Here is a 112,087-nt window from a genome sequence, read left to right on the forward strand (position 1 = left end):
CCGCTCCCTCACCACGCTGCTCAGCCAGCTCCCGGACGCCGAACCCGTCGCCCCGGTCACCGACTCCACCCAGCTCATCGACAACCTCGCGCGCCTGGCGTCCGAGTCGATCGACGAGCTGCCCGAGGTCGTGGTCGTCCATGAGCGCATCGGGCCCGTCCCGGCCCTGGAACTCATCCGCGAGGTCGCCCTGCGCTTCCCGGCCGTCGGCGTCATCCTCGTCACCTCCGACGTCGGCCCCGGCCTCTTCCAGGCCGCCATGGACTACGGCGCCCGCGGCCTCATCTCCCTCCCGCTCGGCTACGAGGAACTCGCCACCCGAGTGCACGCCGTCGCCCAGTGGTCGGTGGGCGTACGACGGCACCTGGGCGCCGCCACCGACGTGTTCACCGGAGTCGGCGGAACCGTCGTCACGGTCAGCGGCGCGAAGGGCGGTGTCGGCGCCACCACGACCGCCATCCAGCTCGCCCTCGCCGCCCAGGCCTCCGGCCGCCCCACCGCCCTGCTCGACATGGACCTCCAGACCGGCGACGTCGCCTCCTATCTGGACGTCCAGTTCCGCCGCTCGGTCGCCGACCTCGCCACCATCACCGACATCTCCCCGCGGGTCCTCGCCGACGCCGTCTTCCCCCACGACACCGGCCTCGCGCTGCTGCTCGCGCCCGGCGAGGGCGAACGCGGCGAGGAGGTCACCGAGCGCGCCGCCCGCCAAATCGTCTCCGCCCTGCGCTCCCGCTACGAGGTCGTGGTCGTCGACTGCGGGGCCCAGCTCAGCGGGGCCGGCGCGGCCGTCGTGGAGATGGCCGACACGGCCCTGCTGGTCACCACGCCGGACGTGGTCGCCGTACGGGGCGCCAAACGCGCCGTACGCATGTGGGACCGCCTCCAGGTCCGCAAGGCCGAGGAGACCACCGTCGTCGTCAACCGCCACAGCCGCGGTACGGAGATCCAGCCCGCGCTCATCCAGAAGATCACCGGCACCGGTGTCGCGGCGACCGTGGTCCCGGCCAACTTCAAGGAGCTCCAGGGCGCGGTGGACGCGGGCCGGGTCCACGAACTCGACGCCAAGGGCACGGTCAAGCAGGCCCTGTGGACACTCGCCGGTGAACTGGGCCTGGTCAAGGGCACGGAGGCGAACTCCCATCGCAACGGCGGCCGGGAGCGGGGGGCGCTGGCCTTCCGGCGGCGCAAGGAGCTGGGGAGATGAGCACCCGGGCGCTCCGGCGGTTCCGACGGGACGAGGGACAGGTCACCATCGAGTTCCTCGGGATGACCCCGCTGATCCTGATCACGCTGGTGCTGCTGTGGCAGTTCGTGCTGCTGGGATACACCTACACGCTCGCGGGGAATGCTGCGGACGAGGCGGCCCGGGCGGGGACGGCGGTTCCGGCCGGGGAGCGGCAGGCCGCCTGCCAGGAGGCGGGCACGGACAAACTGCCGGGAGCCTGGAGCGGCACGGTGAGCTGCGCGACCGAGGGCGGCTACGTCAAGGCCACCGTCACTCTCCAGGTCCCCGTCCTGTTCCCGGGATCGATCGGCTTCCCCTTCGACGTGGAGGGCCACGCGGGCGCGGTGGAGGAGGACAGGGACTGAGATGTCGTACTCCCGGAGAGACCGCGACCATGACCGCGGGCGCGACCGCGGCCAAGTGGCCCTGGAGTACCTGGGCTTCATCCCGATCCTGATCCTCGTCGCCATGGCGGGCGTCCAGATCGGGCTCATCGCCTACACCGCCCAGCAGGCCGGTACGGCGGCCAGGGCCGGGGCACGGTCCGCCTCGCTCGACCTGAGCGCGCAGGACGGCTGTGTGAACGCCATCAGCGACTGGCTGTCCGTCGCCTGCGCCGAGGGCGGGGGCGGCGACTCGGTCACCGTCACCGCCACCGTCCAGATCCCGTCGATCGTCCCCGGCTGGAGCTTCGACCCCGCGGTCAAGACCGCCACCATGCCGCTCGACCACTGAACGAGGTACTCCATGAGTCTGCGGTCCCGCATCAACACCCCCGAGGAGAACGGCAGCCGGGGCGAGGACGGCCACCTGGTCGCCTCCTACCGGGCCAAGCTCCTCGAGGAGATCGACCTCGCGGAGATGAGCTCGCTGGCGGCCGCCGAGCGCCGGGCCCGGCTCGAGCGGGTGCTCGGGCACATCATCAGCCGCGAGGGACCGGTCCTGTCGACCGTCGAACGCTCCCAGCTGATCCGGCGGGTGGTCGACGAGGCACTCGGCCTCGGCATCCTGGAACCGCTGCTCGAAGACGCCTCCATCACCGAGATCATGGTCAACGGCCCGGACTCGATCTTCGTCGAACGCGGCGGCCGGGTCGAGCAGTTGCCGCTGCGCTTCCCCTCCCACGATCAGCTGATGCAGACCATCGAGCGAATAGTCTCCACGGTCAACCGGCGGGTCGACGAGACCAACCCGATGGTCGACGCGCGCCTGCCGTCCGGCGAGCGGGTGAACGTCATCATCCCGCCGCTCTCCCTGACCGGCGCGATCCTCACGATCCGCCGCTTCCCGCGCTCCTACACGCTTCAGGAACTGGTCGGCTTCGACTCGCTCGACGAGAACATGCTGTACCTGCTGGCGGGCCTGGTGCAGGCACGCTTCAACATCATCGTGTCGGGCGCGACGGGCACCGGGAAGACGACCCTGCTCAACGCCCTGTCCGGGCTCATCCCGGAGGGCGACCGGATCATCACCATCGAGGACTCGGCCGAACTCCAGCTCCAGCAACGGCACGTGGTCCGGCTGGAGTCGCGCCCGCCGAACGTGGAGGGCCAGGGCCGGGTCACCATCCGCGACCTGGTCCGCAACTCGCTGCGCATGCGCCCCGACCGGATCGTGGTCGGCGAGGTCCGCGGCGGCGAGTCCCTCGACATGCTCCAGGCGATGTCGACGGGCCATGACGGCTCCCTCGCCACCGTCCACGCCAACAGCGCCGAGGACGCGCTGATGCGGCTCAAGACCCTGGCCTCCATGTCGGAGGTGGAGATCCCCTTCGAGGCGCTGCACGACCAGATCAACAGCGCGGTCGACGTGATCATCCAGCTCACCCGGTTCGCCGACGGCGCCCGCCGGATCACCGAGATCGCCCTCCTCGACAGCCACGGCAGCGAGCCGTACCGCCTGGCGACCGTGGCCCGCTTCGACGCCCAGCCCATGGCGGCGGACGGCCGGATCTACGGCAGGTTCGAGTACTTCCCGCTTCCCCGCCGTACCGTCGACCGCCTCTACATGGCGAGCCAGCCCACCCCCCAGGCCTTCGGCGTGGCCCAGTCCACAAGCCAGTTGGCCATCCGAGAAGCCAGGTAGGACCCACCCCCATGGACCTGCAGACCCTTGTCACGCTCACCATCGGCGTCACGCTGCTGACCTGCGCGCTCGCCGTCGTGGGCGTCCACTTCTACGCCAGGGGACGGGCGCAGCGGGCGGCACTGGTCGACCGGCTGTCGGCCGCGGGCCAGGTGCCGTACACCGGCCGCCGGCGGCACTTCCGGGACCTGGACCGCAGGCTGCGCCGCACCCGGCTCGGCCGGGAGCTGGAACTGCGGCTGGCGGCCACGGGACTCGACGTGACGCCGGGCGAGTTCTTCGCCGCGATGATCGGGCTCGTCGGAGGCCTGTGGCTGATCGGCCAGGCGACCCTGGCACCCTTCTTCGGCCCGCTGGCCGGCCTCGCGGGCGTCTGGGCGGCGCTGCAGTTCCTCAACTGGCAGCGTCAGAAACGCATCGAGAAGTTCATCAACCAACTCCCCGAACTGGCCCGCATCCTGGCCAACGCCACCCACGCCGGCCTCGCCCTGCGCACCGCGATCGGCATGGCGGCGGAGGAGCTGGAGGCGCCGGCCGGGGAGGAACTGGCCAACGTGGCCAACCAGTTGGCGGTGGGTGTGGCGATGGAGGACGCGCTCGACGAGATGGCGAAGCGGCTGCCGTCCCGGGAACTGGTGGTCCTGGTGACGACCCTGGTGCTGTCGAACCGGGCGGGCGGACAGGTGGTCAGCGCGTTGCGCAACCTGACCGAGACGCTGGAGGAGCGCAAGGAGACCCGGCGCGAGGTCCGCACCCAGCTCTCCCAGGTGAGCATGACGTCGTACGCGGTCCCGGTCCTGGGCATCGGCTCGCTGTTCCTGATGAACGGCGTGAAGGACGGCGCACTGGCGCGGATGACGGGCTCACCGCTGGGCCAGGGGGCGGTGATCATCGCATTCGCGCTCTACGCGGTGGGATTCATCCTGATCCGCCGCCTGTCACGGATCGATGTCTGAGGAGGGGCGGCTGTGATCGCTTTCGGGCTGGCCCTGTTGATGGCCGTGAGCGTGTGGGGCGTCTTCGCCGGCATCCGCATGTACCGGGCGGAGGCGAAACTGCCGAACGACCTGGTGCTGGCCCTGGAGGTCGGCTCCACCCGCACCGGCGCGGTCGACTCCTTGATCGACCGCATGGGCATGCGCTACGCCCCCGCAGTCCTGCGTCTGATGGGCCCCAAGCAGGTCGCCAAGTACCGCCGCAAGATCGACCTGGCGGGCAACCCGGGCGGCCTGACCATCAACCGCTACGCGGCCCGCAGGGCGGTCTACGGCTTCCTCGGCGCGGTGGGCTTCCTGGTGTTCCTGCTGCGGGGGCAGGTGTTGGTGGCGTTGTTGCTCCTGGCCTTCGGGGCGTTCTGGACGGAGGTCGGCATCTGGTCGGCGATCCGGGTCAGGAAGGACGTCATCGAGCGCACGCTCCCCGACTTCCTGGACGTGCTGGCGGTGGTGGTGAGCGCGGGCCTGGGCTTCCGCCAGGCACTGGACCGGGTGGCCTCCAAGTACGAGGGCCCCTGGGCCGACGAACTGCGCATCACGCTCCGCCAGATGGACCTCGGTATGAGCCGCCGCCAGGCCTTCGCGGAACTGCGCCGCCGCAACGACTCCGAACAGGTGGCGATGTTCGTGACGGCACTCCAGCAGGGCGAGGAACTGGGCGCCCCCATCGTGGACACCCTGGTCTCCCTGGCCAAGGACATGCGCCGCACGGACGCCCAGAACGCCCGCCGCAAGGCGGCCCGCGCGGTCCCCAAGGCCACCATGATGATCACCACCTTCATGGTCCCGGCCACGATGCTCCTGCTGGCCGCGGGGTTGCTCCTCGGCTCGGGCACCGACTTCGGCTCGGTCACGGGGAAGTAGGGGGACGGGGGGTGTCCATGACGGGTGTGCGCAGGACGCGGACGGGGCGGAGGCTCCCAGGGCGGCGGTTCGGGCTGCGCCACGGGGAGACGGAGGGGCGACAGCCTGACGCGCGGGCGCGAAGCTCGGCGCACCGGATCCAACGCGCGGCCGCCGACGGCACTCAGGATGTGGGTGTGGGTGTGGGTGCGGGTGCGGGTGTCGGTACGGGTGTCGGTAAGGGTGTTGCCGAGGGGAACGCAGTCCACGCGCCCCCCCACGCACCGGCACTGGACATCCAGGTCAACGCCCTCCAGGCCATGTGCCGCCAGGTCTTCGGCTTCCGTCTGGCGATGATCGCCCTGGCCGCCCCCGCCGCCCTCCTCAACGCCAACCCGGGCCTCGGCACCCGCCTGGTCGGCGCCGCGGTGGTCGTCACCTTCATGGTCTCGTACGCCCTCTTCAGGGACTGGGAACGCTTCGGCCCCCTCCTCCTGCGCCACCCCTCCCTGCTCGCCGCGGACACCCTCTTCGCCAGCCTCCTCCTGATCTCCGCGGGCCCCGACACCACGCTCGCCTACGTCAGCGTCTGCACCCCCCTCCTCGCCGGCATCGCCTACAGCTGGCGAGGCGCAGCGGTCTTCGCGTCCCTGCAGTCCCTGATCCTCCTCCTGGCCCAGACAGCCCTCCCGCACCCGAGCACCACCCCCGCGGACATCCTGTTGCTCCCCGGCTTCTGCGTGATCACGGGCGCGGTCGGCTCCACCCTGCGAGGCCTCCTGCTCCGCTTCGGCACCGCGACCCAGGCACTCACCGCGATGAAGGCCCGGCTGGCGGTGACGGAGGCGATCAGCGAGGAACGCGCCCGTCTGGCGAGGGAGATGCACGACTCGGTGGCGAAGACCCTCCACGGCGTGGCCCTGGCGGCCGAGGGCCTGGCGACTTCCGCAGCTGCCTCCGACCCGGACCCGGCCCTGCTCAAACAGCAGGCCGAACTCGTGGCCCGGGCAGCCCGCAGAGCGGCGACGGAGTCCCGTGAACTCCTCACCGACCTGCGCCGGGACCCGGCCCCCACGACGGACGTACTGGAGGAACTGGCCACCCGCACACGGAACTTCCGCGCCCGCACCACGCTCCCCACGAGCTACCGGGCGCCCAGCCGCCCACACCGCGCTCTCGCCGTCCCGCACCCCGTGGCCCGCCAACTCCTCACCATCACCGAGGAGGCGATGGAGAACGCCCACCGTCACGCCGAGGCCACCCGTATCGACGTCACGGCGGACATCGACACCGACGAGGAACTGCTCAGCATCAGCGTCCAGGACGATGGCCGCGGACTCCCCCCGGACACCACCCTCGACGAACTCCGCCGCTCCGGCCACTTCGGCCTGGTCGGCATGGTGGAACGGGCCGAGTCGGTGGGCGCCCATATCCACATCGGCGAGGGCGCGGGCGCGAAGGGCACGGAAGTACTCCTGCAACTGCCCCTGCCATCCCCGAATCCGCCCCGACCACCCGACGCCACGACGCCCCCACGCCCCGACGACCCGGTGATCCGATGAACCCTCACCCCACGAGAGGAGGCCGTGACATGCCGGACGACCCCCAGCACTCCTCCACCCCACCGATCGCGCTGTTCCCGACGGCCCCGGCCACCCCCGTCCGGATCGTCCTCGCCGACGACAACCCGGTGGTCCGAGCGGGCCTCACCGCCCTGCTCTCGGGCCGCGCCGACATCACGGTCGTGGCGGAGGCGGCGGATGGCCGGGAGGCGTACGAGGCCGCGAGCCGGCACCGTCCGGACGTGATCCTGCTGGACGTCCGGATGCCGGGCGTGGACGGGATCTCGGCGCTGCCGTACCTCGTGCCGATCGCCCCGGTGCTGATGCTCACGTACAGCGGCGAGCCGGAGACCGTCCAGGAGGCGCTGCGCAGGGGAGCCGACGGCTACCTCGTCCACGGTGAGTTCACGGCGGACCAACTCGTCGTGGCCGTACGGGACACCGCACAGGGCCGCACCCACCTCACACCGACGGCGGCGGGCGCCCTGCTGCTCCAGCTACGCGATGCGAATGCACACGCTGACCCTCATCTCCCGCTGCCTGCACAGCCAATTCCCCTCAAAGGGCTTTCGCAACTGCAACCATCTATGGCACAGTCGTCATCATCGGACAGGTCGCGTTTCCAACTCAGCGCGAGGGAGGCGGAGATCATGGACCTCATCGCATCCGGCATGACCAACCAGCAGATCGCCGCCGCCTGCTTCATCAGCGAGAAGACGGTCAAGAACCACATCAACCGCATCTTCGCCAAGCTCCACAGTACGAGCCGCTCCGAGGCCGCCGCGAAGTGGCTGGGCACGGCGCCGAGTTCGGGCCGAGGGGTGGGGTGAGCCGTGCCGAAGCGAGGTTGGGCCCGGATTTGGGCCCAGGGGCCCTGCGCCGATCGGGATCCGCAGGTCTACGTTCCGGTTGTCGATGGCGGCGACACCGAAGGGTCACACGATGAGCAACCGGTTCAACGACGACAAGGGTCAGACCGCGGTCGAGTACCTGGGCATCATCGCGGTGGTGGTGGCGATCGTGCTGGCGATCACGGGGACGGATATCGGCAACACGATCTACACCGCGATCGTGGACAAGGTCAACGAAGTCATCAGCGGCTGACCAGGCTTCGGAGATACGACGACGCAGGGCAGGCTTTCCCCATCTACATCACGGTGGTGGCGGGCCTGCTCTTTCTCGCGTTCGCCTTCCTGGCAGTCGGACAGGCCGCGGCGAACCGGAACGGCGCCCAGACGGCGGCCGACGCGGCAGCGCTGGCAGCGGCGCTGGACACGCGGGACAAACTCACCGACAAGTGGGTGGAGAACATCCTCGATCCCACCAAGTGGCAGGACATCTTCGACGGCGGGGGAGTGAACTTCGACGGTTGCGCACGGGCAGACGAACTGGCCGCGCAGAACGACGCCACCAGGTTGGGCTGTCAAGCGCTGGCGGGGCTGCCTCCTGGCTACACGGTCGAAGTCAGGACGAACAAGACCGTCGGTGATTCCATTGTCCCCGGCGTCGAGGGCAAGCAGTCGACCGAGACAGCCACGGCGGTCATCGACTCGGTCTGCCGGCCCGAACCGCCTGGTGAGGACGCGAACGCGGACGTGCTGCCGAAGCTCACCTGCAAGGGCGGTGTCGAGTGGAACCTGGACCCGGACGACCTCACGGATCTGCCCGGACCTGAGGACCTCTTCGACGTCCACCTGGCAAAAGCGAACGACGAGTGACGAAGGAAGCGGAGTGATGAGCATTCGGTTCACGGCGAAGGCCCGCAGGGGGATGGTCGCGTTGACGATCGTGGCCGGACTGGCCGTCGGTGTGGCCGGTTGCAGCAGTGGAGGGGACGACGACAAGAAGCCGGAGACGTCGGCGTCGGCCTCCCGCACGGGCGGGTCCGACCCGAGTACTCAGGAGGGCGAGTCCGACGAGCCGATGGCGGAGCTGAAGGGCTCGAGCGGGCTGCTGCTCCAGATCACATCGGCCACGCGAGACACCGGCGGCTTCGTCACGGTGAACGGCAACCTGAAGAACGACGGCTCCAAGCGCATCACCGTGCCCCCCGCTGTGCGCGGAGACGAGACGGAGATCCTTCGGCACGGCATGTCGCTCGGGGGCGCGACGCTGGTGGACGCCACATCGAAGAAGCGTTACTACGTGCTGCGCGACACGGACGGCCGACCACTGACGACGACCGGCTTCTCCTCGCTGCAACCCGGCGAATCCCTGGCCGTCTTCGTCCAGTTCCCGGCCCCCCCGACGAGCACGACCGACGTCACCTTCCAACTCCCCACCTTCGCCTCCGCCACCATCCAGATCTCCGGATGACGCCCACCATGACCGCCACCCGAACCCCACCCCGCCTGGCCCTGGCCATCACGGTCGCCTCGCTCATGGCGGCGCTGACCCTCACGCCCGCCCAGGCCGACGACGGCGGGCCCAGCGTGCCGCCGGGCACCGAACCCTCCGCCACCGCACCCGTCGAGGTGGACCCCAACGACCCCGATCTGAAGCTCCCCGAGGGCGCCACCCTCGCCGAACCGAAGGTCCTGGACATCAAGCAGGTCGTGGAGGACCAGAGCGGGGACGAACGGCGTGAGGACACCAACGCGGACGTGAAGTTCGCCCTCCAGGCAGAGGTTCTGTTCAGCAAGGACAGCGCGAAACTGAACGGCGAGGCGAAGGCCCGTATCTCCGCGATCGCGGCGGAGATCAAGAACCAGAACGCCACCCAGATCCGCGTCTTCGGCTTCACCGACAACCTCGGCAGCTACGCCCACGGCCTCACCCTTTCCCGCAACCGGGCCAACGCCGTACAGGACGTCCTCGACCAGGAACTCAAGGACTCGGGCATCACCTACGAGGTCCGCGGCTACTCCGAGGACTACCCCATCGCCTCCAACACGACAGAGGCGGGCCGCAAGAAGAACCGCCGGGTGGAGGTGTCGTTCCCGCGGGGGGAGAGCTGATCAAGGTTTTAGGGGACAGAGGTGCAGCCCAGTGGGAGGCAGTGGCCGGCGAAACTTTTTGCTCTCTCTCAACTGACAATTTGCGTGACAGAGCGAAAGTTCCGGCCGCCAAGGTGCGGACAGCAACATGGGGGTACGGCGTGTCGACCGGGACGGACATCGAGGATCCGGCGGCCCTGAACCGTGCGGGCACCGGGGCGCAGGACATGGCGGGCCGGACGCGGACGACCGGCGCCCACCCGGTGGACGAGACTCGTTCGGCGTCCAAGGACTTCGGCAGCGGGAACTGGGACGGGGGTTTCGGAGGAGCACTCAGCGGTCTCGCGGAGACCTGGTCGAGTCAGGTCGCCGCACTCGCGTCCAAGTGTGACGGCCTCTCCCGCCAGTGCGGCGGTTCGGGCCTGCTCTACCAGAGCACCGAGACGGTCAACACACAGACGATGCGTTCCCTCTCGGGTGAGCCGTCGCCCTTCGGCTGAATCTGCCCTCACCGGCCCACCGCCCACCGCGACTGCCACACCACGGGGAACCCACCGCAGCCATGCCCACGTACGAGCAGCTGTATCACCTCAATCTGAGCAACCTCAAAGCGGCCGCCGACCGTTGGCGGGAGACGGCCACCAAGTTCAAGGGCTTGCACACCGCGTACGGGGACGAGGTCGCGGCGCCCTTCAAGCAGGCCGGCTGGCACCAGCCCGCCCTGACGGCGGGCAAAGCCGCCAACGACGTGCGAGACGTGCATCAGGAGTTCGCGGACGCCCAGAAGGAAGCGGACGGCATCGCCGGTGTCCTCACGACCCTGCACGGCCTGCATCTCGTCCATGTTCTTGCCGCCGGAGAAAGGTGTTGTGTGCTTCTCGTTGAAGCACCGGTTCATCTCGACGTAGTCGTAGTCGATGTACTTGTCGCCCTCAGCCATATGCCCTTGCCCCCTGGTTACTACGTACATCGACGCGCATCCCGTTCATGGACCGCTACTGTCCGGCGTTCGGGAAACTCGCCTGCGCCGCGTAGTCCGAGTCCTGGTACGCCCCGTGCGTGTACTTCGTCTTGCGGCCGAACTCGTCCATGACCGAGTTGAGATACCTCACGACGTCCTCGACGTACGTCTTCATCTCGTTGTGGGCGTTGGCGAGCTTGTGCGCCTCGTCGAATCCGGTTCCGAGGGCGTCATCCGGGAGGTACGTGTGGGTCGCCGTGTCCGTGTTCGCCTTGCCGAGATCACTCAGCACCTGGTTCAGCGCGGTGACGGTCTTCTCGAGTTCTTCGAGATCGACGCTTACTTCTTCAGTCATGCCAAGCTCCCCGTTTGCTCAGTGGTGTCACTCACGGTCGTTCGCGTCGTGCACGCGTCCCGACCGGTGACAGACGCACCAAGTCTGACCTGCTCCGATTTCACAAGTGCGATTCAAAGCGGCGCGCGCACGCCCGTACCGGCTGGTAAAGGTGGGTGCGTGAGGTTCGCCGTGTGACTGCGTCAACGCATGCCATGCCCGGTTGGACCGGTACACGATCATCGTGATGTGCTTCGCGGACCAGATGAGCAGTCACGAGGTGACCACGCATGAAGGCGAATGCAGTCAGCAACACGAGAGTTGGCGTAGGCGCCCTCGAACGAGCAACGCTGACCGCCGAGATCCACGACCTGTACGACGGTCACGGCGACAGCGAGCGGCTGTTGGCGGCCTTCCGGGCGGCGGCACTGTATGTGCCGTTCGCCGAGGAAGCCGATGGCGCCGAGGACGCCGAAGGTGAAGCGATGTGCTCCGGCGAAGCCGACGGCGTCCGCTGGCTCTACGCCTTCACCTCCACCGCCGAGTTGGAACGATTCGCACGCACCCGCGCCGAGGCCGGTACCGACCCCGGGTGGGCGAGCGGCCGTATCCGCTACTGGACCGTGCTCGGCTCCCGGCTGCTCGACGTCGCCGTACCCGCCGCCGTCACGGAGACCCGGACCCCCACCGGGGTCGCGGTGGACGTGGGTGGCATCCGGCAGCTCCTCATGCCTCCGGTGTCCGGGGTCGTGCCGGACCGGGTGGCGGTCGATCTTCTTGACCTGGACCGCACATGAGTAAGGGCTACGGGGCGGACCCCGAGGTCCTCAAGCAGGCCGCTCAGGGCATCAACCAGACGATCGAGCAATTGCAGGCTGTCGGCCAAGTAGGCGGCGGCGCCGTCGGGTTCGGGTTCGACAGCCTGGCGCTGAGCCCGCTGCAGATGGGCCACGCCGGGCTCGCCAAGGCATTCGGAACCTTCGCGGAACGCTGGGAATGGGGTGTGAAGGCTCTGGTCGACGAGGGCAACGAGATCGCCGAGAAGCTCGATCTGTCGGCCGGTTACTACCACGAGGCGGAGGAGTACGGGGTCGGGGTGCTCAAGGACGTCGTCGTGGCCAACTACGGTGCCCCGACCGTCTCCAGCCAGGACGCCGCCCGGATGTCGTGGAGCCAGGTCGAGTCCGGGGCCGAGGATGCCTGGACGCCGGATCTTTCTCAGGAGTCGGCCTCCCGTGCCGTGCAGCAGATGGGCCAGAGCTGGCAGGAGACCGAGGAGGACCTGACCACCAGCGGCCAGTACGGCACGCAGCTGCGGGTCGGTGCGGAGTTCGTGCGGGAGTCGGTGGAGCCCGTCACGCACGAGGACGGTGCCTGATGGGCGTCCTGGGGGAGTTGGGGGACCTGGGCAACGGCATCAGGCAAGGACTCGCCGACGGAGTCAACGCGACCGCGGACGTGGTGGGCGACAGCCTGGACGTGGTCGGGCTGAAGTCCGTCGGGGAAAGGGTCCGTGACGGCGCCGAGTACGTCACCGGGGCGGTCGGCGCCGAGGTGCCCGAACGGGAGCTGGGGGAGACGGACCAGCCGGGTGAGCTGATCCACGGATCGACCGGGGACCTGGAGGACACGGTCCGGCATCTGAAGGCCTTCGCCTCCGCCTTCGAAAGCACCGGACAGGCGCTGAAGAAGCTCGACCCGGACCGCTGGACCGGCACGGCGGCCGACTCGTTCCGGGAGTCCTTCACCGCCCACCCCAAGCGGTGGCTGACCGCGGCCGACGCCTGTACGGCCGCTGCGGCCGCCCTGGCGGAGTACGCGCACACCGTCTCCTGGGCGCGCGGACAGGCGGCCGAGGCGATCGACAAGTGGCGTACCGCCGAGGCGAAGAGCTCCGCAGCCCGACAGACGTACGACCGGCAGGCGTGGGAGTACCAGCAGTACCAAGGCGTTCTGTCGCTCGGTGACACATCGCGCTCAGGTGCCCAAGTACCCATCGACCCGGGGGAGTTCGTGGACCCCGGTGAAGCAGGCCGCGACGCGGCCCGGGAGGACCTCAGGCGTGCCCGCCGCACACGGGACTCCGCCGCCGAGAACGCCGCGGCCAAGGTGACCGACGCCTTCGCGTCAGCCCCGGCCGAGCCCGGCAGCCTGGCCAAGCTCAAGGCCGGCCTCATGGACGGCACGAGGGCCGTCAACCTGGAGCTCGAACACTTCGCCGGCGGCTTCGTCCAGGGCGGCACAGGGCTGATCCGCATGGTGCGGACGGTCAACCCGATGGATCCCTACAACCTGACCCACCCCGCCCAGTACCTCCAGAACGTCTCCGTCACCGGCATGGGGCTGCTCACCGCCGTCAACCACCCGGTGCGCACCGCCAAGTCACTGGTCGGCTCGGGCTGGTCAAGCGACCCGGCCGAGGCACTCGGCACCCTCGTCTTCGACCTAGCGAGCGATGCGGTGACCGGCGGCGCGGCGACCGGGGTGGGCGCGGCCCGCCGCACCATGACCGCGGTCGCGGAGGACGCCCTGGAGACCGCGGCGGAGCGTGGCGCCCGTGGGGCGGTCGGGACGGCAGCCGAGGGCACCGGCGAGTCGGTCGGCAAAGCGGCGGCCAAGCAGGGCGGGCTGCCGGACGGCTGGACCGTCCAGCACGGTGAGGGGGCCGCGGATGCCGCGGCCGACGCCACCAAGGACGCCTCGCGCGGCAAATGGGACGCCTCCGCCTCCTCCGGGGAGGGCCCACCGGCCCCGGAAGCGGGGACGAAGAGCGCCGACCCATCACCGGGGGCGCCCGAGGACATCGCCCAGCACCGGGCAGCGATGGCTGACATCTCCGACGGAGCCGTCACCTTCGACAGCAACGCGGACGCCGCACAGTACGGCGCCAAGCACTGGAACGACTATGCGGAGAGCCTGCCTGACGAGCAGAAGGCAGCGGTGCACGACTACACGGGGCCCGAACACCACCGGATCAACGGGTTCCTGAGGGAGGGGGAGGGCGGCTACTACGACAGCCCGCAGGTGCGCCGACACGTCGAGCAGCTCGACAAGGCGCTCGCCGGGAACGCTCTTCCCGAGGACGTCGTCGTCCGCCGCGGCACCGGCCTGGAGCACTATCTGGAGAAGATGCGTTCCGCGCACCCGGCAGACATGATCGGCAAGAAGTTCACGGATGACGCCTACATGTCCACCTCATTGGGAGACGCCGTGTTCACGAACAAGGAGGCTGTCCTGCACCTGCGCGTGGCCGAGGGGACCCCGGGCCTGTATGTGGAGAAGGTGGGCCGCTACGGTGCCGACGAGCGTGAACTGCTGCTCGGCCGCGGCAACGAATACACGGTCACCGAAGCGTTCAAGGACGCGAACGGGCAGTGGCAGATCTACGGAAAGATCCATCGATGAGTGAACAGCGCGGGCAGGACGAGCACTCCGAGGAGAGGCCCTTCTCTCGGCTGGCGGGCGACCTGCAACCACGGCTGACCGGCGGCCCGGACGACTACGAGTTGTCTGCGGACGGTCCTGTGCAGTACGTGGTCGTGGCCAATATGGAAGGAATTCTGGGGGCGCTGTTCGCGTCGGATGCGGAGGGGGCCGTCTGCTACCTCGTGCGCGAGGAGCAGGGACCCGAAGCCAGTAATTGCACCGGCCTCTGGAGAGACCTGCGGCGATCCGCGAAACAACGGGGCCTCGCCCCGACCGAGGCATTGGCCGAGATGGTGCAGCAAGGCGGTTACCCCTTCCCGGGGCGGGCGCTGCCCGGTCCGTGGCAGGAGGCGCCCAGCCTGGCGGTCCTGAGGGAAGAGATCGTCGGCGACGGCAAGTGGCACCGCGAACCCCGCGATCTGAAGATCCATGCGTTCCCCGTCATCCCCTTCCGCGGCCCGAAGATGCTCGCACCCCAGGTGACCGAGGAGATGCGGCGTTCCGCCCGGCGTCAGCCCGGCAGGGTGATCTTCGCCATCGACCCGGCCTACACCAACCCGCACGGTGAGGTACCGGACCAAGGGAAGCTGGGCGGCTGGCCCATCGACGAGAACGGCGAGATCGGCGAGTTCCACTTCAACCCCGACTACGAGCCCACCCTCACCGCGCTGCGGTGGCGTGCTCCGGAGAATGACGTGGAACGCGCGTTGCAGGCATTCCGGGCTCGCCGAGGCACGGCCGAGGCATTCCTGGACGCCCTGCGTGCGGGCACCGTGCTGGTCTCCGTCGAGGCGGACGGCAAGCTCCGCTTCCGTGACGGCGACGACGGTGAGCGCCACCTGGACGTGTACACCAGTGCCTCCTACGTCCCGGACGACGGTCGGCAGGTACGCGCGATGAACGGCGGGGAGCTCGCCAAGGTCCTGTACGGCTGCTACGTGGCGGTCAACACCGGCAGCACTCTCAACCTGCGATTCCCGTCGGCCGATCTCGCGGTCAGCGCATTCGGATAAGTCGGCTGAGTCGCCCGAGGCGGCCGCCTCCACGCCCCGTCACTCCACCACGATCTCCACCCGCACCCCCACCCGAACCCCCCACCCCTCCATCACCCCCGCCCCCGCCTCCAGCACATGCCGGGACCGCACCCGCGGCAGCCCCAGTCGTCCCGGGCTCATCGTGCGTACGGCGATGACGCGGAGCCCGCGGTCGAGGTAGGCGACGTCGATGGGGAACCGCATGCGGAAGGTGTGGACACTGCCCGCGGGGGAGAGGAGCAGGGCCCCCTCGACGGAGTCCCGGCCGAGCAGCCCCTTCGTCCGGGCCCGGTAGGAGGCGGCGACCTCCAGCGGTACGGCGAGTTCCCCCCGCTCGCCGTGCACGATCAGCTGTCCCCGGCCGTCCTGCCAACGCCCCATCCCGGAGCCACCTTTCCGTCATGGCGTTCCCACGCCGTCCCCGCCGCTCCCGTTACCGTGGGATTCGATCCTCTCCCTACTGCCCAGGCCAGGTGTCGGATGCGGAAAATCGTCCTGATGATGGGGATGTCCCTCGACGGATACATCGAGGGCCCCGACCGCGACATCAGCTGGCACAGGGTCGACGACGAGCTGCACACCCACATGAACGCCACCATCGGGGCCGCGGGCGGCCTGCTCCACGGCCGGGTCGTCTACGAGCTCATGGCCGACTACTGGCCCACCGCCGACGCCGACCCCGACGCCCCCGCCTCCGTCCGGGAGTTCGCCCCGATCTGGCGGGACCTCCCCAAGGTCGTCTACTCCCGGACCCTCACGCACGTCGACTGGAACTCGACCCTCGTCCGTGAGGTCGTACCGGAGGAGGTGCGTGCACTGAAGGAGCAGCCGGGCGGTGACCTCCTCCTGGGCGGGGCCGGCTTGGGGGAGTCCTTTCTGCGGTACGGCCTCGTCGACGAGCTGCGGATCTACGTCCACCCCGTCCTCGTCGGCCGGGGCAAACCCCTCTTCCCGCGCACCGACACGCTGACCTCGCTCCGGCTCGTCGAGTCGCACACCTTCGGCAACGGCGTCGTACTGCTGCGGTACGAGCCGACGCCGTAAAGGAGTTGTCCCGGTCCCCGCGCCGTGGGTAGGAAGGTCGGCATGACCGGACTCGGCGCTGTGTTCCGTCCCCAACTCCCTCCCGAGCGGCTGCGGGCCCTCGCCCGGCTCGCCGACGAGACGGGGCTCGAGGAGCTCTGGCTGTGGGAGGACTGCTTCCGGGAGGGCGGGATCTCCACCACCGCCGCCGCCCTCGCGTGGACCGAGCGAGCGCGGATCGGTGTCGGCCTGCTCCCCGTCCCGCTGCGGAACGTCGCCATCACCGCGATGGAGGCGGCCACCCTGCACCGGATGTTCCCGGGACGGGCGGTCCTCGGCATCGGCCACGGAGTGCAGGACTGGATGGGGCAGGTGGGAGCGCGGGCGGAGTCGCCCCTCACCCTGCTGCGCGAGCATCTCCTCGCGCTGCGGGCCCTGTTGGCAGGAGAGCGCGTCACCACCCGCGGGCGGTACGTCACCCTGGACGACGTCGCCCTCGACTGGCCGCCCGACGGCCCCGTCGAGGTGCTCACCGGGGCCACCGGCCCGCGTACCCTCCGCCTGGCCGGTGAGGCCGCCGACGGCACGGTGCTCACTGCCCGCACCCCGCCCGAGGGTGTCCGCCGGGCCCGGCGGCTCATCGACGAGGGACGGCGGCAGGCGGGCCGCACGGACCCGCACCGGGTCGTCGTCTACCTCCTCACCGCCACCGGACCCGACGGGACCGCCCGGTTGCGGGCCGAACTCACCGACGAGGGCCTCGCCGACGTGCCCGACCTCGGGGTCGCGGGAGACGCGGATGCCGTGGCCGAGGCCGTCCGACGGCTCGCCGACGCCGGCGCCGACACGGTCGTCCTCCAGCCGACGGCCGACGAGCCCGAACCGGAGAGCTTCGTACGGTTCGTCGCGCAGGACGTCCGGCCGCTGCTGCCATGAAAGTGCACCGCCGCCGAAAGCGAGCGGTGCCGAAAGCGGGCGGTGTCGAAAGCGAGCCGTGCCGAAAGCTCGCGGCGCCGAAATTGAGCGGCGCCCACCCCCGCCCTCCTGCCATGATCGACCCCATGACCTCCCGACACGCCCGCACCTTCGAGGACCTGGTCGCCGAGGGCGCCGCCGTGCCCACCGAGGGCTGGGACTTCTCGTGGTTCGAGGGGCGGGCCACCGAGGCGCGGACCTCGTGGGGGTACGCGCGCTCACTGGCCGGGCGGCTGGCCGACGCCGCCGCCTCGCTCGACATACAGACCGGTGGTGGCGAGGTCGTGGACTTCGCCCTCGGGCTCGGGGTCAAGACGCCCCTGCTCGCCGCGGCCACCGAGGGCTGGCCGCCGAACGTCGCCAAGGCCACCGCGCTGCTGCGCCCGCGCGGCATCGTGGTCGTGGCCGCGGCGGAGGACGCGCCGCTGCCCTTCGCCGACGGCACCTTCGACCTCGTCAGCAGCCGGCACCCGGTCAACCCGCAGTGGGCGGAGATTGCCCGCGTGCTCCAGCCCGGCGGTACGTACTTCGCTCAGCACGTCGGCCCGCGCAGCGTCTTCGAACTCGTCGAGCACTTCCTCGGCCCGCAGCCCGCGGAACAGAGTTCGGACCGCCACCCCGACCGCGAACGCGCCGCCGCGGAGGCAGCGGGACTGGAGATCGTCGACCTGCGCGCCGAGCGGCTGCGGATCGAGTTCCTCGACATCGGCGCCGTCGTGCACTTCCTGCGCAAGGTGGTGTGGATGGTCCCCGGTTTCACCGTGGCGGAGTACGAGCCCCTGCTGCGGTCCCTGCACGAGCGGATCGAGGCCCAAGGCCCCTTCGTCGCCCACAGCAGCCGCCATCTCGTCGAGGCGCGCAAGCCGGCTGCCTGACGTTCCCACCCGTGAGGGCGGCCAGGCAGGCCCCAGATAGCTGCAAAGCGGACAATGAGTGCACGGTGGGCCGATCTGCCCCGCATATCCATGGTCTTCACGGGGTTTCCACATCGTTATCCCAGGCAGCTCGCATCCTGGTCTCGACTGACGTAAATTCAAGGCGAGGCAATTCGCGTCAGCAAAGCTGCGCGGTGGCACCGCGCAGAGGAGGGGGCTGCGCGGTGCCGCGCCCACTTCCCGGCGTCAAAGAAACGTTCCGACCCGGAGTCACCCACGCGGGCGACGCCCCACGCCCCCATGATTCCGCCGCGATTCGGCCATGAAACCCCCATGAACAGGGCTTCGACCGGCCACCGCGGCGTCGCCGCGCGACTCCGGAGAGTAGTTGTGGCACGCCGATGCACGCACCATCCCTCACGAAGGGTTATGGTGGAAACCCCCCCTCGGGCCGGTCCGTCTCCCCCCCACGGACCGGCCCGTTTTTTGTGCCCACGGCCCGCGGCTCCCGCGCATCTCCCGCTTCTCCCGCGTCCCCGCTTCTCCCGCGCACGAGATGCGCATGACAGCGGCGGCCGGGGTACCCGCCAGGGCGCGGAGTCCGGTACGGCAGGCGCTCCGCGGCAGGGGCGCGAGCGGTCCCCGACGACCCGCTCCCGCCCATGCAGCAGAAGGCCCCGCGCAGTTGGCGCCCGGAACCCCCGGTACGCTCTAGCCGCGGGGACCGCCATCTCAAAGGGGCTGACTTTCACGTGAACCTGCGCGACAAGCTGCGCGGCCTGCTGGTCAGGCTCTACGCACGCCGGGTGGAGGGCCACCTGGACCACGCCCAGGTGCCCAAGCACATCGGTGTCATCGTGGACGGCAGCCGGCGCTGGGCGAAGGCCGCCGGTTCCACCCCTGTCGACGGCCACCGCGCCGGCGCGGAGAAGATCGAGGAGTTCCTCGGCTGGTGCACCGAGACGGACGTCGAGGTCGTCACCCTCTGGCTGCTGTCGACGGACAACTTCAACCGCCCGCCGGAGGAGCTCGGCCCCCTCCTCGGCATCATCGAGGACGTCGTGCGCACCCTCGCCGCCGACGGCCGCTGGCGCGTCCACCACGTCGGCACCCCCGACCTGCTGCCCTCCCCGATGCAGACGGCGCTGAAGGAGGCGGAGGAGTCCACCGCCCACGTCGACGGAATACTCGTCAACGTCGCCATCGGCTACGGCGGCCGCCAGGAGATCGCCGACGCCGTACGGTCGATGCTGCTGGACGCGCACGACAAGGGCACCTCGATGGAGGAGCTGGCCGAGGCCGTCGACATCGACATGATCGGCCGCCACCTCTACACCGGCGACCAGCCCGACCCCGACCTGGTGATCCGTACCAGCGGCGAGCAGCGGCTGTCCGGATTCATGCTGTGGCAGACCGCCCATTCGGAGTACTACTTCTGCGAGGTCTTCTGGCCGGCCTTCCGGAAGGTCGACTTCCTGCGTGCGCTGCGCGACTACGCGGCCCGCCACCGGCGCTACGGCGGCTGACGGGCGCCGTACAGAAGGAGCCCGACTACCCCGTTTTGGGGCGGAAGTAACAGGGAGTTCACCAGCGCGCCGTCATATGCGTCGGCATGGCAGCGCATGTTCGAGGGCATAAGCCAGTCAGGTCGATGCCCGAACCACGGGTGTCGGATCTCAGCGGGCGGCACGGGGCCGTCCGCCCGGGAGGCCCTTTGCACCAGCTCGACCGTGCGGTCTCAGCACGGAAGAAGCAGTGGAGGGCCGGTCCCCGGCCCGTGCAAACGGGTCGTCGACCGGCCCAGCTCCACTCCGTCGCTCCCCGACCTCATCCGAGGGGGTACGTCCTTCCGTGGTGACCAGCACAAAGCGCCGTATGCCTGACCGGCGCACCTATGTTCTCGACACCAGCGTCCTGCTGGCCGACCCGAACGCCCTGAGCCGCTTCGACGAGCACGAGGTCGTGCTCCCCATCGTCGTGGTCACGGAGCTGGAGGCAAAGAGGCACCATCCCGAACTCGGCTACTTCGCCCGGCAGGCCCTTCGGCTGCTCGACGAGTTCCGGGTGAGGTTCGGCCGCCTCGACGCCCCCATCCCGATCGGGGAGCTGGGCGGGACCGTCCGTGTCGAGCTCAACCACTCGGACCCCAGCGTGCTGCCCAGCGGCTACCGCCTGGGGGACAACGACTCCCGCATCCTCGCGGTCGCCCGCAATCTGCAGGCCGAGGGATTCGACGTCACAGTCGTGTCGAAGGACCTCCCGCTCAGGATCAAGGCGTCCTCGGTCGGTCTCCTCGCCGAGGAGTACCGCGCCGAGCTCGCCATCACGGACTCCTCCGGCTGGACCGGAATGTCCGAACTGACCCTGCCCGGCGAGCAGGTGGACATCCTCTTCGAGGAAGGCCACGTCTACGTCCCCGAGGCCTCCGAGCTGCCCGTGCACACCGGGCTGACCCTGCACTCCGAGCGCGGCAAGGCGCTCGGCCGGGTCGCGCCCGACGGCAACATCCGCCTGGTGCGCGGCGACCGGGAGGCGTTCGGCATCAAGGGCCGCAGCGCGGAGCAGCGCATCGCGCTGGACATCCTCCTCGACCCGGACATCGGGATCGTGTCCATGGGCGGCCGGGCCGGCACCGGAAAGTCGGCGCTCGCGCTGTGCGCGGGCCTGGAGGCGGTCCTGGAGCGCCGCCAGCACCAGAAGGTCATGGTCTTCCGTCCGCTGTACGCGGTGGGTGGGCAGGAGCTCGGTTATCTGCCGGGCTCCGAGTCCGAGAAGATGAGCCCCTGGGCGCAGGCGGTCTTCGACACGCTGTCCGCGGTCACCAGCCGCGAGGTCATCGAGGAGGTCACCGCGCGCGGCATGCTCGAGGTCCTGCCGCTCACCCACATCCGCGGCCGCTCGCTCCACGACGCGTTCGTGATCGTGGACGAGGCGCAGTCCCTGGAACGGAATGTGCTTCTCACCGTTCTGTCCCGAATCGGCGCGAATTCACGGGTCGTTCTGACCCATGATGTGGCCCAGCGGGACAATCTGCGGGTGGGGCGGTACGACGGTGTGGTCGCCGTGGTGGAGAAGCTGAAGGGGCACCCCCTCTTCGCCCACGTCACGCTGACGAGGTCCGAGAGGTCCCAGATCGCGGCCCTTGTGACCGAAATGCTCGAAGACGGCCACATCTAAGGCAATCCTGGGTCACCCAGGGCCAGTTGGCGCCGTCCGGAAAGGCCAAGAGCCTAGCCGGGCGGCGCCTTCGCGTGTCGAGGTTTCTCGAAATCCCTGGGGTCAAACGGGATGTGAGCTTTCACACGCAACTCAGAATTGCCACCCGGCGTCCGGTTACGGCAGAGTCTCGGTTCTGTCAGGCCCCGCATACGGCACACCTGTACCCCCAGCGGTACGGCACCACAGCAACACCACCAACTCCATAGTCGAAGCCGTATGCCGCCCGCGCACCACGCGGCGCTCCCCGCAAGGGAGTTGCCCATCGGGCCCGTGCCTCCCGTGACCCCGTTAGTTGGGAGGCCAGTGTCTAGGGGCACGATTGCGTCCGCCAGGGTCACCGAAGCGGGCGATGCTGGAAGGAAACCGTGTGAGCCCGATTTCGGTCCGGGGATTCGCAGTGGCCTCAGCCACCGCGGTCACCGCTGTGGGAAGCGTTGTCGGAGTTGCCTCCGGCAGTGTCGCGCAGCCGAACGACGCCGAGGCGACGGCAGCCGGCACGACGCTCCTGGCGGACATCCCCGCGGGTGAGCAGGCTCAGGTGCAGACCGCGTCCCTCACGCAGCAGGCCGACACACAGGCCATTGCCGCGGACGCGAGCGCCAAGAAGGTCGCGGAGGAGTCGGCCCGCAAGGCCGCCGCCAAGTCCGCGATCGAGAAGAAGGAGGCCGCCGAGCAGGCGGCCAAGGAAGCCAAGGAGCGCGCCGAGGCCAAGGAGAAGGCCAGCAGGAGCGCCTCCAGCTTCCCGGTGCAGGGCTCGTACACCGTCGCGCAGATCCAGGCGATGGCTGCCTCGATGGTGCCGAGCGGCCAGTTCCAGTGCTTCAGCAACATCGTGGACCACGAGTCCAGCTGGAACTACCGGGCCGTCAACGCCTCCTCCGGTGCCTACGGTCTCTTCCAGGCCCTGCCGGGCTCCAAGATGTCGTCGGTCGGTGCCGACTGGCAGACCAACCCGGCCACCCAGATCAAGTGGGGCCTCAACTACATGGACAGCCGGTACGGCAGCCCCTGCGAGGCCTGGTCGTTCTGGCAGGCCAACAACTGGTACTGAGCCCGGTATGAGCCGGAACTCCGCGCGGGGGATCGCCGTGGTCTCGGCCACGGCGGTCACCACGGTCGGTGCCGTCATGGGAGTCGCCCAGGCGGGCACCGCGCAGTCCGGCGACGACGCCCAGGCCCCGGCCGGCGACACGACACTCCTCGCGGACATACCCGCGGGCCGGCAGGCCCAGGTGCAGACGGTCGCGCTGACCCGGCAGGCCGACACGCAGGCCGTGGCCGCGGACGCCGTAGCCAGGAAGTCGGCGGAGGAAGCGGCCCGCAAGCAGGCGGCCGAGGCGGCGCTGGCCAAGCGCAAGGCCGCCGATGCGAAGGCGAAGCAGGAGCAGCAGGCCAAGGCCGCCTCCGGCGACTTCCCGGTGCAGAGCTCCTACACGGCCGCGCAGGTCCAGGCGATCGCGCGCCAGATCGTGCCCGGCGGGCAGTTCCAGTGCTTCAGCAACATCGTGGACCACGAGTCCACCTGGAACTACCTGGCCGTCAACCCGGCGTCCGGCGCCTACGGTCTCGTACAGGCCCTGCCGGGCTCCAAGATGTCGTCGGTCGGTGCCGACTGGCGGACCAACCCGGCCACCCAGATCAAATGGGGCCTGAACTACATGAACGTCCGGTACGGCAGCCCCTGTGACGCCTGGGCGTACTGGCAGGCCCACGGCAACTACTGATCACGGACCGTCCGGCCGCTCAACCCTGCGCAGCCCCTCCCCGTCCTAGGGGGAGGGGCTTTCGCCATGTACGGTCGGACCGGACGACTCCAGGGGGGAGTGGTGAGGAGAGACGGGGGAAGAGGACGGATCATGTCGCGAGTGCCAGGGTGGATCGGCCGGCTCGGTGCCCGGCTGACCGATGTGGGAGAGCGGTTGGACGAGCGCCGCGCGGAGGTGGCCCGCGAGGAGGCCGAGGCCGACTCGGCCGAGGCGCCCGAGCGCAAGCGCGGGCCGAAGACGCCGGCCGGTACGGCCTCCCGCCCGCCCGTCGTGCTGGTACCCCGCCCCGACCCGGCGCAGGCCGTGCCGTGGGGCGTACGGGTCGCCGCCGAGGCCGGCTGGCGGCTCCTGGTCCTCGCGGGCACCGTCTGGGTGCTGATGCGGATCATCAGCTCCGTACAGCTCGTCGTCTTCGCCTTCGTCGTCGCCCTGCTCATCACCGCGCTGCTTCAGCCGACCGTGGCCCGCCTCATGCGGCACGGCGTCCCGCGCGGCCCCGCCACGGCTCTCACCGCGATCCTGGGCTTCGTCGTGATAGGCCTGATGGGCTGGTTCGTGACCTGGCAGGTCATGGAGAACATCGACGACCTCTCCGACCAGATCCAGAGCGGTATCGACGACCTGCGCAACTGGCTCCTGAAGAGCCCCTTCCACGTCACCGACAAGCAGATCAACCAGATCGCCAAGAACCTGCGGGACGCGGTCGGCGCCAACACCGACCAGATCACCTCGGCGGGCCTGGAGGGCGTCCAGGTCGTCGTGGAGGCCCTCACCGGCATCCTGCTGACCTTCTTCTCCACCCTCTTCCTGCTCTACGACGGCCGGCGCATCTGGCAGTGGACGCTGAAGCTGGTCCCCGCCGCCGCCCGTCCCGCCGTGGCCGGCGCGGGACCGCGCGCCTGGCGCACCCTGACCGCCTACGTCCGCGGCACGGTCCTGGTCGCCCTCATCGACGCCGTCTTCATCGGCATCGGCATCTACTTCCTCGATGTCCCCATGGCCGTCCCGCTGGCCGTCTTCATCTTCCTGTTCTCCTTCATCCCGCTGGTGGGCGCGGTCGCCTCCGGCGCGCTGGCGGTTCTCGTCGCGCTGGTCACGCAGGGCGTGTTCACCGCGGTGATGACCCTCGCGGTGGTCCTCGCCGTCCAGCAGATCGAGGGCCACATCCTCCAGCCGTTCATCCTCGGCCGCGCGGTGCGCGTCCACCCGCTCGCGGTCGTCCTCACGGTCGCCACCGGCGGCATGGTGGCCGGCATCGGCGGCGCGGTGGTGGCCGTACCGCTGGTGGCGGTGACGAACACGGTGGTGAGCTATCTCAAGGCCTACGCCGAGGAACAGGCGGCGCCACCCGAGGACGAGATCGAGGACGAGGTCGTCACGGCCGGGGAGAGTCCGGAAGAAGAGCCTCCGGACCCTGAAAAACCTGTCTCGGATTCGGTCAATTGAGCGCCGAACACAGTGTTTTGAGCAGCCCGCAGGCTCAACTTCCGTCAACTGACGGCAGGTAGGAAACCCGCCCCCGGAATATGCGCCGACACTGATACACCTTCCCTCCTCAGCGCTACGCGTCAGGCGTATGTGCGAGACGGCGGGGGGTGTGATGTCGGGCCACGAACACCTGGCACAGGCCCTGGCCGCGTGCGGCCGTGACGGCTTCACCGGAGAGCTGCGGATCACCGGCGTGCCCGGCGGCACCTTCCACTTCGGGGACGGCCGGGTGGTCGCCGTCGAGTCGCCCGGTGCCCCGGGCCCCGAGGCGCTGCTGCTGCGCTCGGGGCGGGTCAGCGGCGAGCAGTGGGCCGAGCTGGTGCGGGAGTCCGGCGGCTCGCGCTGGCCGGCCACCGCGCTCATCGCGCACGGCTACGCGGGGGCCGCGCAGCTGCGGGTGGTGTGCGCGCTGGCCCTGCACGACGCCGCGTTCGCGATGGCCGCGGGCCAGGTGCAGGAGTGCGAACGCCGAGCCACCGTGGAACCGTTCGCGCAGGTCCCGATGGGTGAGCCGCCCCTGCGGCTGCTCCAGGACGCGCTCCGCAGACTCACCGCCCTCGCCACGCTGCCGCACCCCGTGCACCCCGAGCGGGAACGTCCGGTGCGCTCGGGCAAGGACAGCGGATCCGGGTCCCTGCAACGCGAGCTGCTCACGCACGCCGACGGCCGCAGCACGGCCCGCGACCTCGCCTTCCGGGTCGGGCGCGGTGTCTACACCGTGTCGGTCGAGGTGGCGCGCATGCTCGACGAAGGGCTCCTGGTGTGTGCGGGACCGTCCGCGCCGGTCGCGGTCCGCTCCCTCCCCGACGGCGAAGAACTCCGCCCCCGCAGGCCCACACCCGCGGAGCAGCCCCCGTCCTCGGCGAGAACCGATCTGCCCCGCCGAAAACCCGGCAGCTTCTTCCGACTCCGAAATGGAACACCCACATGAAAAAGCCGATCAGACACGAACAGAATCAGGGGAGTTGACTCCATGGATCACAAAGCGCTGGCGCTCGAGATGCGCGGTCTGCGCGAACAGGTCACCGGAATCACGGACACCGCGGTGGCCGCCGCCGACGGGCTGCTCATCGCCGCGGACACCGCCGACTCGATCGACCCGGAAGGGCTCGCCGCGCTCGCCGCGGCCGGCCTCGGCGTCGCCCGGCGCACCGCCGGGGCCACCGCCCGGGGCACCCTGCGCCGCACGGTGACGTACGGCAGCCACGGCTGCGCCGCCTTCTACGCCGTCGGTGAGACGGCCCTGATGGTCGTGCTCGGCGACGAGGGCATGGACGTGGACCACCTGCACCGGGCGACCCAGCCGACCCTGAACCGGATCGGCTCGATCCTCACCGACAAGGCGCCCCAGAAAGCACCAGAAGGAGTCTGAAGGGATGGCGACGAAGCGCATGGCCACAGGTTTCTCCGACCAGGTGATGGGCCTGGTCAAGTCCCTTCGTACCGACGCCCCCGACTGCGTCGCCTCCGGCGTGGTCGACATGTCCACCGGCATGCTGCTGTCGTACGAGACCGTCGAGAACCACCCGCCGGAGGTCCTGGACCTCCTGGCGGGTGCGACGCTCGACCTGTTCCAGGGCCGTACGGTCGTGATGATCGAGGACGTCTTCAAGGAGCGTCGGGGGATCGCCAGCGACAACCACTTCTTCCAGGAGATCCTGGTCAACAGCGAGAACCTCACGCACCTGTTTGTGCGGCTGGTCGAACAGCAGGACGTCGTGGCCGTCGTGGTGTGCCGCAAGTCGGTCAACGTCGGCATGCTGTTCGCCCAGGTCCGGCGGGTGGTGAAGGAGTACAGCCTCTGAGCGGACGCCCGGCTGCGGGCGGCTACTCCGTCCGCAGCCCGTCCGGCCGCATCAGCCTCAGCAGCGGCGGCAGGCTCAGCAGCGTCACCACGAGAACGACCCCGGCGCCCACGCCGGTCATCGACAGCACACTCGGCCAGTCCACCCGGACCGCGGTGCCCGTCATCCTCAGCAGGACCGCGCCCAGCGTCAGCCCCACCACCGAGGCCAGCAGCAGCCCGAGCGAGATCGGGATCGCCGTCTGCCACAGCACCGACAGGCTCAGGGTGCGCCGCCGGGTGCCGAAGGCGACCAGCGCCGACAGCAGCTTTCTGCGCTCACGCAACTGCTCCAGCTGGGAGACCAGCAGGCTCGCGCCGATCAGCGCGAGGACACAGGCGGCGCCCACGAACAGGCCGGTGCGGATGGACTCGTAGCGGTCGTTGCGCTCGACGGACACCCAGGTCATCGGCTCTTCGAGGGGGTTGATGCGCACCGCCGTGTTGCGCACGTACTCCCGCGCGTCCGGCAGCGACTCGTCGAGCCGGACGTAGACCTGTCCGCGCACGCCCGGTACGGTCGTCGAGCCCAGTGCGCTCGGGGTGAGCAGGACGCCCCCGCGCTTGTAGCCCGTGGGGTCCGCGACGGACCGGGCCTGCTTGATGCCCTTCGGTACGGTCCACGCGACCAGCTTGGTCCTCTCCGGGTCGTCGGAGGTCTCGAAGTAGAGCTTGCGCCCGGCCTTGACGGGTGCGGCCCCCTCCTCGCCCTGCGAGTCCCCTCCGTGCACGACGAAGGTGTCGCCCTCGCGGCAGGAGGGTAGCGCGGCCACCTGGCGCAGGGTCGCGCAGTCGGCGACGGTCGCCCGGGTCCAGCGAGCCTCGTCGCCGGGCCCGTCGGCCACGTACCCCTCCTCGAAGGCGTACGCCTTCTCGACGCCCTTGGTCGCGGCGAGTGCCTTCGCGGCGTCGGCGAGCCTGCCCCCTTGCGGGACCTGCACCTGCATCTGCGCCCGCGAGACGTCCAAGCCGGTGTCCTTCGAGTAGGCGCTGTCGGTACCCGCGAAGAGCATCTGCAGAGCGATCGCCCCGGCCACCGCGACCGCGATGCCGTTGACCATCCTGGCCGCCGTACCGCTGCTCAACTGGAGCCTGCGCACGGCCAGTTGCCAGGACACCGCGCCCGCGCCCAGCCGGGCAACGACCGCCTCGACGATCCACGGCAGCAGCGCGGTCACGCCGACCAGCAGCAGGATGACGCCGCCGGTGACGAGGTACTGGTTGAAGTCACCGCCGTCGCGGCCCTGTCCGACCATCGGGTAGAGCATTGCGAGTCCGGCCAGCGGCACCAGCAGCCGCCACCACAGCCGGCGCCGCGAGGGCTTCGCCGTACGCACCACGCCGAGCGGCTCGATCACCACGCCCCGCAGGGCGAGCAGCGTCACCAGCACGGCCGCCGCGGGCACCGCGACCGCGACCAGCAGGGCCAGCAGCGGCGAGGGGTTGAGATAGCTCGGGAACACGCTCTGCCCGAACACCTCGACGGAGCCCGCCACTTCACGGCCGATCAGGAAGAACACGGTGCCGAGGACGAGTCCGAGGACCGCGCCCGCGAGCGCCTCGCCGGCGGCGATCCGCCGGGTCGAGCGGCCGTCGGCGCCCACCAGCCGCAGGGCCGCGAGCCGCCGGTCGCGCCGCTCGCCGCCGAAGCGGACGGCCGCGGTGATGAACACGGCGACCGGCATCAGCAGCACCACGAAGACGACCAGGACCAGCAGCACCAGCACCGGGTCGGAGTCCGAGTCGGTCGGGTTGGGGTTCCCGTAGTGGTCGATCCGGGTGACCCGAGCGCCGTCGACCTGGGCGGCGAGCCCCTCGGCGCCCCGGTAGAAGGCGAGTTCATGCGAGCCGATCAGCCCGCTCTCGCCGATCGTGCCGACGATCCGTTCCGGCAGCCGCTCCCGCAGTAGCTGGCCGTCGTCCGACTCCAGCAGGCTCTTCAGCGCGGGGGAGACGACCATCTCGCCGGTCGCCGGGAACGTGCCGACCCCCGGCGGCAGCGGAGCGCGCGGGCCCTCGGGCTCCACCTCCCGGCCGCGGACCTCCGTGTCCCGGAAGGTGGTCGACACGCTCGCCGACAGCAGGGTGTTGTCGCCCTTCTTCACGGTCGGCTCGCCGTAGGTGATGTCCGCGCGGGCGTCACCCCGCTCGTGCCGTACCGCGAGCGCGCTCGGCAGGGCCGTGGTCAGCAGCAGCAGCGCCACCCCCAGCCCGACCCCGACCGCGGTCAGCAGCGCCCGGACCCACCCCTCACGTCCGCCCGCGAAGGCGAACTTGACCCCCATGCCGAGGTCCCTGGACCACTGCCCCAGATTCATACGACCCGCTCCATGTCCCGGGACTTCCCGTCCCGTACGACGATCTCGCGGTCGGAGTAGGCGGCCACCCGTGCCTCGTGCGTGACGAGGACGACGGCCGCGTTGGTGGACCGGGCGGCCTCGGTGAGCAGCTCCATGACCCGCTCGCCGTTGAGGGAGTCGAGGGCACCGGTCGGCTCGTCGGCGAACAGCACACGCGGGCCGGTCACCAGGGACCGGGCCACGGCCACGCGCTGCCCCTGACCGCCGGAGACCTCACCGGGCCGCTTCTTGCGGAGATCGTCGACCTCCAGGCGCTCCATCCAGCCCAGGGCCGTCCTCTCGGCCTCCTTGCGGGAGGTGCCGTTCAGCCTGAGCGGAAGCGCCACGTTCTCCACGCAGGTCAGCTCGGGGACGAGCTGACCGAACTGGAAGACGAAGCCGAACTCGGAGCGGCGCAGGGCGCTGCGCTCGGCGTCGTTCATCGTGGCCATCTCACGGCCGTTGTACGTGATAGAGCCCGAGTCGGGCGTGACGATCCCGGCGAGACAGTGCAGCAGGGTCGACTTGCCGGACCCGGAGGGGCCCATGACGGCGACGACCTCGCCGGGGTGGATGGAGAACTGGGCGCCGTCGAGCGCGAGCGTCGCCCCGTAGGCCTTGCGTAGATCGTCGGCGACGAGAAGGGAACCGGCCGGGGTCACTTGACCACCACCTCCGCGAGCTTGTCGAGACGCGCGGCGGTCAGCTCCAGCCAGCGCAGGTCGGCTTCCAGATGGAACAGGGCGTGGTCGCAGATCAGCTGGTCGGCGAGGTCGCCCTTGCGCTTGCGGTCGGTGAGGATGCGCATCATCCGCAGATGCTCGGAGCGCTGGTTGTCCAGGATGTCGCCGGCGTCCCGGTGCGTGAGCAGCGCGAGGACGACCTTGGTGTACAGCGTGGACTGCAGGTACGGCTCGGGCTTCTCGGGCGTCGCGAGCCACCGCTGTACGTCGGTGATCCCGGCGTCCGTGATGGCGTATCGCTTGCGCTCGGGACCGCCGCCGGGCTCGATCCCGTCGACTTCGACGAGCCCGTTCTTCAGCAGCCGCGACATCGTCGAGTAGACCTGGCCGTAGTGCAGCGGCCGGTCGTGACCGAACTTCTCGTCGAAGGCCCGCTTGAGGTCGTAGCCGTGGCGGGGCCCGGACTCCAGGAGCCCTAGGAGGGTGTGACCGATGGACATGGAGACGACTGTACATGCGGTGTATACCCACTATGTATACGCGGAGTGTGTAGGTGGATCTCCGGGGGTGAGCAGCCGCAGGTGAGGGCCGATTGTCACGGTTCTGCTACGCCGCCCTACGAGTCCCGGGCGTCCCCGGCGTCCTTGGGCGGTCGTCCCCGGCGCGGCAGCGGCCCGGTGTCGCCGGGCAGCCGGCCGGCCTCCTTCAGGGCCCTGCGCAGCAGGAACTCGATCTGCGCGTTGGCCGACCGCAGCTCGTCCCCGGCCCACCGCGCCAGTGCCTCGTACACCAACGGGTCCAGCCTCAGCAGCACCTGCTTGCGCTGCTGAGGCCGCCGCTCGGGGGAGTCCCCCGCGGAAGGTGCCGTCACTGGTAGAGCGTCCCGGTGTTCAGGACCGGCTGCGGGGCCCGGTCGCCGCACAGCACCACCATCAGGTTGGACACCATCGCCGCCTTGCGCTCCTCGTCCAGCTCCACGATGTCCCGCTCGGTGATCCGGGCGAGCGCCTCCTCGACCATGCCGACCGCGCCCTCCACGATCTGCCGCCGGGCCGCGACCACCGCGCCGGCCTGCTGCCGCTGGAGCATGGCCGAGGCGATCTCCGGTGCGTAGGCGAGGTGGGTGAAGCGGGACTCGATGATCTGCACTCCGGCCGACTCCACGCGCGCGTGCAGCTCGGTGGCGAGCTTCTGGGTGATTTCGTCGGCGTTGCCCCGCAGTGAGAGCCCGTCCTCCTCGTGCGCGTCGTACGGGTACTCGATGGCGATGTGCCGTACCGCCGTCTCCGTCTGTGTGGCGACGAACTTCACGAAGTTGTCCACCTCGAAGGTGGCCTGCGCGGTGTCCTCGACCTTCCACACCACGACCGCGGCCAGCTCGATCGGGTTGCCGTAGGCGTCGTTGACCTTGAGGACCGCGGTCTCGTGGTTGCGGACCCGGGTGGAGACCTTCGTGCGGGAGGTGAAGGGGTTCACCCAGCGCAGGCCGTCCTGGCGGATCGTGCCCTTGTAGCGCCCGAAGAGCTGCACGACCCGGGCCTCGCCCGGCGCGACGGTGTTCAGGCCGCGCAGCGATATGAGCGCCACGATCAGGACGAGGACCCCGCCGACCGCGAACCCGGGGCTCTCCCCGCTCGCGGCGAACAGGAAGACGGCGAGCAGCAGCCCGACCAGGCCCAGCAGCAGCGCGAGCGCGCCGCCGATGCTGTGCGCGGCGAACTCCCGCACGCGCGGGGCGGGCATGTCGGGTGCGTCGGCGATGGGTTCGGAGTCTTGCGCGGACATGGAGTTCCCCCGTCATTGGAGCTAGCTTCAGCTTAGCTAAGTGATATCACTTTACCCCGTCCCGGCAACCTTGAAGCCCTCTCGGAGGTCTGGTTCCGAGGAGGCGGGTGCTGATTCTCACGCCCTCCCAGGGCCGGATCGAATGCCCTGTGACATATGGACCGGTGTTAGCTTTCTGAGCTGACCTGTGCCACGAACCTGTGTGGCCGCCGATGAGGAAGCGGAGCGAGTCGACCCATGGGACGAGCGGAAGAGAGAAGAGCACGTCAGCGCGGTGGCCGCCGCGCGGCGCCGCCCACGCGCTCGTCCGGGACGCCGAGCGAGGGCCTCGCGACCGGCGGCAGGGCCGCGGCGCGCAAGGCCGCCGCGCGAGGTAAGAAGGGCGCGAAGAACGGTAAGAGCGGCATACGGCGGCTCTTCACCTGGAAGAAGGTCCTCGGCACCTTCCTCGGCTTCTGCCTGCTCGGCATCGGCGCCTTCATCGTGCTGTACATGATGATCGACGTGCCCAAGGGCAACGCGAAAGCTCAGGAACAGAGCAACATCTACAAGTACAGCAACGGCTCGGTCATGGCCCGTGAGGGCGACACCAACCGCGAGATCGTCGACCTCGCCGAGGTGCCCAAGCCGGTGCAGCGCACCTTCGTGGCCGCGGAGAACAAGACGTTCTACACGGATGCGGGAGTCGACTTCAAGGGCATCGCCCGTGGGCTGTTCAACACTCTGTCCGGCAAGGGCAAACAGGGTGGCTCCACGATCACCCAGCAGTACGTCAAGAACTACTACCTCGACCAGGACCAGACCGTCACGCGCAAGCTGAAGGAACTGGTCATCTCGCTGAAGGTGGACCGCGAGACGCCCAAGGACGACATCCTCGCCGGCTACATCAACACCAGCTACTACGGCCGCGGCGCCTACGGCATCCAGGCCGCCGCCCAGGACTACTACCGCGTCGACGCCAGCAAGCTCAGCGTCGAGCAGGGCGCCTATCTCGCCGCGCTGCTCCAGGCCCCGAGCCAGTACGACTGGGCGGTCGCCAGCAAGACCGGCAAGGAACTGGTGACGGCCCGCTGGAACTACGTCCTGGACAACATGGTCCAGCAGGGCTGGCTGGACAAGACGAAGCGCGCTGAGATGAAGTTCCCGGTGCCCAAGGAGCCCAAGGCCGCCCCGGGCATGGAGGGGCAGAAGGGCTACTTCATCAAGCTCGCCAAACAGCAGCTCGAGAAGCAGCTGGTGGCCAAGGAAGGCATCACCCAGGACGAGGCGGAGGCCCGGGTCGAGAACTCGGGGTGGACCATCACCCTGAACATCGACAAGAAGAAGCAGGCCCAGCTGGAGAAGGCGGTCAAGACCCAGCTGACCAGCCAGCTGGACCCGAAGAAGCGGACCGTCGACAAGAACGTCCAGGCCGGCGCCGCCTCCGTCGACCCCAAGACGGGGAAGATCGTCGCCCTGTACGGCGGCACGGACTACACCAAGCACTACATCAGCAACGCCAACCGCACCGACTACCAGCCCGCCTCGACCTTCAAGCCGGTCATCCTCGCCGCCGCCCTGGAGAACGCCTCCGAGACGCAGGACGGCAAGGCGATCGGCGCCAACACGGTCTACGACGGCACCAGCAAGCGTCAGGTCGTGGACAGCAACGGCAACAAGGTCGGCTTCGGTCCCGAGAACGAGGACGACACGAACTACGGCAAGGTCACCGTGCAGACGGCGATGGACAAGTCCATCAACTCCGTCTTCGCGCAGATGGGCGTGGACGTCGGCATGGACAAGGTGCTGGCGACGGCCACCAAGCTCGGCATGGACACCGGCAAGCTGAGGCCGCTGCCCGCCTACACCCTGGGCACCATGGGCGCGAGCCCGATCCAGATGGCCGGTGTGTACGCCACCCTCGACAACCACGGCAAGCAGGTCACGCCGAGCATCATCAAGTCGGCGGAGCAGGGGGGCACCGAGTTCCAGATGCCCGACCCGATCGGCGAGCAGGTCATCAGCCGGGAGGCCGCCGACACGGTGACCTCGGTGCTGACCGGTGTGGTCGACGACGGTACGGCCAAGAAGTCCGTCCAGCAGAACCCGGCCCGTGACGGCCGAAAGGTCGCCGGCAAGACGGGTACCTCCGACGACAACAAGTCGGCCTGGTTCACCGGCTACACCCCGGACCTGGTCACCTCGGTCGGCCTGTTCGGTGAGGACTACAAGACCCACGGGCAGAGCAAGCTGTACAACACGGCCGGCCTCGACCGCGTCAACGGCGGTGGCTTTCCGGCGGAGATCTGGGCGGCGTACACCTTCGGCGTCGCGGGCAAGAACACCAAGTTCGAGCTGGAGACCGACCAGGGTGCCGCGGTCCAGCCGACGTGGACACCGAAGCCCTCGGTGACCCCGTCGGAAACTCCTTCGGAGACGCCTTCGGAGACCCCGTCCGAGACTCCCTCGGAGACGCCTTCGGAGACTCCGTCCGAAACCCCGTCGGAGACGCCCTCGCAGAGCGCGCCGACCGGTGAGCAGAGCACTCCGGTCGAGACATCGACCTCACCGTTGAACCCGTTCGACCCGAACGGCGACCAGTAACGAAAAGAGGGGGCGCCCGGTGACCACCGGGCGCCCCCTCTCGTTTCCTAGCCCCTGTTGAGCTCGAACCACACCACCTTGCCGGTGCTCAGCCGAGTGGCGCCCCACCGCCGGGCCAGCCGGTTCACGAGGTAGAGCCCGCGCCCGCCCTCGTCGGTGGCCCGAGCCTGCCTGAGGCGCGGCAGTTGCGGCACGTCGTCCCCGACCTCGCAGCGCAGCACATCGGTCCGCAGCAGCCGAAGCGTCACCGGCCGGGTCGCGTACCGCACGGCGTTGGTGACGACCTCGCTCACCAGCAGCTCGACGGAGTCGGTCAGATCCTCCATGCCCCAACGGGACAGCGCCCGTCGCGCGAGCCGTCGCGCACGGCCCGGTGCCGCGTCCTCCGGCTCCAGGAACCAGTACGCCACATCGCTGGGCGCGATCCCGTCGAAGCGGGCCGCGAGCAGCGCGATGTCGTCGTCCCGGTCGCCCGGCCCGAGCATGTCGAGCACCTCGTCGCAGAGCGCCTCCAGCGGCGGGGGATGATCCGGCCCGGTCAACTGCGCGGTCGCGGCGAGCTTCTCGCGCAGCTGCTCTATCCCGGTCCACACGTCCCGCAGGCGGGACTCGACGAGCCCGTCGGTGTATAGCAGCAGCGTCGCCCCGGCCGGCGCGTCCAGTTCCACGGCCTCGAAGTCCACGCCCCCGACACCGATCGGCGCGCCCGGCGGTACCCGCAGCACCTCGGCCCGCCCGCCCAGGTGCAGCAGCACCGGCGGCGGATGGCCGGCGTTGGCGATGGTGATCCGGTGCGAGACCGGGTCGTAGACCGCGTAGAGGCAGGTCGCCATGCGGTCCGTACCGAGCCGCTGGGCCTGCTCGTCGAGGTGGTGCAGCACCTCCTGCGGGGGCAGGTCGAGCCCGGCCAGCGTCTGGGCCGTGGTCCGCAGCTGGCCCATGATCGCCGCGGACGTCATGGAGTGCCCCATCACGTCACCCACGACCAGCGCGACCCGGCTGCCGGGCAGCGGGATCGCGTCGTACCAGTCACCGCCCACCCGGGCCGTCTCGGCGGCCGGCAGATAGCGCGAGGCCAGCCGTACGCCGGTCGGCCGGGGCAGCGTCTCGGGCAGCATGGTGCGCTGGAGCTCGTCGGCGATGTACGCCTCACGGCCGTAGAGGACCGCCTTGTCGATGCCCAGCGCGCTGTGCGTGGCGAGCTGGGCGGCCACGAGCAGGTCGTCCGGGTCGAAGGGGATGCGGTCGGGGCGGCGCAGGAACAGGGCGGCGCCGATGACCCGGCGTCGGCCGCGCAGCGGGGCGAGGATCGCACGGCGGCCCGAGGGCACGGCGAACTCGCCTCCCTCGCCGAGCAGTTCCGGCAGCGCGGCGTGGGCAGCGGGCGTGTCCGTGAAGACCGGGCGCACCCCGCGCAGCACCTCGGCGAGCGCGCTGCCGGGCTGCACCTCGCACAGTTCGGTGCCGAGCGCGTCCAGCTCGGTCGGGTTCTCCGGCACCGGCACCGGCAGGATGCCGTCCTCCAGGTCCCGCTCCTGCTGCGGGATGCGGTCGCTGCGCCGCAGCCTGAGCACGAGGGGGCCGGTGGGCCGCTCGTCGCCGACGGGCAGCGGGTCGCGCAGATACACGAGGATCGCGTCCGAGAAGGTCGGCACGGTCGCCCGGCACAGGCCCATCACGATCTCGTCCAGGTCGATGCCGCGGGCGATCCGGCGGGTGGCCGCGCCCACGAAGCGCAGCCGGTCCCCGTCGCGCCGCATGGGCGTGGGCCGGCCCGGAGGCAGTCCCTGCCCGGTACGGCGCTCGTCGCTGCTCAGGGGCAGCCGCTCGTCCGCACCGCCCGGTTGGGCCGGGACCCCCTCGGGGACGGGCCGTGGCCGGTGCGTGTCCGGCTCCGCGGCGGCCGGCTGGGAGTGCTCGGGGCCGGTACCGGCCGGGTTCATGCCCATGTCCTTGTGTTTGCCGGTCCTCCCGGACGTGCTGTTGCTGCTCTGGACGACGGGTGCCGCCTCCGGCGTGGGATCACCGGAGCGAGCCTGGACCGGTAAAGCGGTCGGCGCCTCGACGCCCTGGGCGGGCGGTGGCGCCGGGGAACGCAGGAGCGCCCCGCGGGGGTCCGTGGGGTCGACGCCCGGCTGGGGGCGTTCGAAGGAGGTCGGGTGCTCCGTCACGCGTGTCGAATCCGTCCGTCCGGGGCTGCACGCCGTACGCGCAGTTGGTCCCGCCGAAATCCCAGTACCCGGAATGCGTGTCCCAGGAACGAAATTCCCGCGTGGTCAGGGGCTGTTCCTGCGTTTTTGGTCAACCTTCCGCGGCCCGTACCGGTGTTGCCCTCGTACCCCACGCTCACGTCCTGCCGCCCCTCGGTGACGATCGGTCAAGCCCAGTGCCCGCTCCGGAAGTTGCCGCTGCGCGCTCTTGCGGAGGACGATCCTACGTTTGCAGCCCGGGGGCGCATCAAGGGTCTCATGAGGACAAGTGCGCGGGCGTGCGGTCCCAGTCTTCCGGAAGGAGCGGGACAGTCCAGGACGGATCGGGCCGCCAGTCGGGCCAGCCGTCCGAGAACGGCGGGCCCCAGGCGCGGATCACCTCCAGCGCGGAGCGCCCGGCCGATCTGACCTGTTCGGCCAGGTCGGGGCCCATCAGCCCGTCCCGCTGGGCCTGCGCGAACTCGTCCTCGTCGCGCCACTGCCAGCTGTGGTCCGGGTCGACGGTGATGTCCAGGAAGTGGTCCTCGGAATCCACGCCCCCGGCCCAACGTGCCAGCGGCTCCTCCAGGTTCACGTACCAGTTCTTGAACCGCCAGCCCGGCTCCCAGAACAGCCACACCGACCACGGCAGCCCCGGCCGTGCCAGCTTCAGCACCCCGGTGCCGAACCAGCGGTCCCGCTGGACCGAACGCGGCTTGGTGTAACGGGACTCCAGCGGCTCGGCATGCACCGGCGTGCCGTCGGCCAGCACCGGCCGTACACACTCGGTGCCCGGTGCCAGCCACACGGCGAGCAGGTCCTCGTCGTCGCGTACGACCGTGACGGGGCGGGCGATGTGGAAGTGCGCGCCCGCGTTCTCCCGGTAGCGCCACAGGATCTGACTCCCGGGCTCCCAGAAGTGCGCCGACGTACCCGCTTCCACCGCTCTCACCGCTCCACCGTCTGCCATGCACAGATATTAGGTGCCATAGGCATACGACGCTGCGGTGCGCGTCACGGTTCACGCCGGCGCCGAGAAAGGTTACGGCCGTGTCATCCGCAGGACATCCAGCGCCTCGTCGAGCTGCTCGGCCGTCAGATCGCCCCGCTCCACGTATCCGCTCTCCACCACGACCTCGCGGATCGTCTTCTGTTCCGCGAGGGCCTTCTTGGCGACCTTCGCGGCCTCCTCGTACCCGATGTACTTGTTGAGCGGGGTGACCACGGAGGGCGAGGACTCGGCGTACTCCCGGGCCCGTTCACGGTGGGCGACGACGCCGTCGACGGTCCGGTCGGCCAGCAGCCGGGAGACGTTGGCGAGCAGCCGGACCGACTCCAGGACGTTCTTGGCGATGACCGGCAGCATGACGTTGAGCTCGAAGTTGCCGGCCGCTCCGGCGGTGGCGACCGTGGCGTCGTTCCCGATGACCTGGGCCGCGACCATCAAAACCGCCTCCGGGATCACCGGGTTGACCTTGCCGGGCATGATCGAGGACCCGGGCTGGAGGTCGGGCAGGGAGATCTCGGCGAGGCCGGTCCTGGGGCCGGAGGACATCCACCGCAGGTCGTTGGCGATCTTCGTCAGCCCGACCGCGATGGTCCTGAGCTGCCCGCTGGTCTCGACGATCCCGTCCCGGGCGCCCTGCGCCTCGAAGTGGTCCCGCGCCTCCGTGAGCGGCAGCCCGGTGGTGCGGGCGACCTCCTCGATGACGGCGGCGGAGAAACCGGGCGGGGTGTTGATGCCGGTGCCCACGGCCGTGCCGCCCAGCGGCAGCTCGGCGAGCCGGGGGAGAGAGGCCTCCAGCCGCTCGATCCCGTACCGCACCTGCGCCGCGTATCCGCCGAACTCCTGGCCCAGGGTCACCGGGGTGGCGTCCATGAGGTGGGTCCGCCCCGACTTCACGACGTCGGCGAACTCCTCGGACTTGCGGGTGAGGGCGTCGGCGAGGTGCTGGAGCGCCGGGATCAGGTCCCGGGTGACGGCGGCGGTGGCGGCGATGTGGATGGAGGAGGGGAAGACGTCGTTGGACGACTGGGAGGCGTTGACGTGGTCGTTGGGATGCACGTCACGGCCGAGCCGCTCCGTCGCCAGCGTCGCGATGACCTCGTTGGTGTTCATGTTGGACGAGGTGCCGGACCCGGTCTGGAACACGTCCACCGGGAAGTGCTCGTCCCACTGCCCCTCGACGACTTCGGCCGCCGCCTCCTGGATCGCGTCGGCGATGTCCTTGTCGAGCACGCCGAGGCCGGCGTTCACCTTCGCCGCGGCGCCCTTGATGCGCGCCAGCGCCTCGATGTGAGCGCGTTCGATGCGCTGTCCGGAGATCGGGAAGTTCTCCACGGCCCGCTGTGTCTGCGCCCGCCACTTGGCGTCGACGGGGACCCGGACCTCGCCCATGGAGTCGTGCTCAGTGCGGTATTCGCTCATGTCCAGTACAGCGAACGGGAAGCCGGGGATGTTCCGGACGGTGGGCCGCTCAGGTGAAGTTCGTCGTGTGACCCAGGTCTCGGAAGGGTCGTGCAGCAGAACGCCCGGCGTCCACGTCGAGGAGGGGTGACAGGAAGGGAGGAGCGTGTGGAGACGGACTTCCATGGCACGGGCTTCCATGGCACGGACTTCCACGGCTTCGTCGCCGCCCGGTCGGCCGCGCTGTTCCGGGGTGCCCTCGTCCTGACGGGGAACCGGGACGCGGCCGAGGACCTGGTCCAGGAGACCCTGGAGCGGGCCTGCCGCAAGTGGCGCACGATCTCCGGCAAGGACGCCCCGGACGCCTACGTACGGCGGATCATGGTGAACCTCGCCAATGACCGCTGGCGCCGGTTCCGCCGTACGGTCCCGCAGGCGGACGGCCCCGACCGGGCGTCCCCCGGCGACGAGTACGGACAGGTCGACAGCAGGGACCAGTTGGTGCGCGCACTGCAGCAACTGCCCATGCGGATGCGGACGGTCGTGGTGCTGCGGTACTTCCACGACCTCTCGGACAGCGAGATAGCGGCCGACCTGGACATCTCGCCGAGCACGGTCCGCTCGCAGCTCGCCCGGGGGATCGAGAAACTCAGAAGCCAGTTCCCCGCGCTCTCCGGCCCTTCACCACGGCAGCACACGGAAGGAATGCGATGACCTCGTACGACGACGCACGGCCTTCCGGCTGCACTCCCTTCGAAGAGGAACTGATGAACGCCATGAACCGATTCGCGAACTCCGCCGACAGCCCCGAGTTCGATGCGCCGGGCATCGTACGCCGCACCCGGCGCCGCCGGACCGTCGGTATCGCCGCGGTCGCCGCCGCCCTCATCGCGGCGGGCGGCGGGACGGCCCTGGCCACCTCGGTCGGCGGCGGTTCGGACTCGGGCCCGGCGGCGAGCCGCACGGCCACCACGAGCGACGCCACCACCATGCTGTACGGCGAGGACCCGACCATTCCGATCGACTTCGCGGGCTGGAGCATCGACAGCGCCAAGACGTACATGCTGAAGACGCAGACGAAGGTCGGCACCATCACCAAGAAGGCGGTCAAGGGCTGCAAGCCGACATCGGTGATCGGCGTGAACCCGCACGCCCCGAAGATCGTCAAGAACGGCGACACGGTCGACTTCACTGTCTGCGCCGGCTGATCAGGCCCTGACCTGCCCATGACGCCCGCCCCTGCGCCAATCAGGGGCGGGCGCTCGTCAAAGCATCACACCAGCCCCGGTCCGCGCACCGGAATCGACGTGAACGTCGGCGCCGGAGCGGGGCCCTGGAAGAAGTCGTTCCGCTTGTTCGTCCGGCGGGTACTGACGCCTGCCATGCCGAGCGGCCTCGCGGGGGTTCAGGGGGCGGAGTCCCCGGCGGGGTCGAAGGGGCGGAGCCCCTGGTGATGGGACGGGTAGGGGCGGCGGGGGCGAAAACCCTCCCCGCCGCCACCCGAAGGCACTACGCCAGGCCGGGACCGCGCACGGGGATCGACGTGAAGGTCGGCTGAGGCGCGGGGTCCTGGAAGAAGTCGTTGCCCTTGTCGTCGACCACCACGAACGCCGGGAAGTCCTCGACCTCGATCTTCCAGACCGCCTCCATGCCGAGCTCCTCGTACTCGACGACCTCGACCTTCTTGATGCAGTCCTGGGCGAGCCGGGCGGCCGGGCCGCCGATGGAGCCGAGGTAGAACCCGCCGTGCGTACCGCAGGCGTCGGTGACCTGCTTGCTGCGGTTGCCCTTGGCCAGCATCACCTTGGAGCCGCCCGCCGCCTGGAATTGCTCGACGTAGGAGTCCATACGGCCGGCCGTCGTCGGGCCGAAGGAGCCGGACGCGTAACCCTCGGGCGTCTTGGCCGGACCCGCGTAGTACACCGGGTGGTCCTTCAGGTACTGCGGCATCTCCTCGCCGGCGTCGAGACGCTCCTTGATCTTGGCGTGCGCGATGTCACGCGCCACCACGAGCGGACCGGTCAGCGAAAGCCGCGTCTTCACCGGGTACTTGGTGAGCTCCGCGAGGATGTCGTCCATCGGCTGGTTGAGGTCGATCCGGACGACGTCACCGTCGGACTCGAGGTGCTCGTCCGTCGTCTCCGGCAGGAACCTCGCCGGGTCCGTCTCCAGCTGCTCCAGGAAGACGCCCTCGGCGGTGATCTTCGCGACGGCCTGGCGGTCGGCCGAGCAGGACACGGCGATGGCGACCGGGCAGGACGCGCCGTGCCGGGGCAGCCGTACGACACGCACGTCGTGGCAGAAGTACTTGCCGCCGAACTGCGCCCCGATCCCGATCTTCTGCGTCAGCTCGAAGACCTTCTCCTCCAGCTCCTTGTCCCGGAAGCCGTGCCCGAGCTCCGAGCCCTCGGCGGGGATCTCGTCCAGGTAGTGCGCGGAGGCGTACTTCGCGGTCTTCAGCGCGTACTCGGCGCTCGTACCGCCCACCACGATCGCCAGGTGGTACGGCGGACAGGCGGCCGTACCGAGCGAACGGATCTTCTCCTCCAGGAACTTCATCATGGAGGCCTCGTTCAGGACGGCCTTCGTCTCCTGGTAGAGGAACGACTTGTTGGCCGAGCCGCCGCCCTTCGCCATGAACAGGAACTTGTACGCGCCGCCGTCGGTGGCGTACAGCTCGATCTGCGCGGGGAGGTTGGAGCCGGTGTTCTTCTCGTCCCACATGGTCAGCGGGGCCATCTGCGAGTAGCGCAGATTGAGGTTCAGGTACGCGTCGTAGATGCCCTTCGACAGCGCCGCCTCGTCACCGCCCTCGGTGAGGACGTTCTGCCCGCGCTTGCCCATGACGATCGCCGTGCCGGTGTCCTGGCACATCGGGAGGACACCCGCGGCCGCGATGTTCGCGTTCTTCAGCAGGTCCAGCGCCACGAACTTGTCGTTGCTCGACGCCTCGGGGTCGTCGATGATCCGGCGCAGCTGGGCCAGGTGGGCCGGGCGCAGGTAGTGCTGGATGTCGTGGATGGCCTCGGCGGCGAGCTTGCGCAACGCCTCCGGCTCCACCTTGAGGAAGGTCCGCCCGTCGGCCTCGAAGGTGGAGACACCCTCGGAGGTCACCAGCCGATAGGGGGTGGTGTCCTCTCCCATGGGGAGCAGATCGGTATACGCGAACTCAGGCATCTCAGCCCATTCCTCACTCTGCGGGTCGACCACCCGCCTCCGTCGGCGGGCCGCACCAGCCTAGAACCTGTCCGGTGACGGCAGCTTGTGAGGTAAGGCTCAGTGGGTTCGCCAAGAGTTGTCCACAGCCCTAGTCGCGATCTATCGCGTTTCGGTACGCTGCTGCCGTGGACCTTCAGAAGCAGCCCGACCTCCAGAAGCCCGCGGGCCCCGCCCCCGCGGTGGCCGACCTGCGCGCCTCGGACGCCGACCGTGACCGTATCGCCGACATCCTGCGCGAGGCGCTCGCCGAGGGCCGCCTCACCGCGGACGAGCACGCCGAGCGGGTCGAGGGGGTGCTGGGCGCCAAGACGGTGGGCGAGCTGGAGGTCTTCATACGGGACCTGCCCGCGGCCCATGAGCCCCGTACCGCCCTGGCCTGGACCCCGGCCCCCAACCGCCCGACCGACGCGATCCCCCCGGACCCGGACGACAACGTGGTGGCGGTCTTCAGCGCCGCCGTCCGCAAGGGCCGCTGGCGCGCGGGCCGCCGTATCCACGCCTACGCGGTCTTCGGCAGCGTCGAGATAGACCTCAGCGAGGCGATCTTCGAGTACCGCCAGGTCGTCATCAAGGCGTTCTCGGTCTTCGGCAGCGTCGAGGTGCGCGTCCCCGAGAACATCTCGCTGCGCGGCACGGGGGTCGGTGTGCTCGGCGACTTCCAGGTGGACACGCTCGACTCGGCCGAGCCGGACGCCCCCGTGGTGTACGTCGACGGCTGGGCCGTCCTCGGCAGCGTCGACGCCAAGCCCAGGCGCGGCAAGCTCGTCGCGGACATCCTCGACCGCGTACAGCGCGTGGTCGACCGCAAGGTCGACAGGAGTTTGCGCAAACACCTGGATCGTTGACGGTTGTGAATCCGGGCCCGTCCGAAGCGCAAGGATCCGCCCGCGGGCGGGCTCCCGCAGGCACACGCGACCCCCCGGAATCCAGCGGTTCGGGACTCAGTGCATAGGCGCGCGCACAGCGGGTAGGGCTTGCTGCATCGTCTCTCGCTCGCGAAGCCGTCGTCAGGAGTAGACCGTGCTGCAACCGCATTCGTCCCTGCAGGTAGCTGCCGTTCCGGCCCAGCGGGTGCCAGTGCGGGACAGGGACCAAGACGCTCCATGGCACACCGAGGCGGTGTGCCGGCGCGACGAGGCCGGCCTGTTCTTCGCCCCGTCCAAGGAACCCACCGCCGCCAGGCTCTCCCGCGAGGAGGCCGCGAAGCGCGTCTGTGCCCGCTGTCCGGTCATGGTCGAGTGCCGCGAACACGCCCTGCTCCAACCCGAGCCCTACGGCGTCTGGGGCGGCCTGACCGCAGCGGAACGCCGAGTGGTCCTGGCCCGGCGCAGGCGCCGCGAACTGGAACTCACGAAAGCGGCGAGGGCGGCACACATAGCCCAGGCGGGCTGACAGTCGCAGACAGCGAAAGGGGCGCCCCCACCGCACCGGGGACGCCCTTTTCGCTGCGCATGATCTGGCTTCGCAGGTTCTGGCCGCGCCTGCTCTCAAGGGGCGCGGCCAACTCCCTGGGGGCGCGGGGAACTGCGCGACCAGCGATGCACGCTCCGCCCGCGCCGACGCTCCGCCCGCGCCGACGCTCCGCCTGCGCCGAGCTGTCCGGCGCTACTTCGCGCGGTCGAAGTCGATCGCGCTGTAGGCCCGCAGCTTGCTGAGCCGATGCTCCGAGTCGATCCGCCGCACCGTGCCCGACTTGGACCGCATCACGATCGAGTCGGTGGTAGCGGTCTCCGATCGGTACCGCACACCCCGCAGCAGCTCACCGTCGGTGATCCCGGTGGCCACGAAGAACACGTTCTCCCCGGACACCAGGTCGTCGGTCGTCAGCACCCGGTCCAGATCGTGCCCGGCGTCGATCGCCCGTGCCCGCTCCTCGTCGTCCTTCGGCCACAGCTTGCCCTGGATGGTCCCGCCGAGGCACTTCACGGCACAGGCCGAGATGATCCCCTCGGGCGTACCGCCGATGCCCAGCAGCATGTCGACGCCGGTGCCCTCGCGCAGCGCGTAGATCGAGCCCGCCACGTCACCGTCGGAGATCAGCTTGATCCGCGCCCCGGCCTCCCGGATCTCCTGGATGATCCCCTCGTGGCGGGGCCGGTCGAGGATGACCACGGTCACGTCCTCCGGAGTGACGCGCTTGGCCTTGGCGACCCGCCGGATGTTCACGGACACCGGGGCGTCGATGTCGACGAAGTCCGCGGCCTCGGGCCCGGTGACCAGCTTGTCCATGTAGAACACGGCGGACGGGTCGAACATCGAGCCCCGGTCCGCCGCGGCCAGTACGGCGATCGCGTTCGGCATGCCCTTGGCGTTCAGCGTGGTCCCGTCGATCGGGTCCACGGCGATGTCGCACTCGGGTCCGGTCCCGTCGCCGACGTGCTCGCCGTTGAAGAGCATCGGCGCCTCGTCCTTCTCGCCTTCGCCGATGACGACGACGCCGTTCATCGACACGGTGGAGACGAGGGTTCGCATGGCGCGCACCGCGGCGCCGTCGGCGCCGTTCTTGTCGCCCCGCCCGACCCAGCGGCCGGCGGCCATCGCGGCGGCTTCGGTCACCCGGACGAGTTCCAGGGCGAGGTTGCGGTCGGGGGCCTCGGAGGGGACCTCGAGTTCGGACGGCAGATGATGATGCTCGGTCATCGGAGCGCACCTTTCTGATACGACGACGGCCGGATGAGGGTTCGACCGTCGACTCTATCGTCAGTCCGACAAAATGAGCAGGGGACCCCACGGATGAGCGGACCGGGCACCTGCGACGATAGGGGTGTGGCAGGTTCGAACGGCAAGCAGAAGACGGTCCGGGACATGATTCTCTCCCTGGGCCTGATCGGGATCGCGGCGGCGGTCATCTACGTGTTCATCCCGCACGACGACTCCGCTCCCGACATCAAGACGGTCGACTACCGCGTCGAGCTGCTCACGGCCCGCCGCGCGGCCTCCTATCCGGTGGCCGCGCCCGAGGGTCTGGCGGCCGGCTGGAAGGCGACCTCGGTGCGTTTCCAGGGTGACCGGTCCGACGCCTGGCACCTGGGCTTCCAGGCCCCTGGTGATCAGTACGTGCAGATCGAGCAGTCGACTCAGAAGCCCTCGGAGTTCATCGACGAGGCGAGCCAGGGCGCCGAGGCGACGAAGCAGACCCAGCAGATCGCGGGCCGCACCTGGACGCGGTACACGGGCGGCCGGTACGACGCCCTCGTGCACCAGGGCGACGGGGCGACGACGGTGGTCGCGGGCACGGGATCGCTCGCCCAGCTGACCGAGATGGCGAAGTCGCTCAAGATGGCGTGAGGCCGCGCGCAAGACGCGTGGGATTGCGCGAGAGGGCCCGACCGCCAGGCGGCCGGGCCCTCTCGTCGTATGTCAGCCGTCTCACACGGTGGTGACGACCTCGTCGTAGGCCAGACGCGGGGAGCGCGGGAACCAGGCGTCCTCGCCCGGCTTGCCGATGTTGACGACCATCAGCGGGGTGTGGTCGTCATCGAGGAACTCCTTGCGGACGCCCTCGAAGTCCAGACCGGTCATCGGGCCGGCGGCGAGGCCCGCGGCACGGACGCCGATGATGAAGTACGCGGCCTGCAGGGCGGCGTTCAGCCCGGCGGCACCCTCGCGGGCGGATCGCTCGCCGAAGAAGACGTCCTTGGCCTGCGGGAAGTGCGGGAAGAGCTCCGGCAGCTCCTCGTGGAACTCGTTGTCCGCGGAGAGGATCGCGACCAGCGGGGCGGTGGCGGTCTTCGGCTGGTTGCCCTCGGCCATGTGCTGGACCAGGCGCTCGCGGGCCTCGGCGGAGCGGACCAGGGTGATGCGCAGCGGGCTCTGGTTGAAGGCGGTCGGGCCGTACTTGACCAGGTCGTAGATCGCCTGGATCTGCTCGTCGGTCACCGGCTCGTCGGTGAAGGTGTTCGCGGTGCGGGCCTCGCGGAACAGCAGGTCCTGGGCGGCGGGGTCAAGAACGAGAGACATGGGGGAAACCTTCTCGGGATGGACGTCGGCCCCAGAAACGGACCGTGGACCGGTTGACGTCTCCGACCGTACGCCAATGAAGTTCAACCTTCAATCAAAAGCGGGTCGTGGTGATCCGCTTCACAGATTCCCAGGTCTTTTCGCCGACGATCGCCCGCGCCGCCCTGCGGCAGCCCGCGGCTACTCGGAGTCGCCCTCGCCGTCCTCCGACTCCTCGGCCAGTGCCGCGTCCAGCCGCGCCCGCGCACCGTCCAGCCAGCGCCGGCACACCTTGGCCAGCTCCTCGCCCCGCTCCCAGAGCGCGAGGGACTCCTCCAGTGTCGTACCGCCCGCCTCCAGTCGCCGTACGACCTCGATCAGCTCGTCCCGCGCCTGCTCGTAGCCGAGCGCCTCTTCCGCCACCTTGCTGGTCATCCGCCCACCCTATGCATCGACTCGGACAGTGAACTCACCCTCGGCGACCCGCGCCCGCAGGGTCTCCTCCGCGGTCACTTCGTCGGGCGCCCGCACCACGTGTCCGTCGGCCTTCTGCAGCACGGCGTACCCGCGCTGGAGAGTCGCGGCGGGCGAGAGGGCCACCACGCGTGCGTGCGTGTGCGTCAGCTCGGAGTCCGCTCGGTCCAGGAGGTGGCCCAGGGTGCGGCGGCCGCGGTCGGCCAGGGAGGCCACCTGGTCGGCGCGCTCGTCGATCATCCGGTGCGGATCCTCTATCGACGGCCGCGCGAGGGCGTGCGCCAGCCCCCGCTCCTCCCGCTGGAGGAACGACTCGACACACCGCCGCGCCCGGTCCCTGAGCGCCCGCACCCGTTCGTACTCCTCGCCCACGTCCGGTACGACCTTCTTGGCCGCGTCCGTCGGCGTGGAGGCCCGCAGATCGGCGACGTAGTCGAGCAGCGGGGTGTCCGGCTCGTGCCCGATCGCCGACACCACCGGCGTACGACAGGACGCGACCGCCCGCACCAACTGCTCGTCGGAGAACGGCAGCAGATCCTCCACGCTGCCCCCGCCGCGCGCCACGATGATCACGTCCACGTCGTCCAGCGCGTCGAGTTCCTTGACCGCCTGCACGACCTGCGGGACGGCGTGCACCCCCTGCACCGGAACGTTGCGCACCTCGAAGCGGACGGCCGGCCAGCGGTGCCTGGCGTTCTCCAGGACGTCCCGCTCGGCTGCCGAGGCCCGCCCGCAGACCAGGCCGATCAGCTGCGGCAGGAACGGCAGCGGCCTCTTGCGCTCCGCCGCGAACAGCCCCTCCGCGGCCAGGGACTTCTTCAGCTGCTCCAGCCTGGCCAGCAGCTCCCCGACCCCGACCGGCCTTATCTCGGTGGCCCGCAGCGAGAGCTGGCCCCGCGGCGCGTACCACTCCGGTTTCGCCAGTACGACGACCCGTGCGCCCTCGCTGACGATATCGGCGACGTCGTCGAAGACCTGGCGGAAGCAGGTCACGCTCACCGAGATGTCGTACGACGGATCGCGCAGGGTGAGGAAGACCACGCCCGCGCCCGGCCGCCGGGAGAGCTGGGTGATCTGCCCCTCGACCCACACGGCGCCGAGACGGTCGATCCAGCCGCCGATGAGACGCGACACCTCGCCGACGGGCAGGGGCGCTTCGGGGGTCGAGTTCACAGCCATGCCGCGAGCGTAACGGGCGGCTACGACAACGCACCGTCACCGGTGGTGAACCATTGGCTGTGCTGGACGATCAGTGCGCAGGGCCGAAACGACCACCGCGAGCGCCGTCCGGTCCAGCATCGCCATCCAGCCCGCGACGAACCCGGCCTCCTTGCCGAGCCCCGCGCGCGTAGGCGAACACCGACCCTGCCCGGGGGACGACCCGCACCATCTGCGCGTAACTGAACGCGGTGAACGCCATCGCCAACGTGGCGACGGGATAGACGAGGGCGACCGCGTGCGACTTGGCGTCCAGGGTGCCGTAGACGCCGACGGGCGCCATGGGGGCGATGAACAGCAGCCCGTAGACGACGAGGTCCCGAAAGCCCAGGGTGCGCCGCAGGTCGCACGAAGGTCATGTGCACGCGATCTTTGACGGCCGGACGCGGCCTTACGATGGGACGTATGACTGCTTCGCCTGGCCGCCGTGTCCTGCTCGCCGCCCCCCGTGGCTACTGCGCGGGTGTGGACCGCGCCGTGATCGCCGTCGAGAAAGCCCTGGAGCAGTACGGCGCTCCGGTGTACGTCCGGCACGAGATCGTCCACAACAAGTACGTCGTACAGACCCTGGAGAAGAAGGGCGCCATCTTCGTCGAACGGACGGAGGAGGTCCCGCCGGGCAACATCGTCATGTTCTCGGCCCACGGCGTCGCCCCCGTCGTCCACGAGGAGGCGGCGCGCGGAAAGCTTGCCACCATCGACGCGACCTGCCCGCTCGTCACCAAGGTCCACAAGGAAGCCGTCCGCTTCGCGAACGAGGACTACGACATCCTCCTGATCGGGCACGAGGGCCACGAGGAGGTCATCGGCACCTCCGGCGAGGCCCCCGACCACATCACGCTCGTCGACGGCCCCTCCGACGTCGCCAAGGTCGAGGTCCGCGACGAGTCGAAGGTCGTCTGGCTCTCCCAGACCACGCTCTCCGTCGACGAGACCATGGAGACCGTCGACGCCCTGAAGGAGAAGTTCCCGCAGCTCATCTCCCCGCCCAGCGACGACATCTGCTACGCCACGCAGAACCGTCAGCTCGCGGTGAAGCAGATGGGCGCCGAGGCCGAGCTGGTCATCGTGGTCGGTTCCCGCAACTCCTCCAACTCCAAGCGGCTCGTCGAGGTCGCCAAGCTGGCCGGCTCCCGCGAGGCCTACCTCGTGGACTACGCGAGCGAGATCGACGAGGCCTGGCTGGAGGGGGTGACCACGGTCGGCGTGACCTCCGGCGCCTCGGTGCCGGAGGTGCTGGTCGAGGAGGTCCTGGAGTGGCTTTCGCAGCGCGGCTACGGCGACGTGGAACTCGTGAAGGCGGCCGAGGAGTCCATCACCTTCTCCCTGCCGAAGGAACTGCGGCGCGACCTGCGCGAGGAGGCCGCGGCGCTGGTGGCGGAGCGTAAGGGGACCTCGCGGGCGTGACTGTCAGTCGTCCGTCGTAACGTAGGGCCATGCAGATCTTCGGCTTGGACATCGGCGGATCCGGGATCAAGGGCGCCCCTGTGGACCTGGACAAGGGCGACCTCACCCAGGAGCGGCACAAAGTGCTCACCCCGCACCCGGCGACGCCCGACGGCGTGGCCGACGGGGTGAAGCAGGTCGTGGACCACTTCGGGTGGACAGGACCGGTGGGGCTGACCTTCCCGGGCGTGGTCACCGACGGATCCCACATCCGTACGGCGGCCAATGTCGACAAGAGCTGGATCGACACCGACGCGCGCGCGTTGTTCAGCGAGCGGCTCGGCGGACTGCCGGTGACCGTGGTCAACGACGCGGACGCGGCGGGCGTCGCCGAGATGAACTTCGGCGCGGGCAAGGACCGCAAGGGCACCGTCATCCTGCTCACCTTCGGCACCGGCATCGGCAGCGCGGTCTTCGTCGACGGCGTTCTCGTCCCCAACTCGGAACTGGGCCACCTGGAGCTGCACGGCCACGACGCCGAGAAGAAGGCCTCCAGCAGGGCGAGGGAGGTCGAGGAGCTCACCTGGGAGCACTGGGCCCACCGTGTCCAGAAGTACCTGGCCCACGTCGAGATGCTCTTCTCGCCCGAGCTGTTCATCATCGGCGGCGGCGTCAGCCGCAAGTCCCAGAAGTTCCTGCCCCACATCGAGGGCATCAAGGCCGAGATCGTCCCGGCGCAGCTGCAGAACAACGCGGGGATCGTGGGGGCGGCGATGAGGGCGGCGCAGGAGTAGGCCGCCCGGCCGGGGAGCCGCCGTCCTCCCGCCGGCCGCTACTGCCACCGCAGCTCCCGTCGACCCCTCCTGCAGCCGCCGTCCTCCCGCCGGCCGCCCCGCAGCCGAGGCCTCCCGCGGACAGGCACCGCAGCCCGTCCTCCCACCACTGCCCGGCGTTGGCGTCAGCGCGAGCGGTCCCGCACCAGGCGGATCCTGCGGACCAGTGCGATAAGGCCGGCGGCCAGTGTGCCGGCGTAGAGCCAGCCGGCCTGCGTGGCCAGGGCGGTGAACAGGCCCATCAGGCGGCCCGAGGTGCCGCCGCCGCTGTCGGCGACCGGGACGAGCCCGACGGCGAAGGCGATCGGGACGATGATCGGGGCGGTCAGCAGATCGGCCCGGCGCATCCAGACCGACGTCAGCACACTGACCGGCACGAACAGCACGCCGTACAACGTCAGCGACGAGCCGAACAGCAGGGATACCAGGAAGCCGAGCACGACCATCAGCCCGGCGCAGAACAGGCCGCCGCCGAGCCCGGTGAGCCGGGGGTTGGGCAGCCGCCGCAGCGTCTGGACCACGGGGGGCGGCGGGCGCCGGGCCACCGGTGGCCGACGCTCGCCGCGAGCTTGCGCGGGCAGTGGTGCTCCTCGGTCCGGGCGTCGTGTTCCGTTGTGCGGGGGGCGGGTCCTGTGTTGCTCCACTGGACCAACCTAGGTCTGTTTATGTGTGGAATCGCTCCTCGGACACGCCGTGGGAAAGACCTTGGCCATGCGTTCGAGAGGGCCGCCGGAGCGTGCCGCGACACGCCGTAGACTGGTGGATCGGCCCCCTGGCCGCCAGTCTCCTCACGTCACCTCTTACGTACGGGAAGTCGCAACGTGTCGCTCACGATCGGAATCGTCGGTCTGCCGAATGTCGGCAAGTCGACCCTGTTCAACGCCCTGACCAAGAACGACGTGCTGGCGGCCAACTACCCGTTCGCCACGATCGAGCCGAACGTCGGCGTGGTCGGCGTCCCGGACCCGCGCCTGACAAAACTGGCCGAGATCTTCTCCTCCCAGAAGATCATCCCGGCGACCGTCGACTTCGTGGACATCGCGGGCATCGTGAAGGGCGCCTCCGAGGGTGAGGGCCTGGGCAACAAGTTCCTCGCGAACATCCGTGAGTCCGACGCGATCTGCCAGGTCATCCGTGCCTTCAAGGACGAGAACGTCGTCCACGTCGACGGCAAGGTCTCGCCCAAGGACGACATCGAGACGATCAACACCGAGCTGATCCTCGCCGACCTCCAGACCATCGAGAAGGTCCTGCCCCGACTCCAGAAGGAATCGCGGATCAAGAAGGACGTCGTGGCGAAGGTCGCGGCGGTCGAGGCGGCGAAGGAGATCCTGGAGAAGGGCGACACGCTCTTCTCGGCGGGCATCGTCCAGGGCTCCGGCAACGAGGAACTGCTGCACGACCTGCACCTGCTGACGACGAAGCCCTTCCTGTACGTCTTCAACGTCGACGAGGACGAGCTGGTCGACGAGAGCTTCAAGGACGAGCAGCGCGCCCTGGTCGCCCCCGCCGAGGCGATCTTCCTCAACGCCAAGCTGGAGGCGGACCTCGCCGAACTCGACGAGGAGGACGCGATGGAGCTCCTGGAGTCGGTCGGCGCGGAGGAGCCGGGCCTCGCCACCCTCGCCCGGGTCGGCTTCAACACCCTCGGCCTCCAGACCTACCTCACGGCCGGCCCCAAGGAGTCCCGCGCCTGGACCATCAAGAAGGGCGCCACGGCTCCCGAGGCAGCCGGCGTGATCCACACCGACTTCCAGAAGGGCTTCATCAAGGCGGAGGTCATCTCCTTCGGCGACCTGGTGGAGACCGGCTCGGTGGCCGAGGCCCGCGCGAAGGGGAAGGCGCGGATGGAGGGCAAGGACTACGTCATGCAGGACGGGGATGTCGTGGAGTTCCGCTTCAACGTTTAGGCGCAAATCCACCACGTCGTCTTCGTTAAGTGCGCAGGTCAGAGGGGCCCGACTCATCGGAGTCGGGCCCCTGGCTCTTTCCCGTGCCGGGATGGTGCTGGGATTTCTGACGGGCTGTCACTCATTTAGCCTAGCTTCAGGAGCCATCAGTGGTACGTTATCCGGTACCACTTGATAAAGGGGGTCAATCCATGTCGATAACTGCGAGTGAAGCCCGCAAGGCTCTCTTTCCTCTGATCAAGAAGGTGAACGATGATCACGAGGCCATCGAGATCGTGTCCAAGCATGGCAACGCCGTACTTGTCTCGGCAGAGGACTATGCGGCGCTGCGTGAGGGCTCGTACCTGCTGCGCTCGCCTGCGAACGCCCGGCGCCTGCTCAAGGCGTACGAGAATGCTCTGAGCAACATCAATGTCTCGGAGCGCGAGCTGATTGATCCCGATGCGGCGGATCCTGCTGAGGGTACTGCGTGAGGCTTGTCTTCGAGGATCAGGGCTGGGAGGACTACACCTCGTGGCTCAAGAACGACCGCAAGATGCTCGCTCGGATCAACAAGCTCATTGAGGACGTCAAGCGGGATCCCTTCACGGGGATCGGCAAGCCCGAGCCGCTTAAGTACCACTTGCCCGGGGCGTGGTCGAGGCGGATCGATGACGAGCATCGATTGGTCTACCTGGTTACGGACAAGGAGATTGTGATCCTCACAGCCCGCTATCACTACTGACCGTGGGGTTGTCCGTACTGGTTTGCCGCTCTCATGCCGGGAGGGCGATTGAAGCGGAAGTCTCCGCAGTGGGAGGCCGGGACTCGACGGGCAGCACTCCAGGTAATCCGACACGGGCCATGCCCGTGACCTGACGCATGCACTACCGGGTCCTCGCCTCAGGCGCTAACCCACCGCGCCATACCTTCAAAGGCGTCCAGCGTGCGGCTATGTCCCGGACCGAACCAGGCGCTGCAATCCCGACCCAGCCGGTCGTACAGCTCGGCGGCTCCGCGCACGTCGCCGCTGTGCCCAGTGAGGTCGGCAAGTTCCATGCGCGCAGTGATGACCAGAGCATGATTCTGGCCGTGCTTCCAGACAAGCCGTCGTACCGCGAGTTCGGCAGCGCTCAGTTGATCGGCGAAGCCGTTGTCGGACGTGGGTGCGCCCGGTCCTTGAGAGGGGCCGTCGGCACGTCGCTCTGGCCCGGACGCATCGAGGTCCTGCTCGATCTCCTTGATCACGCGGACGTCGGCGCGCGCGTTGTGGGGCCGGTGCTCGGGCTCGGGTGACATGTACAGAGGTGTGCCGGCTGCGCTGCGCGTCTCGGTAGCGTCGACGAAATGCGACAGGCCGAAGTCGACGATACGTACGTCGCTGTCGGCCTCCCGAACGAGAACATTGCCTGGTTTGATGTCACGGTGGACAACGCTCTGGTCGTGAGCAGCGGCGAGCCCCTGGGCGATCTGACTGCTCCAACGACAGGTACGTGCCAGTGGCAGGGGGGTGACGCCCACATGGGCGTTCAGCGGCTCGCCGTCCACGTACTCCATGACGAGGAATGGCGTCTCGCTGCCCATGGCGCAGTCGTAAAGGCGCGCGAACCGCTCGCGTATGTGCGGAACACGCCCTGGAGCCGGGCGCGGACCCGCCAGTCTGTCCAAGGCTAAGAATTTCAGAGCTACTTCGCGGCCGAGCATCCCGTCGCGCGCACGCCACACGTCTCCGAATCCGCCGCTACCGACATGGTCGACCAGTTCGAAGTGGTTGCCCGGACCGACGAAGCGCCGGCCGTCGCGAGGGCCCGTCATCACTCGCCAATGTCGCCGGTCGCGTTCCGAGCGCTTCCTTCGAGCGCTCCCGCCTCGCTGCGCCACGCCTGGTTTGCCAGCTGGGGAGCAACATCGAGGTTCTTTTGCCACGCAGTGAAGAACGTGACGCGCTGGATCAACGCTCTGTTCAGAACGGCGGCGGCGGTCTGGGCCTTCGCGGCTGAGTTCTTGCTTGCAGGTCCCGTACGTGTACGTCGGTCGTCATAGCCATCGGTCATCACTGTGGGTCTTGGACGGGCAACCGAGGTCCCCAGCAGGGTGGTTGGTGACACAAGCAGTGCGACCACGAGGAGTCGTCATGAACAAGGTGTGGCTGATCACGGGCGCGAGCAGCGGATTCGGGCGGGCGATCGCCGAGGCGGCCCTGGCCGACGGCGATGTCGTGGTGGGCGCGGCCCGTAGGCCCGAGGCGCTGGACGACCTGGTGGCCGCCCATCCCGACCAACTGGAGGCGCTGCGCCTGGACGTGACCGACACGGCCGCCGCGGAGTCCGCCGTGCGGGACGTGGTGGCCCGGCACGGCCGGATCGACGTGCTCGTCAACAACGCGGGCCGCACGCATGTCGGCGCCTTCGAGGAGACCACCGAGGACGAACTGCGCGAGCTGTTCGACCTGCATGTCTTCGGGCCGGCGGCGCTCACGAGGGCGGTGCTGCCCGCCATGCGCGAGCGGCGCTCGGGCGCGATCGTGCAGATGAGCAGTATGGGCGGGCAGATGTCCTTCGCGGGCTTCTCGGCGTACAGCGGGACGAAGTTCGCGCTGGAGGGTCTGTCCGAGGGGCTCGCCGACGAGGTGCGGGAGTTCGGCATCAAGGTGCTGATCGTGGAGCCGGGCGCCTTCCGCACCTCGCTGTTCGACGCGAGCCGTGCGGGAGTCAGTGCCGACAGCGGGGTCTACGCCAAGGTGAGCGAGACCCGCGGGTTCGTCTCCGGCGGCGACGGCACCCAGGCCGGCGACCCCGCCAAGGCGGCCGCCCTGATCCGCGCCGCCCTCGACGCCGAGGAGACCCCGTTGCGCCTGCCCCTCGGCGAGGACGCGGTGACCGCCGTACTCGACCACCTCGACGGCGTACGGGCCGACGTCGCCGCGTGGGAGAAGAGCACGCGGGCCACGGGTTTCGACGACTGAGTGTCAGGCCGGCCCGTGAGCGCGTTCACCGCGCGGGTCGTCGCATCGGTGATCGCCATTCCGCCCCTGCCCGCCTCGCACATACCATGCGCCCTGTCGTACGTCAGTTCCCCACCGCCCGCCTGAACCAGGAGCACGGTACCCGTGTCCATACCCCCGCCCCCTGGGCCCCACCAGCCCGACCCCGCCCAGGGGCCGACCCCGGCCCCGGACCCGTACGGTCCGCCGCCGTATGGACAGCAGACGCACGGGCAGCAGGCGCACGGGCAGCACCCCTACGGACAGCACCCGTACGGGCAGCCGACGTACGGGCAGCAGCCGCACGGGCAACCCTTCGGTCCGCCGTACCAGACCTGGGGGCAGGGCTACAGCCCCTACGCCCGCCCCTCCCCGGTCAACGGCCTCGCCGTCGCCTCCCTGGTGCTCGGCGTCCTGTGTTGCTTCCCGGCCGTGGGACTGGTGCTCGGCGTGATCGCGCTGGCGCAGATCAAGAAGAAGGGCCAGTCCGGCAAGGGCCTGGCGATCGCCGGGTCGATCCTGTCCTCCCTCGGGCTCGCCCTGTGGGTGACCGCGCTCGCCACCGGCGGCCTCTCCGAGGCGTGGGACGGGTTCAAGAAGGGCGCGACGCAGGGCACGGCCTTCTCGGTGGTGAAGGGCCAGTGCTTCGACGCACCGGGGGAGTCCCTCGAAGGACTGACCTACGACGTCGACGAGGTGCCCTGCGCGGGTGAGCACGACGGCGAGGTGTTCGGCGAGTTCACGATGACCGGCGGCTCCGCCTTCCCGGGGAACAGCGCGGTCTCCGACGTCGCGGACGAGAAGTGCTACCCGCTCCAGCACGCCTACGCGATGGACACCTGGGCGCTGCCCCAGAACGTGGACGTGTACTACTTCGGCCCGACCCGGCAGAGCTGGCGCCTCGGCGACCGCGAGGTCACCTGCATCTTCGGCAACACCGACGACAACGCGACCCTGACCGGCTCGCTGCGCGCCGACGAGACCACGCTCGACACCTACCAGGTCTCCTTCCTGAAGTCCCTCGACGCCCTCGACACCGTGCTGCGGGAGGAGCCCGAGGACTATCCGGAGGACGACCTGGCCGGCTATCGGGACTGGTCACGGGACGTCCAAGACAGCCTCGGCGAGCAGATCAAGGTCCTGCGCGCGCACTCCTGGCCGGCCAAGGCCGACAAGCCGGTCGCGGCCCTGGTGAAGGACATGGAGGGCGCGCGCGACGAGTGGGCGAAGGCGGTCGCCGCGGCCGAGGACGACGACGTGGACGCGTTCTACACCCACTACGACAAGGGCTACGACTACGTCGACGGCCCCAGCACGGTCACCGCTCGCAAGGCTCTGGGGCTGGCCACCAAGCGGCCGACGTACGACGAGGACCGCGGCGACGGAAGCGGTGACTCGGGCGGCGGCGAACTCAATGTGTGATCGCCGCCATAGCGGGGAGAAAGTGCCTGCGTAAAGCCCCCCACCGGCACATGTCATCACATCGAGTGATTCCCTGGCCTTTGCTTGCATGGTCGAACCCACGGTTGCCACGCTGTTGCTGTCTGTACAACCTGATGGGAGCGGCCAGTGACATTCGGTGAGCAGCCGGCGTATCTGCGTGTCGCGGGTGATCTCCGCAAGAAGATCGTCGACGGTTCGCTGCCACCGCATACCCGCCTGCCGTCCCAGGCCAGGATCCGCGAGGAGTACGGCGTCTCGGACACCGTCGCGCTGGAGGCCCGCAAGGTGCTGATGGCCGAGGGTCTGGTCGAGGGCCGCTCCGGCTCCGGGACGTACGTGCGCGAGCGGCCCGTGCCCCGCCGTATCGCCCGCTCCGGCTACCGCCCGGCCTCCGGGGCCACCCCCTTTCGGCAGGAGCAGGCCGACGGGGAGGGGCGCGGCACCTGGGAGTCCAGCAGCCGGCAGGCCGAGGCCTCGGTGGGCATCGCCGAGCGGCTCGCCATCCGGCCCGGTGACCGGGTGATGTGCACGAAGTACGTCTTCCGGGAGGCCGGTGAGCCGATCATGCTCTCCACTTCCTGGGAGCCCCTCGCGGTCACCGGGCGCACTCCCGTGATGCTCCCCGAGGAGGGCCCTCTCGGCGGCATGGGCGTCGTCGAGCGGATGGCCGCCATCGACGTCGTCGTGGACAACGTCACCGAGGAAGTGGGCGCCCGCCCCGGCCTCGCCGAGGAGCTGCTGGCCCTGGGTGGTGTCCCCGGACATGTCGTCCTCGTGGTCCACCGCACCTACTACGCCTCGGGCCGCCCGGTGGAGACGGCCGACGTGGTCATTCCGGCCGACCGCTACCAGGTCGCGTACCACCTTCCGGTGAAGTAGCGCGCGCCCCTGGGAAGTTGCCCGGGGCGAACAGTCAACGGGCTCGCAGGCGAACGCCGTTCGAATTCGGCCGTTCTCGCAGGTCGACACCGCTGTTTCGGAAGCGTCCCCGACGGAAGTCGTCGCCGTCCACCGGGGGCGTGTTCATCGGTGCGCGCCCCCGCCGGAGGAGTCCGTCCTGGCTGGTTGCGTACCTCTTTGTGAAAACGCGTGTTCGCTGCGTAAAGGTTGGGCGTAGGCTCGGGCATATGCGGAGTGCGGTTTCCTTATCGGGTGGGGCTCGACGCAGGTCGGGAAGGAGCGATGGGGCGCAATGAACGACGGCACGATCACTCTTCCCTGGCTCGTCATACGGCAGGACGACAACGGCAATCGCTACCGCGTGGGCAGGTACGCGACCCGGGCCGAGGCCCAGAAGATCGCCGACAGCCTCGATGCCCGCGGCCACAAACAGCTCTACTGGGTCGAGCGCATCGGCCCCAACGGCGCGAGTTCGGCCGACTGACCAAGCCTCCCGTAGGCTCCGGCGCATGACGGAACGGATCGTGGTGGTGGCGGCCGCCCTCCGCGACGGCGACCGCCTTCTCGCCGCCCGCCGCAGCGCCCCGCCCGAACTGGCCGGACGCTGGGAGCTGCCGGGCGGCAAGGTGGAGCCGGGGGAGTCGCCGGAGCAGGCGCTGGTACGCGAACTGCGTGAGGAGTTGGGTGTGGCGGCGGAGGCCGTCGAGCGCGTCCCAGGCGAGTGGCCTCTGAAGCCTCCCTATGTCCTTCAGGCGTGGCGGGCCCGCCTCCTCCCCGGCTCACCGGACCCCGAGGCGCTGCAGGACCACGACGAACTGCGCTGGCTGACGCCGGAGCAGATCTGGGACGTGCACTGGCTCGACCAGGACGTGCCGGCGGTGCGGGAGGCTGCCGGAGGCGTGGGACTGTCTGGGTATGCGGCTCCGCCGCGGGGCGCGACAAGCCACGGCGCATCCGCGACCGCCCCGCAACAGAGCCCCCCGAGCTCTTAGGCGCCCCTACTTACGCCATTCGGCGCGGTACCGCGCCCCTGATATCGGGTATGTGCCCCTTAACCCCACGAAAGCGGACATGGGCTGGCCCGGGATGTGATCGGCGTGATCGACACCGAAGGCGACTGCGCCAAGTGGACTTTCCCGGCGGACCCGGGTGCCGTGCGCGCCGCCCGGACGGCCGTGCGGAACCGGCTGGCCGCCTGGAAGCTCGACGGTCTCGCCGACATCGCCGCCCTGCTGGTCAGCGAGCTGGTGACCAACTCCCTGCGGCACGCCACCGGCCCCATCGGCGTCCGGCTGGTCCGCCCCGACGGTGTCGAAGGCGTCCTCCTGGTCGAGGTCTCCGACCCCCTCCCCGACCCGCCCCGCGAACGCGTCGCCGACCTGGACGACGAGAGCGGCCGCGGCCTGCAACTGGTCGCGCACGCCGCCCGGCGCTGGGGCACCCGCCCCGGCGCCACGGGCAAGACCGTCTGGTTCGAACTCTCGATGCCGGGCTGAACAGGACCTGATCGCGGTGAACCCCGAGAACCCCGAGAACCCCGAGAACCTCGACAACACCGACAAAACCGAAAACACCGAAAACACCGAGAACTCCGAAAACACGGAGAACGCGAGAAACGCCAAGAACCCCCGGAACGCCTGTACGGCACCCCGCCCGCTGTCCATCGACTGGTTCAGGCCAGTGGCGGTTGTCGGCAGACGTGATTCGACGCCGTGTCCGCTGGTTAGAAGACTGGAAGTGTTGTCGCAGCCCGGACCGAAAACCGTCGGGATCGTGCTGTGATCGTGAACACCGTGTTGTGCGGCGCCGTAGTGCTGGATACTGCGGGCAGCCGCCCCCGGTGACCGGTACCGGACGCGGTGAGCTGGAGGGGACGGTTCGCGTGAGCGAGATACCAGCGAAGGCCACGGAGTCGAAGGACCCGTCGGACGGCGCGAGGGCGGAGGCCACGGCTGCCGCCGTGGCACAGGTCCGCCACGGCGAGGGGCCGTCCGGTGACGCCATGTGGCAGAGCAGCCCGCCCGGCTCGATCTACGACTACATCAAGGTCGCGTCCTTCTCCATAGGCCCCGACGGCCTGGTCGAGCAGTGGAGCCTGCGCGCGGAGCAGCTCTTCGGTATCTCCGCCGAGCGCGCCGTCGGCATGGACCCCATCGAGGCCTTCATCGACCCGGACCTGCGCGCGCAGGGCCAGCGCAAGATGGCGGAGATCCTGGACGGCCGCGAGTGGACCGGAGTGGTCCCCTTCCGGGTGCCCCCGTCGGCGGCCGACGGCGAGTGCGGCCGGGAGGGCCTCGCCGAGGTCTATGTGATGCCGACGCGCACCGAGGAGGGCGAGCAGGCGGCCGTCTGTATCGTCGTCGACGTGCGCACATTGCGCAGCATCGAGACCGACCTCGCCGCCTCGCAGGCGATTTTCGGTCAATCTCCCTTCGGGTTTGTGCTGATCGACCCCGACCTGCGGGTTCGACGCGTCAACTACCGGTTCGCCTCCCTCTTCGGCGGCAGCCCGGACGACCACCGCGGCAGGGGCGTCCACGACTATCTGCCGCGCCCCGAGGCCGAGCGGGTCACCGCGACCCTGCGCCGGGTGCTGGAGACCGGCGACTCCATCACCGACATGCACGTCACCGGCTTTCTGCCGGGCTCGGACGAGCGCCGCCACTGGTCGATCAACCTGTACCGGGTGCGCAGCGGATCCGGCCGGCCCATCGGCATCGCCTGGCTGGGAACGGACATCACCGCCCGCCGAGCCGCCGCCCGTGAGGCCGCCGCCGCACGGCGCAATCTCGCCCTCCTGAACGAGGCCGGTGCCCGCATAGGCAACTCCCTGGACCTGGAGACCACGGCCCGCGAACTCCTCGACGTCGTCGTCCCCGGCTTCTGCGACCTGGCCACGGTCGACCTCTACCAGGGCCTGCTGGCCGGCGACGAGACCCCGCCCGGCCTCGCCGACGGCAGCGGCGAACTGCGCCGGGTCGCCTTCGCCAGCGCGGTCTCCGACGCGCCCTTCGCCGGCTCCGGTGCCCCCGTCTCGGTCGGCGCGGTCCACCACTACCCGTTCAACTCGCCCTGCGCGGACGCCCTGCGCACCGCCCGCCCGCAGTACATCCCGGCCGAGGAGGGCGGCCTCGTGCAGTCCACGCTCGCGGTGCCGATGGTCGCCCACGACACCGTCGTAGGACTCGCGCAGTTCTCCCGGACGAAGGGCAGCGAGCCGTTCGGGGACCGGGACCGGGATCTCGCGGTGGAGCTGGCGGCGCGGGCCGCGGTCTGTATCGACAACGCGCGCCTGTACCGGCGGGAGCACGAGCGGGCGCTGATGCTGCAGCGGTCCCTGCTGCCGCCCGGCGACCCGGTCGCCTCCGGTCTGGACATCGCCTGCCGCTATCTGCCCGGCAACTCCTCCGCGGACCGCCCCAGCGAGGTCGGCGGCGACTGGTTCGACGTCATCGAACTGCCGGGTCACCGTACGGCCCTGGTGGTCGGTGACGTGATGGGCCGTGGTCTGCGGGCGGCGGTGGCGATGGGTGAACTGCGGTCCGCCGTCAGGACGCTGGCCCTCCTGGACCTCGAACCCGCCGAAGTCCTCTCCGCGTTGGACGAGATCGCCCGCGGCCTCGGTGCCCCCGGCGGGGTCCAGCAGGCCACCCGCGCCGCCCGCCGCCCCCGTGAGGCGGACCTGTCCGAGGTGTACCTGGCGACCTGTGTGTACGCCGTCTACGACTCGGTGACCCGCCGCTGCACCTTCGCCAACGCCGGTCACCTGCCGCCCGTGCTGGTCGAGCCAGGCGAGGACGCGCTGATGCTCGACGTGCCGCCGGGCATGCCACTCGGCGTAGGGGGCGAGCCCTTCGAGGAGGTCGAGGTCGAACTACCCGAAGGCGCCCTGCTCGCGCTCTACACGGATGGACTGGTCGAAAGCCGCGATCACCCCCTCGACGAAGGTCTCCAGGCGTTCGTCGGGGCGCTCACCGACCCCTCCGCCCCGCTGGAGGACGTCTGCGACCACGTCCTCAACACCCTCGACACCCATCACGGCGAGGACGACATCGCCCTGTTGATGGCACGTGTCCAGGGCCTGCCCGCCGACTCGGTCGGAGACTGGACGCTGCCGCGCGAGCCGCGCAGTGTGGGCCGGGCCCGCGAGTACGCCCGTGGCCAGCTGCTGAGCTGGGACCTGGAGCCCCTGGTCGACACCACGGAACTCCTGGTCAGCGAACTGGTCACCAACGCCCTTCGGTACGGCGAGGGCGACATACGGCTACGGCTCCTGCTGGACCGCACGCTGGTCTGCGAGGTCTGGGACTCCGGCCTCGTCCAGCCCCGCCGCCGCCGCGCCCGCGACACCGACGAGGGCGGCCGGGGCCTGCAACTGGTCGGTCTCCTCAGCGCGGCCTGGGGCTCCCGGCGCACCCCGCGCGGCAAGACGGTGTGGTTCGAACTGCCGTTGCCGGATGGGAAGAACGGCATGGTGGACCCGGCGGAGGCGTTGCTGAGCCTTTTTTAGGCGGGGTGCCCGCGCAGGCGCACGTCCCGTTCGGCGAGGTCACGCGCCTCGCGGGCCAGGACGTCCGCCCGCGGCAGATCGTCGGTCAGCCGCGCCTGTGCCAGCAGGACGCGGGGCCCGGCACCGACCGCCTCGCGGTGGACGGTGACGTAGTCGTCCGCCGCGGCCACGGACTCCCGGGCGACCAGCAGCGCGGCCACCACGAGCACCCCTGACCGGCCGGTCGCGAGTGGCGCGGTCGCGTGCACGATCCGGCGAAGGACACCGAGCGGGTCGTACGGCTGCCCGGACGTCGTCTCCTGTCGTACGGCGGCCAGGACCGCGTCGGCGTGCAGGAGGCGGGCGCAGGTCTCGCCCTCGTGACCTGTGCCGTCGCGGAAGGGGGCGAGCTCCGCCTCCGCGCCCGTGAGGGCGGGCGGGATCAGCCGGGCGGCCTCGGTGAGCGTCGAGCGCAGCCGGGTCACGGCCGTCACCAGCACGTCCGCGCGGGCGATCGCGGTCTCCGCCGCGCGCAGGTGACGGGCCGCCTCGTCCGGCCGTCCGGTGGCGGTGGCCTGGTGGGTCTGATTGAGGTGGACGGTGGCGGTGACCAGGCTGTCCTTGGCCAGCTCGACATACCCGGTGACGGAGTCGGCCGTGAGCGCGGTGCCCGCGTCGGCCGTGCGCGCGGTCAGCTCACGGAACCGGGTCTCGGCCGACGCCAGGGCCGCGGGGTCCCGGTCGAGCCCCCGTAGGGCGCCCAGGCTCTTCGCCGCGCCGGTCAGCCGCCGCTCGGCCTCCTCGCAGCGGCCCACGACTCCGGCCAGAGCGGCTGCCTCCTCCGGGACGCCCTCGTCGTACCGCTGCCGGATCGCGCACGCGGCGGACAGTTCGGCCTCCGCCGCCTCGGCCGCCGTCGTGAAGGGGGTCACCTCCTCGGGGCCGAACCCGGCCTCGGCGAAGGTGAGTTCCTCGCGGAAGGCGCGCAGCCGGTTGTCGGCGTCGACCAGCGCGGCCCGGGACCGGTCGTCGAGGTCGGTGAGTGGCGGCGCGGTCACGGGGGAGGGGTAGGCGCCGACGTGGGTCGTGCCGGCGGCCGCCGGTGTCGTACGACTGCGGGTGCGGCGTATCCGGCGGACGGAGCCGTAGACGGCGAGGGCGACCACCACGGCGAGGGCGGCCACCGGCAGGACGAGGTCGGCGCCGGAGGACTCGTCCTCGGCCGGGGCGGCGGCGCCGACCCGGGCGTCTGCAACCGAAGCACCGTCGTTGATCGTCATCCACGGCAACACCAGCCACACGAGACCGATCACCATGCCCAGCACCGCATGCGCCACCCGCACGGATATGTGCGAGCGGCCCCGCCGCGGTCGGCCCCGTATCAAGGATGGCGTCACGTTTCGGAGCGTATGGGCCGGAATGCGGGGGCGCGAGCGGGGCGGGACGGGCGGGGGTACGCGAGCGGAACGGGGAGCGGATGTCGGAGGCGCGGGACACACGGCCCGACGGGGACGGCGACAGGGACGGTGCGGCGGCGAGAGAGGCGCCGAAGCCGAGGCGCCGCCGCTGGGTCCGCCGGTGCGCGCTCGGGCTCGCGCTCGTCGTCCTCGCCCCCCTCCTGGCCGCCGCCGTCGCCCTCCGTCTCAACTACACCGGGGACCCGGCCGACGGCACCCGCACGCGCGGCAAGGACGCGATCTGGCTCGGCCACGCCTGGGTGGACGGCCGCAGGACAGACGCCGATGTCACCGCCCTCGCCCGACGCCTCGGGGCCACCGGGATCCGGGACCTGTACGTCCACGCCGGGCCCCTGGAACACGACGGCACCCTGCCCGCGTCGGCGTATCCGAAGGCGGCCTGGCTGATCGGCGCCGTGCACAGGGCGGCCCCCGGCATCCGTGTCCAGGCCTGGCTCGGCGACAAGCTCGCCACCGAGAGCCCGGACGGCATGCGCCTCGCCGAGCAGGACACCCGGGCCGCCGTCGTCCGGTCCACCCGGCAGATCCTCGCCGCCGGCTTCGACGGCGCCCACTTCGACCTGGAGCCCCTGCACTCCGGCGACCAGAACTACCTCGACCTCCTCGACGCCCTCCACCAGGTCACCCGCGCCCATGGCGTCCCCCTGTCGGTCGCCGCCCACCAGATCGACCCGCTGCCCGCGCTGCACTCCGTCGCCGGGACGCTCGCCGGGCACCCCAAGTGGTGGTCGCAGTCCTACTTCGGCCGGGTCGCGCGCCGCGTCGACCAGATCGCGGTGATGTCGTACGACACGAGCACACCGCTGGAGAGCCTGTACGGCGGTTACGTGGCCCAGCAGACCTCGCTGGCCCTGGAGGTCACCCCCGACTCCACCGACCTGCTGATGGGCCTGCCCTTCTACCGCGAGAACAACTTCGACCACTGGGCCCACGCCGAGACCGTCCCCGCAGCCGTCCGGGGCGTCCGCCTCGGCCTCTCCCGCACAGACACACACCGCGCGAACTTCGGCGTCGCCCTGTACGTCGACTTCGCGGCGAGGGAGGCCGACTGGAGGGCGTACGAGAGGGACTGGGTGCGGTAGAGCCGGGCCGGGAGCGGCGATGTGCCGTCTCTCGGCCGCGGCATGCTCGTCCTTCGGAACACGGCCTGGTCAGGGGGGCGGGCTCGTGCGACGATGATCGGCATGCACGAGACGCTGGTGCTCCTCGCGGTGCTGGTCCTGACGGCCGGGGCGGGGCTCGGCCTGGCCGCGATCATCAACGGCTGGATCGCGCCGGGCCCGGGACGGGCCAAGATGCTGCGGCCCCGTGTGTGGGGCTACGGCACCCTGGTCTCCATAACCGGGATCGGCACGTATCTGTTCGTCGGGCCGCTCCAGGGGCCGCCGGACATGGGCCGCTTCCCGGTCGCGATGAGCGGCATGGCCGTGTTCGCCGCCGGGCTGTACGTCCAGCGGCAGGCCTGCAAGCCGGCCAGGGCTAGGAAGACCTCCTCCTGATCTTCGACCCCAGCCACACCAGCGGGTCGTACTTGCGGTCGACGGCCCGTTCCTTCAAGGGAATCAGCGCGTTGTCCGTGATCTTGATGCCCTCGGGGCAGACCTCCGTGCAGCACTTGGTGATGTTGCAGTAGCCGAGCCCGTGCTCGTCCTGGGCCGTCTTCTTGCGGTCCAGGCCGGACTCCTCGGCCGCGTCCAGCGGGTGCATGTCCAACTCGGCCACCCGCATGAGGAATCGCGGGCCCGCGAACGCGGTCTTGTTCTCCTCGTGGTCCCGGACCACATGGCAGGTGTCCTGGCACAGGAAGCACTCGATGCACTTGCGGAACTCCTGCGAGCGGTCCACGTCCTCCTGCATCATCCGGTACTCGCCGGGACCGAGATCGGCCGGCGGCACGAACGCCGGGACCTCGCGCGCCTTCTGGTAGTTGAAGCCGACGTCGGTGACCAGGTCCCGGACGACGGGGAAGGCCCGCAGCGGAGTGACGGTGATCGTCTCCTCCGGGGTGAACACCGACATGCGGGTCATGCACATCAGCCGGGGCCGCCCGTTGATCTCCGCCGAGCACGAACCGCACTTGCCCGCCTTGCAGTTCCAGCGGACGGCGAGATCGGGCGCCTGGGTGGCCTGGAGGCGGTGGATGATGTCCAGCACCACCTCGCCGTCGTTGACCTCGACCTTGAAGTCCTCCAGGTCGCCGCCCTTCACATCACCCCGCCACACCTTGAAGTGGGCCGTGTAGCCGCTCATTCGTACAGCTCCTCTTCGGCGAGGTACTTGACCAGCTCCTCCTTGTCGAAGAGGGAGAGCAGGTCGGCGCGGATGGGTTCGGTGGTCTCACGGGTGAGGTCGATCTGGCCCCGGACGGGGTCGGTCGCCGCCAACCCGCCCGTCGGGTCGGTCAGTCGGCACAGCAGGTTGATCCGGCGCCACTCGCGGTCCATCGCCGGATGGTCCTCGCGGGTGTGGCCGCCGCGCGACTCGGTCCGCTCCAGCGCGGCCCGCGCCACACATTCGCTGACCAGCAGCATGTTCCTGAGGTCCAGCGCGAGGTGCCAGCCCGGGTTGAACTGCCGGTGCCCCTCGACCCCGGCCCGCCGGGCCCGTACCCGAAGATCCGCGAGCTTCTCCAGGGCCTGCTCCATCTCGCCCTCCCGGCGGATGATGCCGACCAGGTCGTTCATCGCCTGCTGGAGTTCCTGGTGGAGGGTGTAGGGGTTCTCCGGAGGTCCTACGGCGGGCTCGGCGCCCTCCGCCGAGAAGGGCCGCAGTGCCTCGGCCGCCGCCGCGTCGACCTGGACCTCGTCCACCGGCGGACGGGCGGCCGCGAGCCCGGTCGCGTACTCCGCCGCGTGCCAGCCCGCCCGGCGTCCGAACACCAGCAGGTCGGACAGGGAGTTGCCGCCGAGCCGGTTCGAGCCGTGCATCCCGCCCGCGACCTCTCCGGCCGCGAAGAGTCCCGGCACCCCGCGCGCCGCCGCCGTGTCCGACTCGACCGCGACCCCGCCCATCACGTAGTGACAGGTCGGCCCGACCTCCATCGCCTCGGCCGTGATGTCGACGTCCGCCAGCTCCTTGAACTGGTGGTACATCGAGGGGAGCCGGCGGCGGATGACCTCCGCGGGCATACGCGTGGACACGTCCAGGAAGACCCCGCCGTGCGGGGAACCCCGGCCGGCCTTCACCTCGGAGTTGATCGCGCGGGCCACCTCGTCGCGGGGGAGCAGCTCGGGCGGGCGCCGGTTGTTGTCCGGGTCCTCGTACCAGCGGTCGCCCTCCTCCTCCGACTGGGCGTACTTCTCCTTGAAGACGTCGGGGATGTACTCGAACATGAACCGCTTGCCCTCGGAGTTCCTGAGCACCCCGCCGTCGCCACGGACCGACTCGGTGACCAGGATGCCCTTCACGGACGGCGGCCAGACCATGCCGGTCGGGTGGAACTGCACGAACTCCATGTTCAGCAGGGGCGCGCCCGCGAGCAGCGCCAGCGCATGGCCGTCTCCCGTGTACTCCCACGAGTTCGACGTCACCTTGAAGGACTTGCCGATGCCACCGGTGGCGATCACGACGGCCGGGGCCTCGAGGACGAAGAAGCGGCCGGTCTCGCGGTCGTAGGCGAAGACCCCGGAGACGCGAGAGCCGTCTTTGAGGACCCGGGTGACCGTGCACTCCTGGTAGACCTTCAGCCGGGACTCGTAGTCGCCGGTCTCCTTCTTGTCCTCCTGCTGGAGCGAGACGATCTTCTGCTGGAGGGTGCGGATCAGTTCCAGGCCCGTGCGGTCGCCGACGTGGGCGAGGCGCGGGTACTCGTGGCCGCCGAAGTTGCGCTGCGAGATCCGGCCGTCCTTCGTACGGTCGAACAGGGCGCCCCAGGTCTCCAGCTCCCAGACCCGGTCCGGGGCCTCCTGGGCGTGCAGCTCGGCCATCCGCCACTGGTTGAGGAACTTCCCGCCCCGCATGGTGTCGCGGAAGTGGACCTGCCAGTTGTCGTTCGAGTTGGCGTTGCCCATGCTGGCCGCGATGCCGCCCTCTGCCATCACGGTGTGCGCCTTGCCGAACAGCGACTTGCAGATCACGGCCGTACGGGCACCGCGCTCGCGGGCCTCGATGGCGGCGCGGAGACCGGCCCCTCCGGCGCCGACCACGACGACGTCCCATTCCTGCCGGTCGACCACGGACATCAGAAGGCACCTTCAATCTAGAAGAAGCGCGGATCGTCGAAGGCGCCGGAGGCGACCAGGAAGACGTAGAAGTCGGCGAGCGCCACGCTCACCAGCGACGCCCAGGCCAGCTGCATGTGCCGGGCGTTGAGCTTCCCGACGAACTGCCACGCCTTGTAGCGGGCGGGATGCTTGGAGAAGTGCTTCAGCTTGCCGCCGACGATGTGCCGGCAGGAGTGGCAGGAGAGGGTGTACGCCCAGATCAGCGCGATGTTGACCAGGAACACCAGGGTGCCGAGGCCCATATGGCCCCACTCGTACTTCTCGTTGCGGAACGAGAGCACGGTGTCGTAGGTCAGGATCCCGGCGACCACGATCGCGGCGTAGAAGAAGTACCGGTGGATGTTCTGCAGGATCAGCGGGAAGCGGGTCTCACCGGTGTACTTCTTGTGCGGTTCGGCCACCGCGCAGGCCGGCGGGGACGCCCAGAAGCCCCGGTAGTAGGCCTTGCGGTAGTAGTAGCAGGTCAGTCGGAAGCCGAGCGGGAAGATCAGGATGATGATCGCGGGGGAGATGCCCCACCAGCCGCCGAAGAGTTCCCAGTTGGGGCCGTGGCGCATGGGCGCGCAGCGCTCGGCCAGGCAGGGGGAGTAGAACGGCGAGACGTACGGGGCCGCGTAGTAGTCCGTGTCGGCGAACGCCCGCCAGGTCGAGTACACGATGAAGGCGAGCAGCCCCGCGGCCGTGGCCGCGGGCGCCAGCCACCAGCGGTCGGTGCGCAGATGCGGGGCGTCGATCGCGGCGCGCGTACCGGTGTGTACGCCGCCGCGGGCGCTATGGGATTCGGTGTCGGGGGGTTCCGTACCAGTGGCCAACTCTTGACTCCGGTCGGGTTCAGGGGGCTCGGCGGTCGCGGGCGCCGAGTCCCTCGTCGTCCGAGTCCGTCCACAGGGTGTTGTCGTACGGGGTGTCGGAGATGGAGACGAGATCCGGGCGGCGGGCCTTGGCGAGCGCCGGGTCGGTCTCCTTCAGCAGCGCGAGGCTCTCGCGGAGCCGGTCCGCGTCGATCCGGACGCGGCGCATCTCCAGACCTCCGCTGCCCAGCTGCTGCTCCAGGCGCTTGACGTACCTGAGCACCTCGTCGAGCGAGCGCTGGGCCGCTGCCAGTTCATCGTGCACGGACATGACGTGACCTCACTTCCGTGGGCGGGGTTGCCCTGGACGGGAACGGTCATGCGCCTGCGAGTGTTGCGCGTCACACCTACCGGTGTGAAGGGACGTGCATGGATTGGCGGATCGTGTGCCTCCGTGCGCGCCCCTCGTGCGCCGTCGATTGCGCCGCACGGGTGGGCTTCCCGGTCCTTGTCGCCGTGTCGCCGTCCGTTGCCGAACCCTTTCCTCTTCAGTTGCCGCATAGATGTGATCAGCTCCATATACCGCCAAAAGTGATCATAACGCCCGCGGCTCCCGGAGGTAAGCAGAGATGTCCCACAACGGTGTCGCACTGCGCGCGGTCACGCGCTCGGTCGCCTTCCTCACCGCGGGCGCGCTCGCGGTCACCGCGCTCTCCGGGTGCAGTTCCGAGGAGAAGACGAGCAAGCCGCTCGCGGAGCAGGACATCGCGCCCGCCGCCCGCGACCAGATCGCCGACGGCGGCACTCTGCACTGGGCGGTGGACGCCGTACCGGAGACCCTGAACACCTTCCAGGCGGACGCGGACGCCACCACCACCACCGTCGCCCAGGCGGTCCTGCCCTCGATGTACCGGCTCGACGCGCACGGGCGGCCGCAGATCAACCCCGACTACCTGGAATCGGCCAAGGTCGTCCGGACCGAGCCCAAGCAGGTCGTGCTGTACAAGCTGAACCAGCAGGCCGTGTGGAGCGACGGCCGGGAGATCGGCGCCGCCGACTTCGCCGCCCAGTGGCACGTCCTGTCCGGGAAGGACTCCGCGTACTGGACCGCCCGCAACGCCGGCTACGAGCGCATCGAGAAGATCGAGCGCGGGGCCAACGACCTGGAGGTCCGGGTCACCTTCGCGCGGCCGTACGCCGACTGGCGCTCGCTGTTCTCCCCGCTGTACCCGAAGGACGTCATGGGCACCCCGGACGCCTTCAACGACTCCGCCCGCAAGAAGCTCAAGGTCACCGCCGGTCCCTTCCAGGTGAAGAAGGTCGACCGCAAGAACGACGAGATCACCCTCACCCGCAATCCGCGCTGGTGGGGTCACCCCGCCAAGCTGAACGAGATCGTGCTGCGCGCCGTACCGCGCGACAAGCGGGCCACCGCGCTGGCCGCCGGAACGATCGAGCTCGCCGAGGTGGACCCCGAGGCGCTCGGCCGCATCAGCCTCGCCGCCCACGCGGGAGCCAAGGCCGGCAGCAGCCCGCTCGCGGGCCCCGGCGCACTCCCCGGCCGCCGCCCCGGCAGCAACCTGGGAGCCGCCGACGCGCTGCGCGCCTGGGCCGTCGCCCACGAGGACGACGAGGAGGACGCCGACGACAAGATCAGCGCCCGGCAGAAGGAGCGCAGGGCGCTCGCCGCGTACGCGCGTGAGCAGGCGGCCCTCAAGGGCTTCGAGGTCCGCAGGTCCCTGGAGCCCGCCTACACCCAGCTCGCCCTCAACGGCGCCTCCGGGCCGCTCGCCGACGAGCGGGTGCGCCGGGCCGTGGCCCGCGCAATCGACCGCAAGGCGCTGGCCGGCGTCGTCCTGTCCCCGCTCGGGCTGCCCGCCGTGCCGGTCGGCAGCCACCTCGCGCTCTCCGGCCAGGACGCCTACGCCGACAACAGCGGCGCCATCGGCGGCCCGGACACCGAGGAGGCCCGGGCGCTGCTCGCGGACGCCGGGTGGGTGCCCGGCGGACCGGTCGAGAAGGAGAAGAAGAAGGGCGGCAAGGCGGCGGGGACGGAGGGCAAGAAGGCCGCACGGAAGTCCGATGACGAGGACGGGGACGAGGGGACGTACATCGTCGGCGAGGACGACAAGAGCGACGACACAAGCGACGACACAAGCGACGACAAGGACCCCAGGGACCACCGCAAGAGCGCGGACGGCCCGCGGCATCTCGCGCAGGACGGCAAGCAGTACGCGAACAGGCTGAAGCAGGGCGGCGCGCCCGGGGCGTACGCCCCCAAGGGCACGGCGGCTCCCACGGACGCGGCGACCAAGGTGCTGGCCAAGAACGGCAAGGCGCTCGCCCTGCGGTTCGTGCTCCCGTCGGGACCGGGGTCCGAGACGCTGCGCACGGTGGCCGACCGGATCTCCAGGATGCTGGCCAAGGTCGGCATCCGGACCGAGATCTCCAAGGTCTCCGACGAGAGCTACTTCAAGGACCACATCGCGTCCGGGGAGTACGACCTCGCGCTGTACTCCTGGCCCACGTCCGCCTTCCCCGCCACCGACGCCCGCCCGATCTTCGCGAAGCCGGTGCCGGCCGCGGACGGGTCGCTGAACGTCGAGCAGAACTACACGCGGGTCGGCACGGACCAGGTGGACCAGCTGTTCGACCAGGCCGTCGCCACGCTCGACGAAGGCAAGAGCCGGAGCCTGATCCGCAAGGCCGACGCCCGGATCTGGGCCGCCGCCGGATCCATCCCGCTCTACCAGCGGCCCCAGCTGACGGCCGCGAAGAAGAACGTGGTGAACGCCGGTTCCTTCGGATTCCAGACCCCGGTCTACGAGGACATGGGCTTCCTGAAGAAGGGCGCGAAGCCGGCGGCCGGGCCCACCGGCCACTGAGCCCGGCGAGCCCCCACCCAGGAGGCAACGTACGATGGGGTGAGGCCGTGGCATGTTGAGCCCGGCAGGGTCCGCGTAACACAGACGTACGCGTCGGCCTTCCTCACACTCCAGGAGTACGCCTTCATGGCCACGCGCCACGACATCCGCAACGTCGCCATCGTCGCCCACGTCGACCACGGCAAGACGACCCTCGTCGACGCCATGCTGAAGCAGGCCGGTGCCTTTGCCGCGCACGCCGCCGAATCGCTCGACGACCGCATGATGGACTCGAACGACCTGGAGCGTGAGAAGGGCATCACGATCCTGGCCAAGAACACGGCCGTGAAGTACCACCCGAAGGACGGTGGCGAGGTCGTCACCATCAACATCATCGACACCCCGGGCCACGCCGACTTCGGCGGCGAGGTCGAGCGTGGTCTGTCGATGGTCGACGCGGTGGTGCTGCTCGTCGACGCCTCCGAGGGCCCGCTGCCCCAGACCCGCTTCGTGCTGCGCAAGGCGCTGCAGGCCCGGCTGCCCGTCATCCTCTGCATCAACAAGACGGACCGCCCCGACTCGCGCATCGACGAGGTCGTCAACGAGGCGTACGACCTCTTCCTCGACCTCGACGCCGACGAGGACCAGATCGAGTTCCCCATCGTCTACGCCTGCGCGCGTGACGGTGTGGCCTCGCTGACCAAGCCGGAGGACGGCACCGTCCCGGCCGACAGCGACAGCCTGGAGCCCTTCTTCTCCACGATCCTCTCGCACGTCCCGGCTCCGGAGTACGACGACGCGGCCCCGCTCCAGGCGCACGTCACCAACCTGGACGCCGACAACTTCCTCGGCCGTATCGCGCTGCTCCGCGTCGAGCAGGGCGAGCTGCGCAAGGGCCAGACCGTCACCTGGATCAAGCGCGACGGCACGATGTCCAACGTGCGCATCACCGAGCTGCTGATGACCGAGGCGCTCACCCGCAAGCCCGCCGAGAAGGCCGGCCCGGGTGACATCTGCGCGGTCGCCGGTATCCCGGACATCATGATCGGCGAGACCCTCGCCGACCCCGAGAACCCGATCCCGCTCCCGCTGATCACGGTCGACGAGCCCGCGATCTCCATGACCATCGGGACGAACACCTCGCCGCTGGTCGGCCGCGGCGGCACCGGTAAGGGCGCCGACGCCAAGGCGGCCGTCAAGGACCGCAAGGTGACCGCCCGTCAGGTCAAGGACCGCCTGGACCGCGAGCTGATCGGTAACGTCTCGCTGCGCGTCCTGGACACCGAGCGCCCCGACGCCTGGGAGGTCCAGGGCCGTGGTGAGCTCGCGCTCGCCATCCTGGTCGAGACCATGCGCCGGGAGGGCTTCGAACTGACCATCGGCAAGCCCCAGGTGGTCACCAAGGAAGTCGACGGCAAGGTGTACGAGCCCGTCGAGCGCATGACCATCGACGTGCCCGAGGAGCACATGGGTGCGGTCACGCAGCTCATGGGCGTCCGCAAGGGCCGTATGGACAACATGTCGAACCACGGCTCCGGCTGGGTGCGCATGGAGTTCGTGGTGCCCTCGCGCGGTCTGATCGGCTTCCGTACGGAGTTCCTGACCCAGACCCGCGGCACCGGCATCGGGCACTCCATCCACGAGGGCTTCGAGCCCTGGTTCGGCACCCTGCAGACCCGTAACAACGGCTCCCTGGTCGCCGACCGCTCCGGTGCCGTCACCGCCTTCGCGATGACGAACCTCCAGGAGCGCGGCGTGCTGTTCGTGGACCCGGGCACCGAGGTCTACGAGGGCATGATCGTCGGTGAGAACTCGCGCGCCGACGACATGGACGTGAACATCACCAAGGAGAAGAAGCTCACGAACATGCGGTCGTCCTCGGCCGACTCGTTCGAGGCGATCGTCCCGCCGCGCAAGCTCTCCCTGGAGCAGTCCCTGGAGTTCTGCCGCGACGACGAGTGCGTCGAGGTGACTCCGGAAGCGGTCCGCATCCGTAAGGTCAACCTGGACGCCCGCGAGCGCGCCCGCGCCGCGAGCCGCGCCAAGCACGGCTGACCGACGCCGTAGGACGACGAGGCGGCAGAGGAGCCAGGCATCCGGAGACGGAGCCTGGCTCCTCGGGCGTTCGGGCCCACGGTGAACAAGACGCCGTGTGAATGAAGTTTTTACTCAGCGAGGACATAGGGATAACCCTCTGGTCCGGCGCAGCCCCGCCCTGTGGGGGGCGTTCGGTACTAGCCTCCGAAGTGCGGCACCCCGCGCGGACAAGTGCAGTCGCCTCTGTCCGTCGACGAACGGCCCTGACGGTAAGTCTGTTGGCCGCGTAGTGCCCGGGCGAACATGCCGAGCGGGCCCATATACGCGGCCCGATGTCACCGCAAGTCATTTTCTCCGCCTCGACGTCCGGAATGCGGACACTCGACACCGGAAGATGTGTAACAAGTCCGTTTCGCAGGAATCTTTCCTCTATCCCTTTGTCCGGATTTTGGAAGATGTGAGCGCGAGGTGTGATCGAACCGAGACCTCGACGGTGTGGTTCAGCCTCGCCTCATGGCAGATAGTTAGGCGCGTAGAGCTCGGGTGGCCGGGACGCACGCCGACAGGCGGTGCAGGCCTGCGAGCACTGGGGGGCACGACCATTTTCAGGCGCCGACAGCGGCGTTGGTCGAGTGCAGCCCTTTGCAGTGAACCAATGGATTCTTGAGGAGGAACCCATGCGCGGTGCGAAGAGTGCCAAGTGGGTCGCGATAGCCGCGGTTGTGGCACTGGGAGTTACCGCCTGCGGTGGTGGCGACGACAGCGGCAGTGACAGCAAGGCAGCGGTCGACCCGAACGGTACGTTCACGGTCGAGTCCGGTGAGCCGCAGAACCCGCTGCAGCCGGCCAACACCATGGAGTCCTACGGCAGCATCGTGATCAAGTCGCTGTTCACCGGCCTGGTGGACTACGACAGCAGCGGCAAGATCGTCATGATGAACGCCCAGTCCGTCGACACCAAGGACAGCAAGACCTACACGGTCAAGCTCAAGTCCGGGTGGAAGTTCCACGACGGCACCCCGGTCACAGCCGAGTCCTACGTCAAGGCCTGGAACTGGGCCGCGAACCCCGCCAACAAGCAGACCAACAGCTTCTGGTTCTCGGACATCGCGGGTTACGACCAGGTCGCCCCCGCGTCGGGCAAGCCCAAGGCCACGGAGCTCTCCGGTCTGAAGGTCGTCGACGACAGCACCTTCACCATCACGCTGTCGAAGGCGATCCCGTACTTCGTCTACAAGCTCGGCTACGAGGTCTTCTCGCCGCTGCCCGAGTCCTTCTACAAGGACCCGGCCGCCGCCGGCCAGAAGCCCGTGGGCAACGGTCCCTACCAGTTCGTCAGCTGGGACCACAAGAAGGCCATCACGGTCAAGAAGTACGCCGGCTACGAGGGCACGAACGCGGCGAAGAACGGTGGCGTGGTCTTCAAGAACTACTCCACCCCCGAAACGGCCTACGAGGACCTGAAGTCCGGCAACCTCGACGTCATCACCCAGGTCGCCCCGAAGGACCTGCCGGTCTACAAGCAGGACCTCGGTTCCCGCGCGATCGACCAGGCGTACTCCGCGATCCAGACCATCGCGCCGGCCTTCTACTCCAAGCAGTGGAAGGGCATCAACCCGAAGGTCATCCAGGGTCTGTCGATGGCGATCGACCGCGACACGATCACCAAGACCGTGCTCCAGGGCACCCGTGAGCCGGCCACCGGCTGGGTCGCCAAGGGCGTCCTCGGCTTCCAGCCCAACGCCGCGGGCGACGTCACCAAGTACGACCCGGCCAAGGCGAAGGCGCTCATCAAGGAGGGTGGCGGCGTTCCCGGGAACTCCATCACCATCCAGTACAACACCGACGGCGGTCACAAGGAGTGGGTGGAGGCGGTCTGCAACTCCATCACCAACGCCACCGGTGTGAAGTGCGGCACCGACCCGAAGGCCGACTTCCAGGCCGACCTCGACGCCCGTGAGGCGCACGAGGTCAAGTCCCTGTACCGCTCGGGCTGGGTGCTGGACTTCCCGATGAACGCCAACTTCATCCGTGACCTCTACGGCACCAAGTCGGACGGCAACCAGAGCGGCTTCTCCAACAAGACGATCGACAGCGAGATCGCCGCTGCCGACGGCGCCGCCACGCTGGACGACTCGGTGAAGAAGTACCAGGAGATCGAGAAGCAGCTCGCGAACTACATGCCGAGCATTCCGCTCTGGTACTACAAGGTCAACGCGGGCTACTCGGAGAAGGTCTCGGGCGTGAAGTTCGCCCAGGACGGAGACCCGATCCTGACCGGCGTCCAGGTCAAGAAGTAACCGCAGACAGCTCGTTGCCGACCGGGGCGCGCATGCCCGCGCCCCGGTCAGCAACGGCAGCGGCCGGGGGGCCCTTTCCACGTGCGTCACCGAGTGGTGCGCGAGGAGAGGGCCTGCCTGTTGCCGCTGTGACCCTTTTATGGAGGCACGATGGGGCGCTATGTCGCACGACGACTGCTCCAGATGATCCCGGTGTTCATCGGGACGACCCTGCTTATCTTCCTCATGGTCTACGCCCTGCCCGGTGACCCCGTGCGCGGGCTGTTCGGCGACAAGGGCGGCAGCCCACAGGTGATCGCCGCGCTCAGGCACCAGTACGGGCTCGACCAGCCGATCCTCGTGCAGTACTGGGACTACATGAAGGGCATCGTCCTTCATTTCGACTTCGGTACGCAGATCGCCAGCGGCCGTCCCGTCACCGACGTACTCGGCGACGCGTTTCCGGTGACCCTGCGACTGGGCAGCTTCGCCTTCGCCATCGAGCTCGTCATCGGCATCGGCCTCGGCGTCTTCGCGGGCCTGCGTGCCGGACGAGCCGCCGACACCACGGTCCTGCTGATCACGCTGCTGTTGATCTCGGTCCCGGTGTTCGTCCTCGGCTTCATCCTCAAGTGGATCTTCGCCGACGAACTGCGGCTGCTCGAACCGAACGTCAGCGACGCGTCGAACTACGGGCAGTTGCTGATGCCGGCCGTGGTGCTGGCCACCGCGTCACTCGCCTATGTGTCCCGGCTGACCCGCACCTCGATCGCGGAGAACATGCGCGCGGACTACGTCCGTACGGCTGTCGCCAAGGGCCTGCCCCGCCGCCGGGTGGTGAGCGTCCACCTGATGCGCAACTCGATGATCCCCGTGGTCACCTACCTGGGTACCGACATCGGCGCCCTGCTCGGCGGTGCCGTCGTCACCGAGGGCATCTTCAACATCCAGGGCATCGGCGGCACGATCTACCAGTCGATCATCCGCCGGGAAGGCACCACCCTCGTCGGGCTGGTGACCATCCTCGTCATCGTCTACCTTGTCGCCAGCCTCCTTGTCGACCTGCTCTACGCGGTCCTTGACCCGAGGATTCGCTATGCCTGACATGATCAAATCCGACACCTCCGTCGCCGCCCCGGACGCCATGGACGTGGCCGCCCCGGCCCTGCAGATCGTCAAGTCCGAGAAGACCCGCAGCCTGTGGGGCGACGCCTGGCAGGACCTGCGTCGCAACAAGATCTTCATCATCTCCGCGGTACTGATCCTGCTGCTGCTGACGATCACCTTCTTCCCGGGCTGGTTCACCAGCGCCAACCCGACCTACGGCGATCTGTCCAAGCACTATCTGCAGAAGCCGCAGCTCGGCAAGGTCTTCTCGGCCGAGTGGCTCGGCTACGACCAGCAGGGCCGCAGCGTCTACGCACGGCTCATCTACGGCGCCCGGGCCTCCATAGCCGTCGGCTTCGGCACCACGCTCCTGGTGACGATCGCGGGCGGTCTGGTCGGCATGATCGCCGGCTACTTCGGCGGCCTGGTCGACTCCATCCTGTCGCGCCTCGTCGACGTGGTCTTCGGCATCCCGTTCCTGCTCGGCACCATGGTCTTCCTCAACTCCTTCACGGAGCGGACCACCTGGGTCGTCATCGGCGCCCTCGGTTTCTTCGGCTGGACCCAGCTGGCCCGAGTCATGCGCGGTGCGGTGATCACCACCAAGCAGTCCGACTACGTGCAGGCAGCCAAGGCGCTGGGCGCGAGTACTCCGCGCATCCTGTTCCGGCACATCCTGCCGAACACCCTGGCCCCGGTGATCGTCGTCGCGACCATCTCGCTCGGCGTCTACATCGGCTCCGAGGCGACCCTGTCCTTCCTGGGCCTCGGCCTCAACGGCGTCTCCTGGGGCAACGACATCTCCGACGGCGGCAACCAGATCCGGGTGGCCCAGTGGATCATGCTCTATCCGTCGATCATGCTCACCCTGACGGTGCTGGCATTCATCATGCTCGGCGAAGCGGTCCGCAACGCCCTTGACCCGAAGACGCGCTGAGGGAGGCGTACGTGACCATCATCGAAGAAGCCTTCGTGCCCTCGCCGCGTGACGACGAGGACAACGGCGGCCCCCTTCTCGAAGTGCGTGACCTGCACGTCGAGTTCCGCACCCGCGAGGGTGTCGTACGGGCCGTCAACGGCGTCAACTACAGCGTCAGCGCGGGCGAGACGCTCGCCGTGCTCGGCGAGTCCGGCTCCGGCAAGTCCGTGACCGCGCAGGCGATCATGGGCATTCTCGACATGCCTCCGGCGACGATCCCGCAGGGCGAGATCCTCTTCCGCGGCCAGGACATGCTGAAGATGTCCGCCGAGGAGCGCCGCAAGATCCGCGGCCGCCGGATCGCCATGATCTTCCAGGACGCGCTCAGCTCGCTCAACCCGGTGCTGAGTGTCGGTTACCAGCTCGGCGAGATGTACCGCGTCCACCAGGGCCTGTCCAAGAAGGACGCCAAGGCCAAGGCGATCGAGCTGATGGACCGGGTGAAGATTCCGGGAGCCACGGCCCGGATCAACGACTACCCGCACCAGTTCTCCGGCGGCATGCGCCAGCGCATCATGATCGCCATGGCGCTGGCGTTGGAGCCCGACCTGATCATCGCCGACGAGCCCACCACGGCCCTCGACGTGACGGTCCAGGCCCAGGTCATGGACCTGCTCGCGGAACTCCAGCGTGAGTACAACATGGGTCTGATCCTGATCACCCACGACCTGGGTGTGGTCGCCGACGTCGCGGACAAGATCGCCGTGATGTACGCGGGCCGGATCGTGGAGCGGGCCCCGGTCCACGACCTGTACAAGCGCCCGGCGCACCCGTACACCCGTGGTCTGCTGGACTCGATCCCGCGCCTGGACCAGAAGGGCCAGGAACTGTACGCGATCAAGGGTCTGCCGCCCAACCTGCTGCACGTTCCGGACGGTTGCGCCTTCAACCCGCGCTGCCCGAGGGCCGAGGACGTCTGCCGCACCGAGGTCCCGGCGCTGCTCGGGATCACCGCGCAGGACGGCACCGAACTGGTCGGCCGCGCGTCAGCTTGCCACTTCCGGAAGGAGACGATCGATGGCTGACCCCGGCAAGATCGAAGAGCCGCAGGACGCCGCCCCCAACGTCTCCGAGGTGGAGGTCGTGGACGCCCACTCCGAGTCGGAGGCGGTCGCCGCGATCGAGACGCCGGTCGAGCGCGGTGAGCCGATCCTGCAGGTACGCAATCTGGTGAAGCACTTCCCGCTCACCCTGGGCATCCTTTTCAAGCGGCAGATCGGCGCGGTCAAGGCGGTCGACGGCATCTCCTTCGACCTGTACCAGGGCGAGACCCTGGGCATCGTGGGCGAGTCCGGCTGCGGCAAGTCGACCGTCGCCAAGCTGCTGATGAACCTGGAGCGGGCCACCGCGGGCGAGATCTTCTACAAGGGCCAGGACATCACCAAGCTGTCCGGGCGTGCCCTGAAGGCCGTTCGCCGCAACATCCAGATGGTGTTCCAGGATCCGTACACCTCGCTCAACCCCCGTATGACGGTGGGTGACATCATCGGGGAGCCCTTCGACATCCACCCGGAGGTGGCCCCGAAGGGTGACCGGCGCCGCAAGGTCCAGGAGCTCCTGGACGTCGTGGGCCTCAACCCCGAGTACATCAACCGCTATCCGCACCAGTTCTCCGGCGGTCAGCGCCAGCGCATCGGCATCGCCCGCGGCCTCGCGCTCAACCCGGAGGTCATCATCTGCGACGAGCCGGTCTCGGCCCTGGACGTGTCCGTCCAGGCACAGGTCATCAACCTGATGGAACGACTGCAGGACGAGTTCAACCTCTCCTACATCTTCATCGCGCACGACCTGTCGATCGTGCGGCACATCTCGGACCGTGTGGGCGTGATGTACCTCGGCAAGATGGCGGAGATCGGCTCCGACGAGCAGATCTACGACCACCCGACGCACCCCTACACCCAGGCGCTGCTCTCCGCGGTGCCCGTACCGGACCCGGAGGCCCGTGAGCACCGCGAGCGGATCATCCTGACCGGTGACGTGCCCTCGCCGGCCAACCCGCCCTCGGGCTGCCGTTTCCGCACCCGTTGCTGGAAGGCGCAGGACAAGTGCGCCGAGGAGACGCCGTTGCTGGCGGTTCCCGAGCGGTTCCGGGGTGTGGACACCCCGGCGGCGCACGAGTCCGCCTGCCACTTCGCCGAGGAGAAGGACGTCGTGCACGCGGCGTAGTACCTGATCGGTGCGGTTCCCGGCGTCCCGAGGGGGCGCCGGGAACCGCTGTCTCCGGAGCTGTCCGGGGGAGGAAGATGCTGCATCACGTCGAACTGTGGGTGCCTGATCTGCCCCGTGCGGTCGATGAATGGGGCTGGTTGTTCGGACGGCTCGGCTGGGCGCCGTACCAGGAGTGGGAGCGGGGCAGGAGTTGGCGTCGCGGCGAGACGTACTTGGTCGTGGAGCGGTCCGAGGCGCTGAGCGGTGACCGGCACGACCGGATGCGGCCCGGCCTCAACCACCTCGCGTTCCACGCGGGTTCACGTGCCGAGGTCGACGCGCTGGCCCATGCCGCGCCCGCGCACGGATGGCAACCGCTGTTCCGCGATCGGTACCCGTACGCGGGCGGGCCGGACCACTACGCCGCCTATCTGGTCAATTCGGATGGGTTCGAGGTGGAGTTGGTCGCCGCGTAGTGGCAGGCGGCCTGCGCCTCGCCGCCGCCGAGAATCTCCAGGTCCTGGGTGAGGCATGCGTCCGCGACGCCCGCGCGCTCGGCCTCGCCGCTCGCCAGGACCGGGCAGCGGGCGTGGAAGCGGCAGCCGGCGGAGATGCGGGAGGGATCCGGGGGCTCGCCCGCGAGCACGACGGGATCGCCCGGTGCCTCCGGCAGGACCGACAACAGGGCCTGGGTGTACGGGTGCCGGGGCGCCGACAGCACCTGCTCGACTCCGCCGGTCTCCACGATCCGGCCCAGGTACATCACCGCGACCCGGTCGGCGATGTTCCACGCCAGCCCCAGGTCGTGAGTGACCACCAGCGCGGACAGGTCGAGTTCGTCGCGCAGGCGGAGCAGCAGGGCGAGGATCTCGCCGCGCACGGAGGCGTCCAGCGAGGCCACCGGCTCGTCGGCGACGAGCAGTTTCGGTTCGAGGACCAACGCGCCCGCGATGACGACCCGTTGGCGCTGACCGCCGGACAGCTCGTGCGGATAGCGCTGGAAGAAGCGCTCCGGCGGCCGCAGACCGGCCCGGGACAGGGCCTCGGTCACCGCCGCTCGCTCATCGCCGCCGTACCGGTGGATCCGCAGACCCTCCGCTACCGCGTCGTACACCGTGTGGCGCGGGTTCAGTGAGCCGGACGGGTCCTGGAGGACCAGCTGGATGCGTTTGCGGTACGTCCTGAGGGCCCGAGACGAGTAGTCGAGCGGGCGGCCGTCGAAGGTGACCCGTCCCGCGGTCGGCGGGAGCAGTCCCAGGAGCGAGCGGGCCAGGGTCGTCTTGCCGCAGCCGGACTCGCCGACCAGGGCGACGATCTCACCCGGCCGGAGGTCGAGGTCGACCCCGTCGACGGCCCGGGCGTTGTCCCCGCCGTGCCGGCCGGGAAAACTCACGTGCAGGCCCTCGGCACGGAGCAGCGGAGGCAGCGCGGACGGTGGCTTCATGGGGGCGCTTCTCGCGTCCTCGGACGCAGCCGGCCCCGGCACCGGGATCCCGGCGCCTTCCGTGTCGGCGCCCGTCCCCGGTTCAGGCGCCGCTTCGGGTTCCGGCAACGCCCACAGGCCCCGTACCGCCTCCGGCACATGCACGCAGGCCGCCCGCCGGCCCGCACCCGCCTCCCGCAACCTCTGATCGTCCACCGCGCAGGAGTCCAGCGCGACCGGGCAGCGCGGATGGAAGGCGCAGCCGGGCGGCACCGCGGCCGGGTCCGGCGGGTCGCCCGGGAGTCCGCGCGGCGCGAACCGGGACGCCGGGTCGCCGATGCGGGGGAACGCCCCCGACAGCGCCTTGCCGTAGGGATGCCGGGCGTCGTCGAAGACCCGCCGGGCGGGGCCCTCCTCGACGACCCGTCCCGCGTACATGACGGCCAGCCGGTCGCAGGTGTCGGCGAGGACGGCGAGGTCGTGGCTGATCATGACGAGGGCCAGGTCCTGCTCGGCGACCAGTCCTGAGATGAGCTTCAGGATCTGGGCCTGGATCATCACGTCGAGCGCGGTGGTCGGCTCGTCGGCGATGATCAGGCGGGGGGCGCACGCCAGCGCCATCGCGATCATCACGCGCTGACGCTGGCCGCCCGAGAGTTCGTGCGGATACGCCCTCGCATGGGCCGCGGGGAGACCCACGTGCTCCAGGAGTTCGCCGGACTTCTTCTTGGCCCCGGCCGGCGTCGCCTTCCTGTGCAGCAGGATCGGCTCGGCGATCTGGTCGCCCACCCGGTGCACGGCGTTCAGCGAGTGCATCGCACCCTGGAACACGATGGAGGCCCCGGCCCAGCGGACCGCACGCACCCGGCCCCACTTCATGGCGAGGACATCCTCGCCGTCCAGCAGGATTTCGCCGCCCACCCGGGTTCCGGCCGGGAGCAGCCGCAGCAGCGAGAGCGCCAGTGTCGACTTGCCGCAACCGGACTCGCCCGCGATGCCGAGCTTCTCGCCCGCGTCCAGCGACAGGTCGACCCCGCGCACCGCGGCCGACCCGTCGGCGTAGGTCACTTCCAGGTTCCGGACGTCCAGCAGGCTCAACGCGCCACTCCCAGCCTCGGGTTGAGGACAGATTCCACCGCACGCCCGCACAGCGTGAACGCCAGCGCCACGACCGCGATCGCGATGCCCGGCGGCACCAGATACCACCAGTCGCCCGAACTCACCGCACCAGCCTCCCGGGCATCCTGAAGCAGTCCGCCCCAGGAGATGACCGTCGGATCGCCCAGCCCGAGGAAGGCCAGTGTCGCCTCGGCGAGGATCGCGGAGGAGATCACCAGGGTGGTCTGCGCCAGCACCAGCGGCATCACGTTCGGCAGCACATGGCGGCTCATGATGTGCCAGTGCCCGCCGCCGAGCGCCTTCGCACGTTCGATGTACGGCCGTGACTCCACTGCCAGCGTCTGCGCCCGCACCAGCCGGGCCGTGGTCGGCCAGGTGGTGACGCCGATGGCCAGAATGATCGTGCCGAGGGAACGGGACATCACGGTGGCGAGGGCGATCGCGAGCACCAGTGTCGGCATGACCAGGAACCAGTCCGTGATGCGCATCATCACCGTGGCGTACCGGCCCCGGAAGTGTCCGGCGGTGATGCCGATGACGGCCCCGATCGCCACGGACAGCACGGCCGCGAGGAGCCCGACGAGCAGCGAGACCCGCGTCCCCCAGATCAGCAGGCCGAGCAGACTGCGCCCGAACCGGTCGGTGCCCAGCGGGAACCGGCCGCTCGGGCCCTCCAGCGGCTGCCCCGGCGCCTCGGTCACGCTCTGCACGTCGGATCCGACGGTCAGCGGCGCGGTGAGCGCGATCAACCCGAACAGCAGGAGCACGGCAAGGCCGAGGATCCCCGCGCGATGGGTGCGGTACTGCTTCCAGAAGCGAGCGGCCGAGTGTCGGCGGCGGCGCCGGGCGAGCGCGCGCGGGCCGGGAGCCGTTCCGGTCGTCATCGGCCCACCCTCGGGTCGAGCAGCGGGTAGACGAGGTCGGCCAGCGTGTTCATCACGATCACCGCCGTGGCGAAGACGAAGAACAGTCCCTGCACCAGCGGCAGATCCGGCACGCTGAGCGCCTGGTAGAACAGTCCGCCCAGACCCGGCCAGGAGAACACGGTCTCGACGAGGATGACGCCCGCGACCGTCCGCCCCAGATTGACGAAGATCAGGGTCACGGTGGGCAGCAGTGCGTTCGGCACGGCGTGCCGACGCCGGACCAGGTCGTCCCTGAGCCCCTTGGCACGGGCGGTCGTCAGGTAGTCGCTCGCCATCTCGTCGAGCAGCGCCGAGCGGGTGACCAGCAGGGTCTGGCCGTACTCGACGGCGACCAGTGTGATCACCGGCAGGATCAGATGGTGGGCGACGTCGAGGACGTGGGCGAATCCCTCCTCGCCGCCGGACTCCATACCGCCGGTCGGGAACAGCCCGGGGATCGGGCCGGCACCCACCGAGAACACGATGATGAGCAGAAGGCCCAGCCAGAAGGACGGGACGGAGTAGAGGGTCAGTGCCAGGCCGGTGCTGAGCCGGTCCCCGAGCCGGTCGTGACGCCAGGCCGCCCGGGTACCGAGGACGATGCCCAGTGCGGTGTAGAGGACGAACGCCGTGCCGGTCAGCAGCAGGGTGTTCGGCAGCGCCTCGGCGATCTTGTCGAGGACCGGCGCACGGAACTGGTACGACGTGCCGAGGTCTCCCGTGAGCGCTTTGCCGCAGTAGTCGGTGAACTGCTGCCACATCGGCAGGTCGAGCCCGAATTCCCGGCGATAGGCGGCCAGTTGAGCGGCGGACACCGGCCGTCCGCCGGTCATGGTCTTGACCGGGTCGCCGGGGATCAACCGGAACAGGAAGAAGCCGGTCACGAGCACGGCGAGCAGCGAGATCACGGCACCGCCCACCTTGCCCGCTCCGTAGCGCAGATAGGCCCATCCCTTGGCCGTACGACGGGGCGCCGCTGCGGCGGGGGTCGGGACGACTGCCTGCTGGACGCTACTCACGGTCGTCGACGCCGGCCCGGCGCCGCATCGCGAAGAACACTCCGGCACCCACCAGGACCACCGCTGCCACGATCCCGCCGATGACGACCCCGGTCGAGGAGGAGGCGTCGGAGGAACTGCCCGAGTCCGCCGGGACCGCCGACCACCAGCTCCAGTAGCCGTCCTGGCCGTAGATGTTGCCGGCGGCGCTGGGCATCGTCTGGATCGACTTGATCTGGTCGGTGCGGTAGGCCTCGACGGCGTTCGGGTATGCCATGACGTTCATGTACCCGAGGTCGTACAGCCGCGACTCCGCCTCCTTGACGATCGCTGCCCGCTTGGCCGGGTCGTATTCGGCGAGCTGGCGGGAGTACAGCTCGTCGTACCGCTTGTCGCAGATGAAGTTGTCGGTGGCGCCGACGTCCTTCGGGGTGGCGGGCAGAGCGGCGCAGGTGTGGATCGACAGGACGAAGTCCGGGTCGGGGTTGACGGACCAGCCGTCGAAGGCGAGGTCGTAGGTGCCGGCGAGCCAGGGGTCGGAGACGTTGTCCAGGCAGTCCAGGGTCACGCCGATGCCCAGCTTGCCCCACCACTCCTGGAGGTACTGCCCGACCGCCTTGTCGTTGGGGTCGGTGGCGTGGCACAGGACGCGGTAGGAGATCGGCTTGCCGTCCTTGCCGAGGCGCTTGCCCGCGCTGTTCGTCCGGTAGCCGGCCTGATCGAGGAGTTGGGCGGCCTTCGCCGGGTCGTAGGCGAGTTCCTGGCCGACCGACGGCTTCCAGAAGTACTGGGAGAAGCGCGGCGGGATGTATCCCTGGCCCTCGACGGCGTGGCCCTGGAACACCTTGTTGATGATGGTTTCGCGGTCGACCGCCATGAACAGCGCGTGCCGGACCCGCTCGTCCAGCAGGGACGGGTCGCCGTCACCGAACTTCCGGCCGTTCCTCGCCTGCGCGCCGGGGTTCGTGGCGAGGGCGTAGAAGCGGCGCCCCGGGGCGTCGTTGACCTTGATGTCGTCCGCGTTCTTCAGCGCGGAGGCCTGAGCGGGCGTCAGCGAGGGCGAGCCGGCGACGAAGGAGACTTCGCCTTTGCGCAGGGCGGCGACGGCCGCGTCCTGGTCCTTGTAGTAGCGGAAGACCAGCTCGTCGAACTTGGGGGACCCTCGCCAGAAGCTCTTGTTGGCCTTCAGGCGGACATAGCTGTCGGCCTTGTATCCGGTGAGGACGAACGGGCCGTTCCCGACGACGGGAAAGCTCTTGTCGTTGTTGAACTTGGAGAAGTCGCGGACCTTCTCCCAGATGTGCTTGGGCACGATCGGCACGTCGAGTGCGGTCATCGTGGCCTGCGGCTTCTTCAGCCTGACGACCAGTTCGGTGGGGCTGGGCGCGGTGACCTTCTCGAAGTTGGAGACGAAGCTGCCATTGGCGGTGGCGGCGCCCTCGTCGGTCATCATCTTGTTGAACGTCCAGGCCGCGTCCTCGGCGGTGGCCTGCTGCCCGTCGGACCACTTGGAGTTCGAGCGGATCGTGTAGGTCCAGGTCAGCTTGTCCGGGGACGACTCCCACTTGGTGGCCAGGCCCGGGATCGCCCGGTTGTCCTTGGGGTCGTAGTTGGTCAGGTACTCGTACATCAGCCGGTGGATGCTGGTGCTGAGCAGCCGGCTCGCCAGGAACGGGCTCAGCGAGTCCACACTCTGCGCCACGGCGACGGTGAGGACTTTGGCGCCGTCCGCGGCGGCCGCTTGCCGGGGGGCCGGATCTAATGGTGTCGCCGTTCCGGCCGAGAGAACCAGGGCGGCACCGACGGCGACCGTCGCGGACATGCGAAGTCGTGATCTCCTCGGGCCCGAGAGCCCCCTGCCGTGGACTTGTGTGCTCATGGGTCGTGACCTCACGTCATCGCTCGCACAGGGACCGCGGATTGATGAGTGTGTCTATCAGCGCCGGTCGGCGTCCGTCAACGGCGCATGAATGGCCTGTGGCCTGCGGAAATAGACCTCGGACAGGTATGGGCGCCGCTCATCGGTCCATACCTGTGAAGCTTTGCTGGTGAGGCCCTGACGACGGTGCCGCCCGCTTCTGATGACCCGTACGGCCCGCACTCGTATGCGATGTAAGCGATATATGGCGATATTGGCGTGTAATGGATCAGTATCCCGGCGTCGGCTGCCGAGGGCAGTGCACGGGGCACTCTTGAGGAGGCACTCCATGCGTGGAGCCACGCACGCCAAATGGGCCGCATGCGCGGCCGCGGTAGCCCTCGCGGCGACGGCCTGCGGCGGTGGGGACAGCGGCAGCGGCAGCGGTGGCAGCGATGACGGCAGCGCGGTGCTGAGCTCGTCCTGGGGTGATCCGCAGAACCCGCTGGAGCCGGCCAACACCAACGAGGTGCAGGGCGGCAAGGTCCTCGACATGATCTTCCGGAGCCTGAAGAAGTACAACCCGGAGACCGGCAAGGCCGAGGACATGCTCGCCGAGAAGATCGACACGAGCGACTCGCAGAACTTCACGATCACGGTCAAGGACGGCTGGACCTTCAGCAACGGCGAGAAGGTCACCGCCAAGTCGTTCGTGGACGCCTGGAACTACGGGGCCTCCCTCAAGAACAACCAGAAGAACGCCTACTTCTTCGGTTACATCGACGGCTACGACAAGACCCACCCCGAGGACGGCAGCAAGCAGACCGCCGACACCCTCTCCGGACTGAAGGTGACCGGCACCAACACCTTCACCGTCAAGCTCAACCAGAAGTTCTCGACCTTCCCCGACACCCTCGGCTACCCCGCCTACGCCCCGCTCCCGCAGGCGTTCTTCCAGGATCACGCGGGGTGGCTGAAGAAGCCCGTCGGCAACGGGCCGTACACCATCGAGTCGTACACCAAGGGCTCGCAGATGGCCCTGAAGAAGTGGAGCGGGTATCCCGGCACGGACAAGGCCCAGAACGGCGGGGTGACCCTCAAGGTCTACACCGACAACAACACCGCCTACACCGACCTCATGGCCGGCAACCTCGACCTCGTCGACGACGTCCCGGCCGCCCAGCTCAAGAACGTCAAGAACGACCTCGGCGGCCGCTACATCAACACCCCGGCCGGCATCATCCAGACCCTCGCCTTCCCGTTCTACGACAAGAGGTGGAACCAGGCCGGGATGGAGAAGGTCCGCACCGGCCTCTCGCGCGCGATCAACCGCGCCCAGATCACCGAGACGATCTTCCAGAAGACCCGCACCCCCGCCACCGACTGGACCTCTCCGGTCCTCGGCAAGGCAGGCGGCTTCCAGGACGGCCTGTGCGGGGACGCCTGCGACTACGACCCGGCCGCGGCCAAGAAGCTCATTCAGGAGGGCGGCGGACTCCCCGGCGGCCAGATCAAGATCACGTACAACGCGGACACCGGCTCCCACAAGCAATGGATCGACGCCGTCTGCAACTCCATCAACAACGCGCTCGACAACGACAAGGCCTGCGTCGGCAACCCCGTCGGCACCTTCGCCGACTTCCGCAGCCAGATCACCGCGAAGAAGATGAGCGGCCCCTTCCGCGCCGGCTGGCAGATGGACTACCCGCTCATCCAGAACTTCCTCCAGCCGCTCTACTACACCAACGCCTCCTCCAACGACGGCAAGTGGTCCGACAAGGACTTCGACAAGCTCGTGAACGAGGCCAACGCCGAGACCGACACCACCAAGGCCATCCAGAAGTTCCAGGACGCCGAGAAGGTCGTACGGGACAACATGGCCGCCATCCCGCTCTGGTACCAGAACGGCAGCGCGGGCTACGCGGAGCGGCTCTCGAACGTGAAGCTCAACCCGTTCAGCGTCCCCGTCTACAACGAGATCAAGGTCGGCTGACCCCGCCATGGGACGGTACGTCGTCCGGCGCCTGCTCCAGATGATCCCGGTGTTCATCGGGTCCACTCTGCTGATCTTCCTCATGGTGAACGTGATGGGCGACCCCATCGCGGGCCTGTGCGGCGACAAGCAGTGCGACGCGGCGACGTCCGCCCAGCTCAAGAAGGAGTTCGGCCTCGACAAGCCCGTCTGGCAGCAGTACCTGACCTACATGGGGCACGTCTTCACCGGCGACTTCGGCACCGCGTTCAACGGCCAGAAGGTCACCGAGCTGATGGCGACGGCGTTCCCCGTGACCATCCGGCTGACGATCGTCGCGATCATCTTCGAGATCGTCATCGGCATCACCCTGGGCGTGATCACCGGACTCAAGCGCGGCCGGCCCGTCGACACCTCGGTCCTCCTCCTCACCCTCGTCGTGATCTCCGTCCCCACCTTCGTCACCGGTCTGCTGCTCCAGCTGCTCCTCGGCGTCGAATGGGGCTGGATCAAACCCTCGGTGTCCACGGACGCCACCTTCGGCGAGCTGATCGTGCCGGGCCTGGTCCTGGCCTCCGTGTCCCTGGCGTACGTGACCCGGCTGACCCGTACCTCCATCGCGGAGAACCGGCGGTCCGACTACGTCCGTACGGCGGTGGCGAAGGGGCTGCCGAGACAACGGGTCATCGTGAGGCATCTGCTCCGCAACTCGCTCATCCCCGTCGTCACCTTCATCGGCACCGACATCGGCGCCCTGATGGGCGGTGCGATCGTCACCGAGCGCATCTTCAACATCCACGGCGTCGGCTACCAGCTCTACCAGGGCATCCTGCGCCAGAACACCCAGACCGTGGTCGGCTTCGTCACCGTCCTCGTCCTGGTCTTCCTGGTCGCCAACCTGCTCGTCGACCTCCTGTACGCCGTCCTCGACCCCAGGATCCGCTATGCCTGAATCCCAGGACCAAGAGGGAGCGATCGCCGGAACCGGAGCGGGCGGTGCGATGGACCTCGCGGTGAGCGAGGCGACCACCCTGGAGAAGGGACCCGACGCCACGGGCCCTCAGGACAGGCCTCGCTCCCTCTGGTCCGACGCCTGGCGCGACCTGCGCCGCAACCCCGTGTTCATCATCTCCGCCCTGGTGATCGTCTTCTTGGTCGTCATCTCCCTGTGGCCCTCGCTGATCACCTCGGGCAACCCCCTCAAGTGCGACCTCTCCAAGGCCCAGGAGGGCTCCCAGCCCGGCCATCCCTTCGGCTACGACGGCCAGGGCTGCGACGTCTACACGCGCACGGTGTACGGCGCCCGTACGTCGGTCACGGTCGGCGTGTGCGCCACGCTGGGCGTCGCGATCCTCGGGTCGGTCCTCGGCGGCCTCGCCGGGTTCTTCGGAGGCTTCTGGGACTCGATCCTGTCCCGCACCACCGACATCTTCTTCGCGATCCCCGTGGTCCTCGGCGGCCTGGTGCTCCTGTCGGTCGTCACGAGCAGCACGGTGTGGCCGGTGATCGGGTTCATGGTGCTGCTGGGCTGGCCGCAGATCTCCCGCATCGCGCGCGGCTCGGTCATCACCGCCAAGCAGAACGACTACGTGCAGGCCGCCAGGGCGCTGGGCGCCTCCAACTCCCGTCTGCTGCTCCGCCACATCACGCCGAACGCGGTCGCGCCCGTGATCGTCGTCGCCACCATCGCCCTCGGCACCTACATCTCCCTCGAGGCGACCCTGTCGTACCTCGGCGTGGGCCTCAAGCCCCCCACCGTCAGCTGGGGCATCGACATCTCCGCGGCCTCTGCCTACATCCGCAACGCCCCGCACATGCTCCTCTGGCCGGCCGGAGCCCTCGCGGTCACGGTCCTCGCCTTCATCATGCTCGGCGACGCGGTCCGCGACGCCCTCGACCCGAAGCTGAGGTGAACGGACGTGACGACGGGGTGGAGGAGCGTGGTGCGGCGGGTCCGGCCTGCGGCGGAGTTCCCGCGGGACGGGGGACTCACGTCCGCCCGGCTCCGTCCTGGCCGACGAGCCAGTGCCCGAGGCGGGCGGCGCGGAGCGCCGAGAGCTCGTGGTGCGGCGTGTTCGGCCTGGCGTGGCATCGGCGGCCCCGCGGCGGCGCTCCGTCGCTGCGGGAGCCTCGTGCCGGTTGCGGGCGCCTGGTTGTGTGCTGCTCGGTGGTGCCGTTCCGGAGGGAGCGGTGCTCGGTGCCGGGGGTTGCGGTGCGGCAGGTTCGGCGCGCTGTGGGGGCCGGGGGCGCGGCGGTGGCGTTCCGTTGGTGGGGGTCCCCGCGTCCGTTTCTGCCGCCCGGCTGCGTGCTGTTCGGTGGGGTGTGGGGGCGGGGCCACTGCCGCCGGAATGGGCGGTGCGGGGGAGTTCGTGTGTGTCAGGTGGGCGGGGGGCCAGCGGGAGCAGTGCCGTGTGTCGGTGTGGTCGAAGGGGACGCCGTCGCCCGCCGGATCACGTTTCTCATGCCGACCCGACGTCCCTCCCGACCCGCGACGCCCCGACCGGAAGCTGAGGTGAATCGCCGTGCTGCTCGAAGTGCGTGATCTGCACGTGGAGTTCAGGACCAGGGACGGGGTGGCCAAGGCGGTCAACGGGGTGGACTACGGGGTGGACGCGGGGGAGACCCTCGCGGTGCTCGGGGAGTCCGGGTCCGGGAAGTCGGTGACCGCGCAGGCGATCATGGGGATCCTCGACATGCCTCCAGGAAGGATCACCGGGGGCGAGATCCTCTTCCAGGGGCAGGACCTGCTGAAGCTGAAGGAGGACGAGCGGCGCAGGGTCCGTGGCGCCCAGATGGCGATGATCTTCCAGGACGCGCTGTCCTCCCTCAATCCCGTGCTCTCCGTCGGCGACCAACTCGGCGAGATGTTCGTCGTGCACCGGGGCATGTCGAAGAAGGACGCGCGGGCCAGGGCGGTCGAGCTGATGGACCGGGTGCGCATCCCGGCCGCCAGGGAGCGCGTGAAGGACTACCCGCACCAGTTCTCCGGCGGCATGCGCCAGCGCATCATGATCGCGATGGCGCTGGCCCTGGAACCCGCGCTGATCATCGCCGACGAACCCACCACCGCCCTCGACGTCACCGTCCAGGCCCAGGTGATGGACCTGCTCGCCGAGCTCCAGCGCGAGTACAACATGGGGCTCATCCTCATCACCCACGACCTCGGTGTCGTCGCGGACGTGGCCGACCGGATCGCCGTCATGTACGCCGGACGGATCGTCGAGCAGGCCCCCGTCCACGACATCTACAAGGCGCCCGCCCACCCCTACACCCGCGGACTCCTCGACTCCATCCCGCGTCTCGACCAGAAGGGGCAGGAGCTGTACGCCATCAGGGGACTGCCGCCCAACCTGATGAACATCCCTCCGGGTTGCGCGTTCAACCCCCGGTGCCCGATGGCCCGGGACGTGTGCCGGACGGACGTACCACCTCTGTACGACGTTGACGACAGACGGACGAGTGCCTGCCACTTCTGGACGGAGTGCCTCAATGGTTGAGCCGATCCTGGAAGTGGGTGGACTGGTCAAGCACTACCCCTTGACGCGGGGCATTCTGTTCAAGAAACAGGTCGGTGCCGTCAAGGCCGTCGACGGTGTGGACTTCACGCTCCACAAGGGAGAGACCCTCGGCATCGTGGGGGAGTCCGGCTGCGGCAAGTCGACCGTGGCCAAGATGCTCGTCAACCTCGAGCGGCCCACGCAAGGGTTGATCAAGTACAAGGGCGAGGACATCACCAAGCTCTCCGGCAAGGCGCTCAAGTCGGTCCGCCGCAACATCCAGATGGTCTTCCAGGACCCGTACACCTCGCTCAACCCCCGTATGACGGTCGGCGACATCATCGGGGAGCCGTACGACATCCACCCCGAGGTGGCACCCAAGGGCGACCGGCGCAGGAAGGTCCAGGACCTGCTGGACGTCGTCGGCCTCAACCCCGAGTACATCCACCGCTATCCGCACCAGTTCTCCGGCGGCCAGCGCCAGCGCATCGGCATCGCGCGGGGGTTGGCCCTGCGCCCGGAGGTCATCGTCGCCGACGAACCCGTCTCCGCCCTCGACGTGTCCGTGCAGGCCCAGGTGATCAACCTTCTCGACCGGCTGCAGAGCGAGTTCGAGCTGTCGTACCTCTTCATCGCGCATGACCTGTCGATCGTCCGGCACATCTCGGACCGGGTCGGGGTGATGTACCTGGGACGGATCGTGGAGATCGGCCGGGACGCCGAGATCTACGACCATCCGACGCACCCCTACACCCAGGCGCTGCTGTCCGCTGTGCCGCTGCCAGACCCGGAGGCCCGCGAGCACCGCGAGCGGATCATCCTCACCGGCGACGTGCCGTCCCCGACGAACATCCCGTCCGGGTGCCGCTTCCGCACCCGCTGCTGGAAGGCGCAGGAGCGCTGCGCGCTGGAGGTCCCGGCGCTCGCGGTGCCGGCGGAGTTCCGGCTCGTGAGCGGACCGGCCGCGCACGACTCGGCCTGCCACTTCGCGGAGGAGAAGCAGGTCGTCCCGTCCGAGGAGCCGGAGTAACACGGAGGCAACTTGACTGACCCGGTTCCGATATACGGACGCGTCAGGCTCTATGACGTACGGCCGTGCGGGTGCCGTAAGCGGGCCGGGACGCGCCATGTCGTCCCGGCCCGCTGCCGTGCCTACGCCATCCCCAACGACCGCTTCAGGAAGTCCAGCTGAAGCCGCAGCAGGTTCTCCGCGACCGTCTCCTGCGGGGTCATGTGCGTCACGCCGGACAACGGCAGCACCTCGTGCGGGCGGCCGGCGGCCAGCAGGGCCGAGGACAGCCGCAGGGAGTGCGCGACCACCACGTTGTCGTCCGCGAGGCCGTGGATGATCATCATCGGGCGGTGCGGCTCGGCCGCGTCGACCAGACCCTCGTCGTCGACCAGGGAGTTGCGCCGGTAGACCGCCGGCTGTTCGTCCGGGTGGCCGAGGTAGCGCTCCTGGTAGTGGGTGTCGTACAGGCGCAGGTCGGTGACCGGGGCGCCCACCACCGCCGCGTGGAAGACGTCCGGACGGCGCAGTGCGGCGAGGGCCGCCAGGTAGCCGCCGAAGGACCAGCCGCGGATCGCCACCCGGGAGAGGTCGAGAGGGAAGTCCTCGGCGAGCGCCCGGAGGGCGTCGACCTGGTCCTGGAGGACGACCGCCGCGAGGTCGTCCCGGACCGCCTTCTCCCACGCGGGGGAGCGGCCCGGGGTGCCCCGGCCGTCGGCCACGACCACCGCGAAGCCCTGGTCGGCGAACCACTGCGAGGTCAGGTGCGGGTTGTGCGCGGCGACCACCCGCTGCCCGTGCGGACCCCCGTACGGGTCCAGCAAAACCGGAAGGGGGCTGTCACCGGCGTAGTCCTGCGGCATAAGCACGGCGCACGGAATCCTTCGTGCGCCCCCCTCGGTGAGTGTCACGCGCGGGGTCAAACCAGGATCTTCCGCATACGACGGGACAGTCGCCGCCTCCTTGTCGCCGCGCAGAATCCGTGCGCGGGTACCCGGCCGGTCGAGCGTCGCCGACACCAGTACGGTCACGCCCCCGGCGCGCACCGCCGAGTGCACGCCGGTCTCCTGAGACACGCGCTCCACTCCGAGCTCGTTCACCCGGTAGACGTGCACCTGGCCGGTCTCCGGGGACTCGGCCTCCGCGCCGGCCGAGGCCGAGACCAGCACGTCGTCGGCGGCGACGTCGAGTACCGCGCGGACGTGCAACTGCGGTCCGGTCAGCGGGCGTTCACCGACCGCGAGCACCCGCGCGCCGCCCTCGTCGGCGATCCGCACGAGCTGTCCCGAAGGGCTCCAGCAGGGCACCCCGGGGAAAAGATCCAGCCAAGTTGGATCTTCGTCCGCGTGCACCATCCGGGTCGCGCCGGACTCCGGGTCGACCGCCAGGTACAGCTGACTGCGCTGGTCGCGCGCTTGTACGAGCAGCAGCGGGGCACCCGCGGCTGACCAGTGCACATGGGCCAGATACGGATAGCGCTTCCGGTCCCAGGAGACCTCCGTGCGCACCCCGTCCAGAGCGATCACGAACAGTCGTACGTCCGCGTTGGAGGTGCCCGCGGCCGGGTACGGCACGTGTTGTGGATCACGCTCCGGGTGGGCCGGATCGGAGATCCACCAGCGCCGCACCGGCGTGTCGTCCACGCGCGCGACCAGCAGCCGGTCCGACCGCGGCGACCACCAGAAGCCCCGTGACCGGCCCATCTCCTCGGCCGCGATGAACTCCGCGAGGCCGTAGGTGACGTGGTCCGACTCCGGGGCGGCGAGCGCCCGGTCGTCCTCCCCCTCGGCACCCACGACCCGCAGCGAGCCCCGGGCGACGTACGCGATGTGCCGTCCGTCGGGGGCCGGGCGCGGGTCGATCACCGGCCCGGGGACGGGCAGTTCACGTGCCGTGCCGACCCGCAGCTCCGCCGTGAAAAGCCGCCCTGACAAGGCGAAAGAGGCCAACTCGACGGCTGCGTCGGTGGCGTATCCGACGATGCCGGCACCGCCCTCGCGGCTGCGTTCGCGGCGTGCCCGCTCCTCGGGCGAGAGGCGCTCCTCGGTGCCGCCCAGGAGGGCGCGGGGGTCGGCCGCCACGCGCTCCCCGCCGTCCGCCGTGTCGAGCACCCACAGTGAATTGGCCCGGTTCGTGCCGGAGTTCGAGCGCAGGAACACGACACGCGATCCGTCGGGCGCCACGGTGAACGCGCGCGGCGCGCCGAGCGTGAAGCGCTGGGTACGGGCGTGCCGTCGGGGAAAGGAGTCAGGCTCGGTCGTCATGCCCCGACCATATTGGCCATGCGCCCCCTTGTGCGGCCGTGCGCCGACGGATGCGCAGGCCCGGATAGTTATGATCACTACCGCATAGTGGGTATGAATCCGCTGGCTGCTGTATGGATTTATCTGCCCCCTGGTCCGACCCCCCGCGCTCTTGGGATCTTTGGAGGTGAGCCGCCGTGGCACTCTCAATTTCGGCGGTAGTGCTGCTGGCGATCATCGTCTTCTTGTTGGTGAAGAAGTCGGGACTGAAGGGCGGGCACGCCGTCGTGTGCATCCTGCTCGGCTTCTATCTCGCCGCCTCTTCGATCGCACCGACGATCAGCGAGCTGACGACCAACATCGCGGGCATGATCGGCAGTATCAAGTTCTGACACCGGCTGAGCGGGACTGTCGGTGGCTCCTCGTAGGCTGGGGCCATGACGGAACAGCCCGCTCGGCGTCTTCTCCTGGTGCACGCGCACCCGGACGACGAGTCGATCAACAACGGCGCGACCATGGCCAGGTACGCGGCCGAGGGCGCCCAGGTGACCCTGGTCACCTGCACCCTCGGTGAGCTCGGCGAGGTCATCCCGCCCGAGCTGCGGCACCTGACCGGCGCAGCCCTCGGCGAACACCGGCGGGGCGAGCTCACCGCGGCCATGCGTGAGCTGGGCGTCGCGGACTTCCGCCTGCTCGGCGGCGCCGGGCGCTACCAGGACTCCGGAATGACGGGCCTCCCGGACAACGACGACCCCGCCTGCTTCTGGCAGGCCGACGTCGACGAGGCGGCCGGGTATCTCGTCGAGGTGATCCTGGAGACGCGCCCCCAGGTCCTCGTCACCTACGACGACCACGGTGGGTACGGCCACCCCGACCACATCCAGGCCCACCGCGTCGCCATGCGCGCCGTCGAGCTCGCCGCCGACGCCGGGTGGCGGATCCCGAAGGTCTACTGGAACCGCGTACCGCGCGCGGTCGGCGAGCAGGCCTTCGCCCGGCTCCACGCCGACCTGCCCGGCCTCCCCTTCGCCAAGGCCGCCGTCCTGGACGACGTCCCGGGTGTGGTGGACGACGAGCGGATCACCACCGAGATCGACGGCACCGCGTACGCCATCGCAAAGAGCGCCGCGATGGCCGCCCACGCGACCCAGATCGACGTGTCCGGGGCGTACTTCGCGCTCTCCAACGAACTCGCGCAACCTCTCTTCACCACCGAGTACTACGAACTGGTGAGAGGGGAACACGGGGATATCAGGGAGACCGACCTGTTCTCCGGGATCGAGGGCGCGTCATGAGCGACCGTACGTCGATGCTGGCCCAGCCTCTGCAGCGCCCGTCCGCCGGACGGGTCGCCGCCTACCTCGGCCTTTTCGTGCTCGGGGCGGTCGTGGGGCTCGCCGGAGCGCTGGTGCAGGGGGGCTGGTTCCCGGGTGGACTGCTGCTCGCGCTGCTGGGGGAGGCGGGACTGCTGCTCGGGGGAGCACGAGCCGCCGACAGCCGCGCCGGAGCCGTGGCGCCCGCCGGCGGCTGGATGCTCGCCGTCATCTTTCTCACCGCCAGTCGGCCGGAAGGCGACTTCGTCTTCGCCGCGGGAAGCGGCTCCTATCTCTTCCTGCTCGGAGGCATGGCTGTGGCTGTGATCTGCGCCACCCTTGGGCAAGGGCGGCAACCGGGCGGCGACGCCGTCCGACTTGGCAAGTGACGTACCACTTCTCCGCTTCGCGCGCGTGCGAGTCCCGTGTGGGTTTCCCCAGCGGTCGTGGGATACAGGCCAGAAGTGGCCAGTATGGTGGTGCGCGCCGCCGACGCCCGAAGCAGTGAGGTCGAAACGGGCGGCGGAGCCAACCGGGAGAACCTGCCTTGAGTCGTGAAACTGACAGTCCGTCCTCCGGGCCCAACGGGCGCGGCGGAGCCGCCTACCCCTCGGGCACGCCGCCGTACGGGACGCCCATGGCTTCCGACGGCGGTCCGGACGCGGGCCGTTCGGCCACGCAGCCGGAGGAACGCAAGACCGAGACCACGCTGACGACCCGGATCCGGATCAACATCCCCGGTTCGCGGCCGATTCCGCCGGTCGTCGTGCGTCAGCCCGTCGGGGAGACGGAGAGTCCCGGCGACAGCGGTCCTGAGGCCGCGGAGCCGACGCCGAGTCCCTCCTCGACCACCGGCACCGTCGAACTGCCCGCCGACCCCGCCGCGCCCGCCGCCGAGGAGAAGTCGAGCGACTGGTTCGCGCCCCGCAAGTCGGGCCCCGCGAAGGGCTCTCCGGGCGGCGGCGCCACCAACGGGGCCGGTCTGCCGGGTGGTTCGGGCGCGGGAGCGCCGGGTGCCGGTGCGGCCGGTCCCCGACACGGCGGTGCGCGCCCCGGCGGGGTGGTCGGTTCCATGAGCGTGCCGGGCGGTGCCCGTTCCGGCGCGACGAACGGTGCCGGACTTCCGGGTGCCACGGGTGGTCCGGTCGCTCCGGGCCACGGCGGCGGCACCGGCTCCTTCGACGTCACCGAGGCGCTGAACGGCGGCCCGCTGGGAGGCGGCCAGCGCGGCACCGAACCCCGCCGCGACGAACTGCCGTACTTCGCCGAGAACGGCTCCGGCGGCCCGGGCGGGGACAACGCTCAGGGCGGTTTCACCGGCCAGGGTGGCCTGGACGGCCCCAACGGCCAGGGCGGCTTCGGCTCGCAGGTCGGCCCCGGCGGCCCCGGCGGGCAGAACGGCCAGATCGACTACGGCGGCCAAGGCGGCCAGAACGGCCAGATCGACTACGGCGGCGGCTTCGGCGGCACGCAGGGGCCCGCGGGCCCGACGGGCGGCCCGGTCACCGGCGACGGGCCGGTCGTTCCGCCCGCCGGACCGGACCCCTTCGCCAGGGCCGAGCCCTTCGGCGGCGAATCGTTCAACGGCCCCGACGGCTTCGGCGGTCAGGGCGGCCCCGGCGCCCCGGGCAGCGGTGCACGCGGCCCCGGCGCCCCGGGCGGATCCCGTGGCCCGGGCGGCCCGGGCGGTTCCGGTGCTCCCGGTGGCCTCGTCGGCCCGGGTGCCCAGGGCGGCCCAGGCGCTCAGGCAGGCCGGTCCGCTCAGGCCGGCGGCTCCGGCACCCTCGGTCGCCCGGGCGGCCCAGGAGCCCCCGGCCCCGGCGGTGCTCCCGGCGCCGGTCTCGGCCCCGGTGGCGGCCTGAGCGACGACACCGCGATCCTCACCCCGCAGAAGCCCGCCCCCGGACCGGGCGCTCCCCGCTACGGCGCCCCGGACAACGTCTCCGGGCAGACCGTCACCAGCGGCATGCCGGTCGTACCGTCAGGCGCCCAGAACGCCCCCTTCGGGCAGGGTACCGACGGCCGTACGCCCCCGAAGCTGCCCGACACCGCGTCGCAGGAAGCCCCGGCTGCCGCGTCGAAGAAGAAGAAAAAGAAGGGCCGCAGCAAGCTGGCGCTGGTCGGCGGCACCGTGGTCCTCCTCGGCGCCGGTGCCTACGGCGCAGGCCTCCTGATGAACCGCTCCGACGTGCCCAAGGGCACCACCGTGCTCGGCGTGGACATCGGCGGCGGCACCCGCGACGACGCCGTCAAGAAGCTCGACGACGCCCTCGGCAACCGCGTGAACCAGGCGCTCAAGCTGTCGGTCGGCGGGGACACCGTCTCCCTCAAGCCGGACCAGGCCGGGCTTCAGCTCGACGACCAGGCCACGGTCGCCGCGGCCGCGAAGAGCGACTACAACCCGATCTCGGTCATCGGCTCCCTCTTCGGCAACCACCGGGTCGTCGACCCGGTCATGCCGGTCGACGAGGAGAAGCTCCAGGCGGCCCTGGAGGACGCCTCGGGCGGCGCCGGCTCGGCTACCGACGGCACGATCAAGTTCGAGAACGGCAAGGCCGTCGCCGTGTACGGCAAGGCGGGCAAGGGCATCGACGTCGCCAGGTCGACCACCGCGGTCGAGGACGCGTACCGCACCCAGGTGGAGACCGGCACCGCCGGCTCGGTCACGCTCCCGACGACGACCAAGCAGCCGACGATCTCGAACGCCGAGGTCGACCGGGTGATGAAGGACTTCGCGGAGCCCGCGATGTCCGAGATCGTCATCATCAAGACCGACGCGACGCACAGCATCAAGTTCGGCTCGCTGTCCCTGCCGAAGATCCTCGGCTTCAAGGCGGTCGACGGCAAGCTCGTGGAGACGTACAACCTCGAAGCGCTCAAGGAGGCGTACGGCACCACCTTCGCGGGCGTGCAGATCAACGGCGCGAGCGGCAAGCGTGACGTCCTCCCCGAGGACGTGGCCTCCGCCCTGCGCAAGGCCCTGCGTGGCAAGACGGCGGCCGAGCGCATCGGGGTCATCGACACGAACCCGAGCTGACCGCTCGGCGCACCGCCACCGGAGTGCCGCAGACATGACATCTGTCATGCGGCACTCCGGACGGCCGACACTGCCGGCCACCGCACCCGCGACGCCACCATGGCCGTATGACAACGACAGCCCCGGTGGTCGCCTTCGACCAGGTGAGCAAGGCATACGGCGAGGTACGCGCCGTCGACGGACTGACCCTGACCCTGCGGCCGGGGGAGACCGTCGCGCTGCTCGGGCCCAACGGCGCCGGCAAGTCGACCACCCTCGACCTGCTGCTCGGCCTCAAGCAGCCCGACAGCGGCAGCGTCCGCCTCTTCGGCACCACCCCGCGTGAGGCGATCGTCGCCGGGCGCGTGGGGGCGATGCTCCAGAGCGGCGGGCTGATGGACGAGGTCACGGTCGCCGAGCTGGTACGTCTCGCCTGCGACCTGCACCCGAAGCCGTACCGGCCCACCGAGGTGTTGTCCCGCGCGGGCATCGCCCAGATCGCCGACCGCAAGGTCAACAAGCTCTCCGGCGGCCAGGCCCAGCGCGTTCGCTTCGCCCTCGCGACCGCCGGTGACAGCGACCTGATCGTCCTGGACGAGCCGACGACCGGCATGGACGTCACGACCCGCCAGGCCTTCTGGGCCACCATGCGCGAACAGGCCGACCAGGGCCGTACGGTCCTCTTCGCCACCCACTACCTGGAGGAAGCGGACGCGATCGCCGACCGGGTGCTGGTGCTGCACCGGGGCCGCCTCCTCGCCGACGGCACGGCGTCCGAGATCAAGGCCAAGGCGGGCGCCCGCAGGATCGCCTTCGACCTGGAGGGCACGATCGACGAAGGGCCCCTGCGCGAGCTGCCCTTCCTCACATCCGTGGACATCTCCGGCCAGACCGTCCGCATCCAGTCGACCGACGCCGACGCGACCGTCCACGCCGTCTACGGCCTCGGCGTCTACCCCCGCAACCTCGAAGTCGCCGGGCTCGGCCTGGAGCAGGCCTTCGTCGCCATCACCGAGGCCGAGGAGGCCAAGCAGTCATGAACAGCCTGATCAAGCTGGAACTCGTCCGCGCCCTGCGCAACCGCAAGTTCCTGTTCTTCTCGGTGCTGTACCCGTCGCTGCTGTTCCTGATCATCGCGGGCGGCTCCGGGACCACCGACAAGGTCGACGGCACCGGCCTGACGGTCGCGACCTACATGATGGTCTCGATGGCCTCCTTCGGCGCCCTGACCGCCGTCCTCATGGGCAACAGCGAGCGCATCGCGAAGGAACGGGAGGGTGGCTGGGTACGGCAGTTGAGGCTGACCACGCTCCCCGGCCGCGGCTATGTCCTCGCCAAGACCGCGAGCGCGGCCGTGGTGAGCCTGCCCTCGATCGTGGTCGTGTTCGTCGTCGCCGCGGTCGTGAAGGACGTACGCCTGGACGCCTGGCAGTGGCTCGCCCTCACCGGCGCGATCTGGGCGGGCAGCCTCGTGTTCGCCGCGCTCGGCGTCGCCATCGGCTACCTCGCCACCGGCGACGCGGTCCGCCCGATCACGATGATCACCTACTTCGGACTGTCGATGCTGGGCGGCCTGTGGATGCCGGCGACGACCTTCCCGCAGTGGCTCCAGGACATCGCCAAGTGGCTGCCCACGCACGCGTACGCTGCCCTCGGGCAGGCCATCGAACAGAGCCGCGCCCCGCACGCACAGGACATCGCCATCCTGGCCGTCTCCTTCGTCCTGTTCGCGGGCGGCGCGGCCTGGCTGTACCGGAAGGACACGTTGAAGGCGTGAGCGGCACCGGCGTCGGGATCGGGCAGCGCCCGGAGACCCGCAAGCAGACGATGGTCAAGATGCTGTGGACGGGCATCTGGCTGGTCTATCTGAGCGCACCCGTCTCGGACCTCCTGCACGGCGGCCACGGTGTCGTGGCCGTGGCCCTCGGCTGGCTCGGCCTCGTGGGCTTCGTCGCCTGGTACCTGGCCCTGCTGTTCAGGACCGGCCGCCGCAACGCCCAGGAGTTCGTGCTCCTCTCGCTCGCGGTCCTCTCGGCCGAGTCGACCCTGTTGGTCCTCACCCTGGGCCGCGAGTGGCTCGTCCTCTTCGTGTACGTGTCGATCGCGTCCGGCGCGGCCCTGCCGCTGCGGCTCGCCCGCTGGACCGTCCCGGCCGCGTCCGCGCTCATGGCGGGCCTCGCCCTGGCCGTCGCCGACGGCTCGGACTACATCGGCGCCCTCCTCATCCCGGCCCTGCTCGGCGGCTTCGCGATGACCGGCGTACGCGAACTCATCCGTACGACCATCGAGTTGCGGGAGGCCAGGGCCCGGGTCGCCCAGCTCGCCGCCAACGAGGAGCGGCTGCGCCTGGCCCGTGACCTGCACGACCTCCTCGGCCACTCCCTGTCCCTCATCACCCTGAAGAGCGAACTGGCGGGCCGGATGCTCCCCGCCCACCCCGACAAGGCGGCCCAGCAGGTCGCCGACATCGAACAGGTCAGCCGCCAGGCCCTGGTGGACGTCCGCGAGGCCGTCTCCGGCTACCGCCGTGCCCGCCTGGCCGCGGAACTGGCGGGCGCCCAGGTCGCGTTGACGGCCGCCGGAGTCACCGCCACCCTGCCCGCCGAACCCGACCTCACGGGTGTCCCCGAGGAGAGCGAGTCGGCCCTCGCCTGGGCGCTGCGCGAGGCGGTCACCAACGTCGTACGGCACAGTGGTGCCCGCGGCTGCACGGTGGAGCTGCTGCACCGCCAGACCCTCGACGGGCCGAAGCTGGAACTCACCGTCGAGGACGACGGCTCGGGCGGCTCGGGCAACGGCCCCGGCAACGGCCTCACCGGCCTCACCGAACGCCTGGAGAAGGCGGGCGGCACCCTGGAGGCCACCGGTACCCGGCGCGGCTTCCGCCTGGTCGCCCGGGTGCCCGCCGGAGCTGCGGGCGACGTAGGATCCGCGTCATGACGAGCCGCACGATCAAGGTCCTGCTCGCCGAGGACCAGTCGATGGTCCGCGAGGCCCTGGCCGCCCTGCTCGGTCTGGAGGACGACATCGAGGTCGTCGCCCAGGTGGCCCGCGGTGACGAAGTGTTGGCGGCGGCCCGCGCCCACGACATCGACGTGGCCCTCATGGACATCGAGATGCCGGGCGCGACGGGCATAGAGGCGGCGGCCCAGCTCCACAAGGAGCTTCCCGCGGTCAAGCTCGTCATCCTCACGACCTTCGGCCGCCCCGGCTACCTCCGCAGCGCGATGGAGTCGGGCGCCGACGCCTTCCTGGTCAAGGACGCCCCAGCGGCCCAACTGGCGGAAGCGGTACGCAAGGTACTGGCGGGGGAGCGGGTCATCGACCCCACGCTGGCGGCGGCGGCACTGGCGGAGGGCGCGAACCCGCTCACGGACCGCGAGCGCGAGGTCCTGAGGGCGGCGGCGGACGGTTCCACGAACGCCGAGCTGGCCCGGACCCTCCACCTCTCCCAGGGCACGGTCCGCAACTACCTCTCGACGGCGATCCAGAAGCTGGCGGTACGGAACAGGGCGGAGGCGGTCCGGATCGCAAGAGAAAAGGGCTGGCTGTAAGGGCATTCAGGGGCGCGGGGCTGTATCCATGTGCGGCTCCGCCGCGTGGGCGCGACAAGCCCCCACCGGGTTGCACACGCCACACAACCGTCAGTTCAACATCGCTCGCGCGGCCTGTGCCTGCTGTCGCAGACGAGCCGCCGCGGCCTCGTCCACCGCGGCAACCACCCCCGCATACGCCTCCAACTCCCCGGCCCCCTCGACGAAGTCACCCCGCTGCACCAGCAACTGCGCCCGCTCGTACCGCAGTCGCGCCGGATGCGACGGCAGCAGCAGGGCCAGCTCCACGGCCCACAGCCCCACGTCCGACCGCTCCGGACGGGCCGTCGCCCACGCCCGCACGTTGTTGAGGATCCGCTGCACCACGTCCAGCGTCTCCGCCGGCACCAGCATCGACGGCTCCAAGGAGCCCCCCGTGGCCCCCGCCACCAGCAACTCGGCGTCGGCCCCCGCCAGGACCCGCCCCCCGTCGAAGGGGTCGGCCAGCACCTGCTCCTCCGGCGGCCCGAACCCGACCACGAAGTGGCCCGGCAGGGCCACCCCGTACACCGGTGCCCCCGCCCGCCGGGCCACCTCCATCCACACCACGGACAGCAGGATCGGCAGCCCCCTGCGCCGCCGCAGCACCTCGTGCAGCAGTGAGGACTCCAGCCGCTGGTAGTCGACAGGCGCCCCCCGGAACCCACAGCGGTCGCCCAGCAGCTCCCGCAACGACACCGCCCACGACCGCGGCCCGCCCGGCCGGAACGGCAACTGACCGGCCAGCGCGTCGAGTTCGATCTGGGCCGCGTCGATCCCGGCCTCGTCGAGCGCCCCGTCGGCCTGTGCCGCCACGAGCAGGCACAGCGCGGACAGGTCGGGCCGCTCCGAGCGCGCCTCTTCGGCGAACCGCCTCCGGAGTTCGGCGGAACGTTCGGGTGACGGCGGAAACGGTGGACGCATAGCAGGCTCGTGCCCTTTCGATGCGATCGCTACCGCCGTGCCGCGCCGGAGACGTCCGGCTCGCGGTAGTGGTGGTAGGCGTGGTGCGCGGCGAACCCCAGCCGCTCGTACAGGGCCCGCGCACCGGCGTTGTCCGACTCGACCTGGAGCCAGGCGGCCGACGCTCCCTCGTCGAGGGCACGCTGTGCCAGGGCCGCCATCACCGTCGAGGCCAGCCCCCGTCGCCGTAGCGCGGGATCCACCTCGACCGCAGCGAACCCGGCCCACCGCCCGTCGACGACACACCGCCCGATCGCGGCCGGCGCGTCCTCGCCGGGGACGGTGGCGAACCACACCGAAGGACCGCTCCCGAGCACCCTCAGCGCCACGTCGCTCACCCCCTTGCGCTGGTAGCGCGCCAGCCAGGCGTCATCGGCCTCCCGGGACAGGACCACCTCATCGTCGGACGGCCGGTCGGCGACCGGCGCCAGCGCCCCGATCCACAGCTCCGCCGTCACCTCCCGCGTCCACCCGCGCGCCTCCAGCTCCGCGCACAGCACCTCCTGGGTTCCCGCGGCGCCGGTTGCGGTCTGTATGTACGCCGGCAGATCGCGCTCGCCGTACCACCGTCGTACGGCGCTCAGGGCCTCGTCGAGCGGCAGGCCAGGGTCGCCGAGCGGGAGGACGGAGTTGGCGCGGCGGGTGAAGCCGGAGGCGGCACGCAGCTCCCACTCGCCGAGCCGCTCGCTCTCCACCGGCTGCCAGCCGCGCGCGGCGATCCGGGCCAGTTCCTCGTACGAGGCGGCCGGGCCTCGGCGGCGGGCCGGCTCGGCGGCCACGACCTTGCCCGCCACCAGCGCGGATTCCGCTATGCGGACGCTCTGCCCGTCCCGGCGCGTGATCATCAGCACACCGCCGTCCCATGATGTGAGAACACCCACCGTGTCGGTGAACTTCTCCCGTGTGACGCCGGTTTCGGCAAGGTGGCGTACGGATACCCGTTTGCCCACGTCAGCTGCAGAGATGCGGACGACGAGACGGCCCGCGGCGGAGATTTCCACAGGTCAGTTCACCCCTCCTGTTCGGATCATGCCCAAGAACGGAGATACTAGGTGCGGGCATCGACGACGCCGCGCTCCCGCGCGCGAGGCGGCGGAGCCTGAGGAGGCCCGCCAGCGCCCTATGGAGGAGGAACGACAGCGTGACCTACGTCATCGCGCAGCCTTGTGTCGACGTGAAGGACAAGGCCTGCATCGAGGAGTGCCCGGTCGACTGCATCTACGAGGGCTCCCGGTCCTTGTACATCCACCCGGACGAATGCGTCGACTGTGGTGCGTGTGAGCCGGTCTGCCCGGTCGAGGCAATCTTCTACGAGGACGACACTCCGGACGAGTGGAAGGACTACTACAAGGCGAACGTCGAGTTCTTCGACGAGCTCGGCTCGCCCGGCGGCGCCAGCAAGCTGGGTCTGATCGAGCGGGACCACCCGTTCATCGCCGCGCTGCCGCCGCAGGCCTGATCAGCCGGCACCTTTCCGTGTCGCCTCGGTCCCGTACGGCCTGATCGCCCCCGATCGTGGCCTGCGGGACCGAAGTGTTCCCCGTACGACCCGAAAGTGAGCGCGACGCCGTGTCCGCAGTCTCCGACCGCCTTCCCACCTTCCCCTGGGACAAGCTGGAGCCGTACAAGAAGACGGCGGCCGCGCACCCCGGAGGCATCGTCGACCTGTCGGTCGGCACCCCGGTCGACCCGGTCCCCGATCTCGTGCAGAAGGCCCTGATCGACGCGGCGGACTCCCCGGGCTACCCGACGGTCTGGGGCACCCCGGCGCTGCGGGACGCGATCACCGGCTGGGTCGAGCGGCGGCTCGGCGCCCGCGAGGTCACCCACCGCCACGTCCTGCCGATCGTCGGCTCCAAGGAACTCGTCGCCTGGCTCCCCACCCAGCTGGGCCTCGGCCCCGGCGACCGGGTCGCCTACCCGCGCCTCGCCTACCCGACGTACGAGGTCGGCGCCCGCCTCGCCCGCGCCGAGTACGAGGTCTACGACGACCCCACCGAGCTGGACCCGGCGGGTCTGAAGCTCCTGTGGCTCAACTCGCCGTCCAACCCGACCGGCGAGGTGCTGTCCAAGGGCGAGCTGACGAGGATCGTCGCCTGGGCCAGGTCCCACGGGATCCTGGTCTTCTCCGACGAGTGCTACCTGGAGCTGGGCTGGGAAGCCGACCCGGTCTCGGTCCTGCACCCCGACGTCAACGGCGGCTCCTACGACGGCATCGTGGCCGTCCACTCGCTGTCCAAGCGCTCCAACCTCGCCGGTTACCGCGCGGCCTTCCTCGCGGGCGACCCGGCCGTCCTGGCGCCCCTCCTGGAGATCCGCAAGCACGGCGGCATGATGACCCCGGCGCCGACCCAGGCGGCGGTGGTGGCGGCCCTGGGCGACGACACGCACGTGCGTGAGCAGCGCGAGCGCTACACCGCTCGTAGGTCGCTGCTGCGCGAGGCCCTGCTGAACCACGGCTTCCGTATCGAGCACAGCGAGGCGAGCCTCTACCTGTGGGCGACCAGGGACGAGTCCTGCTGGGCCACGGTCGCCCACCTGGCCGACCTCGGCATCCTGGTGGCCCCGGGCGACTTCTACGGCGCGGCGGGCGAGAAGTTCGTACGCGTCGCGCTGACGGCGACGGACGAGCGGGTGCGGGCGGCGGTCGAGCGCCTGGCGTAGGGGCGCGGACATACGGCGAAGGGGCCCAGGACGGCTTTCCTGGGCCCCTTCACCGTATGCGCGAGGTACTAGCCGATCGGGAGGCCCTTCACCGGCAGGCTGCCCGCCGCCGGCAGGCCGCCGCCCTTGGTGACGGAGTCGGTCGGCAGACCGCCCTTCGTCGCCGTGGACGTCGTGTCGCCGAGGACGCTCCCGGCGGAGCCCGCGGCCTCGCCCGCCGCCTTCTGCGCGACCGGCGCCATCTTCTTCACGGCCTTGCCCGCGGACGGCACCGCCTTCTGGACCGCCTTGCCGCCGGTCTTGCCCGCGGTCCCGGCCAGGGTCTGCGTCGCGCCGTCCACCGTGTTGCCGACGTTCGCCCCGTCCAGAGCGGTCAGCCCGCCGAGGTTCGGAGTGGCGGGCAGCGCGGCGGGGGCCGCACTGGCGGAGCCGGCCGCACCGACCCCGGCGGCCGCTCCGGCAGCGACGAGCAGCGCGGCACGGGCGATCCTGCGGGTCAGGGGGAGGGACATGTTGCTCCTTCGACGGAGGAAACGTTGCTAGGACGCCGTGACTACCGCTCGAAGCCGACGAAGGTTGCGGACGTGCAACGTAAAGAGTTGGCAATGCGTCGCATTATCACCTACGGATAAAAACGGGCAAAAAGCTTCCGGTCTGAAAGTCCGCCAAATCCTCGCAGCCCTTTGTTCTCAAGGGTTTTGGCCGATACGGGGGTGAGGTGACGAAAACCTGCGCACACCCGCTCCGGCGGTGGCCGGACGTGACCCTTCCAGGCGATCTTCCGAACTACCGTGCCGTCAGTATCCGCACCGCGCCCGTGCCGCCCTCGCCGGCCGCCGTACGCCACTCGCTGTCCGTGTTCCCGGCCGTCCACTGCCGCCCGGCGTACGAGACCCGCTCGATGCGCAGCGCCGAGGAGTTGGCGACGGCCCAGTGGGCGAGCTGCCAGCCGCGTTCCGTGCGGCTGCGGTCGGAACCCGGGCCGGTGTCCCCCCGCACGGGGAGCGTCACGGTGCGGGCGTCGGCCGCGGTGGGCGTCGGGCTCGGCGCGGTCTTGCCGCCCACCTCCGCGGCGGTCGTCTCCAACGCGTCGCGCCCGAAGTCCCGTACGAGAGCCGACCGGACCGCGTCGGGGCCCGTGGCGGCGGCCTGGGTGCCCGTGCCGGCGGCCCGGGCGGCCTGGGTGGCGTCCTGGCGGCCGTCACAGGTCAGGGTGGCCGCCGAGGTGCCGGTGAGGGCGGCGGCCAGCAGTGTGGCGTCCGGCTCGTGCTTGGCGTACGCCTCCGGATATCCACTGCGCTGCACGCGCTGGGCGGCGACGGTCAGCGGGAGGTCCTGGTAGCCCTTCACCTTGACCAGGTGCTTGTAGAACGCGCCCGCCGCGTATGTCGGGTCCAGGATCTCCTTCGGGGTGCCCCAGCCCTGCGAGGGCCGCTGCTGGAACAGCCCGAGGGAGTCACGGTCGCCGTGCGAGATGTTGCGCAGCCCCGACTCCTGGAGCGCGGTGGCCAGCGCGATGGCCACGGCCCGCTCCGGCAGCCCGCGCCCGGTGCCGACGGCGGTGATCGTCGCGGCGTTCACCGCCTGCTCGGGCGTGAACTCGTACGACGGCCCGCCCGCGCCGCCGGAGACGACTCTGCAGCGCGGCCCGTCGGTGCCTCCTGTGACGTACTGCACCACGAGGTAACCGGCGAGCGCGCACAGGACCACGAGGGCCGACCCGAAGCGGAGGAGACGGCCACGGCGCTTGCGAGTAGGGGGCAACGGCTCTGGCATCCCGACAAGATACTGGAGAGTACTGAGACGCTTGCGCCGGACGGGGACAGTGAGGGCGGGCAGCGGGGCGTTAGGGTCGGGAGCATGGCCGACACCCCTCTTGACCTTTCGCTGGACGCAGCCCGGCTCACCGCGCAGCTCGTCGACTTCCCCTCCGAGAGCGGCACCGAGAAGCCTCTCGCGGACGCGATCGAGACCGCGCTGCGCGCTGTGCCGCACCTGACGGTCGACCGGCACGGCAACAACGTCGTCGCCCGCACGGACCTCGGCCGTCCGGAACGCGTCATCCTCGCCGGCCACATCGACACGGTCCCCATCGCGGGCAACGTCCCCTCCCGCCTCGACGACGAGGGCTATCTGTGGGGCTGCGGCACCTGCGACATGAAGTCCGGGGTCGCGGTCCAGCTGCGCATCGCGGCGACGGTCCCGGAGCCCAACCGCGACCTCACCTTCATCTTCTACGACAACGAAGAGGTGGCGGCCCATCTCAACGGCCTGGGTCATGTGGCCGAGGTCCACCCCGAGTGGCTGGAGGGCGACTTCGCGGTCCTCCTGGAGCCGACGGACAACCAGGTCGAGGGCGGCTGCCAGGGAACCCTGCGGGTGCTGCTGACGTTCAAGGGAGAGCGGGCGCACTCCGCGCGCGCGTGGATGGGGTCCAACGCGATCCACAAGGCGGCCCCCGCCCTCGCGAAGCTGGCGGCCTACGAGCCGCGCAAGCCGGTGGTGGACGGGCTGGAGTTCCACGAGGGTCTCAACGCCGTCCGGGTGGAGGGCGGCGTGGCGACGAACGTCATCCCCGACTCCTGCACGCTGACGGTCAACTTCCGTTACGCGCCGGACCGCAGCGAGGCCGAGGCGGAGGCCTTCGTGCGGGACTTCTTCGCGGACTGCGGAGTCGACGAGTTCACCGTCGACGATCACACCGGCGGCGCCCGCCCCGGCCTCACCCACCCCGTCGCCCAGGCCTTCATGGCCGCGGTCGGCGGCGTCGCCCGCCCCAAGTTCGGCTGGACGGACGTGTCCCGCTTCAGCGCGCTCGGCGTGCCCGCGGTGAACTACAGCCCCGGTCAGCCGCTGCTCGCGCACAAGGTCGACGAGCGGGTGAAGGCGTCGCTGATCCCGGAGGCGGAGTCGCGGCTGCGGGCCTGGCTGACGTCGTAGGAAGGCGGTGCTCCGGTGGGCGCTTCATGGCGGACACGCGGACGTCCCCCCTCCGTAACCCGCGTAGATCTACGCTGAGATGGAAAGACCAGGCAAGCGGAGGGAGCGCACATGGCTACCGGGAACCCCGAGGGCAAGAAGCAGCCGCCGGAGGAGCAGCGCCTGGGACCTGTCCTCCGCAGGCGGGGACAGGTCACGGCGAGCACGACCGACCAGCGCCTGCTGGACGCGGGCGGCCCCTCGGACTGGGTCCACACCGACCCCTGGCGCGTCCTGCGCATCCAGTCGGAGTTCATCGAGGGCTTCGGCACGCTGGCCGAACTCCCGCCCGCGATCAGCGTGTTCGGCTCGGCGCGGACACCTGCGGACTCGCCTGAGTACGAGGCGGGCGTGCGGCTCGGCCGGGGCCTGGTGGAGGCGGGCTTCGCCGTGATCACCGGCGGCGGCCCCGGCGCCATGGAGGCGGCCAACAAGGGCGCCTGCGAGGCGGGCGGCACCTCGGTCGGCCTCGGCATCGAGCTCCCCTTCGAGCAGGGGCTCAACCCCTACGTCGACATCGGTCTCAACTTCCGCTACTTCTTCGTCCGCAAGATGATGTTCGTGAAGTACGCGCAGGGGTTCGTGGTCCTGCCGGGCGGACTCGGCACCCTCGACGAACTCTTCGAGGCCCTGACCCTCGTCCAGACCCAGAAGGTCACCCGCTTCCCGATCGTCCTCTTCGGCAGCGAGTACTGGGGCGGACTGGTCGACTGGCTCACCAACACCCTGATCGCCCAGGGCAAGGCGTCGGAGAAGGACCTGCTGCTGTTCCACGTGACGGACGACGTGGACGAGGCGGTGGCATTGGTGTCGAAGGAGGCGGGTCGGTAGCCCTTGAGGCCTTGGATTGCCGGAGGGGTGAATTCAGCCCCTCCGGCGTTTGAGGAGCGGGGGTCGAAGGGGGCGGAGCCCCCTGGGGACGGGACGGGACGGGACGGGACGGGACGGGACGGGACGGGACGGGACGGGACGGGACGGGACGGGACGGGTAGGGGCGTCGGGGGCGAAACCCTCTACGCCAGCCCACGACGAGCGACCGCCGGCGGCCGATGCCCGGCGATCGACGCCACCATGTCCAGCACCTGCCGCGTCTCCGCCACCTCGTGCACCCGGTACACCTGCGCCCCCAGCCACGCGGACACCGCGGTCGTCGCCAGCGTCCCCACCACCCGCTCCTTCACCGGCTTGTCCAAGGTCTCGCCCACGAAGTCCTTGTTGGACAGGGAGACCAGCACAGGCCACCCGGTCTCGACCATCTCGCCCAATCGCCGGGTCGCCTCAAGACTGTGCCGGGTGTTCTTCCCGAAGTCGTGCCCGGGATCGATCAGCACCGACTCCCGGGGCACCCCCAGCGCGACCGCCCGCTCCGCCAGCCCCACGGTCACCCGCAGGATGTCGGCCATGACGTCGTCGTACATCACCCGATGCGGCCGCGTACGAGGCTCCGCGCCCCCGGCGTGCGTGCACACGAGCCCCACCCCGTAACGCGCGGCGACCTCGGCCAGCCCCGGATCGACCCCGCCCCAGGCGTCGTTCAGCAGGTCCGCCCCCGCCTCGCACACCGCCTCGCCGACGGACGCACGCCAGGTGTCGACGCTGATGATCACGTCGGGGAACCGCCGCCGCACCTCCGCCACGAACCCGACGGTCCGCCGTGCCTCCTCCGCCGCGGACACCTCTTCGCCCGGCCCGGCCTTGACCCCGCCGACGTCGATGACGGCCGCCCCCTCGGCCACCGCCTGCTCCACGCGCGCGAGGGCGGGCTCGTCGAGGAAGGTGGCTCCCTGGTCGTAGAAGGAGTCGGGGGTCCGGTTCACGATCGCCATGATCACCGGCTCGTGCGCGTCGAATTCACGCCTGCCCAGCCTGAGCATCCCCTGTGACCTCACTTCCTACGTCTGTGTGTTCGGTCTTCGCGGCCGCCTGCGACCCTAACTGTCAGACTCGCATGGCACGATCGGACCCTGACACATTCGACGCCGGTGGCCGGCCGCCGGCAGGGACCCTGGGGACCTCAGCGATGGTTATGTTCTTGTTCCTGGTCATCGCGCTCGCGGTCGTGGTCGCCGCGGTGACGCTGGCCGTGGTGGGCGGCGGGGAGAGCGACGGCCCGCTGCCGGACGTCGCCCCCGAGCGGCTCCAGGACCCGCTGCCGCCGGACCGCCCGGTGAACCGCGCGGACATCGAGGGCCTGCGCTTCCCGCTGACCGCCCGCGGCTACCGCATGGCGGACGTGGACGACGCGCTCAGCCGCCTCGGCGCCGAGCTCGCCGAGCGGGACGCCCGGATCGCCGACCTGGAGTCCGCGCTGGCCGGCGCCCAGGCCGCGGCCCACGTCGCCCTGCACAAGCCGGAGCACGGCCAGGGGGAGCAGCAGTGAGCGACGGCACCGCCCTGGCCGGCCCGGACGGCGCGCCGCGCTGCCCCTGGGCCCTGTCCACGCCGGACTACGTGGCGTACCACGACGAGGAGTGGGGCCGCCCGGTCCACGGCGACGACGCCCTCTTCGAGCGGCTCAGCCTGGAGGCCTTCCAGTCCGGCCTGTCCTGGATCACCATCCTGCGCCGCCGCGAAGGCTTCCGGGCCGCCTTCTCGGGCTTCGAGATCGCCAAGGTGGCCACCTTCGGCGAGGCCGACCGGGACCGCCTGCTGCTCGACCCGGGGATCATCCGCAACCGCGCCAAGATCGACGCGACGATGGCCAACGCGCGCGTGCTGGCCGAATGGTCCCCGGGCGAGCTGGACGAGCTGATCTGGTCCCACGCGCCGGCCTCGCACGCCGTCCCCAGGACCCTGGCGGACGTCCCCGCGGTCACCCCGGAGTCGACCGCCCTGTCCAAGGCCCTGAAGAAGCGCGGCCTGCGCTTCGTGGGCCCCACGACGGCGTACGCGCTGATGCAGGCGTGCGGACTGGTGGACGACCACCTGGAGACATGCGTCGCGAGAACCCGCTGAGCCCTACCGGCCCAGGTACTTGGGCGTCTCCTTGTTCACGAAGGCCCGCACCGCGATCGCGTGGTCCTCGGAGGCCCCGGCCCGCGTCTGCAGCTCGTCCTCCTTCTCCAGCGTCTGAGCCAGGGTGTGCGACAGCGCGTACGCGAGGGACTCCTTGATCGCGCCGTACGCCACCGTCGGCCCCTCGGCCAGGGCCCGCGCCACCTTCTCGGCCTCCGCGGGCAGCTCGGTGGACGGCACGAGGCGGTTCACGATGCCCAGGTCGTGCGCGTCCCGGGCCGACATGGTCCGCGGGAAGAGCAGCAGGTCGGCGGCGCGCCCCGGCCCCACCACCCGCGGCAGC

At 69.9% G+C, this 112,087-nt stretch carries 111 protein-coding genes and 2 pseudogenes (2 of these 113 cut by a window edge); 76 read left to right on the plus strand and 37 right to left on the minus strand.

Annotated features, from left to right (window positions below; translation table 11 throughout):
* The 13 genes from ABZT93_RS03005 to ABZT93_RS03065 all read left to right on the plus strand — a co-directional run.
* A protein-coding gene (locus ABZT93_RS03005) for an AAA family ATPase (RefSeq protein WP_356097923.1) crosses the window boundary here: on the plus strand, positions 1–1,207 show its 3' portion. The gene continues 44 nt to the left of window position 1, outside the view; 1,207 of the gene's 1,251 nt are visible here — the last part of the coding sequence; the start codon falls outside the window, past its left edge; the stop codon is at positions 1,205–1,207.
* Positions 1,204–1,593 (plus strand): TadE family protein, encoded by a 390-nt coding sequence (locus tag ABZT93_RS03010; protein ID WP_356097926.1) that lies wholly within the window; start codon positions 1,204–1,206, stop codon positions 1,591–1,593. Before ABZT93_RS03005 ends, ABZT93_RS03010 begins: the two co-directional genes overlap by 4 nt.
* Before the next feature lies 1 nt (position 1,594).
* Positions 1,595–1,963 carry a TadE/TadG family type IV pilus assembly protein gene (locus tag ABZT93_RS03015; protein ID WP_356097929.1) on the plus strand — a complete coding sequence of 123 codons (369 nt, stop codon included), beginning with the start codon at positions 1,595–1,597 and terminating at the stop codon, positions 1,961–1,963.
* Positions 1,964–1,975: 12 nt separating this feature from the next.
* Positions 1,976–3,313 carry a CpaF family protein gene (locus tag ABZT93_RS03020; RefSeq protein ID WP_356097932.1) on the plus strand — a complete coding sequence of 446 codons (1,338 nt, stop codon included), beginning with the start codon at positions 1,976–1,978 and terminating at the stop codon, positions 3,311–3,313.
* Between the two features lie 11 nt (positions 3,314–3,324).
* A complete protein-coding gene (locus ABZT93_RS03025; protein WP_356097935.1) occupies positions 3,325–4,269 on the plus strand; it encodes a type II secretion system F family protein in 945 nt (314 codons plus the stop codon).
* A 15-nt stretch (positions 4,270–4,284) separates the two neighbouring features.
* Complete coding sequence (locus ABZT93_RS03030; RefSeq protein WP_356098461.1) at positions 4,285–5,172, plus strand: DUF5936 domain-containing protein; 888 nt, start codon at positions 4,285–4,287, stop codon at positions 5,170–5,172.
* 299 nt (positions 5,173–5,471) lie between these two features.
* Entirely contained in the window at positions 5,472–6,713 is a 1,242-nt protein-coding gene (locus tag ABZT93_RS03035; protein WP_356098463.1) for a histidine kinase, read from the plus strand.
* A gap of 29 nt (positions 6,714–6,742) precedes the next feature.
* Complete coding sequence (locus tag ABZT93_RS03040) at positions 6,743–7,543, plus strand: response regulator transcription factor (protein ID WP_356097938.1); 801 nt, start codon at positions 6,743–6,745, stop codon at positions 7,541–7,543.
* Positions 7,544–7,655: 112 nt separating this feature from the next.
* Positions 7,656–7,817: a hypothetical protein gene (locus tag ABZT93_RS03045; protein ID WP_167368204.1), complete on the plus strand. Its 162-nt coding sequence runs from the start codon at positions 7,656–7,658 to the stop codon at positions 7,815–7,817.
* Complete coding sequence (locus tag ABZT93_RS03050; RefSeq protein WP_356098465.1) at positions 7,814–8,431, plus strand: pilus assembly protein TadG-related protein; 618 nt, start codon at positions 7,814–7,816, stop codon at positions 8,429–8,431. The genes ABZT93_RS03045 and ABZT93_RS03050 overlap by 4 nt, the downstream gene beginning before the upstream one ends.
* Positions 8,432–8,447: 16 nt before the next feature.
* Positions 8,448–9,029, plus strand: coding sequence for a hypothetical protein (locus tag ABZT93_RS03055; protein ID WP_356097940.1), 582 nt, complete (start codon positions 8,448–8,450; stop codon positions 9,027–9,029).
* 8 nt (positions 9,030–9,037) lie between these two features.
* Complete coding sequence (locus ABZT93_RS03060; RefSeq protein WP_356097943.1) at positions 9,038–9,670, plus strand: OmpA family protein; 633 nt, start codon at positions 9,038–9,040, stop codon at positions 9,668–9,670.
* A gap of 140 nt (positions 9,671–9,810) precedes the next feature.
* Positions 9,811–10,149 carry a hypothetical protein gene (locus tag ABZT93_RS03065; RefSeq protein WP_356097945.1) on the plus strand — a complete coding sequence of 113 codons (339 nt, stop codon included), beginning with the start codon at positions 9,811–9,813 and terminating at the stop codon, positions 10,147–10,149.
* An 8-nt stretch (positions 10,150–10,157) separates the two neighbouring features.
* Here ABZT93_RS03065 and ABZT93_RS03070 read toward each other — a convergent pair whose 3' ends face one another.
* Both ABZT93_RS03070 and ABZT93_RS03075 read right to left on the minus strand, forming a co-directional pair.
* The gene (locus ABZT93_RS03070) at positions 10,158–10,589 is read right to left on the minus strand and encodes a hypothetical protein (RefSeq protein WP_356097948.1); all 432 of its coding nucleotides are present in this window, start codon (positions 10,587–10,589) and stop codon (positions 10,158–10,160) included.
* A gap of 55 nt (positions 10,590–10,644) precedes the next feature.
* A complete protein-coding gene (locus ABZT93_RS03075) occupies positions 10,645–10,965 on the minus strand; it encodes a hypothetical protein (protein ID WP_356097951.1) in 321 nt (106 codons plus the stop codon).
* A 269-nt stretch (positions 10,966–11,234) separates the two neighbouring features.
* Here ABZT93_RS03075 and ABZT93_RS03080 point away from each other — a divergent pair, with 269 nt between their 5' ends.
* Genes ABZT93_RS03080 through ABZT93_RS03095 form a run of 4 tightly spaced genes read left to right on the plus strand, consistent with a single transcriptional unit; the run spans position 11,235 to position 15,383 of the window.
* Positions 11,235–11,741 carry an SseB family protein gene (locus tag ABZT93_RS03080; protein ID WP_356097954.1) on the plus strand — a complete coding sequence of 169 codons (507 nt, stop codon included), beginning with the start codon at positions 11,235–11,237 and terminating at the stop codon, positions 11,739–11,741.
* Positions 11,738–12,322: a hypothetical protein gene (locus ABZT93_RS03085; protein ID WP_356097957.1), complete on the plus strand. Its 585-nt coding sequence runs from the start codon at positions 11,738–11,740 to the stop codon at positions 12,320–12,322. The genes ABZT93_RS03080 and ABZT93_RS03085 overlap by 4 nt, the downstream gene beginning before the upstream one ends.
* Entirely contained in the window at positions 12,322–14,349 is a 2,028-nt protein-coding gene (locus tag ABZT93_RS03090) for a putative T7SS-secreted protein (protein ID WP_356097960.1), read from the plus strand. The genes ABZT93_RS03085 and ABZT93_RS03090 overlap by 1 nt, the downstream gene beginning before the upstream one ends.
* A complete protein-coding gene (locus ABZT93_RS03095) occupies positions 14,346–15,383 on the plus strand; it encodes a type VII secretion system-associated protein (RefSeq protein WP_356097963.1) in 1,038 nt (345 codons plus the stop codon). Before ABZT93_RS03090 ends, ABZT93_RS03095 begins: the two co-directional genes overlap by 4 nt.
* Positions 15,384–15,422: 39 nt before the next feature.
* Here the strand turns inward: ABZT93_RS03095 and ABZT93_RS03100 are convergent, their stop codons facing one another.
* Positions 15,423–15,785 (minus strand): DUF192 domain-containing protein, encoded by a 363-nt coding sequence (locus tag ABZT93_RS03100; protein WP_356097966.1) that lies wholly within the window; start codon positions 15,783–15,785, stop codon positions 15,423–15,425.
* A 99-nt stretch (positions 15,786–15,884) separates the two neighbouring features.
* On the opposite strand from ABZT93_RS03100, the gene ABZT93_RS03105 reads away from it, so the two are divergent.
* The 11 genes from ABZT93_RS03105 to ABZT93_RS03155 all read left to right on the plus strand — a co-directional run bounded on the left by ABZT93_RS03105 (position 15,885) and on the right by ABZT93_RS03155 (position 26,555).
* Positions 15,885–16,448: a dihydrofolate reductase family protein gene (locus tag ABZT93_RS03105; RefSeq protein WP_356097969.1), complete on the plus strand. Its 564-nt coding sequence runs from the start codon at positions 15,885–15,887 to the stop codon at positions 16,446–16,448.
* A 42-nt stretch (positions 16,449–16,490) separates the two neighbouring features.
* Positions 16,491–17,363 carry an LLM class flavin-dependent oxidoreductase gene (locus ABZT93_RS03110; protein ID WP_356097972.1) on the plus strand — a complete coding sequence of 291 codons (873 nt, stop codon included), beginning with the start codon at positions 16,491–16,493 and terminating at the stop codon, positions 17,361–17,363.
* A gap of 125 nt (positions 17,364–17,488) precedes the next feature.
* Positions 17,489–18,277, plus strand: a complete 789-nt coding sequence (locus ABZT93_RS03115) for a class I SAM-dependent methyltransferase (RefSeq protein WP_356097975.1) — start codon at positions 17,489–17,491, stop codon at positions 18,275–18,277.
* Positions 18,278–19,029: 752 nt separating this feature from the next.
* A complete protein-coding gene (locus tag ABZT93_RS03120) occupies positions 19,030–19,803 on the plus strand; it encodes an isoprenyl transferase (protein WP_306976893.1) in 774 nt (257 codons plus the stop codon).
* Positions 19,804–20,128: 325 nt separating this feature from the next.
* On the plus strand, positions 20,129–21,454 hold the full coding sequence (locus ABZT93_RS03125; RefSeq protein WP_356097978.1) for a PhoH family protein: 1,326 nt from the start codon (positions 20,129–20,131) through the stop codon (positions 21,452–21,454).
* 391 nt (positions 21,455–21,845) lie between these two features.
* Positions 21,846–22,547 carry a transglycosylase SLT domain-containing protein gene (locus ABZT93_RS03130; RefSeq protein WP_356097981.1) on the plus strand — a complete coding sequence of 234 codons (702 nt, stop codon included), beginning with the start codon at positions 21,846–21,848 and terminating at the stop codon, positions 22,545–22,547.
* Positions 22,548–22,554: 7 nt separating this feature from the next.
* Positions 22,555–23,220, plus strand: coding sequence for a transglycosylase SLT domain-containing protein (locus tag ABZT93_RS03135; protein ID WP_356097984.1), 666 nt, complete (start codon positions 22,555–22,557; stop codon positions 23,218–23,220).
* A gap of 132 nt (positions 23,221–23,352) precedes the next feature.
* A complete protein-coding gene (locus ABZT93_RS03140; protein WP_356097987.1) occupies positions 23,353–24,708 on the plus strand; it encodes an AI-2E family transporter in 1,356 nt (451 codons plus the stop codon).
* Between the two features lie 154 nt (positions 24,709–24,862).
* Positions 24,863–25,681, plus strand: coding sequence for a MarR family transcriptional regulator (locus ABZT93_RS03145; RefSeq protein ID WP_356097990.1), 819 nt, complete (start codon positions 24,863–24,865; stop codon positions 25,679–25,681).
* Positions 25,682–25,723: 42 nt separating this feature from the next.
* Entirely contained in the window at positions 25,724–26,122 is a 399-nt protein-coding gene (locus ABZT93_RS03150; RefSeq protein WP_356097993.1) for a roadblock/LC7 domain-containing protein, read from the plus strand.
* Between the two features lie 4 nt (positions 26,123–26,126).
* The gene (locus ABZT93_RS03155; protein WP_355743634.1) at positions 26,127–26,555 is read left to right on the plus strand and encodes a hypothetical protein; all 429 of its coding nucleotides are present in this window, start codon (positions 26,127–26,129) and stop codon (positions 26,553–26,555) included.
* A 22-nt stretch (positions 26,556–26,577) separates the two neighbouring features.
* Here the strand turns inward: ABZT93_RS03155 and ABZT93_RS03160 are convergent, their stop codons facing one another.
* From ABZT93_RS03160 to ABZT93_RS03180, 5 genes are all read right to left on the minus strand, one after another.
* Positions 26,578–28,911 carry an FtsX-like permease family protein gene (locus tag ABZT93_RS03160; RefSeq protein WP_356097996.1) on the minus strand — a complete coding sequence of 778 codons (2,334 nt, stop codon included), beginning with the start codon at positions 28,909–28,911 and terminating at the stop codon, positions 26,578–26,580.
* A complete protein-coding gene (locus ABZT93_RS03165; RefSeq protein ID WP_356097999.1) occupies positions 28,908–29,594 on the minus strand; it encodes an ABC transporter ATP-binding protein in 687 nt (228 codons plus the stop codon). Before ABZT93_RS03165 ends, ABZT93_RS03160 begins: the two co-directional genes overlap by 4 nt.
* On the minus strand, positions 29,591–30,115 hold the full coding sequence (locus ABZT93_RS03170) for a PadR family transcriptional regulator (protein ID WP_037719948.1): 525 nt from the start codon (positions 30,113–30,115) through the stop codon (positions 29,591–29,593). The genes ABZT93_RS03165 and ABZT93_RS03170 overlap by 4 nt, the downstream gene beginning before the upstream one ends.
* A 116-nt stretch (positions 30,116–30,231) precedes the next feature.
* Positions 30,232–30,486, minus strand: a complete 255-nt coding sequence (locus ABZT93_RS03175; protein ID WP_356098002.1) for a hypothetical protein — start codon at positions 30,484–30,486, stop codon at positions 30,232–30,234.
* The gene (locus ABZT93_RS03180) at positions 30,483–31,400 is read right to left on the minus strand and encodes an SPFH domain-containing protein (protein ID WP_356098005.1); all 918 of its coding nucleotides are present in this window, start codon (positions 31,398–31,400) and stop codon (positions 30,483–30,485) included. The genes ABZT93_RS03175 and ABZT93_RS03180 overlap by 4 nt, the downstream gene beginning before the upstream one ends.
* Positions 31,401–31,637: 237 nt before the next feature.
* On the opposite strand from ABZT93_RS03180, the gene ABZT93_RS03185 reads away from it, so the two are divergent.
* A complete protein-coding gene (locus ABZT93_RS03185) occupies positions 31,638–33,983 on the plus strand; it encodes a transglycosylase domain-containing protein (protein ID WP_356098008.1) in 2,346 nt (781 codons plus the stop codon).
* A gap of 47 nt (positions 33,984–34,030) precedes the next feature.
* Here ABZT93_RS03185 and ABZT93_RS03190 read toward each other — a convergent pair whose 3' ends face one another.
* The 3 genes from ABZT93_RS03190 to ABZT93_RS03200 form a co-directional block, all read right to left on the minus strand.
* Entirely contained in the window at positions 34,031–36,154 is a 2,124-nt protein-coding gene (locus ABZT93_RS03190; protein WP_356098011.1) for a SpoIIE family protein phosphatase, read from the minus strand.
* A gap of 295 nt (positions 36,155–36,449) precedes the next feature.
* On the minus strand, positions 36,450–37,142 hold the full coding sequence (locus tag ABZT93_RS03195) for a DUF402 domain-containing protein (protein WP_356098014.1): 693 nt from the start codon (positions 37,140–37,142) through the stop codon (positions 36,450–36,452).
* Positions 37,143–37,214: 72 nt separating this feature from the next.
* Entirely contained in the window at positions 37,215–38,600 is a 1,386-nt protein-coding gene (locus ABZT93_RS03200; protein WP_356098017.1) for a class II fumarate hydratase, read from the minus strand.
* Positions 38,601–38,747: 147 nt separating this feature from the next.
* Here ABZT93_RS03200 and ABZT93_RS03205 point away from each other — a divergent pair, with 147 nt between their 5' ends.
* On the plus strand, positions 38,748–39,293 hold the full coding sequence (locus ABZT93_RS03205) for a SigE family RNA polymerase sigma factor (protein ID WP_356098020.1): 546 nt from the start codon (positions 38,748–38,750) through the stop codon (positions 39,291–39,293).
* Entirely contained in the window at positions 39,290–39,787 is a 498-nt protein-coding gene (locus ABZT93_RS03210) for a PASTA domain-containing protein (protein ID WP_356098023.1), read from the plus strand. The genes ABZT93_RS03205 and ABZT93_RS03210 overlap by 4 nt, the downstream gene beginning before the upstream one ends.
* Positions 39,788–40,088: 301 nt before the next feature.
* On the opposite strand, the gene ABZT93_RS03215 is transcribed toward ABZT93_RS03210, so the two are convergent.
* Entirely contained in the window at positions 40,089–41,756 is a 1,668-nt protein-coding gene (locus ABZT93_RS03215; RefSeq protein WP_355743604.1) for a fumarate hydratase, read from the minus strand.
* A gap of 167 nt (positions 41,757–41,923) precedes the next feature.
* On the opposite strand from ABZT93_RS03215, the gene ABZT93_RS03220 reads away from it, so the two are divergent.
* Positions 41,924–42,643 (plus strand): DUF1707 domain-containing protein, encoded by a 720-nt coding sequence (locus ABZT93_RS03220; protein WP_356098026.1) that lies wholly within the window; start codon positions 41,924–41,926, stop codon positions 42,641–42,643.
* A gap of 175 nt (positions 42,644–42,818) precedes the next feature.
* Positions 42,819–43,190: a WhiB family transcriptional regulator gene (locus ABZT93_RS03225; protein WP_356098028.1), complete on the plus strand. Its 372-nt coding sequence runs from the start codon at positions 42,819–42,821 to the stop codon at positions 43,188–43,190.
* Between the two features lie 213 nt (positions 43,191–43,403).
* Here the strand turns inward: ABZT93_RS03225 and glpX are convergent, their stop codons facing one another.
* Positions 43,404–44,438, minus strand: coding sequence for a class II fructose-bisphosphatase (glpX, locus tag ABZT93_RS03230; protein WP_356098031.1), 1,035 nt, complete (start codon positions 44,436–44,438; stop codon positions 43,404–43,406).
* A 126-nt stretch (positions 44,439–44,564) separates the two neighbouring features.
* On the opposite strand from glpX, the gene ABZT93_RS03235 reads away from it, so the two are divergent.
* Positions 44,565–45,086 (plus strand): DUF4245 domain-containing protein, encoded by a 522-nt coding sequence (locus tag ABZT93_RS03235; protein ID WP_356098034.1) that lies wholly within the window; start codon positions 44,565–44,567, stop codon positions 45,084–45,086.
* 81 nt (positions 45,087–45,167) lie between these two features.
* On the opposite strand, the gene ABZT93_RS03240 is transcribed toward ABZT93_RS03235, so the two are convergent.
* From ABZT93_RS03240 to ABZT93_RS03255, 4 genes and pseudogenes are all read right to left on the minus strand, one after another.
* Positions 45,168–45,758 carry a malonic semialdehyde reductase gene (locus ABZT93_RS03240; protein ID WP_356098037.1) on the minus strand — a complete coding sequence of 197 codons (591 nt, stop codon included), beginning with the start codon at positions 45,756–45,758 and terminating at the stop codon, positions 45,168–45,170.
* Positions 45,759–45,938: 180 nt separating this feature from the next.
* Positions 45,939–46,172, minus strand: coding sequence for an exodeoxyribonuclease VII small subunit (locus tag ABZT93_RS03245; protein ID WP_031042033.1), 234 nt, complete (start codon positions 46,170–46,172; stop codon positions 45,939–45,941).
* Positions 46,173–46,181: 9 nt separating this feature from the next.
* The gene (xseA, locus tag ABZT93_RS03250; protein WP_356098041.1) at positions 46,182–47,390 is read right to left on the minus strand and encodes an exodeoxyribonuclease VII large subunit; all 1,209 of its coding nucleotides are present in this window, start codon (positions 47,388–47,390) and stop codon (positions 46,182–46,184) included.
* A 111-nt stretch (positions 47,391–47,501) separates the two neighbouring features.
* Positions 47,502–47,772, minus strand: a pseudogene (locus ABZT93_RS03255) (amino acid permease); the annotation flags it as partial.
* Positions 47,773–47,825: 53 nt separating this feature from the next.
* Here ABZT93_RS03255 and ABZT93_RS03260 point away from each other — a divergent pair.
* Together ABZT93_RS03260 and ppgK are read left to right on the plus strand one after the other, a co-directional pair.
* Positions 47,826–48,836 (plus strand): 4-hydroxy-3-methylbut-2-enyl diphosphate reductase, encoded by a 1,011-nt coding sequence (locus tag ABZT93_RS03260; RefSeq protein WP_356098044.1) that lies wholly within the window; start codon positions 47,826–47,828, stop codon positions 48,834–48,836.
* A 29-nt stretch (positions 48,837–48,865) separates the two neighbouring features.
* Entirely contained in the window at positions 48,866–49,609 is a 744-nt protein-coding gene (gene ppgK / locus ABZT93_RS03265; RefSeq protein WP_356098047.1) for a polyphosphate--glucose phosphotransferase, read from the plus strand.
* Positions 49,610–49,773: 164 nt separating this feature from the next.
* On the opposite strand, the gene ABZT93_RS03270 is transcribed toward ppgK, so the two are convergent.
* Entirely contained in the window at positions 49,774–50,292 is a 519-nt protein-coding gene (locus ABZT93_RS03270; protein WP_356098050.1) for a DUF6542 domain-containing protein, read from the minus strand.
* Positions 50,293–50,469: 177 nt separating this feature from the next.
* Here ABZT93_RS03270 and ychF point away from each other — a divergent pair, with 177 nt between their 5' ends.
* From ychF to ABZT93_RS03285, 3 genes are all read left to right on the plus strand, one after another.
* Entirely contained in the window at positions 50,470–51,558 is a 1,089-nt protein-coding gene (gene ychF, locus ABZT93_RS03275) for a redox-regulated ATPase YchF (protein ID WP_356098054.1), read from the plus strand.
* A gap of 191 nt (positions 51,559–51,749) precedes the next feature.
* A complete protein-coding gene (locus tag ABZT93_RS03280; protein ID WP_356098057.1) occupies positions 51,750–52,031 on the plus strand; it encodes a type II toxin-antitoxin system prevent-host-death family antitoxin in 282 nt (93 codons plus the stop codon).
* Complete coding sequence (locus ABZT93_RS03285; protein ID WP_356098060.1) at positions 52,028–52,282, plus strand: Txe/YoeB family addiction module toxin; 255 nt, start codon at positions 52,028–52,030, stop codon at positions 52,280–52,282. The genes ABZT93_RS03280 and ABZT93_RS03285 overlap by 4 nt, the downstream gene beginning before the upstream one ends.
* Before the next feature lie 158 nt (positions 52,283–52,440).
* Here ABZT93_RS03285 and ABZT93_RS03290 read toward each other — a convergent pair whose 3' ends face one another.
* Together ABZT93_RS03290 and ABZT93_RS03295 are read right to left on the minus strand one after the other, a co-directional pair.
* Positions 52,441–53,352: a serine/threonine-protein kinase gene (locus ABZT93_RS03290; RefSeq protein ID WP_356098063.1), complete on the minus strand. Its 912-nt coding sequence runs from the start codon at positions 53,350–53,352 to the stop codon at positions 52,441–52,443.
* Positions 53,352–53,591 carry a hypothetical protein gene (locus tag ABZT93_RS03295; RefSeq protein ID WP_356098066.1) on the minus strand — a complete coding sequence of 80 codons (240 nt, stop codon included), beginning with the start codon at positions 53,589–53,591 and terminating at the stop codon, positions 53,352–53,354. The genes ABZT93_RS03290 and ABZT93_RS03295 overlap by 1 nt, the downstream gene beginning before the upstream one ends.
* A gap of 80 nt (positions 53,592–53,671) precedes the next feature.
* Here ABZT93_RS03295 and ABZT93_RS03300 point away from each other — a divergent pair, with 80 nt between their 5' ends.
* The 8 genes from ABZT93_RS03300 to ABZT93_RS03335 all read left to right on the plus strand — a co-directional run bounded on the left by ABZT93_RS03300 (position 53,672) and on the right by ABZT93_RS03335 (position 61,373).
* Entirely contained in the window at positions 53,672–54,502 is an 831-nt protein-coding gene (locus ABZT93_RS03300) for an oxidoreductase (RefSeq protein ID WP_356098069.1), read from the plus strand.
* Between the two features lie 144 nt (positions 54,503–54,646).
* Positions 54,647–55,942: a DUF4190 domain-containing protein gene (locus ABZT93_RS03305; RefSeq protein WP_356098071.1), complete on the plus strand. Its 1,296-nt coding sequence runs from the start codon at positions 54,647–54,649 to the stop codon at positions 55,940–55,942.
* A gap of 147 nt (positions 55,943–56,089) precedes the next feature.
* Complete coding sequence (locus ABZT93_RS03310; RefSeq protein ID WP_356098074.1) at positions 56,090–56,842, plus strand: GntR family transcriptional regulator; 753 nt, start codon at positions 56,090–56,092, stop codon at positions 56,840–56,842.
* 313 nt (positions 56,843–57,155) lie between these two features.
* The gene (locus ABZT93_RS03315) at positions 57,156–57,347 is read left to right on the plus strand and encodes an SPOR domain-containing protein (protein ID WP_007384464.1); all 192 of its coding nucleotides are present in this window, start codon (positions 57,156–57,158) and stop codon (positions 57,345–57,347) included.
* A gap of 25 nt (positions 57,348–57,372) precedes the next feature.
* Entirely contained in the window at positions 57,373–57,855 is a 483-nt protein-coding gene (locus tag ABZT93_RS03320) for a (deoxy)nucleoside triphosphate pyrophosphohydrolase (RefSeq protein ID WP_356098077.1), read from the plus strand.
* A gap of 96 nt (positions 57,856–57,951) precedes the next feature.
* On the plus strand, positions 57,952–58,359 hold the full coding sequence (locus ABZT93_RS03325; RefSeq protein ID WP_356098080.1) for an ATP-binding protein: 408 nt from the start codon (positions 57,952–57,954) through the stop codon (positions 58,357–58,359).
* A 16-nt stretch (positions 58,360–58,375) separates the two neighbouring features.
* Positions 58,376–58,645, plus strand: a complete 270-nt coding sequence (locus tag ABZT93_RS03330; protein WP_356098083.1) for a hypothetical protein — start codon at positions 58,376–58,378, stop codon at positions 58,643–58,645.
* A 100-nt stretch (positions 58,646–58,745) separates the two neighbouring features.
* Complete coding sequence (locus ABZT93_RS03335) at positions 58,746–61,373, plus strand: SpoIIE family protein phosphatase (protein WP_356098086.1); 2,628 nt, start codon at positions 58,746–58,748, stop codon at positions 61,371–61,373.
* Here the strand turns inward: ABZT93_RS03335 and ABZT93_RS03340 are convergent.
* Positions 61,370–62,749: a hypothetical protein gene (locus tag ABZT93_RS03340; protein ID WP_356098089.1), complete on the minus strand. Its 1,380-nt coding sequence runs from the start codon at positions 62,747–62,749 to the stop codon at positions 61,370–61,372. The two genes, ABZT93_RS03335 and ABZT93_RS03340, sit on opposite strands and share 4 nt — an antisense overlap.
* Before the next feature lie 80 nt (positions 62,750–62,829).
* Between ABZT93_RS03340 and ABZT93_RS03345 the strand changes: the two genes are divergently transcribed.
* A complete protein-coding gene (locus tag ABZT93_RS03345; protein ID WP_356098091.1) occupies positions 62,830–63,912 on the plus strand; it encodes a hypothetical protein in 1,083 nt (360 codons plus the stop codon).
* Between the two features lie 102 nt (positions 63,913–64,014).
* On the plus strand, positions 64,015–64,329 hold the full coding sequence (locus ABZT93_RS03350; RefSeq protein ID WP_356098094.1) for a hypothetical protein: 315 nt from the start codon (positions 64,015–64,017) through the stop codon (positions 64,327–64,329).
* Here ABZT93_RS03350 and ABZT93_RS03355 read toward each other — a convergent pair.
* From ABZT93_RS03355 to ABZT93_RS03370, 4 genes are read right to left on the minus strand one after another with little or no spacing between them, the layout of a single operon-like run.
* Entirely contained in the window at positions 64,310–65,080 is a 771-nt protein-coding gene (locus ABZT93_RS03355) for a succinate dehydrogenase/fumarate reductase iron-sulfur subunit (RefSeq protein ID WP_356098097.1), read from the minus strand. The genes ABZT93_RS03350 and ABZT93_RS03355 overlap by 20 nt on opposite strands.
* Positions 65,077–67,011: a fumarate reductase/succinate dehydrogenase flavoprotein subunit gene (locus tag ABZT93_RS03360; protein WP_356098099.1), complete on the minus strand. Its 1,935-nt coding sequence runs from the start codon at positions 67,009–67,011 to the stop codon at positions 65,077–65,079. The genes ABZT93_RS03355 and ABZT93_RS03360 overlap by 4 nt, the downstream gene beginning before the upstream one ends.
* 17 nt (positions 67,012–67,028) lie before the next feature.
* On the minus strand, positions 67,029–67,865 hold the full coding sequence (locus tag ABZT93_RS03365) for a hypothetical protein (protein WP_356098102.1): 837 nt from the start codon (positions 67,863–67,865) through the stop codon (positions 67,029–67,031).
* 19 nt (positions 67,866–67,884) lie between these two features.
* Positions 67,885–68,175: a hypothetical protein gene (locus ABZT93_RS03370; protein WP_356098104.1), complete on the minus strand. Its 291-nt coding sequence runs from the start codon at positions 68,173–68,175 to the stop codon at positions 67,885–67,887.
* Between the two features lie 298 nt (positions 68,176–68,473).
* On the opposite strand from ABZT93_RS03370, the gene ABZT93_RS03375 reads away from it, so the two are divergent.
* From ABZT93_RS03375 to ABZT93_RS03410, 8 genes are all read left to right on the plus strand, one after another.
* Positions 68,474–70,729: an ABC transporter family substrate-binding protein gene (locus tag ABZT93_RS03375; RefSeq protein ID WP_356098107.1), complete on the plus strand. Its 2,256-nt coding sequence runs from the start codon at positions 68,474–68,476 to the stop codon at positions 70,727–70,729.
* Positions 70,730–70,855: 126 nt separating this feature from the next.
* A complete protein-coding gene (typA, locus tag ABZT93_RS03380) occupies positions 70,856–72,763 on the plus strand; it encodes a translational GTPase TypA (protein WP_037719901.1) in 1,908 nt (635 codons plus the stop codon).
* Between the two features lie 659 nt (positions 72,764–73,422).
* Positions 73,423–75,045: an ABC transporter substrate-binding protein gene (locus ABZT93_RS03385; RefSeq protein WP_356098109.1), complete on the plus strand. Its 1,623-nt coding sequence runs from the start codon at positions 73,423–73,425 to the stop codon at positions 75,043–75,045.
* Positions 75,046–75,195: 150 nt separating this feature from the next.
* A complete protein-coding gene (locus ABZT93_RS03390) occupies positions 75,196–76,128 on the plus strand; it encodes an ABC transporter permease (protein ID WP_356098111.1) in 933 nt (310 codons plus the stop codon).
* Between the two features lie 40 nt (positions 76,129–76,168).
* On the plus strand, positions 76,169–77,068 hold the full coding sequence (locus ABZT93_RS03395) for an ABC transporter permease (protein WP_356098467.1): 900 nt from the start codon (positions 76,169–76,171) through the stop codon (positions 77,066–77,068).
* An 11-nt stretch (positions 77,069–77,079) separates the two neighbouring features.
* A complete protein-coding gene (locus tag ABZT93_RS03400; RefSeq protein WP_356098113.1) occupies positions 77,080–78,135 on the plus strand; it encodes an ABC transporter ATP-binding protein in 1,056 nt (351 codons plus the stop codon).
* Positions 78,128–79,276, plus strand: coding sequence for a dipeptide ABC transporter ATP-binding protein (locus ABZT93_RS03405; RefSeq protein WP_356098115.1), 1,149 nt, complete (start codon positions 78,128–78,130; stop codon positions 79,274–79,276). Before ABZT93_RS03400 ends, ABZT93_RS03405 begins: the two co-directional genes overlap by 8 nt.
* A 77-nt stretch (positions 79,277–79,353) precedes the next feature.
* Positions 79,354–79,734, plus strand: coding sequence for a VOC family protein (locus tag ABZT93_RS03410; RefSeq protein WP_356098118.1), 381 nt, complete (start codon positions 79,354–79,356; stop codon positions 79,732–79,734).
* Here ABZT93_RS03410 and ABZT93_RS03415 read toward each other — a convergent pair.
* The 5 genes and pseudogenes from ABZT93_RS03415 to ABZT93_RS03435 all read right to left on the minus strand — a co-directional run bounded on the left by ABZT93_RS03415 (position 79,686) and on the right by ABZT93_RS03435 (position 85,582).
* Positions 79,686–80,702, minus strand: a complete 1,017-nt coding sequence (locus tag ABZT93_RS03415; RefSeq protein ID WP_356098470.1) for an ABC transporter ATP-binding protein — start codon at positions 80,700–80,702, stop codon at positions 79,686–79,688. The two genes, ABZT93_RS03410 and ABZT93_RS03415, sit on opposite strands and share 49 nt — an antisense overlap.
* Positions 80,703–80,837: 135 nt before the next feature.
* A pseudogene (locus ABZT93_RS03420) lies at positions 80,838–81,779 on the minus strand (ABC transporter ATP-binding protein); the annotation flags it as partial.
* Entirely contained in the window at positions 81,776–82,684 is a 909-nt protein-coding gene (locus tag ABZT93_RS03425; RefSeq protein WP_356098121.1) for an ABC transporter permease, read from the minus strand. The pseudogene ABZT93_RS03420 and the gene ABZT93_RS03425, both read right to left, overlap by 4 nt.
* A complete protein-coding gene (locus ABZT93_RS03430) occupies positions 82,681–83,646 on the minus strand; it encodes an ABC transporter permease (RefSeq protein ID WP_356098473.1) in 966 nt (321 codons plus the stop codon). The genes ABZT93_RS03425 and ABZT93_RS03430 overlap by 4 nt, the downstream gene beginning before the upstream one ends.
* A 70-nt stretch (positions 83,647–83,716) precedes the next feature.
* Positions 83,717–85,582: an ABC transporter substrate-binding protein gene (locus tag ABZT93_RS03435; protein WP_356098124.1), complete on the minus strand. Its 1,866-nt coding sequence runs from the start codon at positions 85,580–85,582 to the stop codon at positions 83,717–83,719.
* 328 nt (positions 85,583–85,910) lie between these two features.
* Here ABZT93_RS03435 and ABZT93_RS03440 point away from each other — a divergent pair, with 328 nt between their 5' ends.
* The 5 genes from ABZT93_RS03440 (at position 85,911) to ABZT93_RS03460 (ending at position 92,060) form a co-directional block, all read left to right on the plus strand.
* Positions 85,911–87,554, plus strand: a complete 1,644-nt coding sequence (locus ABZT93_RS03440; protein WP_356098127.1) for an ABC transporter substrate-binding protein — start codon at positions 85,911–85,913, stop codon at positions 87,552–87,554.
* Between the two features lie 7 nt (positions 87,555–87,561).
* The gene (locus ABZT93_RS03445) at positions 87,562–88,485 is read left to right on the plus strand and encodes an ABC transporter permease (RefSeq protein ID WP_356098129.1); all 924 of its coding nucleotides are present in this window, start codon (positions 87,562–87,564) and stop codon (positions 88,483–88,485) included.
* Positions 88,478–89,446: an ABC transporter permease gene (locus ABZT93_RS03450; protein WP_356098132.1), complete on the plus strand. Its 969-nt coding sequence runs from the start codon at positions 88,478–88,480 to the stop codon at positions 89,444–89,446. The genes ABZT93_RS03445 and ABZT93_RS03450 overlap by 8 nt, the downstream gene beginning before the upstream one ends.
* Positions 89,447–90,055: 609 nt before the next feature.
* Positions 90,056–91,030, plus strand: a complete 975-nt coding sequence (locus ABZT93_RS03455) for an ABC transporter ATP-binding protein (protein ID WP_356098135.1) — start codon at positions 90,056–90,058, stop codon at positions 91,028–91,030.
* Positions 91,023–92,060 carry a dipeptide ABC transporter ATP-binding protein gene (locus tag ABZT93_RS03460; protein ID WP_356098138.1) on the plus strand — a complete coding sequence of 346 codons (1,038 nt, stop codon included), beginning with the start codon at positions 91,023–91,025 and terminating at the stop codon, positions 92,058–92,060. The genes ABZT93_RS03455 and ABZT93_RS03460 overlap by 8 nt, the downstream gene beginning before the upstream one ends.
* Before the next feature lie 122 nt (positions 92,061–92,182).
* Here ABZT93_RS03460 and ABZT93_RS03465 read toward each other — a convergent pair whose 3' ends face one another.
* On the minus strand, positions 92,183–94,303 hold the full coding sequence (locus ABZT93_RS03465) for a prolyl oligopeptidase family serine peptidase (protein WP_356098141.1): 2,121 nt from the start codon (positions 94,301–94,303) through the stop codon (positions 92,183–92,185).
* Between the two features lie 176 nt (positions 94,304–94,479).
* Here ABZT93_RS03465 and ABZT93_RS03470 point away from each other — a divergent pair, with 176 nt between their 5' ends.
* The 8 genes from ABZT93_RS03470 (at position 94,480) to ABZT93_RS03505 (ending at position 102,165) form a co-directional block, all read left to right on the plus strand.
* Positions 94,480–94,674: a hypothetical protein gene (locus ABZT93_RS03470; RefSeq protein WP_007384493.1), complete on the plus strand. Its 195-nt coding sequence runs from the start codon at positions 94,480–94,482 to the stop codon at positions 94,672–94,674.
* A gap of 45 nt (positions 94,675–94,719) precedes the next feature.
* Positions 94,720–95,577, plus strand: coding sequence for an N-acetyl-1-D-myo-inositol-2-amino-2-deoxy-alpha-D-glucopyranoside deacetylase (gene mshB, locus ABZT93_RS03475; protein ID WP_356098144.1), 858 nt, complete (start codon positions 94,720–94,722; stop codon positions 95,575–95,577).
* Positions 95,574–95,984: a DUF6113 family protein gene (locus ABZT93_RS03480; protein WP_356098147.1), complete on the plus strand. Its 411-nt coding sequence runs from the start codon at positions 95,574–95,576 to the stop codon at positions 95,982–95,984. Before mshB ends, ABZT93_RS03480 begins: the two co-directional genes overlap by 4 nt.
* Positions 95,985–96,232: 248 nt before the next feature.
* Positions 96,233–98,632 carry a hypothetical protein gene (locus ABZT93_RS03485; RefSeq protein ID WP_356098150.1) on the plus strand — a complete coding sequence of 800 codons (2,400 nt, stop codon included), beginning with the start codon at positions 96,233–96,235 and terminating at the stop codon, positions 98,630–98,632.
* Between the two features lie 107 nt (positions 98,633–98,739).
* Positions 98,740–99,651, plus strand: a complete 912-nt coding sequence (locus ABZT93_RS03490) for an ABC transporter ATP-binding protein (protein WP_356098153.1) — start codon at positions 98,740–98,742, stop codon at positions 99,649–99,651.
* Positions 99,648–100,388 (plus strand): ABC transporter permease, encoded by a 741-nt coding sequence (locus tag ABZT93_RS03495; protein WP_356098155.1) that lies wholly within the window; start codon positions 99,648–99,650, stop codon positions 100,386–100,388. Before ABZT93_RS03490 ends, ABZT93_RS03495 begins: the two co-directional genes overlap by 4 nt.
* On the plus strand, positions 100,385–101,551 hold the full coding sequence (locus ABZT93_RS03500; RefSeq protein WP_356098158.1) for a histidine kinase: 1,167 nt from the start codon (positions 100,385–100,387) through the stop codon (positions 101,549–101,551). Before ABZT93_RS03495 ends, ABZT93_RS03500 begins: the two co-directional genes overlap by 4 nt.
* Positions 101,548–102,165, plus strand: a complete 618-nt coding sequence (locus tag ABZT93_RS03505) for a response regulator transcription factor (RefSeq protein ID WP_356098161.1) — start codon at positions 101,548–101,550, stop codon at positions 102,163–102,165. Before ABZT93_RS03500 ends, ABZT93_RS03505 begins: the two co-directional genes overlap by 4 nt.
* A gap of 90 nt (positions 102,166–102,255) precedes the next feature.
* Here the strand turns inward: ABZT93_RS03505 and ABZT93_RS03510 are convergent, their stop codons facing one another.
* Positions 102,256–103,107: a transglutaminase-like domain-containing protein gene (locus tag ABZT93_RS03510; RefSeq protein ID WP_356098164.1), complete on the minus strand. Its 852-nt coding sequence runs from the start codon at positions 103,105–103,107 to the stop codon at positions 102,256–102,258.
* 29 nt (positions 103,108–103,136) lie between these two features.
* On the minus strand, positions 103,137–104,147 hold the full coding sequence (locus ABZT93_RS03515; protein ID WP_356098167.1) for a GNAT family N-acetyltransferase: 1,011 nt from the start codon (positions 104,145–104,147) through the stop codon (positions 103,137–103,139).
* Between the two features lie 140 nt (positions 104,148–104,287).
* Here ABZT93_RS03515 and fdxA point away from each other — a divergent pair, with 140 nt between their 5' ends.
* The gene (gene fdxA / locus ABZT93_RS03520) at positions 104,288–104,605 is read left to right on the plus strand and encodes a ferredoxin (protein ID WP_007384503.1); all 318 of its coding nucleotides are present in this window, start codon (positions 104,288–104,290) and stop codon (positions 104,603–104,605) included.
* A 110-nt stretch (positions 104,606–104,715) separates the two neighbouring features.
* A complete protein-coding gene (locus ABZT93_RS03525) occupies positions 104,716–105,810 on the plus strand; it encodes a bifunctional succinyldiaminopimelate transaminase/glutamate-prephenate aminotransferase (RefSeq protein WP_356098169.1) in 1,095 nt (364 codons plus the stop codon).
* Positions 105,811–105,878: 68 nt separating this feature from the next.
* On the opposite strand, the gene ABZT93_RS03530 is transcribed toward ABZT93_RS03525, so the two are convergent.
* Both ABZT93_RS03530 and ABZT93_RS03535 read right to left on the minus strand, forming a co-directional pair.
* A complete protein-coding gene (locus tag ABZT93_RS03530; RefSeq protein WP_356098172.1) occupies positions 105,879–106,322 on the minus strand; it encodes an ATP-binding protein in 444 nt (147 codons plus the stop codon).
* A 274-nt stretch (positions 106,323–106,596) separates the two neighbouring features.
* A complete protein-coding gene (locus tag ABZT93_RS03535; protein ID WP_356098175.1) occupies positions 106,597–107,586 on the minus strand; it encodes a heavy metal transporter in 990 nt (329 codons plus the stop codon).
* 84 nt (positions 107,587–107,670) lie between these two features.
* On the opposite strand from ABZT93_RS03535, the gene dapE reads away from it, so the two are divergent.
* Both dapE and ABZT93_RS03545 read left to right on the plus strand, forming a co-directional pair.
* On the plus strand, positions 107,671–108,750 hold the full coding sequence (gene dapE / locus ABZT93_RS03540; RefSeq protein ID WP_356098178.1) for a succinyl-diaminopimelate desuccinylase: 1,080 nt from the start codon (positions 107,671–107,673) through the stop codon (positions 108,748–108,750).
* 111 nt (positions 108,751–108,861) lie between these two features.
* The gene (locus ABZT93_RS03545; RefSeq protein WP_020119740.1) at positions 108,862–109,620 is read left to right on the plus strand and encodes a TIGR00730 family Rossman fold protein; all 759 of its coding nucleotides are present in this window, start codon (positions 108,862–108,864) and stop codon (positions 109,618–109,620) included.
* Between the two features lie 182 nt (positions 109,621–109,802).
* Here the strand turns inward: ABZT93_RS03545 and folP are convergent, their stop codons facing one another.
* A complete protein-coding gene (gene folP, locus ABZT93_RS03550; protein ID WP_356098181.1) occupies positions 109,803–110,663 on the minus strand; it encodes a dihydropteroate synthase in 861 nt (286 codons plus the stop codon).
* A gap of 146 nt (positions 110,664–110,809) precedes the next feature.
* On the opposite strand from folP, the gene ABZT93_RS03555 reads away from it, so the two are divergent.
* Both ABZT93_RS03555 and ABZT93_RS03560 read left to right on the plus strand, forming a co-directional pair.
* Positions 110,810–111,169: a DivIVA domain-containing protein gene (locus ABZT93_RS03555; RefSeq protein ID WP_356098184.1), complete on the plus strand. Its 360-nt coding sequence runs from the start codon at positions 110,810–110,812 to the stop codon at positions 111,167–111,169.
* Positions 111,166–111,744, plus strand: a complete 579-nt coding sequence (locus ABZT93_RS03560; RefSeq protein WP_356098187.1) for a DNA-3-methyladenine glycosylase I — start codon at positions 111,166–111,168, stop codon at positions 111,742–111,744. Before ABZT93_RS03555 ends, ABZT93_RS03560 begins: the two co-directional genes overlap by 4 nt.
* A gap of 3 nt (positions 111,745–111,747) precedes the next feature.
* Here ABZT93_RS03560 and ABZT93_RS03565 read toward each other — a convergent pair whose 3' ends face one another.
* Positions 111,748–112,087 carry the final stretch of an enoyl-CoA hydratase-related protein gene (locus ABZT93_RS03565; RefSeq protein ID WP_356098189.1) on the minus strand. 452 nt of this gene lie beyond the right edge of the window, so 340 of the gene's 792 nt are visible here — the last part of the coding sequence; its start codon lies off the right edge, out of view; its stop codon occupies positions 111,748–111,750.

The organism is Streptomyces sp. NPDC005303 (genome assembly GCF_040607335.1).
GTDB lineage: Bacteria > Actinomycetota > Actinomycetes > Streptomycetales > Streptomycetaceae > Streptomyces.

Excerpts from the sequence above, each read along its gene's own strand:
- ABZT93_RS03010 (WP_356097926.1), top strand. The coding sequence starts at position 1,204 with ATGAGCACCCGGGCGCTCCGGCGGTTCCGACGGGACGAGGGACAGGTC.
- ABZT93_RS03015 (WP_356097929.1), top strand. The coding sequence starts at position 1,595 with ATGTCGTACTCCCGGAGAGACCGCGACCATGACCGCGGGCGCGACCGC.
- ABZT93_RS03020 (WP_356097932.1), top strand. The coding sequence starts at position 1,976 with ATGAGTCTGCGGTCCCGCATCAACACCCCCGAGGAGAACGGCAGCCGG.
- ABZT93_RS03025 (WP_356097935.1), top strand. The coding sequence starts at position 3,325 with ATGGACCTGCAGACCCTTGTCACGCTCACCATCGGCGTCACGCTGCTG.
- ABZT93_RS03035 (WP_356098463.1), top strand. The coding sequence starts at position 5,472 with ATGTGCCGCCAGGTCTTCGGCTTCCGTCTGGCGATGATCGCCCTGGCC.
- ABZT93_RS03040 (WP_356097938.1), top strand. The coding sequence starts at position 6,743 with ATGCCGGACGACCCCCAGCACTCCTCCACCCCACCGATCGCGCTGTTC.
- ABZT93_RS03045 (WP_167368204.1), top strand. The coding sequence starts at position 7,656 with ATGAGCAACCGGTTCAACGACGACAAGGGTCAGACCGCGGTCGAGTAC.
- ABZT93_RS03055 (WP_356097940.1), top strand. The coding sequence starts at position 8,448 with ATGAGCATTCGGTTCACGGCGAAGGCCCGCAGGGGGATGGTCGCGTTG.
- ABZT93_RS03060 (WP_356097943.1), top strand. The coding sequence starts at position 9,038 with ATGACCGCCACCCGAACCCCACCCCGCCTGGCCCTGGCCATCACGGTC.
- ABZT93_RS03070 (WP_356097948.1), bottom strand. The coding sequence starts at position 10,589 with ATGGCTGAGGGCGACAAGTACATCGACTACGACTACGTCGAGATGAAC.
- ABZT93_RS03075 (WP_356097951.1), bottom strand. The coding sequence starts at position 10,965 with ATGACTGAAGAAGTAAGCGTCGATCTCGAAGAACTCGAGAAGACCGTC.
- ABZT93_RS03080 (WP_356097954.1), top strand. The coding sequence starts at position 11,235 with ATGAAGGCGAATGCAGTCAGCAACACGAGAGTTGGCGTAGGCGCCCTC.
- ABZT93_RS03085 (WP_356097957.1), top strand. The coding sequence starts at position 11,738 with ATGAGTAAGGGCTACGGGGCGGACCCCGAGGTCCTCAAGCAGGCCGCT.
- ABZT93_RS03090 (WP_356097960.1), top strand. The coding sequence starts at position 12,322 with ATGGGCGTCCTGGGGGAGTTGGGGGACCTGGGCAACGGCATCAGGCAA.
- ABZT93_RS03095 (WP_356097963.1), top strand. The coding sequence starts at position 14,346 with ATGAGTGAACAGCGCGGGCAGGACGAGCACTCCGAGGAGAGGCCCTTC.
- ABZT93_RS03100 (WP_356097966.1), bottom strand. The coding sequence starts at position 15,785 with ATGGGGCGTTGGCAGGACGGCCGGGGACAGCTGATCGTGCACGGCGAG.
- ABZT93_RS03105 (WP_356097969.1), top strand. The coding sequence starts at position 15,885 with ATGCGGAAAATCGTCCTGATGATGGGGATGTCCCTCGACGGATACATC.
- ABZT93_RS03110 (WP_356097972.1), top strand. The coding sequence starts at position 16,491 with ATGACCGGACTCGGCGCTGTGTTCCGTCCCCAACTCCCTCCCGAGCGG.
- ABZT93_RS03115 (WP_356097975.1), top strand. The coding sequence starts at position 17,489 with ATGACCTCCCGACACGCCCGCACCTTCGAGGACCTGGTCGCCGAGGGC.
- ABZT93_RS03130 (WP_356097981.1), top strand. The coding sequence starts at position 21,846 with ATGCTGGAAGGAAACCGTGTGAGCCCGATTTCGGTCCGGGGATTCGCA.
- ABZT93_RS03135 (WP_356097984.1), top strand. The coding sequence starts at position 22,555 with ATGAGCCGGAACTCCGCGCGGGGGATCGCCGTGGTCTCGGCCACGGCG.
- ABZT93_RS03140 (WP_356097987.1), top strand. The coding sequence starts at position 23,353 with ATGTCGCGAGTGCCAGGGTGGATCGGCCGGCTCGGTGCCCGGCTGACC.
- ABZT93_RS03145 (WP_356097990.1), top strand. The coding sequence starts at position 24,863 with ATGTCGGGCCACGAACACCTGGCACAGGCCCTGGCCGCGTGCGGCCGT.
- ABZT93_RS03150 (WP_356097993.1), top strand. The coding sequence starts at position 25,724 with ATGGATCACAAAGCGCTGGCGCTCGAGATGCGCGGTCTGCGCGAACAG.
- ABZT93_RS03155 (WP_355743634.1), top strand. The coding sequence starts at position 26,127 with ATGGCGACGAAGCGCATGGCCACAGGTTTCTCCGACCAGGTGATGGGC.
- ABZT93_RS03160 (WP_356097996.1), bottom strand. The coding sequence starts at position 28,911 with ATGAATCTGGGGCAGTGGTCCAGGGACCTCGGCATGGGGGTCAAGTTC.
- ABZT93_RS03170 (WP_037719948.1), bottom strand. The coding sequence starts at position 30,115 with ATGTCCATCGGTCACACCCTCCTAGGGCTCCTGGAGTCCGGGCCCCGC.
- ABZT93_RS03180 (WP_356098005.1), bottom strand. The coding sequence starts at position 31,400 with ATGTCCGCGCAAGACTCCGAACCCATCGCCGACGCACCCGACATGCCC.
- ABZT93_RS03185 (WP_356098008.1), top strand. The coding sequence starts at position 31,638 with ATGGGACGAGCGGAAGAGAGAAGAGCACGTCAGCGCGGTGGCCGCCGC.
- ABZT93_RS03195 (WP_356098014.1), bottom strand. The coding sequence starts at position 37,142 with ATGGCAGACGGTGGAGCGGTGAGAGCGGTGGAAGCGGGTACGTCGGCG.
- ABZT93_RS03200 (WP_356098017.1), bottom strand. The coding sequence starts at position 38,600 with ATGAGCGAATACCGCACTGAGCACGACTCCATGGGCGAGGTCCGGGTC.
- ABZT93_RS03210 (WP_356098023.1), top strand. The coding sequence starts at position 39,290 with ATGACCTCGTACGACGACGCACGGCCTTCCGGCTGCACTCCCTTCGAA.
- ABZT93_RS03215 (WP_355743604.1), bottom strand. The coding sequence starts at position 41,756 with ATGCCTGAGTTCGCGTATACCGATCTGCTCCCCATGGGAGAGGACACC.
- glpX (WP_356098031.1), bottom strand. The coding sequence starts at position 44,438 with ATGACCGAGCATCATCATCTGCCGTCCGAACTCGAGGTCCCCTCCGAG.
- ABZT93_RS03240 (WP_356098037.1), bottom strand. The coding sequence starts at position 45,758 with ATGTCTCTCGTTCTTGACCCCGCCGCCCAGGACCTGCTGTTCCGCGAG.
- ABZT93_RS03245 (WP_031042033.1), bottom strand. The coding sequence starts at position 46,172 with ATGACCAGCAAGGTGGCGGAAGAGGCGCTCGGCTACGAGCAGGCGCGG.
- xseA (WP_356098041.1), bottom strand. The coding sequence starts at position 47,390 with ATGGCTGTGAACTCGACCCCCGAAGCGCCCCTGCCCGTCGGCGAGGTG.
- ABZT93_RS03260 (WP_356098044.1), top strand. The coding sequence starts at position 47,826 with ATGGGACGTATGACTGCTTCGCCTGGCCGCCGTGTCCTGCTCGCCGCC.
- ppgK (WP_356098047.1), top strand. The coding sequence starts at position 48,866 with ATGCAGATCTTCGGCTTGGACATCGGCGGATCCGGGATCAAGGGCGCC.
- ABZT93_RS03280 (WP_356098057.1), top strand. The coding sequence starts at position 51,750 with ATGTCGATAACTGCGAGTGAAGCCCGCAAGGCTCTCTTTCCTCTGATC.
- ABZT93_RS03290 (WP_356098063.1), bottom strand. The coding sequence starts at position 53,352 with ATGACGGGCCCTCGCGACGGCCGGCGCTTCGTCGGTCCGGGCAACCAC.
- ABZT93_RS03295 (WP_356098066.1), bottom strand. The coding sequence starts at position 53,591 with ATGACCGATGGCTATGACGACCGACGTACACGTACGGGACCTGCAAGC.
- ABZT93_RS03300 (WP_356098069.1), top strand. The coding sequence starts at position 53,672 with ATGAACAAGGTGTGGCTGATCACGGGCGCGAGCAGCGGATTCGGGCGG.
- ABZT93_RS03315 (WP_007384464.1), top strand. The coding sequence starts at position 57,156 with ATGAACGACGGCACGATCACTCTTCCCTGGCTCGTCATACGGCAGGAC.
- ABZT93_RS03320 (WP_356098077.1), top strand. The coding sequence starts at position 57,373 with ATGACGGAACGGATCGTGGTGGTGGCGGCCGCCCTCCGCGACGGCGAC.
- ABZT93_RS03345 (WP_356098091.1), top strand. The coding sequence starts at position 62,830 with ATGTCGGAGGCGCGGGACACACGGCCCGACGGGGACGGCGACAGGGAC.
- ABZT93_RS03350 (WP_356098094.1), top strand. The coding sequence starts at position 64,015 with ATGCACGAGACGCTGGTGCTCCTCGCGGTGCTGGTCCTGACGGCCGGG.
- ABZT93_RS03355 (WP_356098097.1), bottom strand. The coding sequence starts at position 65,080 with ATGAGCGGCTACACGGCCCACTTCAAGGTGTGGCGGGGTGATGTGAAG.
- ABZT93_RS03360 (WP_356098099.1), bottom strand. The coding sequence starts at position 67,011 with ATGTCCGTGGTCGACCGGCAGGAATGGGACGTCGTCGTGGTCGGCGCC.
- ABZT93_RS03370 (WP_356098104.1), bottom strand. The coding sequence starts at position 68,175 with ATGTCCGTGCACGATGAACTGGCAGCGGCCCAGCGCTCGCTCGACGAG.
- ABZT93_RS03375 (WP_356098107.1), top strand. The coding sequence starts at position 68,474 with ATGTCCCACAACGGTGTCGCACTGCGCGCGGTCACGCGCTCGGTCGCC.
- typA (WP_037719901.1), top strand. The coding sequence starts at position 70,856 with ATGGCCACGCGCCACGACATCCGCAACGTCGCCATCGTCGCCCACGTC.
- ABZT93_RS03385 (WP_356098109.1), top strand. The coding sequence starts at position 73,423 with ATGCGCGGTGCGAAGAGTGCCAAGTGGGTCGCGATAGCCGCGGTTGTG.
- ABZT93_RS03390 (WP_356098111.1), top strand. The coding sequence starts at position 75,196 with ATGGGGCGCTATGTCGCACGACGACTGCTCCAGATGATCCCGGTGTTC.
- ABZT93_RS03395 (WP_356098467.1), top strand. The coding sequence starts at position 76,169 with ATGGACGTGGCCGCCCCGGCCCTGCAGATCGTCAAGTCCGAGAAGACC.
- ABZT93_RS03405 (WP_356098115.1), top strand. The coding sequence starts at position 78,128 with ATGGCTGACCCCGGCAAGATCGAAGAGCCGCAGGACGCCGCCCCCAAC.
- ABZT93_RS03410 (WP_356098118.1), top strand. The coding sequence starts at position 79,354 with ATGCTGCATCACGTCGAACTGTGGGTGCCTGATCTGCCCCGTGCGGTC.
- ABZT93_RS03415 (WP_356098470.1), bottom strand. The coding sequence starts at position 80,702 with ATGAAGCCACCGTCCGCGCTGCCTCCGCTGCTCCGTGCCGAGGGCCTG.
- ABZT93_RS03425 (WP_356098121.1), bottom strand. The coding sequence starts at position 82,684 with ATGACGACCGGAACGGCTCCCGGCCCGCGCGCGCTCGCCCGGCGCCGC.
- ABZT93_RS03435 (WP_356098124.1), bottom strand. The coding sequence starts at position 85,582 with ATGAGCACACAAGTCCACGGCAGGGGGCTCTCGGGCCCGAGGAGATCA.
- ABZT93_RS03440 (WP_356098127.1), top strand. The coding sequence starts at position 85,911 with ATGCGTGGAGCCACGCACGCCAAATGGGCCGCATGCGCGGCCGCGGTA.
- ABZT93_RS03445 (WP_356098129.1), top strand. The coding sequence starts at position 87,562 with ATGGGACGGTACGTCGTCCGGCGCCTGCTCCAGATGATCCCGGTGTTC.
- ABZT93_RS03450 (WP_356098132.1), top strand. The coding sequence starts at position 88,478 with ATGCCTGAATCCCAGGACCAAGAGGGAGCGATCGCCGGAACCGGAGCG.
- ABZT93_RS03460 (WP_356098138.1), top strand. The coding sequence starts at position 91,023 with ATGGTTGAGCCGATCCTGGAAGTGGGTGGACTGGTCAAGCACTACCCC.
- ABZT93_RS03465 (WP_356098141.1), bottom strand. The coding sequence starts at position 94,303 with ATGACGACCGAGCCTGACTCCTTTCCCCGACGGCACGCCCGTACCCAG.
- mshB (WP_356098144.1), top strand. The coding sequence starts at position 94,720 with ATGACGGAACAGCCCGCTCGGCGTCTTCTCCTGGTGCACGCGCACCCG.
- ABZT93_RS03480 (WP_356098147.1), top strand. The coding sequence starts at position 95,574 with ATGAGCGACCGTACGTCGATGCTGGCCCAGCCTCTGCAGCGCCCGTCC.
- ABZT93_RS03485 (WP_356098150.1), top strand. The coding sequence starts at position 96,233 with ATGGCTTCCGACGGCGGTCCGGACGCGGGCCGTTCGGCCACGCAGCCG.
- ABZT93_RS03490 (WP_356098153.1), top strand. The coding sequence starts at position 98,740 with ATGACAACGACAGCCCCGGTGGTCGCCTTCGACCAGGTGAGCAAGGCA.
- ABZT93_RS03495 (WP_356098155.1), top strand. The coding sequence starts at position 99,648 with ATGAACAGCCTGATCAAGCTGGAACTCGTCCGCGCCCTGCGCAACCGC.
- ABZT93_RS03505 (WP_356098161.1), top strand. The coding sequence starts at position 101,548 with ATGACGAGCCGCACGATCAAGGTCCTGCTCGCCGAGGACCAGTCGATG.
- ABZT93_RS03510 (WP_356098164.1), bottom strand. The coding sequence starts at position 103,107 with ATGCGTCCACCGTTTCCGCCGTCACCCGAACGTTCCGCCGAACTCCGG.
- ABZT93_RS03530 (WP_356098172.1), bottom strand. The coding sequence starts at position 106,322 with ATGTCCCTCCCCCTGACCCGCAGGATCGCCCGTGCCGCGCTGCTCGTC.
- ABZT93_RS03535 (WP_356098175.1), bottom strand. The coding sequence starts at position 107,586 with ATGCCAGAGCCGTTGCCCCCTACTCGCAAGCGCCGTGGCCGTCTCCTC.
- dapE (WP_356098178.1), top strand. The coding sequence starts at position 107,671 with ATGGCCGACACCCCTCTTGACCTTTCGCTGGACGCAGCCCGGCTCACC.
- ABZT93_RS03545 (WP_020119740.1), top strand. The coding sequence starts at position 108,862 with ATGGCTACCGGGAACCCCGAGGGCAAGAAGCAGCCGCCGGAGGAGCAG.
- folP (WP_356098181.1), bottom strand. The coding sequence starts at position 110,663 with ATGCTCAGGCTGGGCAGGCGTGAATTCGACGCGCACGAGCCGGTGATC.
- ABZT93_RS03555 (WP_356098184.1), top strand. The coding sequence starts at position 110,810 with ATGGTTATGTTCTTGTTCCTGGTCATCGCGCTCGCGGTCGTGGTCGCC.